Below are 115,343 nucleotides of genomic sequence, written 5' to 3'. Positions count from 1 at the left end.
TCTTGATGATTTGCCATTTCCCGAAGCATTAGCTAATAATGTGAAAAAAATAGGAGATTACGATTCAAGCCCTTGTTATTTAATCGTATTGCAGGAGAAATTAGATGTTGGTCTGGGGGAATATTTCCCATTACGCTCTTTGTTGGGACAGATCCATGATCTCTTATTTGATCTGGCGGGTCGTGCCTTTCAAGTCGCTTTATTTTATCAAACACATCAGTATTGTGGTAAGTGCGGTAATAAAATGCATGCCATAAACTGGGAAACCGCAATGAAATGCTACCATTGCCAGCACCGCTGTTATCCGCGTGTTTCTCCCTGTGTTATTGTTGGTATTCGTAAAGGCAAGGAAATATTATTAGCAGTGCATCATCGCCATTTGAAACAGAACAACCCGGTTTTTACGGTTTTAGCCGGATTTGTTGAAGCCGGAGAAACACTGGAGATGTGTGTTGAACGTGAAGTCTATGAGGAATCAAGGATCCGGGTCAAAAATATCGAATATATCAGTAGTCAACCTTGGCCTTTCCCGCACTCTTTAATGATGGGTTTTTTTGCTGAATATGAATCAGGTGAAATCAAGATTGATAAAAATGAGCTTGTTGAAGCAGCTTGGTATCATATTGATAATCTGCCTGTGTTACCAAATAACGGCACCATTGCTCGAAAGTTGATTAACAAAATGGTTGAACAATGCAAAGTCGCAATATGACAGAGTAAAAAACATTTAAAAATGGTAGCATATTTACCTATGTAAATGATTAAATGTTTAAAAAGACAGGATAGAGATAAGCATGACAGAATTAAAAAATGATCGTTATCTTCGCGCTTTATTAAAGCAAGACGTTGATAAAACACCAGTATGGATGATGCGTCAAGCGGGTAGATATTTACCTGAATATAAAAAGGTACGCGCGCAAGCCGGAGATTTTATGTCTTTGTGCCGCAATGCAGATTTGGCCTGTGAAGTAACCTTACAACCTTTACGCAGATTTGACCTTGATGCCGCTATCTTATTTTCAGATATTCTTACTATCCCAGATGCAATGGGACTGGGTCTTTATTTTGCAGAAGGGGAAGGGCCTAAGCTTAAACGCCCGATAACATGTAAAAAAGACGTTGATAATTTAATCATGCCGGATCCCGAAGGCGAACTGCAATATGTTATGAATGCGGTACGCACGATACGCCGCGAGTTAAAAGGCTCCGTTCCATTAATTGGGTTCGCCGGTAGCCCATGGACATTAGCGACTTATATGGTTGAAGGGGGGAGTTCAAAGGCTTTCACCAAGATCAAAAAAATGGCCTTTTGTGAGCCTCAACTATTACATACTTTATTAGATAAACTTGCTGATTCTGTGATTGATTATTTAAATGCACAGATAGCTGCAGGCGCGCAATCGGTAATGGTCTTCGATACTTGGGGTGGCGTGTTATCTCCTCGAGACTACAAAGATTTTTCATTACAGTATATGACCAAAATTGTTGCCGGATTACAGCGCTCCTATGAAGGTCAAAAAATTCCAGTCACATTGTTTACTAAAAATGGCGGACAGTGGTTAGAAGCGATTGCCGATACGGGTTGTGATGCGATTGGACTCGATTGGACGATTGATATGGCAAGCGCAAAAGCGCGTGTTGGAGATCGTGTGGTGTTACAGGGTAATATGGATCCTTCTATGTTATATGCAACGCCAGAGCGAATCCGTCAAGAGGTTGCGACCATATTAGCGAGTTTTGGTAAAGGAAACGGACATGTCTTTAACCTAGGCCACGGCATTCATCTAGATGTACCGCCTGAGAATGGCAAAGTATTTGTTGATGCAGTACACGAGTTGAGTATGCCGTATCACGTTTAAGTACTTCGCTTATTTTTGATAAAAACCATGCACTTGCATGGTTTTTTACTATTTTGAGTAATCTATAAGTAATTTGCTGTTGATTTTTTGTACGATTTTAGTATAAAGGTTATATGATAAATAACCGCAGAAATTAAAATATGACGTTATTTGCAGAAAATGAACACTTAACTGTTCGTCAATTTATAGCATCTGATCTCAATGATTTTACTATGCTGGTAAGTAATGCTAAGAGCATGAAATATTGCCCAACGGGTACATTAAATCGCCAACAAGCAGAAAAATTATTCACTAATATCATGACTCATGCACAGCGTTACAAGTATTGCCTTTACGCCATTGAAGATAAAAAATACAGTAAAGTCATTGGCTTGGTCGGTCTGCAGGAGTGTCGTATGGAATACGATATTGGACCAAGTTTTGTGTATCGTCTGTTGCCGGAATATAACGACAATATCACTATCCCCGCTTTATTTTCTCAATTTATTAAAAACCTTATGGTAAGCCTTCAGCTTTCAGAAATGAACGCGGTCATTGCCAAAAAAAATCGACTGACATTAACCCTTATGGAGTCTTTACACTTTAAACCGATATCTACTCTCGTTTGCCGCGGTATTGATAGTTTTTTGTATCAATATTCACCCGTGTAAATAAATTTATCTTTTAAAGGCATATCAAGCGAGATGTTTTATTGTTTTATTGAATAAAACGGCTCAAATTGCCATCGTTTTCGGGTAGAATGCTCATCTTAGTGCTTTTTAAGTTAAAAAAACCAATGACTGGTTTTGCTTATTGAACAATTAACCGAGGGATTTATCAGACGATGGAAAATAGCCGACCAATTAAACGTGCGCTGCTAAGCGTTTCAGATAAAGCTGGAATTATTGAATTCGCCAAAGAGTTATCTGCAAGAGGCGTTGAAATCCTTTCTACTGGTGGTACTTGTAAATTACTTGCTGAGAATGACATAAAAGTGACTGAAGTATCTGACTATACGGGGTTTCCTGAAATGATGGATGGGCGTGTTAAAACCTTACACCCTAAAATTCATGGTGGAATTCTTGCTCGTCGCGGTATTGATGAAGTCATTATGTCCGAAAATGATATTGCTCCTATTGATTTAGTAGTTGTCAATCTTTATCCCTTTGCTGAAACCGTTGCCCGTCCGGATTGTTCTTTAGAAGACGCCATTGAAAACATCGATATCGGTGGTCCAACTATGGTGCGTGCCGCTGCTAAGAATCATAAAGATGTGGGAATTGTTGTTAACGCAGGTGATTACCCCCGTGTGCTTAAAGAGATGCAGGAAAATAACAATAGCTTGGCTTATAAAACTCGCTTTGATCTTGCTATCGCAGCTTATGAGCATACCGCGCAATATGACGGTATGATCGCGAATTATTTCGGTACTATGGTGCCAAGCTACGGTGAGAATAGCGAAGGTGATCTTGAGTCTAAATTCCCTCGTACCATCAACATGCAGTTTAAGAAAAAGCAAGATATGCGTTACGGTGAAAATAGCCACCAAAGTGCCGCTTTTTATGTGGAAGATGATATTCAAGAAGCCTCTGTTTCTACCGCGACTCAGCTACAGGGTAAAGCCCTTTCTTACAATAATATTGCAGATACTGATGCGGCTCTTGAGTGTGTTAAAGAGTTTTCGGAGCCGGCTTGTGTAATCGTTAAACATTCTAACCCTTGTGGTGTTGCTGTTGCAGGCAATATTCTTGATGCCTATGAAGGTGCTTACAAAACAGACCCGACATCTGCTTTTGGTGGCATTATTGCCTTTAACCGTGAGCTTGATGCAAAGACCGCAGAAGCCATTGTTTCTCGCCAATTTGTTGAGGTGATTATTGCGCCTAGCGTTAGCCCGGAAGCTGCAAAAATTGTAGCGACTAAGAAAAACTTACGTTTGTTAGCCTGTGGAGAATGGTCTGACAAAACGACCCAGTTTGATATCAAGCGTGTTAATGGCGGCTTATTAGTACAGGACAGAGATCAAGGTATGGTCGGTTTAGAGGACCTTAAAGTGGTGACTAAACGTCAACCGACGGAAGCTGAATTAAAGGATCTGTTATTCAGCTGGAAAGTGGCTAAATTTGTGAAATCAAATGCGATTGTTTATGTTAAAAACAATGCGACAGTGGGTGTTGGCGCAGGGCAAATGAGCCGAGTTTACAGTGCGAAAGTCGCAGGTATCAAAGCCGCCGATGAAAACCTCGTCGTTGCAGGTTCAGTCATGTCATCGGATGCCTTTTTTCCTTTCCGTGATGGTATTGATGCCGCCGCTGAAGCCGGTATTAGTTGCGTGATTCAACCTGGTGGTTCAATGCGTGACAATGAAGTTATTGCAGCAGCCGACGAACATGGTATGGCAATGGTATTTACAGGAATGCGTCACTTCCGCCATTAATCGGCTCATTTATTCGTCTGTAGATGCGATCTCTGCGTTAGAGGTGCTCAATAATTCTTCAGGAAAGAATTATAACATCCGTAGGATGGCCCTTTAGGGCGTAGCACTGGATGTGCGCAGTACTTATCGTTATAAGCTGCGCACTTTTTCTTTGAGTTGAATCACCGGACATTGAGATAAACCCATTAAATCTATGGTTGAATTAAGAAGGTTAAGTTATGAATGTTTTAATTATTGGCAGCGGCGGCCGTGAGCATGCGCTTGCGTGGAAAGTCGCTCAAAATAAACAAGTTAAAAATATCTTTGTTGCCCCGGGCAATGCAGGAACGGCATTAGAAGCAAAAGTAACTAATGTTGCCATTGATGTTGAAGATATTGACGGATTAGTCAAATTTGCTAAAGAAAATCGTGTTGAATTAACGATTGTCGGCCCCGAAGCACCCTTAGTTATCGGTGTTGTAGATGCATTTACTGATGCCGGCCTTGCCTGTTTCGGTCCAACTAAGGGCGCGGCCCAGCTAGAAGGCTCAAAAGCGTTCACTAAGGACTTTTTAGCACGTCATAATATCCCAACGGCCTGGTACCAAAACTTTACTGAAATTGAGCCTGCGATCGCTTATGTTCGTGAAAAGGGTGCACCGATCGTCATTAAAGCTGACGGTCTTGCGGCGGGTAAAGGCGTTATTGTAGCGATGACACTTGCCGATGCGGAAGAAGCTATTCATGACATGCTAGCGGGCAATGCATTTGGCTCTGCCGGGCACCGTGTTGTTATTGAAGAGTTCTTAGACGGTGAAGAAGCTTCATTTATTGTGATGGTTGATGGCGAAAATATTGTTCCTATGGCCACCAGTCAAGATCATAAACGTGTCGGTGATGGTGATACCGGGCCAAATACGGGCGGTATGGGTGCATACTCTCCCGCGCCTGTAGTGACGCCTGAAATGCATCAGCGCATAATGGACTTAGTCATTAACCCAACTGTTAAAGGCATGGCGGCTGAAGGTAATAGTTACAGCGGTTTTCTTTATGCGGGTCTGATGATCATGGCCGATGGAACACCTAAAGTTATCGAATACAACTGTCGTTTTGGTGATCCGGAAACACAACCGCTGTTGTTGCGCATGAAGTCTGATCTGGTCACCTTATGCCTGGCGGGTGTAAATGGCGAATTGGCTGATATGACTGCTGAATTTGACCAACGTGCAGCGATCGGTATTGTCTTGGCGGCTGGTGGTTATCCTAATGAGTATAAAAAAGGCTTAGTGATCGAAGGTTTGCCTGACCAGGAAATGGAAGGCCTCAAAGTTTTCCATGGTGGTACCAAAGAAGTTGATGGCCAAATTGTTACCAATGGCGGACGTGTTTTGTGTGCGACAGCATTAGGCAATACAGTGACCGAGGCACAGCAAAAAGCTTACGCTCTGGCTAAGACAATTAGCTGGGATGGTATGTTCTATCGTCATGATATTGCTCATCGTGCGATTGCTCGTGAGCAGAAAAAATAAGCTGAAAAGTTGAAAGGCTAGAAACCCCGAAGGCGGGAAGCTCGAAACTCGTAGTTCGAAGCTTGAATAAAAAGCCGATGTTTTATCACATCGGCTTTTTTTCAGGTCGATTATTTATTAACGGCTTCTTTAAGCGATTTACCGGCAACAAAAGCAGGTACATTAGCCGCTTTGATTTGAATATCGGCCCCAGTTTGTGGATTTCGACCTGTACGGGCTGCCCGGTGGTTTACTTTAAAAGTACCAAATCCAATTAACTGTACTGGCTCACCATCTTTTAGACTGTCTGTTACGCTAGTCATCATCTGTTCTAAAGCCGCTTTAGCTTGAACTTTTGTTAGTTCTGCTTTCTCTGCAATATCAGTAATAAGTTGAGTTTTGTTCATCTTAGTATATCCATTTTTATAGGGTGTTAGAATTAGCTTTAATGGCGATTCACGAGTCACTTGGAAATATCAATTAAGCTAATGTGTCATAAAAAAGTCACTATGTTTTAACTTTCTATCTAAAATTCAGTTGTTAATCGACTAACTGAAATCTATATTTCCAAGTGATTTTAGTATGTTATCAATATATTGTCGATGTAAAGACCAGTTAGTTGCAAAAGTAGGATAAAGATCCCTTTATTTTACTTAATGTGTTAAAAATCACACAATTAAGGCGAGTTTAATCATTGAGGGCGATACCTAAATTAGTCACGCCAAGATCCAGAACAAACTGTCTAATGGATTTTATTAGCTCAGGGCTACGCTGATGATCTAATTTTTTAAGTAACATTTTTTGAAAAGCTAACTCAGACTGAACCAGTGGAAGCTCAGTTAATGACTGCTCATCGATTTCAGTGCCATTTTGTAATTCCATAAAACTTGCGATCGTTGCAAATGAGGTTTGGCTGGCATTGAAAGCTTCATCGTTTGATTCAGTTAAAAAACTGTTAAAAGCACAACTCAAAATAACACAGTGATCCAGCGCCGGATAAACGCCGTAAAAATCAAATTCACGCGCATCCGGAATGATTTCATCAAAACGATCCTGTTGGATAGCGAAGTTTATTTTTGCGCCTTTTACTGTCATTTTTTCCCAAAAAAGTTGGTTGAAAGTATCAATACTTTGCGCATGATCACTTCCAATTGCTTCAGTAAAAAGGTGGAAATGTAAAATACTGTGTTGCGCGAGTGCCATGCAGAAAACACTTTGCTGCCATGACTGCAAATTTTTTAACTGTTCATTAATAGGTAGTAAGAGCATAGATTTCCCTGTTCTGTAAAGGTTCAAGCTGATAGCTTAGTGGCAAATAACTTTTTATTCGAGGCATAAAAAAAGCGACTTTTTAGTCGCTTTTTCGATTAAATAATGGCGAAGAAATCAACCCATGCCATATTTTTTCAGTTTCTTGCGTAATGTACCACGGTTAATGCCTAGCATAGTTGCCGCACGCGTTTGATTACCACGAGTATACTGCATAATAATATCCAATAATGGTGCTTCAACTTCAGATAAAACAAGTTCATATAATTCAGTTGGATCTTGACCATTAAGTTGCGCTACATAACCCGACACTGCTTGGCGTACCGAATCACGAAGTGGTCGCTGAGTTATTTGCCCTGTAGCAGGAATACTAGTTGTTGTTGTAAGTGCTTCTGACGAAATCTTTTGTTCAAACATAGCTATTAACTCTTTATTTATTTAAGTAAGTTTCTAATGTTTTTAATTGCTCATACGGGCAGTCAATTGCATTGAATTGTCGCTTAAAGTGACCTAACTGATCTTGCTCTTTTAAATACCATCCAACATGCTTTCTGGCAATTCTAGGTCCCATTACTTCCCCGTAAAAACCATGTAAAGCTTGTACATGACCAAGAAGGATATGGGCAATTTCCGCTTTAGCCGGAGAGGAAAGTTGCTCTCCGGTTGTTAGATAGTGATTAATTTCATTGAATATCCAAGGAGCACCTTGTGCTCCTCGTCCAATCATAATGGCGTCAGCGCCAGTGTAATCAAGCACAAACTTTGCCTTTTCCACTGAGGTGATATCACCATTTGCAATCACAGGAATAGTCACATTTTGTTTAATTTTTTTTATGGTGTCGTATTCAGCAAATCCATTATAAAAACATTGCCTAGTACGACCGTGCACTGCAAGTGCTTGGATGCCCGATTGTTCTGCTATTCGTGCGATTTCCAGACCGTTTCTACTGTCGGGATCCCAGCCAGTGCGAATTTTTAAAGTGACAGGCACATCAACGGCATCAACCACGGTTTCCAAAATTGCTCGCACAAGTTCTGGGTGAGGTAATAATGCTGAGCCTGCTTTTTTCTTATTCACTTTTTTAGCGGGACAACCCATATTGATATCAATAATCTGAGCGCCTTGTTGCACACTCAACTGTGCTGCTGTCGCCATTGCCAAAGGCTCTGAGCCAGCAATTTGCACTGATCTGATGCCAGATTCATTATGGTAGTCCATTCTTAACTTCGACTTCCTGCTGTTCCATACACGCGGATTCGATGACAGCATCTCGGACACTGCAAGTCCTGCACCTTGTTTTCGGCAAAGCTCACGGAAGGGACGATCAGTTACCCCTGCCATGGGTGCTAAAATGATTTTGTTATCTAGTTGATGCTGCCCGATGCGCATATATTAAGCAATCTCTCTTGGTCAAGGCGGCGTAGTGTACGCATTTTTCCAACGAGAAGAAAGGTTATTAATTAAGCATTTTATAATTATTTTGCTTGCAAAATAGGCAGTTTTAAGTTTTATTAATTAAATGTCTCTTTTTAGCTTTAAAAGTCTTGTCAGTGATTATTATTTATGCTTTTTTTACGATAAAGGCTTGCGACTCTTCTCTATTTATGTTTTTCGACAAAAAAAAATAGGCGAACTTTTTATTTGGCGATTGTCATTATTATCTTAGGAACAGGTTAATTGGTGGAATTTTGAGATAAAATAGCCTTGTTGATTTATTTTTATGTCTATTTTTGGACAAAAAAGGAGGCCAATATTTTATATGGTGATTGTTATTATTAACTTCACAAGCCGCTTAAAAGGTAATATTATTGCTACCAAATAGCCTTTCTTCTTTTTTTATTTCTGTTTGTTAACAATAACAATCGCCCAATTTTTATTTAGTGATTGTTATTGTTAACTCTGCAGCAGGTTGGTGATATTTTGATATCAAATAGCCTTACTGATTGGTCTTTATTTTTATTACCTTTACCGTAGATTAGCTGGCGATATTTTTGATCCCAGAAAGTCTTGCCCACTCTTCTTTAATCGTTGCTTTCTCCATGGTGAACCACTGTCCGTAAACTTCAATCAATTCATCTGCTTGTTGCTCTAGAATACCTGATAATGCAAGTGATCCGTTGCTTTTTACTAAGGATTCAATATTTGTTGATAGTTCACGAAGCGGGCCTGCAAGAATATTCGCAACTAAAACATCGGCGAAAATACCTTCGGGTAAATCAGCTGGTAAATATAATTCAAGTTGATCTGACACATTGTTACGTTGCGCATTATCGCGGCTAGCCGTAATTGCCTGGGGATCAAGATCAATACCAATCACTCTTTTAGCACCTAATTTTAAGGCTGCAATGGCTAAAATTCCGGAGCCACAACCAAAATCGATAACCACTTTATCTTGTAAATCCAGGCTGTCTAACCAGGTCAAACATAAAGCGGTGGTGGGGTGTGTACCTGTACCAAATGCAAGCCCGGGATCAAGCATGACATTGATAGCGTTTTCATCGGGTACGGGCTTCCAGCTTGGGCAGATCCATAAACGTTGACCAAATTTCATCGGGTGGAATTTATCCATCCATTCACGTTCCCAGTCTTTGTCCTCCAGCGCTTCAATTTTGTGGGAAAAATCACTGCTTAAAAGTGGACTGTTACGTAATTGCTCAAGTATGGGTAACATATTCGTTTCTGCTTCATAAAGACCGGTAATATCTGTATTACCCCAAAGACGCGTTTCACCTGGTGCAGGCTCAAAAATAGGGACATCCTGTGCATCGGTAAAGGTGACCGATAATGCACCATTTTCCATTAACAGTTCACCTATGTTTTCTGCATTTTTGGCAGTTGCATTTAACTTTAATTGTATCCAAGGCATGATTTTTTCCTTTTTTAAGATGGTTATAATAATGAGACTAAGCATAAGCGCTAACCCTGCGAAGAAGGTTGAGCAGTTAATTCATGTGAGTGCGGTTTTAGTGTATCCAGAACAGCTGATGTTGTAGATTTAAGCAAGAATCTCAGACACTGAGGCTAAATAGGAAGGTATTATCCTTTGTCGCGGATTATAAGGCGCTACCGGTTTTTGTCTCAACTTTTCCGGTAGGACGAAAAGGTTGTTTAGTTTTATTCACTATATTAAAAGTGATCCAGTTACTTTTAGCTTGTTTATTTCTGCATATTCAGTGGGTAGATGGATAAGGGCGCAAGAATACAGGGTAAAAACTTAATAATATAGGAGTACTTAAAGGATCACTGAAATTCTTTAAGTACGCTAATGGGAGGCTTATAGATTCTTACTGAATAGGCTATCTGTCAATGAATAACCACATGCCTGCATAAACAGAGTCACTCCTTCTTTCTGTTGTTCAGGAAATTCATTCAAACACATTTTAATAACTACAATATTTTTATTTTTGAGGCGTTTTTCAATTTCCTTAAGAAGATTCTTCGCTATGCCCCGGCGGCGAGTTAGGCCACGCACGCATAATAAGCTGAGTGTCGCTTCCTGCTCTGTTGTATGTACTCTTAGGGCACCAAGGTGACGAGCATTAAACAAGGTTACAAATAATTGCGATTGTCGATCTTCAATTAATGCTTGCAGAGACGGTTTTGTAAGTTGTTCCGGGCTAAAATAATCCTGATAGAGTTTTGATAGATCAATAAATAATTGTGTTGAATATTCGGGTAAAAATACAGACAAGCGCATAATAAAGACTCTTTTGATTTTTTTGACAGCATGCTCAGATATTCTTTATTATGGCCTAATTCAATTGCGCATGTCATTTTTTAGGGCAGATTTTATCTAAAAGATCACTGCTTAACATTTTCATTGCAGATCTATTGACCCTATTTTTTGATTTTTAGCGGCTTTAATTTTATAGCTAAGCGCCCTTTTTAGACTGTTTCCTGTGATTGTGATTTGGGTTTATTATCACTAGTTGTGTTTCTTTTTAAGCCAGAGCAGGGGATCTTTAGCTGTACCTTTGTGGCTCAATTCAAAATATAGACTGTTATTATCTTGTCCACCACTGTGCCCGGCCAGGGCGATTGTATCACCCTGTAGAACAAGATCGCCTGTTTCCTGTAACAGGGTTTGGTTGTATCCATATAAGCTAATGTAACCATCACTGTGATCTAATGCGAGGACCATGCCATAACCTTTAAAATAGCCGGCAAATAAAACTCGCCCGCTTGCGACAGCCTGTACTTTTTCACCTTCATTCGCCTCAATGGTGATACCCTTCCACGTTACCTGTCCACTACGCTGACTGCCAAACCGGGATAAAACCTCTCCTTGAATTGGCCAATTCAATTGCCCTAATTGTTTAGCAATATTGGAATAGGTTTCCTCTTTTCCTTTAGCGATGTTGGAATTAGTTTTCTCTTCTGATTTGGATTGTCTATTTTTAAGTGCTTTTGCTTTTGCTTTTGCTTTTGCTGCTAATTCACGTTTTTGTCGCGCTTCACTTTGTTTTCTGAGTTTTTCTTTTAAATTTTGTGCCTGATCACCAAGTTGTGCCAGCAGTGCATACTGATAATTTAAATCTTGGTTTAACTCTTTTAACGCTTTGCTTCGCTCCGCGCGTTGTTCGAGCAACGCTTCTGCACTTACTTTCTGTCTCTCATATAATCCGGTTAACGCCAGCAAAGAATCGGCTTGCGCAGACTTGTTATTTTCTAATTGTTGTTGTGTTTCATACAGTGCGTTAATGCTTTCCAGACGTGCTTTATTAAGGTACTGGTAATAACTTTTTGCACGAATTATTTTACTGATATCTTCTTGATTTAAAATTAGTTTTATTAAATCAGTTTGTCCTGTCATGTAGGAGCTGATTAATTGCTGTTCAAGCAGTTTTTGTTGTTTTATTTTATCTTCTTCAAGTATGGCTGTTTGTTCGATTAATTGTTTAAGGCGGCTGTTTTCAAGTTGTATTGTTTCCTTGGTCTGCTGTACTTTAAGCGTTGCAATGGCAGTCTCTTTTTCAGCATTGGCAACCAACTTTTCCAATAACTTCTGTTGTTTAGTTTGCTTGTTTTGCGCGCCTTTGGCGGTTTTTATTTGGAGCTCAATTGTCGCAAGTTTATCAGCTGCAAAACTGCTTTGGATTGAAAGGATAAAGCATAAAAGAAAGCAGTTAACCAACACTGCTGAAATGCGCTTTTTTTTGCTAAGGTTGGTGTTGGTCATCAATTTCCTACACTTATTTGAGATACGTCAGTATTTAGAAAATTTACCAACTTTAATCACTTATGTTGAGTAAAATAACTAAATACTGAGCTGTCGATAGCAATATTGCTATCGGTTTATTTTAATGTGATAAGTGGGGTACCGGTCATTTCTGCTGGGATTTCCATATCCATTAAGTTCAACATAGTAGGTGCAATGTCACATAAACGTCCGCCCGACGCCATCTCTGCATTCCGACCAACGTAAATAAACGGCACTGGCAAGTTGGTATGTGCAGTATGAATACCCCCTGTTACCGGGTCGATCATCTGCTCAGCATTGCCGTGATCAGCTGTAATTAAACACTCACCATCGACTTCTTTTAGTGCAGCAACAACTTTACCAACACAGCTGTCAACTGCTTCGCAAGCTTTAACTGCCGCATCATAGACACCAGTATGACCAACCATATCACCATTCGGATAGTTACAAATAATCACATCATACTTTGTGCTTTTGATTGCGCTGACTAATTTTTCGGTCAGCTCGATAGAGCTCATTTCCGGCTGCATATCGTAGGTTGCAACCGAAGGTGATTTAATCAAAGTACGATCTTCACCTTTAAATTCAGATTCAACGCCACCGTTGAAGAAGAAAGTAACATGTGCGTATTTCTCTGTTTCTGATATACGTAACTGTGTTTTACCATGATCTGCTAACCATTCACCTAGCGTGTTAGTTAATCGCTCACTTGAAAAAGCGGCGGGTGCCGTAATGTCATCGGCAAATTCAGTCAGTGTGACAAAGTGAACATTAGGGACGCTTGCACGTTCAAAACCTGAGAAGTTTGAATCCGTAAATGTATAAGTTAATTCACGTGCACGATCTGCACGGAAGTTCATAAATAAAACGGCATCACCATCTTCAATGGCGGCTGGTTCACCAATAACGGTTGCTTTAACGAATTCATCATTTTCATCGCGCGCATAGGCATTTTCTAAACCGGCCAGTGCGCTTTCTGCAGTATGATCAGCTTTTGCCTGGGTTAATAAGTTATAGGCTTGTTCAACACGATCCCAGCGGTTATCTCGGTCCATTGCGAAATAACGACCTACTAATGTCGCTGTGCGCCCAACGCCCAGTTGTGCATATTTTTCATCAAATAGTGCCAGAGTGCCTGCAGCACTTCTTGGTGGTGTATCACGCCCATCCAGAAAAGCATGGACTAAAATATTTTTTGCGCCACGCTGAGCGGCTAATTCGATGGCAGCAACAATATGCTGATCGTGGCTATGTACGCCACCGGGAGAGGCCAGCCCCATAATATGTACTGCTTTACCGGCTGCAACAGCTTGATCAACCGCATCGACAAAGTTTTTATTGTCAAAAAAATCACCGTCGGAAATAGACTTAGTGACTTTGGTTAAGTTTTGATAAACGGTACGACCCGCTCCAATATTGGTATGACCCACTTCTGAGTTACCCATTTGACCGTCTGGTAAACCAACATCCATTCCAGATGCAGAGAGAAGGTTGTTGGCGTAATCTTTACAAAGCTTATCAAGTACCGGCGTATTTGCATTTGCAACAGCATTGTCTGGCATATTTGGGCGGTATCCCCAACCATCCATAATTAATAAAACAAGTGGTTTTTTAGCAATAGTCATGTCGAGCCTCTTTGAGATTAATGTTGAAAATATGTCTATGCCCAAATGACTTAAAAATGCAGAAATCTGCATCCTCAAGTAGTTTGGGTAACCATACCAAAATAACCAGGAAATAATCTTTACTCTTTTTCCAAGTTGCTTTGGCATTGTCAGTTATTATAGCCATGCAATAATAACTGGCTTAATGACAGAACGCATGATTTTACAACATTGCTGGTCATTGTCACTGAAAAAGCTTTTGATCGTCTCTATCGGAAGGGGAAATAACTAAATTTATTCATTTTATAAGTCAATGCATAATACTTTGGCTGATTTTATTAATTTCACAAGGTATAATCGCGGCCAATTACCCTTACTGAAGATGATCATAACTTATGCAACAATATATAGATTTTTTTTTCAACCAGCCAGTGTTATCAATTGCATGGATTGCAATTGCAGTGATGCTGGTACAAAGCCTTGTTAAGCATAAAATTTCGGGTGTAAAAAGCATTACCGCGCAGGATGCGATCATGATGATAAATAAGCAAAATGCCATTATTGTTGATGTTCGCTCCGTTGAAGAATACAAAAAAGGCCATATTCTCAACGCAAAAAACATACCTGTGTCACAAATTGACAAAGGAAGTTTTGCAGAGATTGAAAAGCATAAAGAGGCCCCCATTATATTGGTCTGTGCTTCTGGTGATCGCTCATCGGGTGCCGCAGGTAAATTGACAAAAGCTGGTTTTACACAAGTAACCAACTTACTTTCAGGAATGAATGGTTGGTCTGGCGCTAGCTTACCCACAACGAAGAAGTAAATTATGGCAACAATAGTTATTTATACAACATCTTGGTGTCCATTTTGCACTCGTGCTAAAAAATTGTTGGACCATAAAAACGTTACTTACACTGAAGTTGATGTTTCGTCCTCGGATGCGCGCGCCAAAATGGTTGCGCTAACAGGCGGAAGTACAGTTCCTCAACTGCTTATCAATGATAAGCCTGAGGGCGGGTGTGATGAACTTTATGCGCTAGAGCGCAGTGGTAAACTGGATAAATTGTTAAGCCAATAATCTAGCCGGCAAGCATTAAACTGCGAGCAATTAAGACTCAAATAATTAATATTAAAATAAAATAAGATAAATTTAAGGGATTATAATGGCAGAACAACAAGCTCAACCAGAACAAGTAGAATTCAATATCCAACGTGTCTATGTAAAAGATATTTCTTTTGAATGTCCAGGGTCACCAAACATTTTTAAAAAAGAGTGGTCACCTGAGGTATCAATGGATATTGATACAAAAAGCCAGAAATTAGAAGATAATGTCTTTGAAGTGGTTTTGACATTAACAACCACTGCAAAGGTTGGAGAAGAGCTTGCATTTTTATGTGAAGTTCAACAAGCGGGTATTTTCTCCGTTGGAAATTTAGAAGGCGAGCAAATGGCGCATTGTTTGAATGCATTTTGTCCTAATATTTTATTCCCTTATGCACGTGAAACAGTGTCAAGCCTGGTTACCCGTGGTACTTTCCCGCAGCTAAACCTCGCACCGGTAAATTTTGATGCATTATTTCAACAGGCTGTATTAAGAAAACAATCAGAAGAAGCTAAATTAAATTCTTAATAAATTCCTGAGCAGTTAAACCTACTTTAGGTGTTGATAACGGCTTAACTTTAAGTGAAGTCGGTATTGCAACGGTCTGTATTACGTAAACAAGCTAAATTAGATTCTTAATAAATTACTGAACAGTTAAACACAAGTTTAGTGATTATAACGAGTAGGTATTTAAATGGCAGATAATATAGCCATTACAGTCTTAGGGGCGGGATCATATGGCTCCGCCCTTGCTGTATCTTTGGCAAGAAACGGTCATCCCACCTTGCTTTGGGGACATCAAGAAGATCATATCAAACGGTTACAAGCTGATCGCGAAAACAAAAAGTTTTTGCCAAATATTAAATTTCCGGAACTATTAACACCGGAAGTTAATTTAAAGGTTTGTTTAGCTGCCACTCGCAATATTCTGTTGGTAGTCCCAAGCCATGTTTTTGCACTTGTTTTACAACAAATAAAACCATTTCTTACCCCGCAGCACCGCATTGCCTGGGCGACAAAAGGGTTAGAAGCCAAAACAGGGCGTTTATTGCAGGAAGTGGCTACGGACATCTTAGGGCAACATTACCCTTTAGCGGTCATTTCCGGTCCAACTTTTGCGATGGAAGTTGCGAAAGGATTACCGACCGCAGTGGCTGTCGCTGGATCTGAAAGCAAGTTTACTCAGGATATTGCCGCTCTCTTTCATAATAACCGTAATTTCAGAACCTATATTTCAGATGATTTCACTGCTGTACAACTAGGTGGTGCAGTGAAAAATGTGATTGCAATAGGGGCTGGCCTCGCCGATGGTTTAGGTTTTGGTGCAAATGCCCGTACCGCATTGATTACACGCGGCTTGGCTGAATTAACGCGTTTGGGTGTGGCGTTAGGCGCTAAAGAATCCTCTTTTATGGGCATGGCAGGTCTGGGTGATCTGGTATTAACTTGTACCGATAATCAATCTCGCAATCGCCGTTTTGGACTTGCTTTGGGGCAGGGTAAAGGGATTAACGCAGCGCAAATTGAAATAGGTCAAGTGGTAGAAGGTTATCGAAATACCGAAGAGGTGTATAACTTGTCGCATCGGATTGGCATTGAAATGCCCATTTGTGAACAAATTTATTATGTCTTATATCAGGATAAAGCCGTCAAACAAGCCGCGATGGACTTGTTATCCCGTAGCCCAAAGGACGAGTGATTATTCTTTTCTAATCGCTGTTATGGTTGGTTGATTTTATGCATTAAAAAAGGCTTCTTATTTGAAGCCTTTTTTATTTGCCGTGTAAAATTTATGACGCTTGTAGAATGTTCAGCATACGACGAAGTGGTTCAGCCGCGCCCCATAATAATTGGTCACCAACCGTAAATGCAGTAACGTATTCTGGTCCCATTGCTAATTTTCGAATTCGGCCAACAGGAATCGTTAAAGTACCCGTTACTTTAGCAGGAGAAAGTTCTTCTATTGTGATATCACGTTCATTTGGAATCACTTTAACCCACTCATTATGGGCACCTAAAATGCGTTCAATTTCAGCAACTGAAATATCTTTTTTTAGTTTCATAGTGATTGCCTGACTATGGCAGCGCATTGCACCAATACGGACACATAAACCATCAATTGGCACCTGCTTGTCACTTGTTCCTAAAATTTTATTTGCTTCAACCTGTGCTTTCCACTCTTCTTTACTTTGACCAGATGGCATAGGAACATCAATCCAGGGAATTAAACTACCTGCCAAGGGGGCTCCAAACTGCTCTTTTGGCAGCGCATCACTACGAATATGTTCAGCTACCTGCTGATCTATTTCTAAAATCGCAGAGGCAGGATCGGCTAATTTATCGGCAACAGACGCACTAATAGAGCCCATCTGACTAATTAGTTCGCGCATATTTCGTGCACCGGCGCCCGAAGCTGCCTGATAAGTATGCGGGGTTACCCACTCGATGAGTTCTTCTTCGAATAAACCGCCCAATGCCATTAATAATAATGAAACAGTACAGTTACCGCCAACGAAAGTTTTCACTCCGTCTTTAATGCCTTGTTGTATAACATCTTTGTTGACAGGATCTAATGCGATAATACTGTCATCCTGCATACGTAATGAAGACGCGGCATCAATCCAGTAACCCTTCCAGCCCGCAGCGCGCAGTTTTGGGTAGACTTCATTAGTATAATCACCACCTTGGCAAGTGACCACGATGTCCATCTTAGCCAGTTCGTCAATGGCAAATGCATCTTTTAATGTATCACTTGGTTTACCAATTTCAGGTGCCAAAAGGCCAATTTGCGAGGTGGTAAAAAATACAGGTTCAATTGTTGCAAAATCATTTTCATCGCGCATTCTTTGCATAAGCACAGAGCCCACCATACCGCGCCAACCAACTAAGCCTACTTTTTTCATGATCTATTAATCCTTTCTGTTAAACAAATAAAAAATGTTGCGGTTAATGATTAACCTGAGCCTTAAATCTACCATTTTCTGCTTTGCTATGGCTAGTGTTTTGCATGATCTGGTCTAATAAAAAGGTAAAGTTAATGTTCAATCTAATCATTTATACCCAAACGACTTAAATCTGCATTTTCAAGTAGTTTGGAGATAGGGTTGAACATTAATTTGATCAATCATAAATGGTTGGAACAGCTTGACGCTTGTGTTGGGTACGCAGATAAATTGCGATTAACTTATCTTCAATTTCCTGTGTGACAGCTTTACCTTCTAAGAAATCATCAATTTGATCATAAGTAATCCCTAATGCATGTTCATCCTGCAGCTGAGGTTTATCTTCTTCCAAGTCAGCTGTGGGTGCTTTTTCAATTAATATTGCAGGTGCGCCAAGCTGTTTAGCTAATGCGCGAATCTGACGTTTATTTAAACCGAATAAGGGTGCTAAATCACAAGCCCCATCGCCATGTTTGGTATAAAAGCCGGTAATATTTTCTGCACTGTGATCTGTTCCGACAACTAACCCTCCGGTTAACCCTGCAATTTCATATTGTGCGATCATTCGCATTCGCGCTTTAACATTACCCTTAATAAAGTCAATATTGGTATCGGCAGAAAGATTGACGCTACTTGTCTGAAGTGCCGCTAAGGTGCTTTCATGTATGCCATCAGCGCCATTTTTTATATTAATGGTAATAACATGTGAAGGTCGTATAAATTGTAATGCTAATTGTGCCTCATCTTCATCTTTCTGAATCGCATAGGGAAGTCGAACGGCAATAAATTGATATTTGTCCGTATCTGTCGATTGATTTAATTGTTCAACTGCGAGTTGACATAAACGACCGGCGGTACTTGAGTCAACACCGCCACTGATACCCAAAACCAGAGTATAACATTCAGCTTGCTGTAATTTTTTTTTGATAAAGTTGATTCGACGTTTAATTTCTATTTCTTCATTGATAGTGACTAAAACACGCATCTCTTGCAATATTTGTTGTTTCATAAAATAGCCTATATTTTAGGGAAAAGTTAAAAGCTGGTAATCTTTGTTTTCGATTATGATGAAAAGCAATTGATTTTTATAGTGCTGACGCTCATTTAATCAAACTACCTGAATAGTTATACTCAATTTTTATGCTTAATTCAGTAATAAAATACGAGCATGTCATTTTATTATTCGTTAAAGGTAAAAACTTCGTTAGAATGGTATCTTTAATTTTTTAATTATTGAGGTTTTCTCTATGTCTTTAAGCGTTGTTATCCTTGCCGCCGGCAAAGGAACTCGTATGTGTTCTGAACTTCCCAAAGTGCTCCATAAAATAGCAGATAAACCGATGGTTCAACATGTTATTGATACGGTTAAAAGTATAGGTGCTGACAGCATTCATTTGATTTATGGTCACGGAGGGCAACAGCTGCAGGAAAAAATATCCGATGGCAGTCTTAATTGGATCAAACAAGCCGAGCAATTAGGCACCGGCCATGCGATGCAAATTGCACTGCCTCATTTTAAAAATGATGAAAAAATTCTAATGGTTTATGGTGATGTGCCCTTGCTTTCTGAAAAAACATTAACAGATTTAATCGCGGCACAACCGCCTGGTGGTATCGGATTATTAACCGTTGAGCTAGATAATCCAACAGGTTATGGACGTATTGAACGGATGAATGGCGAGGTTGCTGGTATTGTTGAGCAAAAAGACGCGACAGTAGCGCAATTAAGCATTAAAGAGGTCAATACAGGCATTCTTGTTGCGGATGCCAATGATTTAAGTCGTTGGCTGCCTGCGTTAAGTAATGAAAATGCGGCTGGTGAATATTATATTACTGATATTATTAAAATGGCGCATTTAGAGGGACGCATTATCTCTGCTGTCCAACCAGAAAGTGCAACTGAAGTTGAAGGTGTTAATACTCGCCTGCAACTTGCCAATCTAGAGCGTGCTTATCAGCTTAAAAAAGCGACTGAACTGCTGCTCAGTGGTGTGATGCTGCGAGATCCAAACCGCTTTGATTTACGCGGAACATTAACTTGCGGTGTAGATGTTGAAATTGATATCAATGTTATTATCCAGGGTAATGTTAATTTGGGTAACGGTGTTGTGATTGGCGCAAACTGTATTCTTATTGATTGTGATATCGCTGAGAATGCTGTGATCCAGGCTAATTCAATTATCGAAGGCAGTAGTATTGGCGCCCGTGCAACGATCGGTCCATTTGCTCGTATTCGTCCCCAAAGTGTGCTTAAAGAAGAAGTGCATGTCGGTAACTTTGTTGAGATTAAAAAATCAACCCTGGGTAATGGCACTAAATGTGGCCATTTAAGTTATATAGGGGACAGCACATTAGGTCAAAGGGTTAATATTGGTGCAGGTACTATCACTTGTAATTATGATGGCGTGAACAAATTCCATACTCATATTGGCGACGATGTCTTTATTGGATCCGACTGTCAGTTGATCGCACCTGTTACCATCAATAACGGGGCAACAACGGGTGCCGGTTCAACCATAATGATCGACGTACCAGAGAATGCATTAGCAATTGGTCGTGCTAAACAGCGTAATATTAATAACTGGAAGCGGCCAACTAAAAAATAAGCCTATTACAGTCAACATTAGTGGGGTAAACATTGCTTTACCTCACTTAATTATTCAGTCCCTTTTATCTCATCTAATTCTTTTATATGCTTATGTATTTAATGAGGTAGATTTAACTCTGAGTATATAATCGCTATTTGCTAAATTTTAGGTATAAAAAAGGGTGCTCCACAGCACCCTTAATTTTAAACTAAAACGCTATTTAGAAGCGTTTTTTAGTTCTTTTTGATATTCAACTGACGTTTACAAACATAAACATTTTCAAGATGTTTAAGTGTTTCAGCCGGCATACCTTTTGGTAATTCAATGGTTGAATAATCATCTGAAAGTTTGATATCACCAATAAAACGGCTATTGATATCAGCTTCATTAGCAATGGCACCCACAATATTTTTAACTTGGACACCATGTGAACGACCTACATCGATACGATATACTTCTAATTCAACATCCGTTGGGCGTCCACGTCCACGAGGTTTATCACCTCCTTGTTCGCTGCGCTCAGGACGTCCACGGTCACTACGCTCAGTACGTCCACGGTCGTTACGGTCATTACGATCGCGACGTCCACGTTCCTCGCGAGGATTACTAGTATTTGGGCGTGGCTCGACAAATTTTTCTTCAACTGGCTGTAAAGGTTTTTCTTTCTGTGCCAGATAAAGAAGGGCCGCAGAAAGATCTAAATGATCAATATCCGTATTGTTTTCGATTTCTTCGAATAAAGTACGGTAGAAAGTAAGATCTTCACTTTCAACAACAGATAAAAGTTGTTTTTGAAAATTAGCGATGCGCGTTTTAGTTACTTCATCACGGCTAGGTAAGTCCATGATAGTAATTTCTTGACGGGTTGCACGTTCAATCGCTTTTAATAAACGACGTTCACGCGGTGCTGCGAATAATATTGCTTTACCCTTACGACCCGCACGGCCTGTTCGTCCGATACGGTGAACATAAGATTCTGTATCCGTTGGAATGTCATAGTTGACCACTAAACTTAAACGTTCTACGTCAAGACCACGTGCAGCAACGTCTGTTGCGACTAAAATATCCAAACCGCCTGATTTCAAACGAGCAATAGTACGTTCACGTACCTGCTGATTCATATCACCATTTAATGCTGCGCTTCGGTAACCGCGGGCTTCTAAGCGCTCGGCTAATTCAACTGTTGCTGTTTTAGTACGGGCAAAGATGATCACACCATCATATTCTTCAGTTTCAAGCATACGTGTTAGGGCATCAAGTTTATTAACGCCACGCACTATCCAACATTTCTGTTCAATATTTTCCACAGTTGATGTTTTACTTTGGATTTTAACTTCAGTTGGGCTGTTCATGTAACGTTTTGTAATACGTTTAATCTGATCTGGCATGGTTGCAGAAAAAAGTGCGGTTTGGCGCTTATCCGGCATCTCTTTCATGATCGTTTCAACGTCGTCAATGAAACCCATACGTAACATTTCGTCAGCTTCATCAAGTATTAATGTTTTAATATTTGATAAGTCCAGTGTTTTGCGTTTTAGGTGGTCCATTATACGACCGGGTGTGCCGACAACAACTTGAGGTCCACGTTTTAACTGCTTGAATTGGATGTCGTAACTTTGACCGCCATAAATAGGAAGTACATGGAAACCGCGTAAATGGCGCGCATAGGTTTGGAATGCTTCTGCAACCTGAATTGCTAACTCACGCGTTGGCGCAAGGGCTAATACTTGTGGTTGGTTTAGATTAATATCAATATTGGCCAGTAAAGGTAAAGCGAATGCTGCCGTTTTTCCTGTTCCTGTTTGTGCAAGACCTAGAACATCTTTTCCTTCTAACAACAGAGGAATACATTGTGCTTGAATTGGAGAGGGGGTTTCATAACCTAATTCAGAAACAACTTTTGTTAGTGCTTCAGGTAAATTTAATTCAGTAAAATTTGGTAAGGTAACTTCTTGATTGGTATTTGTTGACTCTGACATATTGGCCTCATCAGTTCGGTTTAAGTCTGTATTTAAGTAATCACTTAAGTACACTAAATTCAGCCTATACCTACATCAACTCAATCATTTCAGTTTAATTACTGAAACCATCTATTAATTTTTTGTATTATCAACCGCGTAGTAGGTTTAATCTGAAAGTTTCGCAGGGATAAAATCAATCCTTCTGCGAGGGTGGCGCATTCTACTCTATTTGTTCATAAAATGCTCGTGTTATTTGACACTACACGCAAAATAAACAAAATAATTCCAGATCAGCCTATTTCTATAAAAATAATTCTTGCCAAATTATCATATCTACTGTTGTTGACTCGCTTACAAAGAATACAATTATTTTGCTATTGGCTGGATTAATTGGAGGAAGTGAATACATTATGAGGAGTATTTCGTACTTTTAAATAAGGGCTAAGTTTGCTTTAGCCCTTGTTAAAGAATCTTTTTATTTATAAAAAGAGTGATCGCCACTTTCATGTTCGGTGATATCTCTCACAGCATTTAGCTCGCCAGAAAATTCGTCTATCAGCTCTTTTTCAACACCTTGTTTGAGTGTCAAATCAACTTGAGAGCAACCGTTACAACCACCACCAAATTCAATAATAGCAACATTATCCTCTGTTATTTCTATTAATTTGATAAAACCACCGTGGCTTGCCAGTTGTGGATTTATTTGAACCTGGATAACATATTCAACACGTTCAAGTAGTGGCGCATCGTCTTTTACTTTACGCATTTTTGCATTGGGTGCCTTAAGGGTCAGCTGAGTTCCCGCATCCTCTTCCACTAAATCTACAAAGGCATCTTCTAAAAAGGGTACACTAACCTCATCAATCAATGCATCAAACCCATCAAAAGTTAACCGTGTATCACTGCTTTCGACAGCTTCAGGTGGGCAATATGAAACACCGCATTCAGCTTTAGCTGTGCCGGGATTAATAACAAACACGCGAATGTGTGTTCCTTCTTTTTGTGGTTCAAGTAATTTTTTAAAATGTGCTTGTGCAATTGGAGTGATTTCAATCATAGTCGGGCCTTTATTCTTGAGTAATTTACTCAACCATTATAAATAATAAGAAGTAAAATAATAGTGATTATTTTACTTCCTGCAGGAAAAGCACTTATGGGTATCCAGATAAATGAATAAAAGTAAGCTCTTACCTAAAATAATTGGTCATTTTAATTTCACAAAAAATGCCATGGAATGATAGTGGAAAGCTATAACGTCGCGAGTCATGAATCAAATCAAGAGCAAAGACTAAAATAGCGTTTTATGTCTGTCTAGCATTCATTGCCACCCAATAAATGATTCGGAAATAAGCATATGTGTTATGATTTTTGAGTGTTCAATGATGTTCTGCTGATGCACCAAATATCGATTCGTTGTGCCCCTGCTTCTAATAGTGTGTGACACAAACTATTTACTGTTGCGCCAGTGGTGACAACATCATCGATAATGACAATATAAGCACCTATTATCTCTTGCTGCATTGATGGGCAGATAGAAAAAGCGCCATTTAAATTTTTCTTTCTGTTATATAATGTAAGCCCTTCCTGCGGCATTGTGCTTATATGGCGCTCGACCCCTTCTAATAAAAGGGGAGTATTTAATCGTTTTGCGATCACCTGCGCTATGATAGTTGCTTGATTAAAACCACGGGAACGCTGTTTTTTTGTGTGTAATGGCACGGGTAATAAGTAATCAACTGTACTTATCTGCTGCGCGGATAAATTAAGCAGAATCGATTCCGTGAGTAATTCGCCCAATAGCTCTCCGTAAAGCAACTGTTTTGTATATTTTAATTTTTTAACCATCTGTGAATAGGGCGGTTGATAACTTCCAAGGGCATGTAATTGTTCAAATAAGTGTGCTTTTTTCAAACAATCTCCGCAAAAGGGTAAAGAGATATTCAACGCTAAGCCGCAGCGTAAACAGCAGGTTCTCGCTTCGAGTAATGCTGTTTGGCAATATTGACAGATCAGCTTGTCATGGCTTGACAATTCGCACATTAAACACCGGGCAGGTAAGCATTGTGCGATTAATTTTTTGCATTTTTGTTTAATAAAGGCAGTAACTGTTTGCACCAGCGTTTATCCAATTAAAAGAGAGAGAGAATGTGATTATAGAACAAAGAGTATATTGCCGTGTGCTGGGTGAAGGGCCCAATTTGTTGTTATTACATGGCTGGGGGGTGAACTCTGCCGTTTGGGATCCGGTTCTTTATGGATTATCTGCTCATTTTCGAGTGCATTTAATTGATCTCCCTGGATTTGGCCGCAGTGAAGGATTAGCTGAATATTCTCTTGATACAATAGTCGAGCGTATTATGGAAAGTGTGCCTGAGCAGTCAATCTGGTGTGGTTGGTCTCTGGGTGGTTTAATTGCAAGTCATGCCAGTTACTTATACCCCAATAAAATTGCTAAATTAATTCAAGTTTGTACTTCGCCCAAATTTGTTGGCGACCTACTCTGGCCGGGTGTTGAAACTATTGTGTTTGAAAACTTCAAATTGGGGCTGCTTAAAAACTCAGATAAAACATTGGCTCGCTTTATCAGCATTCAAGCAATGGGCTGTGAAAGTACACGTAAAGACACGCTCATATTAAAAAAACTTTTGAAGGATACAAAGCAAGCCTCTTTGATGGCTTTAAGTGAAGGCTTAAATCTTCTCAGTGAGAGTGATTTACGAAGGGAATTTGCTCAGATTAGTCTCCCTTGTTTATCCATTTTTGGTCAGTTTGACAGTTTAGTCCCTATTGAAACAAGTGTTGCTATGCAGCAATTACTGCCAGACTCCCTGAAAAAAGTATTTATGCACTCATCGCATGCGCCATTTATTAGCGAACCTGAGGAATTTATTGATAATATTATTAGTTTCTCATTAATTAAAAATTAATTTTTAACTTTATGGATCTTTGATTAATTTATGAAAAGGGGGAGTCAGTTTTTGATTAACAGAAGGTAAAAAGAGGTTGTTATCTTTAAAGGATGAAAATTGATTGAACGCCAGCGTGTTAGCAAAATTAAACTGTCATTCAATCAATCAGATCTTAGTGATCTCCATTGCAGCATTCATAACTTGTTTCATGAGGGTCTGCGCAATAACTATCACCTTGCGCGTTATGCGTTAGCTGCTTCAACGGCTTCTTTTTCTTCGCTGGCCGCCGGGTGAGTATGACCATGCGCTAATTCTTCTTCGGTTGCGGCGCGAACGCCAATAACTTCACCTACAAATTTTAAAGCCATACCAGCTAGCGGATGATTTGCATCAATACTGACATTTTCTTCACCGACTTCGGTGACTTCAACGGAGCGTGGTCCTTGATCTGTTTCAGCTTGGAATGACATGCCTACTTCAATTTCATCAACACCTTCGAATAAAGAACGTGGTACTTGTTGTACTAATTCGTCCTGGAAAAGGCCATATGCATCTTTAGCTTCTAATTCAACGTCAAATTTATCACCAAGCTGTTTGCCTTCTAATTCAGCTTCTAAGCCTGGGACCAAATAATGTGAACCTTGAATGAATTCAAGTGGAGCACCATTTTCAGTGCTGTCTAATGCGTTACCGTCTACTTCTGAAACGCCGAAGTGGATTGAAACCACTGAGTCATTTGTAATTTTCATATTATTTCTCATTATTTAAGTTTTATTCAATTTCATTCGGATCAAACACACCGATAATTTGTTCAAATTGGCGTGTTGCCGATGTTGCTTGTTGCGGTGTTTGTGTTTGTGTGTAACCACAAGATACACACCTTAGAGTTTCAACTCCATTTTCCCGTGTCAGAGCGATGCTGTCAAGTTGATTACATTCTGGGCAACTTGCACCTGCGATAAAACGTTTTTTATTTTTTGTTAATGCCATTTTTAATAATCTATTTAATACATCATTGTCCCATAGTAACGAAATTGTATTTGATTACCAACTGCTATGGCTCAACTTTGTAAAGTCCGTTATTATTACCTTTATTTTCGCTTCTATAATATTGAGAAGATCTATTTATGATTGTGGCTAGTAATATTGAATTAATTCGCGGCGGTAAACCTTTACTTGTAAATGCCAGCGCAACAATCAACCCACACCAAAAAGTCGGATTAGTCGGTGCTAATGGCTGTGGTAAATCAAGTTTTTTTGCACTTTTAAAGCAAGAAGCACAGATTGATAATGGCGAGCTGAGTATTCCACAGCATTGGCGTATGGCAAGTGTCGCTCAAGAAACCCCTGCGCTCGATATGAATGCGTTACAGTACGTTATTGACGGGGATTATGATTTCAGATTGTTACAGCAGCAACTTAAAGAAGCAGAGGCCGCTGATAACGGCAATAAAATAGCTGAACTGCATGGTAAATTAGACCATGCGGGAAGTTATACCATTGAATCCCGTGCCGCTGAATTACTCGCCGGTTTAGGCTTTCCAGAGCCGGATCAAAGTCGCTCAGTAAGTGATTTTTCGGGTGGTTGGCGTATGCGTTTAAATTTAGCACAAGCGCTACTTTGCCCTTCTGACTTATTATTACTTGATGAACCAACCAATCACCTTGATTTAGATGCAGTCATTTGGCTTGAAAAATGGTTACGTCAATATGCAGGCACATTAATCTTAATATCACATGACCGTGACTTTATTGATACTATCGTTGATAAAATAATACATATAGAGCAGCAGCAACTTCATGAATATACGGGTAACTACAGCAGTTTCGAACGTCAACGGGCTGAAAAGTTAGCACAGCAGCAATCCTCTTTTGAAAAGCAGCAAACGCAAATGAGTCATATGCAGGATTATATTGACCGTTTTCGTTATAAAGCCAGCAAAGCGAAACAAGCACAAAGTCGTATTAAAGCATTAGAAAAAATGGAGCAATTATTACCTGCACATTTGGATAATCAATTTAGCTTTTCCTTTAGAGAGCCGGATTCCTTGCCGATGCCGTTATTAACCTTAGAAAAAGTGAGTGCAGGTTATGACGATTTATTGATTCTTGATAAAATAGAATTAAATCTTGCGCCCGGCAGTCGAATCGGTTTATTGGGCCGCAATGGTGCAGGTAAATCAACGCTTATTAAACTCATATCAAACCAAATTAAACCTATCTCGGGTAAATTGGAGATCAATCCAAAGGCTAAAATTGGTTACTTTGCCCAGCATCAATTAGAGCTTTTATCTCTGGATGAAACACCACTTCAACATCTTGCCCGGTTTGCACATGATGAAAAAGAAGTCACCTTACGAAATTTTTTGGGCACTTTTGGTTTTCAAGGGGATAAGGCGTTAGATAAAGTCAGGCCATTTTCGGGGGGAGAAAAAGCGCGTTTAGTGTTGGCCCTGTTGGTGTGGCAAAAACCCAACCTGTTATTACTTGATGAACCGACCAACCACCTTGATTTGGAAATGCGCCATGCACTCACAATGGCACTGCAAGAGTTTGAAGGTGCAATGGTAATAGTCTCGCATGACCGTCATTTGTTACGCACCACAACCGATGATTTATATTTAGTGCATGATCATAAAGTAGAGCCTTTTGTTGGTGACCTTGATGATTACCATAAATGGTTATCAGAACAACAACGTATTGAAAAACAACCAGTTCAAGACCTTGAAAGTGTTAACTCATCGACTGTTAATCGTAAAGAACAAAAACATTTAGAAGCTGAATTTCGTAAAAAATTAACACCTTATAAAAAGCAGTTAAGCAGTTCAGAAAAGTTAATGGAAAAATTGAGTCAACAATTAGAAGAGATAGAGAAGCAACTGGCAGATCCTGCACTATATGAACACGCACAAAAGGCACGCTTAACTGAGTTATTAAAGCAGCAGGGCGAGTTAAAAGAGTCACTCGAAGAAGCGGAAATGGCTTGGATGGATGCACAGGAAAAAATTGAATTAATGGAAGCTGAATTTGAAGAGGTCATTTAATTACTTGAATTTTAAATTTGTCTTGTTCATAATCATTTGCACATCAACGACATATATAAAGGAAATAACATGAGTTTTGAAAGCAATGAATACTTTGATGGCAATGTGAAATCAATTGCATTCCAAAGCGCAACATTACCAGGAACTCTTGGCGTTATGGATATCGGTGAATACACTTTTGATACTAATGCTTACGAGTTCATGACAGTGGTAAACGGTGCTCTGACGGTAAAACTACCAGGCGCAACGGACTGGAAAACATTCAACGCTGGTGAAACATTTGAAGTAGAAGCAAATGTGAGCTTTGATGTTAAAGTAAAAGTACAAACTGCATACCTTTGTCTTTATAAATAATAGTCTCGACAAAGAGTAATGAACAAAAAAAAGGAGCTTAGCTCCTTTTTTTATGTCCGCAATATAGAAAAACAGATTTTTTAAATCAAAACAGAATAATTAAAGAGATGATTTATGCTTAACAGTTAAAAAATCAGCACTCTTTAGCTGATAAATGAGCACATTGATTGTTAAATAATCGTTCGCACATTTTATTGAAATAATCGTCAATAAAGCCCTTGCCAATGTACTTTAAATCCCTATAATGCGCCCCACGGAAACGGGAAAGACGCAAGTCAATCCGGTTACTTAGAACGAAAGAGGTTAAGTTTTTAATAACGTATCACGTTGATTGAAAATATTAAAAATAACCATTGACATCGTTTGCAGGTAGCGTAATATGCGCACCTCGCCGAAAGGCACGCTCTTTAACAATTTAATCAAACAATCTGTGTGGACACTTATTGTTGATGTGATTTCAAAAAAATCAAAGTCCTTTCTTGTAAAGGCAGTAACTTTTTACTTCGTAAATAGATTGCTCATCAATAAAAGTGACACACGAATAAATTTATTTATTCAGAATAATAAGTTATTCATTATTTTTATACTGAAGCTTTTATACTTAGGTATTGAAATGAAGAGTAATTAGTTTTAGTCAGTTATATTGAGTCGCAGCGCAAGCTGCAAATTAAACTTTAAATTGAAGAGTTTGATCATGGCTCAGATTGAACGCTGGCGGCAGGCTTAACACATGCAAGTCGAACGGTAACAGAGAATAGCTTGCTATTTTGCTGACGAGTGGCGGACGGGTGAGTAATGCTTGGGAATTTGCCTTGTTGCGGGGGACAACAGTTGGAAACGACTGCTAATACCGCATAATGTCTCCGGACCAAAGGTGGCCTCTATTTATATGCTATCGCGACAAGATGAGCCCAAGTGGGATTAGCTAGTTGGTAAGGTAATGGCTTACCAAGGCGTCGATCCCTAGCTGGTCTTAGAGGATGACCAGCCACACTGGAACTGAGACACGGTCCAGACTCCTACGGGAGGCAGCAGTGGGGAATATTGCACAATGGAGGAAACTCTGATGCAGCCATGCCGCGTGTGTGAAGAAGGCTTTCGGGTTGTAAAGCACTTTCAGCGAGGAGGAAAGGGTATTGGTTAATATCCAATATCTGTGACGTTACTCGCAGAAGAAGCACCGGCTAACTCCGTGCCAGCAGCCGCGGTAATACGGAGGGTGCGAGCGTTAATCGGAATTACTGGGCGTAAAGCGCGCGTAGGCGGTTAATTAAGTCAGATGTGAAAGCCCAGGGCTCAACCTTGGAACTGCATTTGAAACTGGTTAACTAGAGTTTTGTAGAGGGTGGTAGAATTTCAGGTGTAGCGGTGAAATGCGTAGAGATCTGAAGGAATACCAGTGGCGAAGGCGGCCACCTGGACAAAGACTGACGCTGAGGCGCGAAGGCGTGGGGAGCAAACGGGATTAGATACCCCGGTAGTCCACGCAGTAAACGATGTCTATTAGAAGTTTGTGGCTATATGCCGTGGGTTTCAAAGCTAACGCATTAAATAGACCGCCTGGGGAGTACGGCCGCAAGGTTAAAACTCAAATGAATTGACGGGGGCCCGCACAAGCGGTGGAGCATGTGGTTTAATTCGATGCAACGCGAAGAACCTTACCATCCCTTGACATCCAGAGAATCTGTTAGAGATAGTAGAGTGCCTTCGGGAACTCTGAGACAGGTGCTGCATGGCTGTCGTCAGCTCGTGTTGTGAAATGTTGGGTTAAGTCCCGCAACGAGCGCAACCCTTATCCTTAGTTGCCAGCACGTAATGGTGGGAACTCTAGGGAGACTGCCGGTGATAAACCGGAGGAAGGTGGGGACGACGTCAAGTCATCATGGCCCTTACGGGATGGGCTACACACGTGCTACAATGGCAAATACAAAGGGTTGCTAGCCTGCGAAGGTATGCGAATCTCATAAAGTTTGTCGTAGTCCGGATCGGAGTCTGCAACTCGACTCCGTGAAGTTGGAATCGCTAGTAATCGTGGATCAGAATGCCACGGTGAATACGTTCCCGGGCCTTGTACACACCGCCCGTCACACCATGGGAGTGGGCTGCACCAGAAGTCATTAGCTTAACCCTTCGGGGATGGCGATGACCACGGTGTGGTTCATGACTGGGGTGAAGTCGTAACAAGGTAGCCCTAGGGGAACCTGGGGCTGGATCACCTCCTTACGTAAAGAGACACACATTAAGTATTTGCGTAGCAAAAACTTAACCCGCTAGTAGATTTGCGTAGCAAATGTACGTTAGGGACAATGAGTGTTCACACAGATTGTTTGATTAGAATGATAAAGCGCAAGTAGTTTCTATGTCCCCATCGTCTAGAGGCCTAGGACACCGCCCTTTCACGGCGGTAACAGGGGTTCAAATCCCCTTGGGGATACCACTTTTTATTTAAATAAATAAAATTGATATTTGCTCCGCAAATTCATTTTCTGTATTTAAGGAAATTGAACCTGCTTATAATGACGCACTTATTAACTGTTCTTTATAAAGAATAATTAATAAGTGTTTTTTTAACACTGCTCTTTAACAATTAGGAAAGCTGATAAAAGTTCTTTTTATCACACAATAACAATAGCACTCAGGTGTTGATTGGTGTGATAAATTAAACGAAAAGTTTGTATTTCACACAGTGAAATATAAACAGTTCTCGTTTATTAAAACTTCGGTTTTAGTAAATGAATCAAGCAAAAATAAATGTTGTTCAAACTGATACTTTGGATAATGTACGTATCTACGAATTAATCGTTAAAAATTAATTCTAGGTGCACGAAAAACGAATGTTGTTTTTTGTATTGTAAAATATGAGAAATCGCAAGCGTCTTGGAAACTCAAATAAATGCAAAATCTAGATTTTGTTATCTTATGTGTTTTTTGAATATTATTAACATTCATAAAAACGCTTAAAGTGACACCTTTTAGGTGTTGTATGGTTAAGTGAATAAGCGTGCACGGTGGATGCCTAGGCAATTAGAGGCGATGAAGGACGTGGTAATCTGCGATAAGTCCAGGGGAGTTGATAACAAGCGTTATATCCTGGAATTTCCGAATGGGGCAACCCGGCACTTAGTGTCATCGTTAAGTGAATACATAGCTTAACGAAGCGAACGAGGGGAACTGAAACATCTAAGTACCCTTAGGAAAAGAAATCAACCGAGATTCCGATAGTAGCGGCGAGCGAAATTGGAACAGCCCTTAAGCTGTTTAAAAGTTAGTGGAAGGCTCTGGAAAGTGCCGCGATACAGGGTGATAGCCCCGTACACAAAAACTTCTTTACAGTGAAAGCGAGTAGGTCGGGACACGAGAAATCCTGACTGAATATGGGGGGACCATCCTCCAAGGCTAAATACTCCTAATTGACCGATAGTGAACCAGTACCGTGAGGGAAAGGCGAAAAGAACCCCTGTGAGGGGAGTGAAATAGAACCTGAAACCGTGTACGTACAAGCAGTAGGAGCGGACATTGTGTTCCGTGACTGCGTACCTTTTGTATAATGGGTCAACGACTTAATTTCAGTAGCAAGGTTAACCAAATAGGGGAGCCGTAGGGAAACCGAGTCTTAACTGGGCGAATAGTTGCTGGGATTAGACCCGAAACTTGGTGATCTAGCCATGAGCAGGTTGAAGGTTGAGTAACATCAACTGGAGGACCGAACCCACTAATGTTGAAAAATTAGGGGATGACTTGTGGCTGGGGGTGAAAGGCCAATCAAACCAAGAGATAGCTGGTTCTCCTCGAAAGCTATTTAGGTAGCGCCTCGTGTATCACTGTTGGGGGTAGAGCACTGTTTGGGCTAGGGGGTCATCCCGACTTACCAACCCCATGCAAACTCCGAATACCAACAAGTGCAATCACGGGAGACACACGGCGGGTGCTAACGTCCGTCGTGGAAAGGGAAACAACCCAGACCGCCAGCTAAGGTCCCTAAGTATATGTTAAGTGGGAAACGATGTGGAAAGGCTCAGACAGCTAGGAAGTTGGCTTAGAAGCAGCCATCTTTTAAAGAAAGCGTAATAGCTCACTAGTCGAGTCGGTCTGCGCGGAAGATTTAACGGGGCTAAACATATCACCGAAGCTGCGGATGCTTATTTATAGGCATGGTAGAGGAGCGTTCTGTAAGCCGTCGAAGGGAAAGGTGTAAACCATCCTGGAGGTATCAGAAGTGCGAATGTTGACATGAGTAACGATAAGGGAGGTGAAAAACCTCCCCGCCGGAAGACCAAGGGTTCCTGTCCAACGTTAATCGGGGCAGGGTGAGTCGACCCCTAAGGCGAGGCCGAAAGGCGTAGTCGATGGGAAACGGGTTAATATTCCCGTACCCTTTATTATTGCGATGGGAGGACGGAGAAGGCTAGGTGGGCCTGGCGATGGTTGTCCAGGTTCAAGTGCGTAGGCGGGAGACTTAGGTAAATCCGGGTTTCTTTTAACGCTGAGACACGATGTCGAGTCACCAAGGTGATGAAGTCATTGATGCCATGCTTCCAGGAAAAGTCTCTAAGCTTCAGATAATAGAGGATCGTACCCCAAACCGACACAGGTGGTCAGGTAGAGAATACTAAGGCGCTTGAGAGAACTCGGGTGAAGGAACTAGGCAAAATGGTACCGTAACTTCGGGAGAAGGTACGCCTCCGACGGTGACGAGACTTGCTCTCTGAGCTGTTGGAGGCCGAAGATACCAGATGGCTGCAACTGTTTATTAAAAACACAGCACTCTGCTAAATCGTAAGATGACGTATAGGGTGTGACGCCTGCCCGGTGCCGGAAGGTTAATTGATGAGGTTAGACTCAGGTCGAAGCTTTTGATCGAAGCCCCGGTAAACGGCGGCCGTAACTATAACGGTCCTAAGGTAGCGAAATTCCTTGTCGGGTAAGTTCCGACCTGCACGAATGGCGTAATGATGGCCATGCTGTCTCCACCCGAGACTCAGTGAAGTTGAAATCGCAGTGAAGATGCTGCGTCCCCGCGGCTAGACGGAAAGACCCCGTGAACCTTTACTACAGCTTAGCAGTGAACTTAGAGCCTACATGTGTAGGATAGGTGGGAGGCTTTGAAGCGTTGTCGCTAGATGACGTGGAGCCAACCTTGAAATACCACCCTTGTATGTTTTGAGTTCTAACCATGGCCCCTGAATCGGGGTTTGGGACACTGTTTGGTGGGTAGTTTGACTGGGGCGGTCTCCTCCTAAAGAGTAACGGAGGAGTACGAAGGTTGGCTAATCACGGTCGGACATCGTGAGGTTAGTACAATGGTATAAGCCAGCTTAACTGCGAGACAGACACGTCGAGCAGGTACGAAAGTAGGTCATAGTGATCCGGTGGTTCTGAATGGAAGGGCCATCGCTCAACGGATAAAAGGTACTCCGGGGATAACAGGCTGATACCGCCCAAGAGTTCATATCGACGGCGGTGTTTGGCACCTCGATGTCGGCTCATCACATCCTGGGGCTGAAGTCGGTCCCAAGGGTATGGCTGTTCGCCATTTAAAGTGGTACGCGAGCTGGGTTTAGAACGTCGTGAGACAGTTCGGTCCCTATCTGCCGTGGGCGTTTGAGAATTGAGAGGAGCTGCTCCTAGTACGAGAGGACCGGAGTGGACGAACCGCTGGTGTTCGGGTTGTATCGCCAGATGCATTGCCCGGTAGCTACGTTCGGAATCGATAACCGCTGAAAGCATCTAAGCGGGAAGCGAGCCTCGAGATGAGTTCTCACTGGAGCTTTAAGCTCCCTAAAGGGCCGTTGGAGACTACAACGTTGATAGGCAAGGTGTGTAAGTGCAGTAATGTATTGAGCTAACTTGTACTAATTACCCGTGAGGCTTAACCATACAACACCTAAGACGTGTTGAGTTGCAGTAGACGAGTGGGTCAGTGAATGTTATTAACATTCCCTTTGATTAAGCTAAGAGTTGAAACAACAGTATCCAAGACAAAAAAAAAATATGCTTGCGAAACATATTTTACAAATATTTACGATTGCTTGATAAAAAAAACAATAAAACCAGCTTTTCTAATTAAATTTTAAAAAGACTTTAGATTGTTGCCCTACGGAAGATTAACAAAAAGACGTTAATCTCCTACCGGCCAAAACAATTTAAAGCTAAAAAAAGCCTAAGCTTTAAAAAGTTTTTGCTTGGCGACCATAGCATTGTGGTACCACCTGATCCCATTCCGAACTCAGCAGTGAAACGCAATTGCGCCGATGGTAGTGTGGGGTCTCCCCATGTGAGAGTAGGTCATCGCCAAGCGCCTAATAACGATAAATCCCAGTCCTTCGAAAGAAGGGCTGGGATTTTTTCGTTTAAGCGCTTGGGCGATGACTACTCGAACATGGGAAATAAAGAGCAGCCACGGAGTGGCATTCAAGCCATGTGACAGTAGGGCGAATTTGGCGCCAGCCAAGGTTTATGAGCGGACGAACTCTGCGAGTCCTGTTCCATCGCCAAGCGCCTAATTAAACCAACCCAGTAAGTCTTTGCTTACTGGGTTTTTTAATTCTATCGATTGATGACTTATACCAATCCGCTTATTTAACTGATCAATGACATCCAATCCCTCGTACACATTTTTATCACTCTTTTGCTGTCACTTACAAAATCATTCCAAGCATCACAGACAGTTTCAACTATTGAATCATAACCACTGAAACATCTGTTTGCTAAGTGATGTTGTCGAAGCCAACTCCATACCTGTTCAATCGGATTTAGTTCGGGTGAATAGGGTGGCAGCTTTATGATTGTTAAATTCTTGAAGTCAGCGTCAATATCATCGCTATGCCAACCAGCACCATCCATGATGATAACGGCATGTCTATCAATTGGGGTTCTATCTGATATTTGTTGAAGATGCGTCATCATAATGTCTTTGTTTACATAAGGTACGACTAGTGCTTCTGAAGCGCCATTGGTAATACAGACAGATCCAAATAAATAGGCGTATTCGAATTGCTGTTGTTTTACTGCTCTTGGACGGCTACCTTTTTCAGCCCATAATTTGGTTGTTGTATTTTGCTGGCCAAATCGTGCTTCATCTTGTAGCCATATATCCACACGATCTAATGCAATATGACCAGGGATCTTAAAGATCGTTTTGAATTGGAATTTTTTTAAAATCCTCTTGCGCTTCAATTGATTGCTTAGGGTGCTTAGAACGGGATGTTATCCAAGAAAAACCTAACTTATGCAGTAACTTATAAACACTTGATAAATGGTAATGCACTGCAAAATTTTCTTCTATATAAAGTTGTATGTCTGAGCCATTTAATCGTCCACCAAGCTCACTTTTAGATGACTCAGTTACATAATGAATGAGTTGCTTATGTTGCTCGTTCGATAATCGAAAAGGCCTGCCAGTTGTTTTTTTATCGATTAAGCCATCCATTCCAAATTGGTGATACTGAGAGATCCATTTATTTATACTGGTTCGGCTGACCTTTAAAAATTTAGCGATAGCAGTGCGTGAATTACCTTCTTGGAAGTGTGCAAGTGCTAAAAAACGGAGCCTCATTCGAACGCTTTGATGCGTTTTAGCTAATGCAGTAAAGTCATGTTTTTTTGTAGTCATCAATAGCGTTTCATTATTTAATAATTGGAATACTATTAGATCACATAATTAGTAGAATTGGTATTATGAGCGGACTAAGCTCTGCGAACCCTGTTCCATCGCCAGACATCGGCAATCGGAGCGTTCCTTACTATGCAGTTGTTGTCATGGATAGTACTATTTTACACTCCAATAAGATGGTGCTTAAATTTGATAATTTAGCCATTATGCATTTTTATTTTTATTATTCACCAGCGCTAAATCCAATTGAACAAGTGTGGGCACGCATGATTTAGCCAATTTTTATTTAAAAATTATGAACATATAGTTGAGTTGGTTAGTCGAGGATGGAATAACGTTAGGGATCAGGTAGAACAGCTAAAAACATTCAGCTAAAAGAAATGGTAAACCTGATCGTTTAATTATTTTTTTTGGTATCAATTGGTGATGGCCGTTACCCTGCTTAGGGTAAATAGTGCGCGCTTTTATCTGACGATCATATATATGAGAGTCGAGCTTATCAGTTCCAATATATTGTGGTTTGATAGGAAAAATTGACTCTCTACAAGCATTGCATAAATGCAAAATTATTTTTCTGTAGTAAGTCTTTCCCGGAGCAGCTCATTGTTTAAAATTTGATGATGTTATTGAGAGTATTATTATATGGATAGAGTAGTTTCAGTGTGGCTTGAGAATAAAATACTAATTAACCCTTCACGTAAGGCACCTTTTGAGCATTGTACAGCTGGAATAGCTAATATTTCAAATAGTGCGATGAGTATTGAAAGTCCACTCGCAAAGACTAGTTTTCTGGATAATTTTAAGCCATCAATATGTAAATTTTCAATTGTTCCACATCTTATGCACAATGCTCTGATCTGATATAAAAGTTGTAAGTTGATTTCAGGGCTTAGTTTCTGTTTTTCGTTTATTTCTTGAACCGCTTGGATGGTGCCTGAAGCGCCCATCGTTAGTGACCAGCCTTGCTGTAAATATTGTTGTGCCTCTGGCTGTATCACTTTTTTTGCCTGTTCAATGGCATTTTTGAAATTTTCCTGATTGAGCTGATTATCGGGAAAATATCTTTTTAACCAAGTGACGCAGCCCATATCTAAGCTGTGAGCAATTTTTACTGTCGTACCCTCGCCTATTATTAATTCGGTGCTTGCGCCTCCTATATCAATAACCAGCAGAGGGAACAAAATATTTTCAGTAAATGCAACGCCCTTATAGATTATCCGCGCTTCTTGCAGGCCAGATATTAAATTAATGGGTCGCTGCAATATTTCTTCTGCTTGCTTTATAAATACTTCTTTATTGTTGGCCAGGCGTAATGCTGCCGTGGCGGTAATAAGGACTTTAACAGGCTGTAAAATACGCAGTTCATTTTTGAAGTTGGTTAAACAATCTAAGCCTTTCTGTATGGTTTCTTGATTGATGTTATATTGTTCATCTAAGCCTGCAGCAAGGCGCACTTTCTGTTTTGATTTAGAATAAACACTAAAACCATTATTGATCCTTTCAACAGTTAGCATATGAAAGCTATTTGATCCAAGGTCAATGATGGTATAGCGGTTGTTGGTCATTCTATCGCTTATGAGTACGGTGATAATTATCTTTACGGCTATTCGGATGTGCTTTGTACTTTGTTACCTTCATTACGGGTAAAGAGTCGAGCATCGCATTTTTATCATATTCACTGCAAGGAATAGGATGTTTAATATATTCCTCAATTGCCGGAAGGTTAAAGACATACTTTTCACAGGCAAAACTAATGGCCAAACCTTTTTCACCCGCACGTCCGGTACGACCAATTCGATGCACATAATCTTCACAATCATCGGGCAGATCGAAATTAAAAACATGTGATACTTTAGGAATATGTAAACCACGAGCTGCCACATCAGTTGCAACTAATATATCAATTTCACCGTCAGTGAACTGCTGTAATATTTTTAAGCGTTTATTTTGAGGCACATCGCCAGTTAATAAGCCTGTTCGTAAGCCATCTCCCGCTAAATAACCCCATACTTTTTCACAGGTATGTTTGGTATTGGCAAAAACAATCGCTTTGTCAGGCCAATCTTCTTCTATTAGGCTTAATAAAAGTAATATTTTATCTTGATTAGAAGGATAAAAAAGTTCTTCAGTTATATTCACAGATGTCATTACTTCTGGTTCAATCTGGATACTTTCTGGATCATTCATATGCTCAAAAGCAAGTTCTTGAACTTTATGAGACAGGGTGGCTGAAAACAACATGTTTAGACGTGATTTCGCTTCTGGCATGCGTCTAAACAGATAACGGATATCTTTAATAAAGCCAAGATCAAACATGCGATCCGCTTCATCAAGGACAACACTTTGTATAGAACCCATATCGATAACACCCTGTTTAACAAAGTCAATCGTACGGCCCGTGGTACCAATTAAAATATCAACGCCTTTTTCCAGCTTAGTACGTTGAATTTCAACTTTCTCGCCCCCATATGCTAAACCTAAACGTAAGTTTGACATGCTGGCAAGAACCATGGCATCTTTGTGTATTTGGATTGCAAGCTCACGTGTCGGCGCTAAAATGATAGCCCGAGGTTGATTCTTGCGGCGATTTTCAGGTTGTGCATTGGTTAATAGGTGATGAAATACCGCAGGTAAAAACGCTAGGGTTTTACCTGTTCCTGTTTGAGCTTGTCCTGCTATATCTTTCCCTGTAAGGGTGATTGGCAATGACAAAGCCTGAATAGGAGTACAATATTCATAACCTTGCGACGTTAAACCTGAAATTAGACTTTTCTCTAAAGGAAGGTCTGCAAATTTTGTTTGAGTTAGATGTGTTTTATTCATTTGCAAATGATAGCATTTTATACATACAATAAGTATTGAGTTCGATTCAAATATTAAAAATTAATTTAGATAAGAGTAATTAATTATTAGTAATTCTTTTCTGGCATTGGAAAGTGATAGCATTTTATACATACAATAAGTATTGTGTTCAATTCACATGTCAAAAATCAAAAATCAAAAATTAATTTACATAATAGTAATTAATTATTAGTAATACCTTTCTGGAGATAAAAATGAGCGAAAATATCGTAACGTTAAGTGATGCAAGTTTTGAAGATGATGTAGTTAATGCCGAAGGTCCTGTTTTAGTTGATTTTTGGGCTGAATGGTGTGGACCTTGTAAAATGATCGCTCCTATTCTTCAGGAAGTTGCGGCTGAATACGCAGGTAAAGTCACTATTGGTAAATTAAATATAGACGAAAACAGTGCGACCCCGCCTAAATTTGGTATTCGTGGCATTCCAACGCTGTTGTTATTTAAAGACGGTAAAGTTGCTGCAACGAAAGTTGGGGCGCTTTCCAAAACCCAACTTGTAGAATTTTTGGATGCAAATATCTAAAAGATTCAATACAGATTGGACAAGTTGTGATCTGCAGCGTGTTCAATCTGGACTAACGCAAAATTTAGTGCTACCCTTGTGCTCAAAATACAAACAAACAAACAAACAAAAATAAAAATCAATTCCTGACATCACTCATTTATCACTCACTTCAAAGCTGCATACCTAAAAAACTTATGAATTTAACTGAATTAAAAGATACACCGGTTTCTAACCTTGTTACGCTTGGGGAATCGATGGGGCTAGAAAATCTAGCTCGTTTAAGAAAACAAGACATTATATTCGCAATTCTTAAGGCTCACGCCAAAAGTGGGGAAGACATTTTTGGCGCAGGTGTGCTTGAAATATTGCAAGATGGCTTTGGTTTTTTACGAAGCTCCGAAAGTTCATATCTCGCTGGCCCTGATGATATTTATATCTCGCCAAGCCAAATTCGTCGTTTTAATCTTCGAACAGGTGATAGTGTTGATGGTAAGATCCGTCCGCCTAAAGATGGTGAGCGTTATTTTGCATTACTGAAAATTATTGAAGTTAACTTCAATAAACCAGAAAACTCTCGTAATAAAATTCTTTTTGAAAACTTAACCCCCATTCACCCCGATGAGCGTTTTCGTTTAGAAAATGGTAATGGTAGTACAGAAGATATTACGGCACGTATTTTGGATTTAGTCTCGCCAATTGGTAAAGGGCAGCGTGGTTTGATCGTTGCACCGCCGAAAGCGGGTAAAACAATGTTGCTGCAAAATATTGCTCAAAGTCTCAGTATTAATTACCCGGAAGCCGTCTTAATTGTATTATTAATTGATGAGCGTCCGGAAGAAGTAACTGAAATGAGCCGTTTGGTGAGAGGCGAAGTGGTTGCATCAACTTTTGATGAGCCGGCAAGTCGTCACGTGCAAGTGGCAGAAATGGTCATTGAAAAAGCGAAACGTCTGGTTGAGCATAAAAAAGATGTTGTTATTCTGCTTGATTCGATTACACGTTTGGCACGTGCTTATAATACGGTTGTGCCAAGTTCAGGTAAAGTACTAACAGGTGGTGTTGATGCAAACGCTTTACAACGCCCTAAGCGCTTCTTTGGTGCAGCTCGTAATGTTGAAGAGGGTGGCAGCTTAACTATCCTAGCAACGGCTCTTATCGATACGGGCTCTAAAATGGATGAAGTTATTTATGAAGAGTTTAAAGGTACTGGTAACTCTGAAATTCATCTAAACCGTAAACTGGCTGAAAAACGGGTTTATCCTGCTATTGATATCACGCGCTCAGGTACAAGGCGTGAAGAACTGCTTACCAAATCAGATGAACTACAAAGAATGTGGATTTTGCGTAAAATTGTTCATCCAATGGGCGAAACGGGCGCAACCGAGTTCTTGATTGATAAGCTTGGTCTAAGCAAAAATAATGATGACTTCTTTGACGCAATGAAAAACCAAAAAGCAAAATAATTAGCTTTATTGTGGAAAAAACGCTACTGAAAAGTAGCGTTTTTTTTTGTTTTTTTTCCATTATAAATTGGATCCCTTATGAAATTTGATGATTTACGTGACTTTATCGGGCAGCTCGAGGAGCGGGGACTTTTAAAACGTATCAAACAAGAGATAGATCCTCACTTAGAAATGACGGAAATCTCAGATCGTACTTTACGTGCAGGTGGGCCCGCTCTTTTATTTGAGAATCCAAAAGGTTTTGATACGCCCGTTCTGACTAACTTATTTGGTACAACTCAGCGTGTGGCATTGGCGATGGGTCAGGATGACGTTGCAGCTTTAAAAGAGGTCGGCAAGTGGTTGGCTTATTTAAAAGAGCCTGAGCCACCCAAAGGCATTAAATCATTATGGGAAAAACTGCCAATATTTAAGCAAGTATTAAATATGCCGACCAAAAAAGTGCGCTCACCGGCTTGCCAGCAGGTAATTATGGAAGGTGATGACGTTGATTTAACCAAACTGCCTATTATGACTTGTTGGCCGGGAGATGTTGCTCCTTTGATTACCTGGGGTTTAACCATTACTAAAGGTCCCTATAAAAAGCGTCAAAATTTAGGAATTTATCGCCAGCAGTTGTTAGGGAAAAATAAGATAATAATGCGCTGGTTATCGCATCGCGGCGGGGCGCTTGACTTTCGAGAGTGGCAAGAAGTTAATCCGGGTAAACCTTTTCCTGTTTCGGTGGCCTTGGGTGCTGATCCGGCCACTATTTTAGGGGCGGTAACCCCGATCCCTGATACTTTGTCAGAATATGCCTTTGCGGGTTTATTACGTGGCTCGCGCACTAAAGTAGCAAAAAGCATAAGTAATGATCTTGATATTCCAGCTACTGCCGAAATAATATTAGAAGGTTATCTGCAGCCTGGAGAGGAAGCACCAGAGGGCCCTTACGGTGACCATACGGGTTATTATAATGAAGTTGACGATTTTCAAGTAATGACAGTGACCCATGTAACGCATCGCGAAAATCCTATTTACCTCAGCACTTATACTGGACGTCCGCCCGATGAACCTTCAATTTTAGGTGTCGCGCTTAATGAAATCTTTGTCCCTATTTTACAAAAGCAGTTTCCCGAAATTGTCGATTTTTATCTGCCACCGGAGGGCTGTTCATACCGTATGGCGGTTGTTTCCATTAAAAAAAGTTATCCGGGTCATGCCAAGCGAGTGATGTTCGGCATTTGGTCTTTCCTACGTCAATTTATGTACACCAAGTTTATTATTGTTTGTGATGATGATGTCAATGTGCGTGACTGGAATGATGTGATTTGGGCGATTACAACCCGTATGGATCCATCTCGAGATACCACTTTGGTCGATAATACACCTATTGACTACTTGGACTTTGCTTCTCCCGTTTCAGGCTTAGGCTCAAAAATGGGCATGGATGCGACCAATAAATGGGCTGGAGAGTCGGATCGGGAATGGGGGACACCTATTTTAATGGATAAAAAAGTAAAAGAAAAAATAGATGATCTTTGGCAAGACTTAGATATCCTGTCATAATCTTAATGTTATTTTTTTGTTACATTCCTGTTTTTCTGGGACCTATTCTAAGAAGAGAAATTAATGCAACCTGTTACTTGTAAGATCACTTCCATCGAAAAATTAAATACTTTTCTATACCGCGTATTTTTAAAACCCATTGAGCCTGTTTCTTTTAAGGCCGGACAATACGTTTCAATTGTGATGGGAGAAAATGATAAACGTTATTTTTCAATAGCGAACGCACCAACAGGAGATCAAATTGAGCTGCATATAGGGGCCACACCCGAAAACAGTTATGCAATGGAGGTTATTGAAAAGATGCAGGATGAAGGCTGTGTTGATGCTGAAATTGGCAATGGTGTTGCTTATTTACGTGAAAGCTCGGAGCGGCCGATTATATTAGTGGCAGGAGGAACGGGTTTCTCATATGTAAAATCTCTGCTGGAACAAATTGTTCATCTGCAATTAGAAAACCCGGTTTATTTATACTGGGGAGTGAAAGAATACGCACACTTTTATTTTGAAGATGAAGCCTCAAGTTGGGCAAATGATCATAAAAATATTCACTTTCATCCAGTGATTGAATTGCCTGAAGCGCATTGGCAAGGTCATCGAGGTTATGTCCATCAAGCTGTTTTGAATGAATTTGAAGATTTAAGCAGTTTTGATATCTATGTTGTCGGGCGATTTGAGATGGCAAAAATTGCCCGCGATGATTTTGTCAAACAAGGTGCGTTGATTGAACATATCTACGGAGATGCGTTTGCTTTCCTTTGATTTATCCTATCACTTTATTGTTACCACTTAGTGTTCGCGGTATCTCATTTTTTTGAGATACCGCATCTCCGTAAGACTTAACTGCCTCCCTTATTTAATTAAATTCGCTGAAGCCTTTAAAAGAATGTAAAATGCGCCGATATATTTTATAGAGAGTATGAAAATGCCCAACGCAGTCGATAAATTTAGAGATATTCGCCCTTATAACGATGATGAAATTCAACCCGCCATTCAACGCGTTATTAAAAATGATGAATTTATTAATGCCATTATCTGCTTCCGTTTTTCTAAAATTGCCAAATTTATGGGGTTTTTATTAACACCTTTATTACGCCGTTATTTTTTATATAAATGGGGCGGGATTAATAGCATTGATGAGATGCAAAAAGTGGTTGGCGGTTATATGGAACATATGATCGCATCAACAACAACTGGCTTCACCTATTCTGGTCTTGATAAAATTGATCCGACCAAAAATTATCTTTTTGTTTCAAATCATAGAGATATTGCAATGGATCCGGCCTTTGTAAATTGGGCTCTATATTCTGAAAATTTTAAAACCGTGCGTGTTGCTATTGGTGATAATCTCTTAAGCAAACCCTATGTTTCCGATTTGATGCGCATGAATAAAAGTTTTATTGTGCAGCGTTCTGTCTCGGGTATACGTGAAATGATGAAATCACTGGGGCAGTTATCTGATTATATTTTTAGCTCTTTACAGGGCGAAAGTAATATCTGGATTGCTCAAAGAGAAGGCCGAGCAAAGGATGGTTTTGATAAAACTGAGCCTGCTATTATTAAAATGTTTTACGTCAACGGTAAAAAACAAAAAATAAGTTTCTCAGATTACATTAATAAATTGAATATTGTACCTGTTGCGATTTCCTATGAATTTGACCCTTGTGATCAGCAAAAGGCTCAGGAATTATATGATAAGGCGCAATTTGGAGAGTATAAAAAATCAAAATATGAAGATATTGAAAGTATTGTCCGAGGGATTACCGGGAAAAAAGGGCGAGTTCATGTGGCTTTCGGACAGCCCCTAAAAGGTGAATTTAGCGATGCAGAGACAGTTGCACAAGAAATCGATCGTCAGATTTATAAAAATTATCATTTACACTCCTCTAACTTTATTGCCGCCAAGCAAGACATTTCCTCTATTGATATTGCTGATCAGGAGCTCTTTAATGCCCGCTTACAGGGTTTTAAACCCGAGTTGCAAGAAATTGTATTAAAAATGTACGCGAATCCGGTCAGTAACCATATAAAGTGATCTGATGTTCGTCAACTAAAAAAAATTTCTGTTTATGCACATATCGAAAAATTCCTTATGTGCCTATTTTTGTCATACTCAATCTGTAACATATTGAAAATAAGTATTTTTAATTTCTTTGTTGTGACAGTCAAAATTTAGTGTAAAACAACTAACAGAGTTATCCACAGGCCTTGCTGCAGGAAAAGTGAACAAACACTTACCTTTACCAACCGATATTTAAGTCATTATTCAATAAAAATCCGGTTAGCGCTGAATATTTATAGGCCAACTGATTAACAATGAAAATTTCTCTACAGATTTGTTAATAACTTAAATACTTTATCGGTTGAATCTCTAGCAGATACATTTGCGATTACTTATCAAGCGCACTTCCAAGTTTTCAGCGGATCGGTATAATCAAAACTAATTTCTCTTTTATTTTGGTAACAATCCGATGGCAACTATTCCGGAAAATCCTTTTATCCTTGTTGATGGTTCTTCATATCTTTATCGCGCTTTTTTTTCACCTCCACATTTGACCAACTCTGCAGGTGAAGCAACGGGGGCTGTTTATGGTGTGGTTAATATGCTGCAAAGTTTATTAAAACAATTTAATCCCAGTCATGTGGTGGTGGTTTTTGATGCAAAGGGTAAAACCTTCCGTGATGATATGTACACTGAGTATAAATCTAACCGACCCAGTATGCCCGATGATTTACGCATTCAAATTGAGCCGTTACATGCCGTTATTAAGGCGATGGGCTTGCCTATTTTAACCATCCCGGGTGTTGAGGCTGATGATGTTATTGGCACACTTTCCCGCCAAGCAAGTGCGCAGGGGATCACGACCTTAATCAGCACTGGTGATAAAGATATGGCGCAACTGGTTGATACAAATACGCTATTAATCAATACTATGACAAATACCGTTCTTGATGTAGAAGGTGTTAATGAAAAATTTGGAATTCCACCCGAGTTGATTATCGATTATCTTGGTTTAATGGGAGACAAAGTCGATAATATTCCGGGAGTACCAGGTGTTGGAGAAAAAACGGCTCTGGCTATGTTACAGGGGCTGGGCTCGATGGATGATATTTACCTAAACCTCGACAAACTCGCTGCCCTGGGCTTTCGTGGCAGTAAAACTATCGCTAAAAAGATGCAGGACAATGAAGAGATGGCAAGGCTTTCTTATCAACTTGCCACTATTAAAACCGATGTTGAATTATCTGAAAGTTATGAAGACTTTAAGCCTAAAGCCCAAGATACCGATGCGTTGATTAAACTTTTCGGACAATTGGAGTTTAGACGCTGGTTATCTGCCCTGTTAGACAATGGCAGTATGACAAACCACCAAGGTGCAGTTTCCAGTACTGCGACTAGCTCTACTAGCACTGCCACTGCTAACCCTAGTGCGACAACCTCCAGTATTGATCGCAGCGGCTACAAAACTATTTATACGCAGGGGCAATTAACACAGTGGATTGCCAAATTAGAAGCCGCTGAGTTATTTTCCTTTGATACAGAAACAACCAGCCTGGATTACATGCAGGCCAGAATAGTGGGCCTCTCTTTTGCTGTCCAAAGCAATGTTGGCAGTGACGAGCAGCCTATTATAGAAGCGGCTTATTTACCCCTGGCCCATGATTATATTGATGCGCCCAAGCAATTAGATTTAACCACCACCTTAGAAAAACTTAGACCTTTACTAGAAAGTGAAAAATATAAAAAAGTCGGCCAAAATTTAAAATATGACCGGAGTGTATTGCTCAATCACGGTATTGAATTAAAAGGTATCAAGTTTGATACTATGCTTGAATCCTATGTCCTTGATAGCACCGGGCGACATGATATGGATACGCTGGCGCTTAAATATCTTGGTCATCAATGTATTTCATTTGAAGAGATTGCAGGGAAAGGTAAAAAGCAGCTTCCCTTTAATCAAATCAGTATTATAGAAGCTGCGCCCTATGCAGCCGAAGATGCCGATGTCACCCTGCGTTTACATTTACAGTTATTTGAACAATTGTCAGCTGAGCCTAAGTTGTTATCTGTTTTTAACAATATTGAATTACCTTTATTGACCGTTCTTTCCGATATCGAACGTGGTGGTGTTGAGATTGATAGCGACTTATTGACTAAACAGAGTGCTGAAATCGGTAAACGCTTATTGGAGCTCGAAGCCTTAGCTTATGAAGAGGCAGGTAAACCCTTTAATCTTAGTTCACCAAAACAGCTGCAGACCATTCTTTATGATGAGCTTGAGTTACCGGTTTTAAAGAAAACGCCCAAAGGCGCGCCATCAACAGCCGAAGAGGTCTTACAAGAATTGGCATTAACTTATCCCTTGCCCAAATTAATTATTGAGCATCGTGGTTTAAGTAAATTAAAATCGACCTATACCGATAAACTGCCAAAAATGGTGAATGAAAAAACCGGCCGTTTACATACCTCATATCAGCAAGCCGTCACTGTCACCGGGCGCTTATCTTCAACGGATCCAAACCTGCAAAATATTCCCATTCGTAGCGCCGAAGGACGCCGTATCCGTCAAGCTTTTATCGCTCAACCGGGCTATAAAATTGTGGCAGCCGATTACAGCCAAATTGAATTGCGTATTATGGCCCATCTTTCACAGGACAAAGGACTACTGGACGCCTTTTCAACGGGCAAAGATATTCATAAAGCAACCGCTTCTGAAGTGTTTTCGGTGCCTTTGGATGAGGTCACCACGGAGCAAAGGCGCAGCGCTAAAGCGATTAACTTTGGTCTTATTTATGGCATGAGTGCATTTGGCTTGGCTAAACAGCTCAATATTGGTCGTCATGAAGCACAGTTATACATGGATAAGTACTTCAACCGTTATCCGGGTGTGCTTATCTATATGGAAGATACGCGCAGCCTCGCCAATGAAAAAGCGTATGTTGAAACGATTTTAGGTCGCCGTCTGCAATTGCCCAATATTAAATCCCGCAATGGAATGCTTAAAAAAGCCGCGGAGCGTGCCGCGATCAATGCGCCAATGCAGGGGACTGCTGCCGATATCATTAAAAAAGCGATGATTGATATGGCAGATTGGATTGCACAAAAGAGTCCAGGCAGCGTACAGATGTTAATGCAGGTACACGATGAATTGGTCTTTAGCATTAAAGAAGAGTTAGTTGAGTCCTACACTAAAGAGATTCAAGCTATTATGGCGAAAGCCGCTGATTTAGATGTGCCACTGATTGCCGATGCGGGTGTGGGTGATAATTGGGACGAGGCGCATTAACTAATAAGTTTTTGAAAATTGCCGTTGACTGCTTTTTGAACTGCTTAAGCTGCTGGTTATGCAAATAATTTAAACGCCTTATAATATTTTGTAAGGCATTTTTTTGCTTTAAATTTTTTTTCTTCAAACTTTTTAAAAATATGCAATAGTTTGGCCCATAAATTTACATGTGAAAGTTGAACTGCGATAGGTTTAGTCATGCTAGAGAAGGCTGATCATAGCCAGAGAATGAATAAACATAGAACTTTTTGATAAATTAATTGATATTTTTTAAAAATGATATGAACTTAATCGAAGTACTGTTGACTAATCCTATGAATTAGTTAATTCATAGTTACTTCCTTAGTTTAACCCGTTACAAATTTTTGTAACGGGTTTTTTTTGCTTTGAATTAAGCGCTGAAGCTAAACTCCTTTATAATTGAACTTCAATAGGTGAAATATGCTGGCATTAAGCGCAAACTCCATGAGTTTCCAATATGTTAAACCATATTTTTTAACCTACTCTTAAAATACCTCACCTATCGCCAATCTGTTAACCCTCTAATTTTATGGCACTTATCATAAATAAATAACTGCATCAGCTGTTCAAAACCAAATTGAGCACACATAAGATAAGCATTTGAGGCGATTAATAAAAAATAGTTCTCTAAAGTGCGACAGATATTATACCCAATCCATTAATTTTCTGCTTATTTATGCGGGTTAAAATGCATGCCTTATTTTTATGTGTTTTCATAGTTCAACTAATGAGTGGAAGGTGGTTTAGCATTATGCTGTTGTAGATGCTCCAGAAGTTGATAAGCACTGATTCCCTCCCTTTTATTCTGCAATTAGCCGTAAAATACCTTGCTGTATGGTTGTAGAGCGAATTTTTCTTTTCTTATAAATACCTTTGCTGCGCTCAAGTAATGGGTTCGGTATGAGAGTGATCCGCAATAAATAGATTTAAATTAGCATGCTAATGGTTTATCAGAGAAAAGATCATGCTATCGCAGTGTATTGCATCTACAAGCTATGATTGTTGTGCTGTTTTTGTAATGAGGGGGGTTGCACTAAGATCGTTACTATTATATTTAAGTTAACAGCTCAGTTGCCATTTTTTAATTAAATATTACAAATACCTGCTCAAATTCAAAAAAACAGAATATTTTATATTTTACAGATTTATATTTTATATAGATCAGCCTTAGCTTACTTGTTTATTTTTTTATTATTATACATATTAGAAATTAACCATAAATTTACATTTTTAGCTTAAAGGAATAAGTGTATGTTCTTTAGAAAAACCTTACTCGCAACTTCACTAACCCTGGCTATCAGTGGTTGTTCTGTTACACCAAACGCAATTTCTCCAGGTGATATGGCCGGGACTGCAAAAAGTGATATTGAGCAACTATCTCAACAACCCGCCGTTGAACAAGCCATTACATTAAATGATGCCATTGCTCGGGCTGTTCTTAATAACCGTGATAAAAAGCTTAAAGTACTTGAATCAGCACTTTCTCTTGGGCAGATGAAGCTAGTTCAGCATCAGATGTTGCCTAGTTTGACAGCCTCAGCCGGATATACACAACGTGATAATTACGCGGGTTCGGCAAGCGCAAGTTTTTCTAATGGAGTGCCTGATCCGCTCGGGACTAATCCTGCTTACTCGGTTTCTCAAGAGAAAATACGTGATACGCAAAGTATTGCTTTTACTTGGAATATTCTTGATTTTGGGCTTTCTTATGTGCGTGCTAATCAGTATGCCGATCGTTATCTTATTAGCAAAGAACGTGAGCGTAAAGTTGTTCATAATATCACGCAAGATGTTCGTGCCGCTTATTGGCGTGCGGTATCGGCCGAGCGACTATTAACTAAAATTAACCCATTGATTGAAAAGGCGGCAAATGCGCTTAAAAATTCACGTCAGATAGAAACTAAACAACTACAGCCACCTTTAGAAGCACTTTATTATCAGCGTGAATTACTTGATATTTTGCGTGCTCTGCAATCCTTACGTCAAGATCTGGTCGGTGCTAAGACTGAGTTGGAAAGCTTAGTGGGTCTTAAGCCTGGCACACAATTTGAACTCGCTGATGTGAATACAACGTTAAAGCAAATTCCTGAACTGTCTGTTGAACTTGACGACATGGAAGAGCTGGCGTTACAACAACGACCTGAGTTAATTGAAAATTATTATCAAAAACGCATCTCAGCGGCAGAAACCAAGGCGGCAATGCTCGATATGCTTCCCGGTATTAATTTAACAGCAGGCGTTTATGCTGATAGCAATGATTATCTGCTTAACCAGGATTGGACCAGTATGGGTGCTCAGGTCAGCTGGAATTTGTTAGATATGTTTAAGATTGGTACAGAATTGGATATGGCTAAAACGCGTATTGCCTTAGTCAAAGAGCAACGATTAGCCGCTTCAATGGCGGTCTTAACACAAGTGCATCTTGCCCGTATCCGTTATCAGCAGGCGCGTAAAACCTTTGATTTAGCGGGCAATTACTTGAATGTAGCAGAACGAATCAGCGAACAGACGGTAAAGGCGGCAAGCATGCAGCGCGCTTCATCGCTTGATTTGATTCGTGAATCCTTAAATACGCTACTCGCGGAATTGCGTCGTGATGTGGCTTATGCGGGTCTGCAAAATAGTTATGGTCGTATCTATGTGACTATGGGGATGGATTTACTCCCAGAAGATTATATGCAGATTGAGTTACCGGAATTGAGTAAGCGGATTGGCCAGCGTTTTGAGCAATGGGAAAAAGGTGAATTAAAGCTCAACATTGAATCTGCCGTTGAAGCAGAAGAGAGCAAGGGGCAATAATGTTAAAAGTATCCACTTTTGCACTAAATTGTTTATTTCTGCTGACTTCGGCAACAGCTTGGAGTGCGGATTATGAGGCTCCTGCCGTGATCAAAGCATTTGATCGTGCTGTTTTGTCAGGAGAGTTAGCGGCAAAAGTGGTGCGTCTACCACTTCGTCCCGGAGATGCCTTTGCTAAAGGCGATCTTCTTGTGGCACTTGACTGTGAACTCTATAAGGCGCAAGCCGACAAGGTCGCAGCTGAAGTGGCAGCGGCTCAAATCAAATATGAAAATGCACAGGATTTGAATGCGCTTTATGCGATCGGGGCCGTCGATGTTGCATTGACAGAATCTGAATACGCGCAATCCCAGGCTGAACAGCGCATTGCCAAGTTGAACACTGAACGTTGTCAGATACGTGCGCCATGGCGCGGTCGTGTTGTCGCTCTGCTGATTAATGCTCATGAAAATATACGTCAGCAGCAGGCTTTGATTGAAATTGTCGGAGATCGCAAGCTTGAAGCTGAAGTTGTAGTGCCTGCAGCCTGGTTAGCCTGGCTTAAAACTGGAATGCCATTGCATCTTCAGCTAAGCGAGGTTGCTGTGCAGGTCGACGCTAAAGTTGCTGCGATAACACCAGCGATAGATAGTGTCAGTCAAACCGTGATAGTGCGTGTTGCGCTGCCAGTTGATTCCAACTTAATACCCGGTTTAAGTGCCATCGCCATATTTAATGTGCCGCAGACCCAGTGAACCTACATATAAATAGGCATAATTGCCTGTGCTTTAAGGGATTTAGACCATGAAAAAGCAATCCATAAATACTTCTATTCGTTTTCGTCGTAAACCTTTGATAATGGCGTTAGAGCCGCGCATCTTGCTTGATGGTGCGGCTCTAGCAACAACTGTTGAAATGGCCACTGATGTTGCGTATCAGAATGATGCTGCGCAACAGGAAACAAGCGATCAAAGTATCCATTTTGCAGCGCCTGCACCCACAGAAGTCAACAATCGTCGTGAAGTGGCTTTTGTTGATACTCAAGTTGAAGATTATCAAAGTCTAGTGAACGGCTTAGGAGATAATATTGAGGTGATACTGATTAATAGTGATCACAGTGGATTGGATCAGATGGTCTCTGCATTGCGGGGGCAAAGCGAGATAGATGCGATTCATCTTTATAGCCATGGTGATATCGGCGAGTTAAAAATAGGTAACCAGACGCTGACCAGTGACAATCTGCAAGCGAATAGTGAACTGCTCAGTAGACTCGGACAATCGCTGTCTGAGTCTGGCGATATTATGCTTTATGGTTGTTATGTCGGTGCTGATAGTGAAGGGCAGAGCTTTATTGACACTATTGCTGAACTCAGTGGTGCGGATGTTGCCGCTTCTAACGATCTGACCGGTGCTCAAAACTTGGGCGGTGATTGGGATCTTGAGGCAGATAATGGAACGATAGAAACGCTTGCACTGTTATCTTCTGAATTTAATAATGTCCTTGGGGCACCTGCGACGACGGTTTCTCAACTGGCTGATGCATTTTCCTTTGCGGAGGGCGGTGCCCCTGTCACTGTGGATAGCAGTATTTCATTCAGCGGTGGTGGTAGTTACACAGAAGGCTATATACGTTTTTCAGTGGCAAGTGCGACGGCTGATGATTTTTTTACGCTGAAAGGTGCGGCAAATGTCAATGATAATGGTGCTATCTCAATTGAGGGTAGTGATGTGTATCAGGGGAATGGCAGTAGTCGTGACCGTATCGGTTCAATTGATGCCGTTGAAAATGGGGAAAATGGCCAGGCACTAAAAATTCTGTTCTCTAGCCCGTTACCTAATTCTGGTTTTGAAGAGGGTACAGCCGATTGGACAATTGTTGATGCCGAGTACGGTAACGGCGGTGATGAGATTAATTTTGATAATTACACTATACCCCTCGCCACTAACAGTGATGACAACAGTACGTATACAGGCGGCACAGGTACAGTTAATGTGCAAACACCTAACGGGATGAACTTTAATGGCAGCATTGCCTCTACCGCTGGTGTTGATAGTACTAAGGCTTTGTATCTAAACAGTGATGGCCATATTCTAAGAAGTGATCAAGACTCTAGAGGTTCTTTTCAGACGGATGGCTACGGTTCAATTCATGGCCCATATGCCAGAAGTTCGGTAATCGGTGTTGAAAATGGTGATTCTATCTCGCTTGAGTTTAATGCACAGGGCATTGGTGATGACTATGAAGTCTTTGGTTTACTGCGTAAAGTGGATGGTAACGGAGATTTTATCAGTAACAATCTGGATGCTAATAATATTGTGCTGTTTGCAGAGCGTGGCGCAGATACTAGCGGTTATAAAACGGTAACCTATAGCGGGTTATCGGCAGGGGATTATCGATTTGAGTTTGTCGGCGGCACCTATGATGGAACGGGGGGGCTCGTAGTCGGCTCTAACCTCTACGTAGATAATATCCGTCTAATTTCCAGTGCCTCTGTCACGGATTCTGTTGCCAGCCAGATTGCCAGTCAGGTCCAATATCAAAGTACTTCCGGCGGTACAGAAACTGCCCGGAATGTAACCGTTACCGCAGTTAATCAAAGTGGTACTAGTGGCTCTGATACTATTATACTGAATATTACTCTGAGTAACAATGCGCCTTCTTTTTCCGCCCCGGGCGTGCTGGATACTGTAAACGAGGATAGCACTTCACCCAGTGGTGCAACTGTGAGTAGTTTATTCGATAGTCTTTTTGATGATCCCGACGTAACTGCTGCTCCAATAGATAGTTTAACCGGCGTTGTGATCACAGCTGATAACAGTACTAGCGCAGAAGGTGCATGGCAGTACTCAACAGATAGTGGAGCAAACTGGTATGCCGTTGGCTCTGTATCCGATGCAAGTGGTTTAGTTTTATCAAGTGCATCAAATCTGCGTTTTGTGCCCGTTGCTGATTATAATGGCACGCCTGGTGGATTGAGTGTACATGCGATTGACAGCTCGGATAACAGTATTAATTATACTGCTGGAATAACTCGTGCGTCCTATGATGTCGCTTTGGCCGGTAATACCGGTGGTATTACCGCTGTTTCCAGCTCTGCTGTTGCATTAACTACTTCTATTGCAGCAGTTAATGATGATTCTGTTGTGACCGCAGTAGACGTTGACGGCAGCATCATCGACGGGACTCGCCTGAACGACAGTGGTTCGATCGCGTTTACGGATGCTGACCTGACCGACCGCCCGACGGCTAACGAGGTGATTAAATTGGTCACCGCGATCCGTGCTGATGGCAGTACGCCTTTGGGGCTGACGGATACACAGCAGGCGGCAATAGAAGCCGCTTTCAGTCTTACGCCGGCCGTTGCTAATGGTAACGACGGCAGTATTAACTGGGATTACACTATCGCGGTGGCGGATTTGGACTTTCTGGCTAAGGATGAAGTCGTAACGGCGGTATTCACCGTGACGGTTAATGATGGTCATGGCGGGCTTGTTGCTCAAGACGTGACCGTGACACTGACCGGCAGCAACGACCTGCCGTTAGTGATAGCGACGGATGTTAACGGCAGCATCATCGACGGGACTCGCCTGAACGACAGTGGTTCGATCGCGTTTACGGATGCTGACCTGACCGACCGCCCGACGGCTAACGAGGTGATTAAATCGGTCACCGCGATCCGTGCTGATGGCAGTACGCCTTTGGGGCTGACGGATACACAGCAGGCGGCAATAGAAGCGGCTTTCAGTCTTACGCCGGCCGTTGGCAATGGTAACGACGGCAGTATTAACTGGGATTACACTATCGCGGCGGCGGATTTGGACTTCCTGGCTAAGGATGAAGTCGTAACGGCGGTATTCACCGTGACGGTCAATGATGGTCATGGCGGGCTTGTTGCTCAGGACGTGACCGTGACACTGACCGGCAAAAATGATGTGCCGTTAGTGATAGCGACGGATGTTAACGGCAGCATCATAGACGGCACTCGTCTTAACGACAGTGGTTCGATCGCGTTTACGGATGCTGACCTGACCGACCGCCCGACGGCTAACGAGGTGACTAAATCGGTCACCGCGATCCGTGCTGATGGCAGTACGCCTTTGGGGCTGACGGATACACAGCAGGCGGCAATAGAAGCGGCTTTCAGTCTTACGCCGGCCGTTGCTAATGGTAACGACGGCAGTATTAACTGGGATTACACTATCGCGGTGGCGGATTTGGACTTTCTGGCTAAGGATGAAGTCGTAACGGCGGTATTCACCGTGACGGTTAATGATGGTCATGGCGGGCTTGTTGCTCAAGACGTGACCGTGACACTGACCGGCAGCAACGACCTGCCGTTAGTAATAGCGACGGATGTTAACGGCAGCATCATAGACGGCACTCGTCTTAACGACAGTGGTTCGATCGCGTTTACGGATGTTGACCTGACCGACCGCCCGACGGCTAACGAGGTGACTAAATCGGTCACCGCGATCCGTGCTGATGGCAGTACGCCTTTGGGGCTGACGGATACACAGCAGGCGGCAATAGAAGCCGCTTTCAGTCTTACGCCGGCCGTTGCTAATGGTAACGACGGCAGTATTAACTGGGATTACACTATCGCGGTGGCGGATTTGGACTTTCTGGCTAAGGATGAAGTCGTAACGGCGGTATTCACCGTGACGGTTAATGATGGTCATGGCGGGCTTGTTGCTCAAGACGTGACCGTGACACTGACCGGCAGCAACGACCTGCCGTTAGTGATAGCGACGGATGTTAACGGCAGCATCATCGACGGGACTCGCCTGAACGACAGTGGTTCGATCGCGTTTACGGATGCTGACCTGACCGACCGCCCGACGGCTAACGAGGTGATTAAATCGGTCACCGCGATCCGTGCTGATGGCAGTACGCCTTTGGGGCTGACGGATACACAGCAGGCGGCAATAGAAGCCGCTTTCAGTCTTACGCCGGCCGTTGGCAATGGTAACGACGGCAGTATTAACTGGGATTACACTATCGCGGCGGCGGATTTGGACTTCCTGGCTAAGGATGAAGTCGTAACGGCGGTATTCACCGTGACGGTCAATGATGGTCATGGCGGGCTTGTTGCTCAGGACGTGACCGTGACACTGACCGGCAAAAATGATGTGCCGTTAGTGATAGCGACGGATGTTAACGGCAGCATCATAGACGGCACTCGTCTTAACGACAGTGGTTCGATCGCGTTTACGGATGCTGACCTGACCGACCGCCCGACGGCTAACGAGGTGACTAAATCGGTCACCGCGATCCGTGCTGATGGCAGTACGCCTTTGGGGCTGACGGATACACAGCAGGCGGCAATAGAAGCCGCTTTCAGTCTTACGCCGGCCGTTGGCAATGGTAACGACGGCAGTATTAACTGGGATTACACTATCGCGGCGGCGGATTTGGACTTCCTGGCTAAGGATGAAGTCGTAACGGCGGTATTCACCGTGACGGTCAATGATGGTCATGGCGGGCTTGTTGCTCAGGACGTGACCGTGACACTGACCGGCAAAAATGATGTGCCGTTAGTGATAGCGACGGATGTTAACGGCAGCATCATAGACGGCACTCGTCTTAACGACAGTGGTTCGATCGCGTTTACGGATGCTGACCTGACCGACCGCCCGACGGCTAACGAGGTGACTAAATCGGTCACCGCGATCCGTGCTGATGGCAGTACGCCTTTGGGGCTGACGGATACACAGCAGGCGGCAATAGAAGCCGCTTTCAGTCTTACGCCGGCCGTTGCTAATGGTAACGACGGCAGTATTAACTGGGATTACACTATCGCGGTGGCGGATTTGGACTTTCTGGCTAAGGATGAAGTCGTAACGGCGGTATTCACCGTGACGGTTAATGATGGTCATGGCGGGCTTGTTGCTCAAGACGTGACCGTGACACTGACCGGCAGCAACGACCTGCCGTTAGTAATAGCGACGGATGTTAACGGCAGCATCATAGACGGCACTCGTCTTAACGACAGTGGTTCGATCGCGTTTACGGATGTTGACCTGACCGACCGCCCGACGGCTAACGAGGTGACTAAATCGGTCACCGCGATCCGTGCTGATGGCAGTACGCCTTTGGGGCTGACGGATACACAGCAGGCGGCAATAGAAGCCGCTTTCAGTCTTACGCCGGCCGTTGCTAATGGTAACGACGGCAGTATTAACTGGGATTACACTATCGCGGTGGCGGATTTGGACTTTCTGGCTAAGGATGAAGTCGTAACGGCGGTATTCACCGTGACGGTTAATGATGGTCATGGCGGGCTTGTTGCTCAAGACGTGACCGTGACACTGACCGGCAGCAACGACCTGCCGTTAGTAATAGCGACGGATGTTAACGGCAGCATCATAGACGGCACTCGTCTTAACGACAGTGGTTCGATCGCGTTTACGGATGTTGACCTGACCGACCGCCCGACGGCTAACGAGGTGACTAAATCGGTCACCGCGATCCGTGCTGATGGCAGTACGCCTTTGGGGCTGACGGATACACAGCAGGCGGCAATAGAAGCCGCTTTCAGTCTTACGCCGGCCGTTGCTAATGGTAACGACGGCAGTATTAACTGGGATTACACTATCGCGGTGGCGGATTTGGACTTTCTGGCTAAGGATGAAGTCGTAACGGCGGTATTCACCGTGACGGTTAATGATGGTCATGGCGGGCTTGTTGCTCAAGACGTGACCGTGACACTGACCGGCAGCAACGACCTGCCGTTAGTAATAGCGACGGATGTTAACGGCAGCATCATAGACGGCACTCGTCTTAACGACAGTGGTTCGATCGCGTTTACGGATGTTGACCTGACCGACCGCCCGACGGCTAACGAGGTGACTAAATCGGTCACCGCGATCCGTGCTGATGGCAGTACGCCTTTGGGGCTGACGGATACACAGCAGGCGGCAATAGAAGCCGCTTTCAGTCTTACGCCGGCCGTTGCTAATGGTAACGACGGCAGTATTAACTGGGATTACACTATCGCGGTGGCGGATTTGGACTTTCTGGCTAAGGATGAAGTCGTAACGGCGGTATTCACCGTGACGGTTAATGATGGTCATGGCGGGCTTGTTGCTCAAGACGTGACCGTGACACTGACCGGCAGCAACGACCTGCCGTTAGTGATAGCGACGGATGTTAACGGCAGCATCATAGACGGGACTCGCCTGAACGACAGTGGTTCGATCGCGTTTACGGATGCTGACCTGACCGACCGCCCGACGGCTAACGAGGTGATTAAATCGGTCACCGCGATCCGTGCTGATGGCAGTACGCCTTTGGGGCTGACGGATACACAGCAGGCGGCAATAGAAGCGGCTTTCAGTCTTACGCCGGCCGTTGGCAATGGTAACGACGGCAGTATTAACTGGGATTACACTATCGCGGCGGCGGATTTGGACTTCCTGGCTAAGGATGAAGTCGTAACGGCGGTATTCACCGTGACGGTCAATGATGGTCATGGCGGGCTTGTTGCTCAGGACGTGACCGTGACACTGACCGGCAAAAATGATGTGCCGTTAGTGATAGCGACGGATGTTAACGGCAGCATCATAGACGGCACTCGTCTTAACGACAGTGGTTCGATCGCGTTTACGGATGCTGACCTGACCGACCGCCCGACGGCTAACGAGGTGACTAAATCGGTCACCGCGATCCGTGCTGATGGCAGTACGCCTTTGGGGCTGACGGATACACAGCAGGCGGCAATAGAAGCCGCTTTCAGTCTTACGCCGGCCGTTGCTAATGGTAACGACGGCAGTATTAACTGGGATTACACTATCGCGGTGGCGGATTTGGACTTTCTGGCTAAGGATGAAGTCGTAACGGCGGTATTCACCGTGACGGTTAATGATGGTCATGGCGGGCTTGTTGCTCAAGACGTGACCGTGACACTGACCGGCAGCAACGACCTGCCGTTAGTAATAGCGACGGATGTTAACGGCAGCATCATAGACGGCACTCGTCTTAACGACAGTGGTTCGATCGCGTTTACGGATGTTGACCTGACCGACCGCCCGACGGCTAACGAGGTGACTAAATCGGTCACCGCGATCCGTGCTGATGGCAGTACGCCTTTGGGGCTGACGGATACACAGCAGGCGGCAATAGAAGCCGCTTTCAGTCTTACGCCGGCCGTTGCTAATGGTAACGACGGCAGTATTAACTGGGATTACACTATCGCGGTGGCGGATTTGGAATTCCTGGCTAAGGATGAAGTCGTAACGGCGGTATTCACCGTGACGGTTAATGATGGTCATGGCGGGCTTGTTGCTCAAGACGTGACCGTGACACTGACCGGCAGCAACGACCTGCCGTTAGTAATAGCGACGGATGTTAACGGCAGCATCATAGACGGCACTCGTCTTAACGACAGTGGTTCGATCGCGTTTACGGATGTTGACCTGACCGACCGCCCGACGGCTAACGAGGTGATTAAATCGGTCACCGCGATCCGTGCTGATGGCAGTACGCCTTTGGGGCTGACGGATACACAGCAGGCGGCAATAGAAGCGGCTTTCAGTCTTACGCCAGCCGTTGGCAATGGTAACGACGGCAGTATTAACTGGGATTACACTATCGCGGCGGCGGATTTGGACTTCCTGGCTAAGGATGAAGTCGTAACGGCGGTATTCACCGTGACGGTCAATGATGGTCATGGCGGGCTTGTTGCTCAGGACGTGACCATGACACTGACCGGCAGCAATGATGTGCCGACTATTACAGCGGATGCCGCCAGTGGAATTTCTGAACTGACTGATGCGAGTGCGCAGGCTTTAAGTGATAGCGGCACGGTTAGCTTTACCGATATTGATAATACGGATTTGATTGATATCACCTTTGAATCTAATAATGATATTGCTTGGAGTAATGGTACGTTAGACGATGTGTTGGCAACAGCATTGGTTACAGGCTTCGGTGTCGGAATAAATGACTCAGCAGCACCAGGCAACACAGAGTGGAGTTATGATGTCAGTGGGCATAATCTTGACTTTCTGAGTGCTGGCGATACTGTCAATTTTAGCTACACAGTAACAGCAACAGATAGTCAGGGAGCAATTGCTACCGATACTGTTGAATTTATTATTACTGGCACCAATGACATCCCAGAGGTAACTTCTCGTCAACTAACGGATAATGAAACTGTTATACAAATGGGAGATGATTACTTACTGGATATTAGTTCTCTATTTAGCGATAAAGATTCTGGGGACAGTTTTGATAATTTAGAACTATTGATCGCAGGGCTGCCAGTTGGCGTTAGCTATAATGCAGAAACGGGTATTATTTCAGGTGCACCGCGCGAGCCGGGTAAGTTTATTATTGTTCTGACTGCGTTCGATACCGAAGGCGCAAGTGTCACTCGCTCCTTTGAATTAACCGTGACTGCGGTAGTACAGGATGATGGCGTTGCAACTGGCGGTGATTCAACACCTCCGCCCGCTCCAGAAAATGATACTCAGTCTGTCGAATCTGGTTTCTCTGCTGTACCCGATGGCTTGGTCAACAATGGTGGTAGTTCAGATCCCTCAGGTACTGGCGGTTTTATGGGGAATAAGACACTTGCTGGAGATGCTGAGCCGATAAACGAAGGAACAGCTGCAGATCAAGCAACTGAGCAAGTGATTCTGGCTGAAGGGGGAGTGCTAGTCGTTGAAAATCAAAGTCAAGATGGTCGAACCAGCATAAGCTCATCTGTTGATGTCACTGTCAGTGATTCTGGAGAAGTGATCTTTAATGATGTTCAACAGGGAGCGTTTAGTTTTGTTTCTTTAGCTGTGGTCGTTATTGAAAATGTGGCGGATAATGAGTTATTCATTGATATTGCAGATACGAGTCAAAATTCTTCTAAAAATTACACTGGTACTTTGGGCAGTGGTGAGGGTCTACCTGGATGGGTGACACTTGATCCTACGACGGGCTCTATTACTATTAACAATCCTCCTTTAGATCAAAAAGAAGTTACCATTCGTATTGAAACAGTTGATGCTGATAACAATAAGCGGGTGTTGGAACTCAAGCTGAATCTTGACGAGTTGCTTAAACGTCAACAAATCAATGCTGAATCTGATCTTAATGAAAACAATCAGGCACAGACTGAATTTTTACCTTTAAATGGCCAGATGGAAGCTGAATTACTGGCCAGAGATCAATATGGTGATAATCTGATGGCATTATTGCATTCGGCATAAAGACATACTGTCCGTGAAACGGTTGCATCCCTGTCGGGATTGCAGCAAAAACTGCGCAAGGCATCTGACCTTGCGCAGTTGTTTTATACATTTGCCAAGCTTGGCAAAAGGAAACATTATGAGTGAAACGGTTGCATTCCTGTCGGGACTGCAGCAACAACAGCGCAAGGCATCTGACCTTGCGCTGTTGTTTTATACATTTACCAAGCAAAGGCATTATTGCCTTTGGCATAAGGAAACACTGTGAGTGAAACGGTTGCATCCCTTTTAGGATTGGAACAACAACTGCGCAAGGCATCTGATCTTGCGCAGTTGTTTTATACTTTGGTCAATCAAATGGATAGTTGCGTACCTTATACGCAGGCGTTGCTGTTGGTTGGTAAAAATCTACAACATACTCAGATTGTTGCAGCATCTGATATTCCAACGGTTGATTATACTTCGCCCTTGATAAGTTGGGCTGAACGGTTAAGTAAAGAACTGATTGCCGCTGGTAATGCAAGGCAACAGCAAGTTATCAGGCCTAATGACTGCAGTGATGAATTGTCGGCTGAGTGGAAAACATTAGGGTTACCCTCCTTCCTTTTATGGCAGCCATTACCCGTGGAAGCCCTTGATAATGAGCCTGCTGGCGCATTGTTGCTGTTTAGGGAAAAACAGTTTTCTAAAGCCGAAACAGGTCTCTGCCAACATATAGGAGGCAGTGCCGGGCATGCCTTGTTTGCTTTGCGTCGTCAACAACCCTTGCGCGGAGTTATACCGCATTTAAAACAACGCAAAGTACTGTTTGCTGCACTCTTTATTATCGGTCTGATGTTACTCATGCCCGTTAGGTTAAGCACCTTAGCACCTGTTGAAGTTGTTGCCAAAAACCCCTATGTCGTTGCATCGCCGCTTGATGGTGTTGTTGAAAAAATTGAGGTAACACCAAATCAGCTGATTAATAAGGGAGATCTGCTTGCACAGTTGGAGACTAATCAGCTTAAAAGTGAGGAATCCATTGCTTATCAGGCATTGCTGGTTGCCAAAGCAGAGTTGAAAACAGTTCAGCAAAGTAGCTTTATGGATCCTCGCCAAAAAGCTCGTATTGCAGAACTTCAATCACAGGTGAAATTAAAATCTATACAATGGCAATATCTGGGTGAGCGTTTGTCGCGTGCGGCTATTTTATCGGAAATCTCTGGCGTAGCAGTACTTGATGATCCTGGCGAGTGGAAGGGCAGGCCGGTTAAAATTGGTGAACGTATTTTGCTGGTGGCAGATCCTGCTCAGGTAGAGTTTGAAGTGATGTTACCGGTTAAGGACTCTATTTCATTATTACCCGGCACCGATGTGCGCATTTTTCTGGATAATGATCCTTTTAATCCCTGGGCTGCACAACTCAAACATGCGGCCTATCAACCACGTCCCACAGCTGATCAGCAAATGGCTTATAAGCTGGTGGTTAGTCTTAATGCCCATAAAGGTAAACCCCCTCGGATTGGCCTGCATGGAACGGCTAAAATTTATGGCGAGCAGGTCAGTTTGTTCTTTTATCTGTTCCGCCGTCCGGTCACAACTTTTAGACAGTGGTTAGGGTGGTAGAGCCGGGTTTACCTGCTCTTAGGCAGGATCTGAAATTATTGCCCGGATCCCATGATGAAGATGGTGCTCCTCGTTGGCTGCTATATGACAGTGTCCGCAATTGCTATTTTACTCTGGCAGAATCGGCACTGGATCTGATTCGTTATTGGTCTCCAGGTGTGACTGCTGATCTGATGTCACAGGATCTTGAAAGCCGGAAATTATTCTATGATTCAACAGAAATTCGTGCATTTGCTGATTTTTTGATTGTTAATCATCTGGTGGCGGCTCGTTCTAAAGAGGCTTGCGATTATTTTTCAAAGCAGAAGAATGCCAGACGTAAGGGGATTTGGAGCTGGATGCTGCACAATTATCTTTTTGTACGGATCCCGTTACTGCGACCGGATCCTTTACTCAGTAAAATGGTGCCCAAGCTTGCTTGGTTATTTAGCCCTAAAACGCATTGGACATTATTACTATTAGGGCTGCTGGGCGCATTACTGGTATTGCGACAATGGGACACTTTCAGTTCAACTTTTGTTTATTTCTTTAGCTTTGAAGGAATGATCCTCTATGCCTTGACCCTTGTTGTGGTGAAAAGTGCTCATGAGTTTGGTCATGCACTGGTTGCACACCGGTTAGGATGCAGAGTTGCCTCAATGGGGGTGGCATTGTTAGTTATGTTACCGATACTGTATACGGACACGACTGATGCATGGAAACTGCGCTCTAAAAGGGATCGTCTGAGCATTGTCACGGCAGGGGTACGGACCGAGCTGTATCTGGCTCTGTTTGCCACTTTTATGTGGTCCGTCTTGGCGGATGGTCCATGGCGTAGTGCCGCATTTTTTGTTGCAACGACCAGCTGGGTGACCTCATTGCTGGTGAATATAAGCCCTTTTCTTAGGTTTGATGGTTATTATGCGCTTTCAGATCTGCTGGGTATTGAAAACTTGCAGCAGCGGGCATTTGCACTGGGTCGTTGGCAACTTCGTCGATTTCTTTGGGGGATTGATGATCCCCTTCCCGAACCGCATCCTAGATCGCGGGCGAGGTTGTTAATTGTGTATGCCTGGTGTGTCTGGGTATACCGTTTTTTTCTTTTTCTTGGCATTGCACTGTTGGTTTACCATTTCTTTTTTAAGGTATTGGGGCTCCTGCTTTTCGCTGTCGAACTTATTTGGTTTATTGTTATGCCGGTTGTTAGAGAGCTTAAAATATGGCGACAACGTCATGCTGATTTTAATTTTACGCCATTGCGTTTACTGGGGTGGGCATTGCCTGTTATTGCTTTTATTTTTGCAATACTGCCTTTGCCGACAGAGGTTTCCATTCCAGCAGTTATCAAGGCTGAATATTCTCAATTTCTATTTGCACCCGAAGCCGCACAGGTTGATACGCTTTATGCCGATATAGGTGAACAGGTGCAGACTGAGCAATTATTATTACGTCTGAAAGCGCCAGAGCTGGAGAATGCTATCCGTCAAATCAAGGAGAAGTTGCAGTTGGCAGAGCTTCTGCTCTCAAGGCAGGCCACTTCATTTGAAGAAAGAGAGCAACAAGTCAATAATCGGGAACGGATCAGGCAACTCCAAGTGCAGTTAGCGGGATTTTATAGCAGACAACAATTACTTGAAATTCGGTCTCCTTACTCTGGATATCTATCAGCGATGGAAATACTTAGGCCGGAGCAATGGGTTGGTAAAGATCAATTGTTGCTAACCTTGGTTGACCCGGAATCTCTTAAAATAGAAGGGTTTGTCGATGAGCGCGATCTTAACCTTTTATCGATAGGCAGCAGCGGCGTTTTTATCAGTAATTCAGGTGAAGATAAGGGTATTCCTGTCATTTTGGAGGATATTGATATCAGTGCTATTGCCTCGCTTCCTTACCCTGAGTTAGGGTCTGGCACAGGCGGTTCAGTGGCTGTTCGTTATACAGATAAGAAACTAATTCCAGAAATGGCTCATTATCGGATCAGTGTCAGCCTTGATAAACGGCCAGATGCCGACAGAGAATTTCTGCGTCAGCCAGGTATACTGGTTATAGAAGGAAAGAAACAAAGTTGGTTATGGAAACAGTGCAAGCGAATTATATCGATTGCCTTTAGAGAATCTGGATTTTAATCAACATTGATGCTGTCGATGGTTGTGGGGCATTCACCCCTTTTTTATGATTCATTGAACTTATTAAAAATGAAAATAAATGTCTGTTTTTTCCGTTTTTTTTGAAAAAAAGGGCACAAAAAAATATTTAATCAGTAAAGTGCTGAAGCTAAACCCGTTTAGAATTAAACCTTCATAGATGAAGCGTGCTGGCATTGAGCGCAAAATCCATGAACTTCTAATACCTTATTGGTTATTTGAAAACCAGATTGTTTAGCCTGCTGAGCAAAAGCATCATCAATCACAGGATCGCTTAATTCAATTACTTTTTTGCAACTATCACAAATTAATAACTGCATCGGGTGCTCACAGCCAAAATGAGCACACATAAGGTAAGCATTTAAGGATTCAATGCGATGAATAAAATGGTTCTCTAACAGAAACTCTAAAGCGCGATAGATGGTAGGCGGTTTAGCATTTTCTTCATGTTGTTTTAATCGTTCCAGCAAATCATAGGCGCTTACCGCCCCTTTTTGTTCAGCCATCAGTAGAAATACCTGTTGGCGTATTGGCGTGAATCTGATTCGTTTTTGTTTACAGATATCGGTAGCGCGTCGTAATAGAGATTCTTGCATAAAGATGCTCGCGATAATTAAATTTTATTTGGAATAATGCCTGATATTAACATAAGCAGTAATATTTCTATGTTGATTAGACAAAATTGTTTTTTGTGTCCATGCGGTCATTTAATGTAAGTGCATTTATTTAACTTATCTTCTTCTGTCCGATCCCACTGTATTTATTATTTATTTCAGTTTGCACTAAATTAAAGGTGTTATTGCTCGTAGATCTGTCGGTAATGCAAGGAGAGAGCAAATGTTGAATAATGAGAGTATACCCGTTCATTGTTATTATTCCCGCAATAGTGCGAAACGAGATTTTTTTGTTGGTGATAGTCATGGAAAATATTCACTTTTGATGCAACCTCTCAAGAAGATTAGCTTTGATCTGAGTGCCGATCGATTATTCTCCGTAGACAATATTATTGACCGGGGAGAAGGGTCTTTTAACTGCCTAAAACTGGCGAAAAAAGAATGGTTTATTCCTGTTCTGGGTAACCACGAGCAATTTTTACTCAAGATGGAAAACGCTCATCTTATAACAAAATCAATTGTTATTTAAATGGTGCTGTTTGGTGGGAGGCATTAAATGAGGAGCAAAGGATATGAGCAAAGCGCATTGTCGAAAGAAACTATATTTGACTTTGACGGTTGCAACTCTCGCCGGAGAGGTTGGTGTGACTCATGCTCAATATCCTTTTAATCAATGGCCTGTTAAGAAAAAAGAGATAACCGGTGAGGATTATAAAGAACTGCTGTGGGAGAGACTGTATTAAAAATGACTACAAGCGCTCTTTTGCAGGCGTTGATTTTATTGTCTCGGGTCACACCTCCTTAAGTAAATCCTTTTTAAAAGGTCAGTAATTATTTATTGATACCGGATGCGGGTATCAAGTCAGTCAGGCTCAGCAGGATCCTCATTTGACAATTTGCGAGTTTGCAGACCATAGTATTAAAATAGTGACCCTATCCGAAAGAATGTTCGGCTCATCAAGTATTCAGGTTTTTTGGGGTTCACTCGCTCAAAACACACTCACTAATTCGATTAAGGAACCACTTATGTTCGGTGAAAATAAGGTATACGCACAGTGCAAACTTGATAGTGAAGCTGAAGAACGGGTTTCGGCAGCTGTATAAGCCGCGAAAGATTCATCTTATTTAATCAGTACCCGGATTCAATATTTTTACCCGACTCAATTAATAGAAGTTTAATAGTGGCCAGTTAAAATGGCCTATAGAAAGTTAGGGAGCAGTGTCTGAGCAAGCTTGTATATTTAATCATAAGGAATAATGAAACTATGTTCAAAAAATTATCAAATAAGAAAAAAACACTGATGAGTTTACTGATGATTTCATCAGCAGCAAGTTTTGCTCAGGTTGAAAAAATAGTTGTCGCCCATCGCGGTGCCAGCGGTTATCTTCCTGAGCACAGTATGGAGGCTAAATCGATGGCTTATGCCATGGACGCTGACTACATTGAACAGGATGTAGTGATGAGCAGTGATGATTTCTTAGTCGTACTGCACGATCATTATCTGGATCGTGTTACTAACGTCGCAGATATATACCCTGATCGCCAACGTAAAGACGGCAGATATTACGCTATTGATTTTACTTTGGCAGAAATCAAAGGTCTTAAAATGACCGAAGCATTTAATATTAAAGATGGAGAGCAAACGGCTGTTTACGCACAGCGTTTTCCAATTTGGAAATCTGACTTTAAGGTGCATACTTTAGAAGATGAAATAGAAATGATTCAAGGTTTAAACAAAAGTACAGGTAAAAATATCGGTATCTATCCTGAAATTAAAGCGCCGTGGTTTCATCGACACGAGGGCAAAGACATAAGCGTAGCGGTATTAAAAGTGCTTAAAAAATACGGTTATACCAGTAAAACTGATTTGGTCTACTTTCAGTCTTTTGATGCCGAGGAGTTAAAGCGTATTAAATATGATCTGCTTCCAAAATTGTCTATGGATATCAAGTTAGTGCAGTTAATAGCCGAAACAAGCTGGGATGAAACCATGGTGTATGTCGATGGTAAAGCTATTGCTTATGACTATGACTGGATGTTTAAGCCGGGTGCAATGAAAGAAATAGCTAAATATGCCGATGGTGTGGGCCCCTGGTATCCTATGGTGGTTGCACCCGAGTCGAAAAAAGGGAAGTTAATATTCACCTCTCTTGTTAAGGAAGCACATCAGGCCGGTATGCAGGTTCACCCTTATACCTTTAGGCTGGATGAAGGACAAATTCCAGAGTATGCGCAGGATTTTGAAGAATTCTTAGATATTTTCTATAATAAAGCAGACGTTGACGGGGTATTTAGTGATTACCCGGATCGTGCGGTTAACTTTTTACAAGCACAAAAAAAGTGAGTCTTACCGTTAATTAATAGTAAGCACTTATCAAAATGATAAGTGCTTACTACTTTAGCGCTCCTTTGGAACCACTTCAAATGGAATCTTGTGCGCTTTTAATAATGTAGTGATTTCTTTGGGTGGCGGCCTATTTGTTATCAGCATATCTATTTCCGCTATATTACCCAATTTAACCATCGCATTACGCCCGAATTTTGTATGGTCAACCGCGAGATAGACACTGCGGCTATTTTCTATAATGGCTTTTTTAACCCGCACTTCATGATAATCAAAATCTAATAACGAACCATCATAATCAATCCCGCTGATACCCAAAATACCAAAATCTAAACGGAACTGTTTAATGAAATCCAGCGTCGCCTCACCGACGATACCGCCGTCTTTATTACGCACTTCACCGCCGGCCAGGATAACTTTAAAATCCTCATTGCCCATCAATATAAAGGCTGCATTGATATTATTGGTCACAATCTGTAAATTTTTGTGCGTTTTTGCTAATTCTCGCGCAATGGATTCCGGCGTCGTACCAATATCGATAAACAGTGTCGCACCGTTAGGAATATATTTTACTAAGGCTTCTGCAATGCTGTCTTTTTCGGTTAGCTGCATGGCTTTACGGGTATTATAAGCGGTATTGATAGAGCTCAGCGGGGTCGTTGCGCCACCATGATGGCGGCGTATTTTATTTGCATCGGCCAGTTCATTTAAATCTCGGCGAATAGTCTGAGGACTTACTTTAAAGTGCTCAACAAAGTCCTCGGTACTGACATATCCATTTTTATAGACGAGATCGATGATTTTCTGATGTCTTGTAGTTTGCTTCACGAAACTCTGCTCCTGGTACTGTGAACTTAATTCCCTCATTTTAATGAAATAAGTTTAATGAAATAATTTTACCGTGACGGTGATGAATAGCAATGAAATAACAAGGTTGCTGAGTGATAGAATGGTTATTAGTTTCGAATTGAAAAAAATAGGTTATAAAAGCATGCTTTTATAGTCGAACACTCAATATTATAAGCGATTCTATTGAATTTCGTATGCCTGATAGCAAAAGAATGACTCAAGTGATCATAAACTTAATGCTTTTGGTATAAACCTTTAGTTTTGGCCTTTAATATGGCCGGCTTTGCCTCGCTGATGGTGTCTATTTTAAGACAGATTGGAGACATAAAAGAGTGCCTTCTGACACTCTTTTATAGGTTAATGCTCTCGATATAAGTATTAGTGATGTTTTCTACTAAGCTGTCCTGCACAGCTATTCAATATCTTGATCTGGCATTTCAGCCAATTTCTGTGGACACTTTTTACTGCATGTTTCCAACCAGATTAATGCTGCTAACCTTTAATTGGATCCGCATAAGGTTCGAATAAATGTTCAATGACAGCTTTACCTGCCAATGATGTTTTTTACTTATCACAGTACAGTCTCTACTGTAGTAATTAGAAGTCATTGCAGAAAAAAACACTGCAATGGGCCTTACTGGCTGCACAGAGCCGTATGGAAGTTTTTTCCAGCGATTGATTAAACGATAGTGGTGTTGCGTAAATAAGGGAGCTAAGTTGGGGTAAAGCAACTTGCTGGCAGTTTAAGGTCATGATGATTTGATTTTACATTATTTAAAACCACTCTCACGCAGGCGTTTATAGACGGTATTTCTGCTCACGGATAACTGTGCTGCAGTTTTTGATATATTACAATTAAGCGACTGATATAAAGCTATTATGTTGTTGGTGTTCGAATCCGTTGCAGCTGTTAATGGTTTGTTTTCCTGTCCGACAATTAAAGTCTCACCGTGATTTTCACTTGCTTCCATATCAGTAAAAAAATCATCGGGGAGATGCTCAAAGTCAATCGGTTCATTATCTGACATTGCCTGCGCAATTTGAATAACACTGACCAATTGACGAATGTTACCCGGCCAGGGGTGCCGGTTAAAGCTATCCATGGCACGCTCTGTGATCTCGGTATGCTGTTTATTTTCTGCGTAATATTTCAGGAGAAACTGGATCAATTTCTGGCGGTCGCGGCGATGGCGGAGTGCGGGTAATTCTATATTTAAACCACTTACCCGGTAATATAAATCCTGACGGAAGGTACCTGCTGCGACGGACTCTTTAAGATTGCAGTTGGTCGCGGAAACAAGCTTGAAATCGACGGGATAAGACTCGGTGCTGCCCAGAGGGTTCACCCTGCGCTCCTGCAATACCCGTAATAAACGCGCCTGAACATTGAGTGGCATATCACCAATCTCATCTAAAAATAATGTCCCTTTATCGGCTTTGCGGATTAGTCCTATATAACCTTTACTGCTTGAGCCGGTAAAGGCGCCTTTTTCATAACCAAAAAGTTCCGATTCAACTAACTCCTGTGGAATAGCGGCACAGTTTACGGTAATCAAATTCTGTTTGCTGCGCAGGCTTGAATAATGCATCGCTTTAACAAATACTTCTTTGCCGACACCCGTTTCCCCGGAGATTAAAATAGGAATATTTTTGTCAATAATACGTTTGCTTTGAGCGACAGCTTTCTCCATCACGGGATCACCAAGGTTAAGTTCATCTAACTGAAACCTGTGTTGATCTGATACATGCCTGGCTGATTTCTCGGGCTTAATCTCGGCTCTAAAATCCAATGCTCGGGGTTTTGCCTGTACGGGCTTATGCACTATCCCATGTACTCTGAATTGTTGCGTGGTCACTAAGGGCACCTGAAAACCTTCGGGTTGGTTGACTAACTGACTGACGTTAATCATAAATAGCTGAGAGATATTCACGAGTTTTAAATCACAGCCGAGCATTATTTCTGCCCGGTGATTCGCTGAAATAACCAAACCATTTTCATCAAATACGATTAAGCCTGACCACTGACTATCAATATTCTCGATGCTGGTATTAAAGCGCAGTATAAAATATTCGCCCTTAAAGTGGGAGGTAATCAGTTGATTCTCTACTGCTTGCGACATTATTTTTACTAGCCCTAAGGTATGTGATTCAGGCAGGTAAGTATCAGTTGATATATCGATTACCCCAAGCATCTCGCGGTCTATACCAAAAATAGGGGCGGCTGATCCGGTCATAAAACGGTTGGAAATTAAAAAATGTTCATCCCGCTCAATCTGCACTATGTTGCCGGTTTTCAGCGCAGTACCAATTGCATTTGTTCCTAATGTGGATTCCTGCCAACCACTACCGGGCGTGAATATCTCTTGATTATCGCGCTTAAAGCGCTGATCGCCCCAATTTTGAAGCACGTAACCCTGATGGTCAGCGAGCATTACCTGGCTCTTACTGTTAAGCAGTAAGTTTTCATAATAGGGCAGTACTTCATTATGAGTTGTTGTCAGAAGGCTATGATGTTCATCAAGCAATGAAGACAGCGAGCCACCAGCTAGGCGGTCAATATTTGGCGTTGAATTATGGTTCAGTCCGGACTCTCGACAGCGTTGCCAAGACTGCACTATCATCGTCTCATGTGTCCTATGATGTACTGGTTTTGTGGGCATTTTATTGCTCCCCTATTCTTCATTGTTGCTGTTAAATCATTGTAAGCTTTGTGTCTTGATGTTCGAAAAAGAGCCTATTATGATTACAAACGCGCATCAATACGTTTACATTGATCACGCAATCAGTACAAATTCAGCTGGCGGGTATTTGATTGTAATATTTGCAAGGCAGATCACTTAATTATAAATATTTTATGTTTTTTTTATTTGATTGGTGAATTAGATCACATCGATCCGCTTATTTTTTATTCAAAATGAAAAAGTAGTTTACGAGAAGAAAATAAGCGCATTACAGAAAAAGATTAAAAAAGATAACCCCTCTTAATAGGTTCCTAACCTCAAAAAATTAATTATTACGATTGATTAATACCAACAGAAACAATTATTTTAAAGCAGACTTAAATCCTTCAACTATTGATTTAAATGGGGGCGCCCACTTTTCAATTCAGATCATAATTTTTTTGCTATAAGTGGTCTATTCAATTTCCAAGCTGTGCATAAACAGAAGATAAATATATTTCTTTCTTTACAAGTTGTTCACATTTACTTATAACCTGTTCACGTTTAATTACAATCTGTTCACATTATCTTAACAAAATTGCTCATTAATCAGGTTTATTTATTTTCAAAAAAACAAATAAATATTATTATTATTAATTATCAGTAAGTTACATTTTACCGTGAAAGTTGGCATGAATTTAGCATTGTAGTGTGAGAATTGGCAAAATTGCACAGAACATAAATTTTTGTCTCACTGTTAATCAAAATGGAGATTATCGCCTATGTCCCTGACATTGGAAAATGTAACCCAGATAGTAGATGGCCAGTATTATATTAATAATGCCAACCTGACTTTTGAAGCTGGCTCTTTTAATGTACTGCTTGGCCGCACCTTATCTGGAAAAACGAGCTTAATGCGTTTAATGGCCGGATTGGATAAGCCGACTTCAGGCCGAGTGCTGATGAATGGAATTGATGTAAGTGGTGTGCCAGTGCGCAAACGTAACGTATCAATGGTTTATCAGCAATTCATCAACTACCCAAGCATGACAGTGTTTGACAATATCGCCTCTCCGCTGCGTTTAGCTAAAGAATCGGAAGCTGTCATCAAACAGAAAGTGATAGAAATTTCCGATATGCTGCAAATTACTCAGTTTCTTTCGCGCATGCCTCTAGAATTGTCGGGAGGACAGCAGCAACGCACCGCGATGGCGCGTGCATTGGTAAAAGATGCCGATATTATTTTATTTGACGAGCCCCTCGTTAACTTGGATTATAAACTGCGCGAAGAGTTGCGTGAAGAGATGCGCGAATTATTTGCTCGGCGCAACACTATTGCTGTGTATGCAACCACCGAGGCTAATGAAGCACTGGCGCTAGGAGGCACGACTACAATATTGCATGAAGGGCAGATTGTTCAGAGCGGTCCAACCGCCGAAACCTATCATAAGCCTTGTAATGTAGTTGCCGCGACGCTGTTTAATGAGCCGCCGATTAACATGATTTCCGGACGTATCACTAAAACCGAAGTCACCTTTGATAACACCGTCCATTTTCCGCGAACCAGCGAGCTTCAGGCTCTGCAGGAAGGCGACTATCAATTTGGAATCCGCCCCAGCCACTTGAGTTTATTACCTAAAAATGACGATGATCTGGAACTTTCAGTTCAGGTCGAAGTTGCTGAAATAAGTGGTTCAGAGACCTTTTTACACGTGCGTAATCCGCATTTTGAAATGGTCCTGCATTTATCCGGTGTGCATAACTATACCGTAGATGAAAAAATTAAAATTTATGTACCCACCCATAAACTCAATGTATTTCATGAGGATGGCCACTTAATCCAGGCATGTAGCCGCAGAGTTGAGGATAATTATCATGGCTGAAATTCACTTAAAATCATTAGCGCATAGTTACAATAGAAATGCGGAAAAACCAGAATACGCAATCCGAGAGATGGATCATGTGTGGCATGACGGAGGTGCTTTTGCGCTATTAGGGCCGTCTGGCTGTGGTAAATCTACCCTGCTTAATATCATTTCCGGTTTATTGAAACCTTCCGATGGTGAAGTGTTATTTAATGGTGTGAAAGTTAATGACATTCTACCGCAAGACCGAAACATTGCTCAAGTATTCCAGTTCCCGGTGGTCTACGACACTATGTCGGTGTTTGATAACTTGGCCTTCCCGTTACGTAATATGGGCGCGGGCGATGCCAAAATTCAATCCAAAGTAAGCGAGATTGCCGAAATACTTGAGCTGACCGATGTACTGAAGAAAAAAGCCGCCAATCTTACCGCCGATGAAAAACAGAAAGTGTCCATGGGGCGCGGTTTGGTACGTGATGATGTATCGGCTATTTTGTTTGATGAGCCGCTGACGGTTATCGACCCGCAGTTAAAATGGAAACTGCGCCGTAAGTTGAAACAGATTCACCAGAAGTTTAAGACCACTATGGTCTATGTGACTCATGATCAGCTTGAAGCCTCTACTTTTGCAGACAAAATCGCCCTGATGTACCAAGGCCAGGTGGTACAGTTCGGTACACCGCGCGAACTGTTCGAGCAGCCTAATCATACTTTTGTCGGTTATTTTATTGGCAGCCCAGGAATGAACTTTTTGGAAGTAAAACGCTGTGAGCAGGGTGTATGTTTGGGTGACAAAATATTTCCACTCAACGATTTAGAGAAACAGGCTCTGCAGATGATCGATTCAAATAACCTGAAGGTGGGTATTCGACCTGAATTTGTACATGTGTGGGATGATGCCGATGATAGTGCTTACCGGGCTGAAGTCGAGTTTGTTGAAGACTTGGGTACCTACAAAATTGTCAGCCTGAGATTGGGTGAGCATTTGATTAAAGCCCGTCTGCAGGAGGATCAGAAAGTCCCTAAAGAACACGCTTTTATCAGTTTCCCTGAGCAGTGGTTAATGCTTTATATCGACGAATTTCTTGTCGCCAAGGATGATCATAATGAAGAAAACTAAATCCAACAAAGCATGGTTCTTAGTTCTACCAGTATTTATATTGGTGGCGTTCAGTGCCATTGTGCCTTTAATGACAGTTGTAAATTATTCCATTCAAGATATTTTTGGGGCTACCCGTTATTTTGTCGGTGTCGAATGGTACCGCGAAATACTGAATGATTCGCGTCTTCAGGACTCATTAGTCCGCCAGTTTGTGTTCTCGGGAAGCGTTTTGCTGATTGAAGTTCCATTAGGGATAGCGGTCGCATTGATGATGCCCAAAGCTGGTAAATGGTCAGTTGTGACCTTGCTGGTATTAGCACTGCCGCTCTTAGTGCCACTTAATGTAGTGGGAACAATTTGGCAAATCTTCGGGCGTGCCGATATCGGATTGTTTGGCTGGGGGCTTAATGCGTTAGGCATGGATTATAACTATGCCGCAAATCCAATGGATGCCTGGTTTACAGTACTTCTGATGGATGTCTGGCACTGGACATCGCTGATAGCTTTATTATGTTATTCAGGTTTGCGTGCTATTCCTGATGCCTATTACCAGGCTGCAAGCATTGACCGTGCCTCAAACTGGGCGGTATTTAGATACATTCAATTACCTAAACTGAAAAGTGTTTTGCTGATTGGGATACTGCTGCGTTTTATGGACAGTTTTATGATTTATACCGAACCCTTCGTATTAACAGGTGGCGGACCGGGTAACTCAACTACTTTCTTAAGTCAGGCATTAACTAAGATGGCGGTTGGGCAATTTGATATTGGACCTGCCGGTGCATTCTCGATCATTTATTTCTTGATCATTCTATTAGTCAGCTGGCTGTTCTATACCGCAATGACCCATGGCGATAGTAAATAATTAACGCAAAGGATGTACTTATGAATAAGAAGAAAACACTGGGGCTTAGCGTATATATTATATTCTTGCTATTGCCTATCTACTGGCTGTTAATGATGTCGTTTAAGGATAATTCAGAGATATTAGGTGGCTTAAGTTTTTGGCCTGATACTTTCACCTTTGACAACTACATGACTATCTTTACCGATCCTACATGGTATACGGGTTACCTTAACTCTATCTATTATGTAGCACTGAATATGATTATTACGTTAACGGTGGCATTACCTGCGGCCTATGCCTTTTCACGTTATAACTTTATGGGCGACAAGCATCTGTTTTTCTGGTTATTGACCAACAGAATGTCACCACCTGCGGTATTTTTGCTGCCGTTTTTCCAGCTATATTCATCGGTGGGATTGTTTGATACTCACATCGGTGTCGCCCTCGCGCACTGTTTGTTTAATGTGCCCTTAGCGGTCTGGATTCTGGAAGGTTTTATGTCCGGTGTGCCGCGTGAGATTGACGAAACTGCCTATATCGACGGTTACACTTTTCCTAAGTTTTTTGTGAAGATATTTCTTCCCTTAATTCGCTCCGGAATCGGTGTAACAGCCTTCTTTATCTTTATGTTCAGTTGGGTGGAATTATTGTTAGCAAGAACATTGACATCAGTTGACGCTAAACCTATTGCAGCGGTAATGACCCGTACGGTCAGTGCATCGGGTATTGACTGGGGAGTCTTAGCAGCGGCGGGTGTACTGACTATTCTACCTGGCGTAGTGGTTATTTGGTTTGTTAGAAATCACGTGGCGAAGGGCTTTGCTCTTGGCCGTGTATAGGAGAAAAATATGGAATGGATGGCTTGGACTACGCCTTCGGCGCTGTTTTTTGTGGGTATTGGCTCTATTATATTAACCATGGTTTGTTGGGAAATATTAAGTCCTACCGTGCCAACTAAAGGCTTTTTACCGATTATAACTACCCGGGGTGATAGAATTTTTATCAGCTTATTGAGTGCTGCATTTATTCATTTAGGGTTCATAGGATTAACAATGTTGCCGTTATCGGTTCCGTTAATTGTAGCCATAATTTGGCTGTTTATTGTAATGAAATGGGGGTGAAATGACAGAGAGAGTATCGAGGTCCTGACTTAAGGATGTGTGCTGGCACTATTGGGTGCCTACAGTAAAAACTATGCACTTTTAATAATAAAAGGAAGAACATAATGTTAGACAACAAAAAATCAGTATTTAAGCTTGGTCGTTTAAGCGTTGCTTTGTTGATCGCTGGATGTAGCAGTATGGTAATGGCAGATAAGTTTAGTGATGCTGCCCAAAACTGGGTTGGCAGTGAATTTACCCCATCAACGCTCACTGAAAAGCAGCAAATGAATGAAATGAGCTGGTTCACTGAAGCGGCAAAGCCTTATCGTGGTATGGAAATCAATGTTGCTTCAGAGACGCTTACAACTCACGAATACGAGTCTAAAACCTTAGCCAAAGCCTTTTTTGAGATCACTGGCATTAAAGTAAATCATGATTTGATTCAAGAGGGTGATGTGGTTGAAAAATTACAAACTCAAATGCAATCAGGGATCAATATTTATGATGCGTATGTCAATGACTCGGACTTAATCGGTACCCATTTCCGTTACGGTAAAGTTGTGCCAATCAGTGATTTTATTGCTGGTGAAGGTAAAGCGGTTACCAACCCAGACTTAGATCTACAAGATTTTATTGGTTTGGATTTTACGACTGGCCCAGATGGAAAAGTCTATCAACTACCTGATCAACAATTTGCAAACTTATATTGGTTCCGTGCAGATTGGTTTGCAGATGAAGATCTTAAAAAGAGATTCAAAGCCGAATACGGTTATGAATTAGGGGTGCCGGTAAACTGGTCAGCCTATGAAGATATTGCAGAATTCTTTACTGTAAAAGTGAAAGAAATTGACGGTGAACGTGTTTATGGACACATGGATTACGGTAAAAAAGATCCTTCTTTAGGATGGCGTTTTACGGATTCGTGGTTATCCATGGCAGGGGCAGGCGACAAAGGTCTTCCTAATGGTTTACCCGTTGATGAATGGGGAATTCGTGTAGAAGGTTGTAATCCTGTTGGTTCAAGTGTGTCACGTGGCGGCGCAACTAATGGACCTGCTGCTGTGTATGCAACAGCTAAATACGTAGAATGGCTTGACAAGTATGCCCCACCTGAAGCACCTGGCATGACCTTTGGTGAAGCAGGACCGGTACCCGCTCAAGGAGCAATTGCGCAGCAAATATTCTGGTATACTGCCTTTACTGCTGATATGACTAAACCTGGACCCGTAGTAAATGAAGATGGTACGCCAAAATGGCGTATGGCTCCATCACCACTCGGACCCTACTGGGAAGAGGGTATGAAGGTAGGTTATCAGGATACAGGCGCGTGGACTTTCTTAAAATCTACACCAGTTGACCGTCGTAAGGCTGCGTGGTTATATGCGCAATTTGTCGTGTCTAAATCAGTTTCTCTGAAAAAGACAATTGTTGGCTTAACACCTATTCGTGAATCCGATCTGAATTCACAGGAAATGACCGACTTGGCACCTAAGCTAGGTGGCCTAGTTGAATTTTACCGCAGTGATGCACGTGAGCAATGGACTCCAACGGGTACAAATGTGCCTGATTATCCTAAGCTTGCGCAATTATGGTGGCAGTATGTTTCTGAAGCCGCTAGTGGTGAAAAAACAGCACAACAAGCTATGGATGGTTTAGCCGCAGCTCAAGATAAAGTGATGGAGCGTTTAGAACGTGCTAACGCTCAAGGTGAATGTGGTCCTAAACTTAATCCTGAGAAAGATCCTCAGTATTGGTTAAGCCAGCCTGGTGCACCTAAAGCTAAGTTACCTAATGAAAAACCACAAGGTAAAACGATCGCTTACAAAGATCTGATCGCTGGTTAATTAACTAAGATATGATCATAACTAAACCGGCCTTTGTGCCGGTTTTTTATTTTTAAGCTGTTATTTTTAAATTCAAATGGACTTTCAGGCTGAATGTCCATTTGAATTTATTTTCCAAGGGATTGGCTGTTGATTTAATAATGCAGCTATTCCCTGGGCTGCTTGACTGGTGAACAGCAGATAAATTGTAGATATTCTCTAAATTTACTCTCGCATTAGGGCCGAATTTTATATGCTCACCCGCGAGTTATACTAAAAGAATTAAGTTTATGATTATTTTATTAATACGTTTGGTATAAGCATGTGATGTCGGGGAGTGGATTGAACGACAGTTCAGCTCGTAGGGTGCGCTTCAGCACCGATTGTGGCTGCTTGCGGTGCATAGAATGCACCCTACCGATCATATAATACCAAGAGCATTAATTATGATTACTTGCTTTTAAGGCAAAATTTACGCTCACCAAGCTGTCAGAATGAATTTGAATAGTAAATCTGATTAACTTTATTAATGCGTTTGGTATAAATACTCTGTTCAAGAGATTGAATCGACATAACAAATTAATTAATGGATTATGTTATAGGTAGGGTGCGCTGTTCCATCGCCAATGTATTGCATAAATCAGGCAATTAAATTCGATAATTTAGCCAATTTTTTTATTTAAAGATTATGTACATATTAGTGAGTTAATCAAGTTGGTCGAGGATGGAATAACTTTAGGCATCAGGTAGAAGAGGTAAACACACTCTGCCAAAGGGAGTGGGGTAGTTGTGCAACCATGATGGCGGGTATTTTATTTGTATTGGCCAGTTCATTTAAATCTTAACCAATAGTCTGAGGACTTACTTTAAAGTGCTAAACACAGTCATAGATACTGACATCTCCATTTTTCTGCAGGAGGGTGATGATTTTCTGTCATTTGCTTGAATAAACACCGCTTCTGGTTCTGTGTACTTAATTCTGTCAGTTTAATGACATAACAATGTTGCTGAGTGATAAAATACTTATTTGTTTTGAATTGAAACAAAGAGGAGATTAAAGCCTGCTTTTACAGATGAACACTCGATATTATGGGCAATCTGATTAAATCTTAATGCCATCAATATGGCGGGCTATCGACTTGCTGATAGTGATTTTGAGGCAGATTGAAGATACAAAAAAGAGTGTCCTAAGACACTCTTTTTGAGGTTAATACTGGCTATATTAGTTAGTGATATTTTCTACTGATATAAAGTCTAATGCAGTTATTCAAAATCTTCGTCATGCATTTCGGCCCATGCCTGCGTGCATTTTACTGCGCGTTTCCAACCACGGTAACGTTGCTTGCGTTTAACCGGATCCGCATGAGGTTCGAATGTCTGTTCAATGACGGCTTTACCTGCAAGCTCTTCCAAGCTCTCCCAGTAACCGACAGCAAGACCGGCGAGATAAGCGGCTCCCAGTGCTGTTACTTCGGAGACAGCGGGGCGCTGAACCGTAGTATCTAATACATCGGACTGGAACTGCATTAAAAAGTTATTCGCTACGGCGCCACCATCAACACGCAACGCAGACAGCTTAATACCAGAATCGGCCTGCATTGCATCGAGCACATCACGCGTTTGGTAGGCAATACTTTCTAATGTTGCGCGAATAATATGGTTTGAATTTACGCCGCGTGTTAAACCGACGATAGTGCCTCGTGCATAGGGGTCCCAATAAGGCGCGCCTAAGCCTGTAAATGCCGGCACCACGTAAACACCGTTTGAAGAATCAACTTTAGTTGCAAAGTATTCAGAATCTTTGGCATCGGCGAGTAATTTCATTTCGTCCCGCAGCCACTGAATAGAAGCGCCACCCATAAACACCGCACCTTCCAATGCATATGAGGCTTCGCCTTTCGGGCCGCAGGCCAAGGTTGTTAACAGACCGTTGCTCGAGGTTACTTTCTCTTTACCGGTATTCATTAATAAGAAGCAGCCCGTGCCATAGGTATTTTTAGCCTGACCTTTCTCGACACACATATGACCATATAACGCCGCCTGTTGATCACCGGCAATACCCGCAATAGGAATACGTGTACCGCCAACGCCACCAATGTTGGTCTGACCGTAAACTTCCGATGAGCTCTTTACCTCAGCCATCATAGAGAGCGGAATACCTAATATTTTCAGGAGTTTTTCATCCCATTTTAAGGTATTAATATTAAACAGCATAGTGCGCGAAGCATTGGTATAGTCAGTGACGTGTACGTGCCTCTGGGTCATTTTCCAAACTAACCAGGTATCAACGGTACCAAACATTAACTTACCTGCTTCAGCATCTTCGCGGGCGCCTTCAACATTATCTAATATCCATTTAATTTTGGTACCGGAGAAGTAGGGGTCAAGCACCAGACCGGTGTTTTCACGGATATAGTCTTCTAAACCAGGCTGTTCTTTTAGTGCATCACAGATAGAAGCCGTACGACGGCACTGCCACACAATCGCATTATAGACAGGTATGCCTGTCTCTCTATTCCAGACAATGGTTGTTTCACGCTGATTAGTAATACCGATGGCAGCTATTTGATCACTGCGAATGCTTTCTTTCGCTAATATTTCAGTTAATACCGCACTTTGTGTTGCATAAAGTTCCATCGGATCATGCTCAACCCAACCGGCCTGTGGATAGATTTGTTTGAATTCACGTTGAGAAACACTGACGATATTTGCATCGTGGTCAAGAATAACAGCGCGAGAACTGGTGGTACCTTGGTCCAATGCAACAATGTATTTTTTATCTGTCATAATATTGTCCTTTGTCTATAAATTGGTTAATTGTAATTTGTCTGACTACTGATTCGTTAATTAAACCTCTACTGACTATGCTTTTATCTTTATCAGGCCTTTTACTTGCTTCAGCTTCTTGATCGTTACATTGGTTTGGAATTGTGCTGCTGTGACCGACGTTTGCTAAATATTGTGCAATCATTTTCGAATAAGCCCGGCTGGTGAAGTAAGTAAATAACTTAGGATCCAAATCACTCGCCAGATTTATCACAAAACCCGTTCGCGGGTCTAAAGAAGGGCCGATAACTGCAACTACAAGACCGATTAAAAGAGGGCATTACACCCTGCGGTGCACCGTTGCTTTGATTATTGAGCGCTAAAATAGCGAATATAATTACAGCAGTAATGAAAAATTTGATTGAAAATGTGCCAAGAATAAAGAATGACGGGAGCGGGTAGGTTGAGAAAATACCGGCAGTTGATAATGCCGCCTCACTATTGTGTAAAAAGCCGTGAGCTATTTCATCGTCAGTAAACAGATTGCTGAAAGCATAAATTAAAGCTGCACTACAAAATGTGGCTGCCAGTTGCGCAGCTATATAAAGGTAAGACTTTTCTTTTTCAAAACCAAGAAAAGCAGCCAGCGTGATGGTCGCTGCAGGATTTATATGCGCACCAAAAATACCGGCAGTACAGCATATGGCACCGCTCATATCCAACATGATACTGATTTTCCATTGGCCAAAACTTACCCCTGTTAACACTAGCGTGGCAATACAACCGACAACAAAAAATATCAGCAGGCCCGTGCCTATAAGCTCGCGATGCATTACCCCCTGCAGTGTATATTGCCTTTGGATATGATCTTTATTTAAGGTTAATGCATTCTATATTGCGCAAATGTACGTTATTTTAACATTTATGAAACATATAAGGCTTAAAAATGAGCGTTCGAGCACGTTAATGTTCTAATTAGAAGGCTGTGTTTTTTATGTAAACACGCTTTAAATTCGCTGTGACCCGATCGTTACAGGATTGCTCGATAAATGCACTACTGCGCTGCTGATTTTTAGACCGGGGTAATGTTTTTATTTGCTTGCTGTTTTGCATAACAGACAGAATATTTTTATTTCTGGGTATTGTTATTTTTTTATTGGTGTTGCTGTGAAACATTGGTGACTTTTATCTTATTGTTATTTATGTATTTTTTATGTACCAAGTATGAAGTTGATCAAACGTTGCAGCTCGCGTTTTTAGTCTAAATAGAAAAAGACAGTTGTGCTGCTGCGGGTAAATAGCAACGGCTCTGCAGTAAGCCCTTTATTAATAGTGATAGCGCTCTTTCAGCATATTATATATGGGGATTAAGGCTGATACTGTGTACCTGATAGTTCTGTAGAACGATATAGGAATGATCCTATTGGTTCACTGATAAGTTCGTTCGAGTATCATTTATGGTTTTGTGACCCGCTCAAAGACCTGCCAGGCGGTTTCCTCTTTACCGTAGCATTTTTCAATACTCTAAAATCGGCTCTGCTGCAGAGAAAAAACTTGAAACAATAATTAGAAATAAAAGTATTATATTGGATTTTATTTAACGTAAGCTTAATAAAGGTTAATTTGCAGGAAAAAAATCAGGCGTAAGATCTACCGCTAAATAAGCAGCCGTTTCTAGTGGCAGTTTTTTTGCTATCCGCAATCCCAAAAATCAACTTAACTTTTCAGCAACCTGTGGCAAAGGCCGATTCTGAACAGATTAACTTAACTCATTCTGCTAATTTGTAAGCGCTGATGACAATAGGGCCCGAATGTACATAGATTCAGATCTAATAATGCCATTGAAAGCTTGAACGGTTTTTATTTATAATAGCAGTTCACTCAGTAGGAAAAAAGCTGATCGAGTTGAGCCTAAGGCGATAAAAGAAGGCTTGTTATTTAATGCAGAGGATAAAGCTGCCCGCTTACGGGTGACTAAGATCGGGCTGATTTTTATTGCGATAGACAGAGAATGGTGGCTTACTGAAAACAAAAAATCCCCTTCCTTTCGGTCGGGGATGATCGATATCACATACTCAGTCGAATATTCAAACGCGGCTTTTCTGCAGGCGATAACCGAGGATAGCGCATAGAAAGCCAATAATAACCATCACCGCCAACACCCAGTTTGGACTATAGAAAGTGTAGTGCAGGTTCCAGCCAAGGGCATTCAGCAACAGCGAGAACTGCGTGGGGGCGCCTACTAGATAACCGCCAAGTGTACCGGTGGTCCCAAACAACAACCCGCCAGTGAGTGCCAGAATCAGCAGTGCCCAGCGCCGAGTGCCGTCGAAAGCTGACTTACCGCCCTGCCAGACCAGCACGGTGAGCATAGTGAAGAGTCCGAATGACCACAACGCCATCAGTATATGGTTACGGGTCAAGGAACTCGTCATACTGCCCTCAATCGGCCAAATATTGATGCCGGTGCCGATACTCGCCAGTGCGCCCAGTAAGCTTAATATCAGTACAGGCAGCAGTGCGGCGCGGCTGAGTTCGGCCAAACGCCCGGAAAACAACGCACCAACGATGATCATTAAGGTCGCTAGTGACCATAAACCGATGGGAAAATGAATCAGCATAAAGTGAAGACCTGTCATGAGCGTGCTCCTTTTTTAGTGTTTCGGAAGGCGGGTAGAAGCGCCAGCGTAATACCTAGCATGGCGAACAGCCCGGCTAGCAGGGTCAATTGCCATTGGTGGATAATTTTATCATTGAATTCCATTTCCACACCGTGTATTGCCAGGACCTTTTCGCTGTGGCGAGGGCGGACCGGCTTACCGGCGGCGATATCTTCAGCGCCGGGATGTGCCTTGCTGGTCAATAGTGGCCAGTTAACTTGGCCAGGATAAAACAGGGTCATATCGAACCATTCCTGAGACCAGTCTGGGCTATCGCCCTGGAATGCCATAGCAGGGAAGTCAGCGTCGCGGCCAAGCCCAACAGTGTAGGGCATGGAAACATAGTGCCAACGACCGCCAGTCGCATTACGATGTACTGAAACAGCCAGATCATAACGACCCTTTTCGCGGAAAATTTTATCGTTCAGTGGATTACCGGTGTCCATGTCACGTACTAAGGTCACGTTCCAGAATCCATCCTCCCAACGGGTCTCCTTGGCAACCACCGCAATGTCTCCACGATCTCCGACGGGTTGACGCAGGATCCGCCGTGGCAGAGTATCACCATTTTTCCAATCAGCTTGCGGATCGAAAGGTACGGCGGTTTGCGCACTAAGATAGTAACTGTCTTCCTGAGTGATTTTGCCCTGGCGCACATCGTCCCACGCAAGCGCTCGCTGTCCAGTAGTCTGGACATTGAACATCTGCAGAGGTTGATTGGTATCACCATTCCAATTTTTCGTGTAGGAGCCTTTGCCTTCATCTCCAGAACGCGATTTGCCAACATTCTGGTCATCGGCCATGGCGATCGGGTTGGAGCGTCCAGCTCGCCAATGCCACAAGTCCAGAAAATAACCCGCCTTGCGCAGTTGATGCTGAGTCACATCTTCAAGCGCCACCTCGTCCTGCTGGGTTTCAGGCAGGTGCTTGCTGACTCCTTTGGGGTTTTCATGTGTGAAGCCGGCAATACCGGCGCCAATGGCAACATAACCGCCATAACGACTGAATTCCGCCACGCTGCCGTCATCGACCATCATAGCGACCCGATCTTCATGCAAACCGTTGGCAGCGGGTCCTGGCACACCGTGTCCTTCAGTCAGCCATTTTCCATCTTCGTAGCGCAGCACATCATGCAAAATATGCGGTGCAGCGGCTGGCCAGCGGTAGCGGAAAAAGATCTGCTCGCCGTTATAGGCGGACTTAATCTGCAGTGGCATAGTCAGTTCAGTGGGGATATAAATATTGCGCTCGAGATCATTTTTGATAATCCCGGTGCCTTGAGTAGCCAGTGCCAGCCCGAGTGCTACGGGTAATCCGAGTACCAGCAATACTGTGGAAACCTTGCTTTGAGTAGTCATAGACGATTCCTGAAGAGTGGGAATGAGTAACGCCATTATCCTTTTCGGCATATCAGCGAATGCGATCTAAACTACGCTAGGTCTTCAACTTGACATTGTCAATTTCAAAGAAATCTTATCAACAATATATTGATACAGATCAAGAGGCTGAGCTATTACTGTACTTTTAGCCCTAAAAATTCCAGAACTACTATCTAACGGGATAAAAAGATGCTTTTAAACAGGTTACAAAAGATGTGAACGGCATTTACAGGGTGAAATGATAATTGATTAGCACTCGGACAAAAATAAAATCATGGGATGTGAAACTCATTTTTCTTGGACTAGCGGTTTATTACCTATATCTGAAATACTTAATAAAGGCTGTCATAAAAATGTCTTCTAGCTGTCACTTTATATTCATAATCCTTCGTTATCCTTCTGCCAATAATTTGAATCACACTTTATCGGTATAACAGTACCGGTAAAAAACTGGCAGGGAAATATGTCGAATAAAGTAATACTGGTCGTTCTAGATGGCCTTGCATATAGCACGGCTGAGCAATGTATGGGCTTTTTGCATGCCTTAAAAGAACAAGGGACAGCGACACTGTATAAATTACAGTGTGAGCTTCCATCAATGTCCCGCCCGCTGTATGAAACTATCCTTACTGCTACAAGGCCTGCTGAAAGCGGTATTGTTCATAACAATGTGGTACGTAACTCTACCCAAAGCAGTATCTTTAGTTTGGCTCGGAAAAATAATTTAACCACGGCTGCAGCGGCTTATCACTGGTTTAGTGAACTGTACAATATAGCGCCCTTTGATGCTGTCAGGGATCGTTTTACCGAAGCACCTGAGCAATTAATCCAATACGGCTGTTTTTATAATGAAAACCATTATCCCGATTGCCATTTATACCTCGATGCTGAATGGTTACGCCGTAAATACGATCCGGATTTCCTGTTAGTGCATCCTATGAATATTGATGATGCGGGTCACCGTGCCGGGCTTGATAGTGCGCATTATCGTAATACCGCCCGTCACTCGGATCTGTCGTTGTCTTATCATCTGCCTGAATGGATAGCAGCCGGATATCAGATTCTGATTACTGCGGATCATGGCATGAACAGTGATAAAAGCCATGGTGGCACCTTATCGGAAGAACGCGACATTCCTTTGTTCGTGATTGGCGATCGTTTTTCCCATCAAGCTGAATGCCTGCCTCTGCAAACTGACCTCTGCGGCGTGGTGTGTGATCTGCTGGGAATACAAGATCACGCAAAACCCGTAACGGAAGGTCTGTTATGTCAAGCGCCAGATGAAAATCTCACTTATCAGGGTGCTGCCTAATGGCGTTGGCTATTTTTGATCTGGATGAAACCTTAGTTTGCGGTGACAGTTGCTCTCTTTTTTGCCAGTTTATGCAGGCTGAAGGTCTGGTTGGCCCTGAGTTTGTTGAACGTGACAAGCGCATGATGGGTTTATACAACGCTGAAAAATTGGTGCTCGATGATTATATTGAATTTTTTATTGAGCCACTGAGCCATTTAAGCATCACAGCTATTGACGGAATAATGCCACGTTTTGTTGAGCAGTATATTGCTCCGCGAATTTATGCCGAAGCCCAGCAGGTTTTGAAGAGTCAAGCCGCACAGGGAAAGCGCTTACTGATTATTTCAGCCACAGCTGAATTCATTGTCAGTGCGGTTGCACGATACTTAGGCGTAGCCGATGTTTTAGCTATTCGTCTCTCCAGTAAAGAGGGATATTACACAGGTAAAATAGAAGGCGTACCAACCTTTAGACAAGGCAAGGTTACCCGCTTGCATAATTGGTTAATCGAGCAAAATGAAAACCTGATCGATGCCCAGTTTTACAGTGACTCTATTAATGATCTTCCCCTGCTAGCCTTGGTTGATTACCCCATTGCAACCAATCCTGATACGCAACTGACACAGATTGCAGCGCAGCGACATTGGCCTGTTCTGAACTGGTCTGCTTTTAATCCGTTAATTGCACAAACCAGCATCTCTGCACCTCAACCTAATAAATTATTTAACGAACAATCTGTTCGACATTTTACCCCTAAGGAAATAACTCATGTCTAAATTTCTGATTGCTGGTGCGCTAGCACTGATATCAGGTAATGCAGCGGCCGCGTGCCCGTCTATCGCTGGTGCTGATGCGGGTGGTACTTATCCGCATCTATTTGAAAAAACTGAATTTGAAAGTCTGCATGGCTGCCAAATGAAGTTTAATGCAAACCCGGATATAACCGCACTTAATAGCCGTATTGCGGGTAATCCAGCACTACCTTCATTAGTACAACGTTTACCACAAGAGCCCTTGGTGATTGCTCCCTATCAGACTATTGGTCAGTATGGCGGTGTGTTAAAAGGAATTTCAAAAGCGACTGAAGCAGGCACTTCTGATCTGTTGTCGGTACGTCATGTGAATCTGGTCCGTTTTAGTGATGACTTATCCACAGTCGTGCCCAACGTAGCTAAATCTTGGGAATGGAACAGCGATTTTACTGTCCTTAAGGTTAATCTTCGTAAAGGCCATAAGTGGTCAGACGGTAGTCCCTTCACTGCTGAAGATATTGCTTTCTGGTACAACAATATGCTGATGGACAGCAATATTATTGAAAAACCAAAAGAGCGCTTTTTGTCTGGCGGTAAAGCGGTCAAAGTTGATGTGCTGAATAAAACCACAGTGCAGTTCACCATGAACGCACCTTCACCGGGCTTTCTGGATAACTTTGCTCAAGATTATGCCCAGCCGTTTCAACCTAAGCACCTGCTGGCTCAGTTTCACCCTGATTTTAATAAAGACGCCGATAAAAAAGCCCAAGAATTGGGTTTTGAGAATGGCTATGAGCTGATTAATTTTTACTATGGCCAGTCTGACTGGAAAGATATTCCCACTCCTTTACTAAAAGATAAAGCGGCTTCGGATCGATTGGTTAATGCGGGTTTAACAGCCATTATGCCGACGCTTGAATCTCATGTAGTGATCGATGAGTCTCTTGAAGGTCGCCGTCTGGTCGCTAATCCATACTTCTTTCAGGTAGATACTGCGGGTAATCAACTGCCTTATATTAACGAAATCAAAGAAGTTTTTATTGGTGATGAAGATATTCAAACCGCTAAGTTAATTGCCGGTGAAGTGGACTATAAAGCGCAGGCGGTTAACCTGCCTCAGACGCCTGTCCTACTGGAAAATAAAGAGCTGGGACAATATGAGATAGCGTTGCGTCCAACCATAGCGCAAACAACTTTTGCCTTCAATCTGACTGACAAAGACGAAGAGAAGCGTGCGGTATTTAACGATATCAACTTCCGCCGCGCTATGTCAGTCGCCATGAACCGTAAACAGATCAACGAGAGTGCTTACTTCGGATTGGGTACACCCATGCAGTACACGGGTTTTGATGCTGATACTACGCCCTTTATAACGAAGAAACTGCAGCAGAGCTGGACTCAGTTTGATCCAAAAATGGCCGCTAAATTGCTTGATAAAGCAGGTGTTGTAGATCAAGACAATGACGGTTTACGGGATTTACCTTCGGGCAAAAAGTTTGAGTTAGACATTCAATACTCTACTCAGGGAACCCCGACTGAACTGGCTGAAATCGTCGCTAATAATTGGACCAATGCGGGTATAAAAACCACCATTAAAGAAGTGACTTCAGATGAGTACCGTAACTCGCAGACGGCTAACGACCTGAGCGTGCTTAGCTGGGTGATGGGTCGTCCGCTGTCAAATATTGCAAGTAATACCGAAACACTGGTTCCGCCCTATGGTGGTTTCTTCGATCTGCGCACCGGTATGCTGTGGTCACAGTATATTAACACTGAGGGTGCTGAAGGTATCGCGCCGCCGGCAACCGTTGCAAAAATGCAGAAATTGGCTGCTCGCTTCGTGACACTGAAAGCCGGTACACCGGAGTCTAATAAACTGGGTCTAGAGATTGCCACACGTGTGGTTGATGATCTGTTCATTATCGGGACAGTAAAAGCGGTCTCTCCGGTTTATTACAGCCGCGCTCTGGGTAACTTTGAAGTTCCTAAGACCTCTTCATACGAGTTCTATCGTATGTATCCCTACCTTCCTACTCAGTGGTTTTTGAGTAAATAATGTAGATTATCACTCCTTAGTTTGAAACACCGAAAAGAGAGAACTAACACTTCTCTCTTTTAGTTATTTTTGTTTACCGAGTCCAATTATGATTGCCGATTTTTTTACCAGCACCTGGTTGTTATGGGTTCTGCTCAGTGTGGCAGGCTTTCTGTTTTGGCGTAGCCGCAGCAGTAAGTATTTTCTTTATGTGTTTAACCGTTACCTGTTGGCGTTGATGACCCTGCTAATAGTAAGCGGTATTGTTTTTTCACTGATGGAAGTCTTACCCGGTGATTGTGCTGAAAAGTATATTGCTTATAAAAGCTCTCAAGGGGAAATGATTACTCAGGCAGATATTGCGGCTGAAAGATCACGGATGGGGCTGGATCGTTCATTGATTGTTCGCTGGAGCAGCTGGATCACTGATCTGACCCTGCGAGGAGATTTGGGTTTTAGTTGTGCTAAGCGTCAGTCGGTTAATATTGCCCTGGGTGATCGCTTCTGGATGAGCTTTGGTTTCTGTATTGCGGGATTACTTTTTGCCTATTTGATTGCCGTACCCTTCGGTATTCTTTCAGCTTATATGATTAATAAACCCTGGCTGGATAAAAATCCAAAGTATAACAAAAAACAGCGCTGGATTAACTCTATCGGTTTGAGTTTTAACAAAGTGCTGGATCTTAAACTGCGCATGATTAGTTATCTCGGGCTGGCATTACCGAATTTCTTATTAGCCTTGAGCATTATTTTGCTTTACGTCTTTGCAGGTGAACCTGTGCCGACCGGTTTATTTTCCGATCAGTGGAGTGCTGAACCCTGGTTTGCTGTGAGTGGTTTTCAGTACGGCAAGCTGACGGATTTTCTGAGTCATATATGGTTGCCTATCTTTGTAATCGGCTGGGCTGCTACTGCATTGCAGTTACAAACAGTGCGGGCGCTGGTGGTCGATGAATCTAATAAACTTTATGTTGATGCGGCGCGTGCGCGTGGTGTTGATGGTATGAGCCTATGGGTGGGTTATCCCGTTCGCCATTCAATTAGCCCGTTATTTAACAGTATCGGTTTTGATTTTCAGCGGATATTTAATGATCTGCCGATCGTCGCAATTGTTATTGGCATGACCGATTCAGCGGCACTGTTAATTGAAGCCTTGGCCATGACCAATGATCAGGAGATGGCAGCAGCGATTTTATTTCTGGTAGCCCTGGTGGTTATATCGATGAATTTCATTACTGATATTGTTCTGGCAGCGGTCGATCCGCGTGTCCGTAATAGTGTACTTGGGTAAATTATGATAAGCAGTGTATTAGCCCGTTTCGGGCCAAAAGTTAAAAAATCGCAGGATGAATCTTACTATACAGCAGGCCAGCTGGCATTAATTAAAGCCCGCTTTATGCGTAAAACCAGCGGCGTGGTTGCGGGTTGGGTGCTTGCCTCAATCATTATGGTGAGTTTCTTTGCGCCGTTCTTTGCGCCAATAGATCCGACCATTCGTGGTGCTGATACTAACTATCAACGCGGTGCACCGCAAGCTTTTTACTTCTGGGATGAACAGGGTATTTCCTTACGTCCCTTTACTTACACCTACAGTAAAGATAAACCTAAGATTGATTTTATGGCGCTGGCGGGTAGTGGTGGATTGGCGGCATTGGATGCGCTGACTTCCAGTGGTGCTTTGAGTTCTTCCGCGCAGAACAAATATAACATAGATGAGCAGCAGCGCCGTTATGTGCAGTTCTTTGTTAAAGGCTGGGAATATAGTCTGATTGATTTCAGTATTGCAGGCCTTAATCTGGATCTTCGTTGGGATAGGCACTTGTTCGGCGTTGAGCAGGGAGAAATTCACCTGATGGGCACCGATCAGGACGGTAAAGATGTCTTTAGCCGTACCCTGCATGCCGTATGGATTACGGTGAGTATTGCCGTGGTGGCTTTGATTGTTAAGCTGTTTACTTCCTTGCTGGTGGGCGGTATCAGTGGTTACTTTGGCGGGCGTGTTGATGCGGTATTAATGAGCTTTACTGAGGCGGTACGCGTTATCCCCTCAATCCCTGTTTATTTGGCCTGTGCTGTTGCATTATCAAGCATGGATCTTACCGCAGTGCAGCGTTACTTTGCGATTGCTGTGGTTATCGGTGCACTGGACTTTGCGACATTAGGGCGGCGTTTGCGCACCCATATTCTGACCGAGCGTAATCAGGACTATGTATTGGCTGCACAGCTCTGCGGCTCAAGCAGCTGGCGGATTATCTGGCGTCATCTGATACCCAGTTTTAGCAGTTATATTATCGTCGATACCTTAATCAATTTTCCTTACGTTATTCTGGCCGAAACCAGCCTTAGTTTTCTGGGACTCGGCTTAACTGAACCGGTTAACAGTCTGGGTGTATTACTGCAAAAAGCACAGGATCCGGACATCCAGCAAAATATGATCTGGCAGTTCTTTCCAGTACTGGTTTTTGTGGTGTTAATTATGGCTTTTGTGTTTGTGGGGGACGCCTTGCGTGATGCCGCAGATCCTTATTCGGAGAAAAAATAATGATAATGAATAATAAAAGCATGAACAGTAACTTACTTGAAATTCGCAATCTTGGTATCGATTTCAATACCGATGAGGGTTTAATGCGCGCGGTTGACGGTATTGATCTTAATATTCGTCCCGGTGAGGTAATGGGGTTGGTTGGCGAGAGTGGTTCTGGTAAGTCAATTACCGCCAAAAGTATTATGCAATTATTGCCGGGTAACGCCATTATTGCGCCTCAGAGCGAACTGCGAATTCGGCACGACAGTCAGGATATCGATATTCTGAAACTCCGTGGTCGGGATTTACGTAAAGTGCGCGGCGGTTTGGTTTCCATGATTTTTCAGGAGCCCATGGCAAGTTTTGCACCGGCGATTCGTATTAGTGACCAGATAGTCGAAACCATGCAGATTCACTTGGGTTATAGCCGTGATAAGGCGCGCCGGGTGGGCATAGAATTATTTGAACGTGTTGGTATCGTTGACCCAGCTAGGCGGTTTGACCAGTACGTATTTGAATTATCCGGCGGTATGCGTCAACGCGCCATGATTGCGATGGCATTATCGACCAAGCCTAAATTACTGATTGCTGATGAGCCGACTACCGCCTTAGATGTAACAATTCAGGCACAAGTGCTGGACTTGATGCGCGAGTTACGCGAGGAAATGGGAATGGCTATGCTGTTTATTACCCATGATCTGGGCGTTATTTCAAAGATTGCCGATAACGTGACAGTAATGCGTCAAGGCAACATTGTTGAGGCGGGTAATGCAGACCAAGTATTGTTCCAGCCACAGCATCATTATACCCAGCGCCTGCTGGCGGCTTTACCTAACCTCGATAACCTGCCTGAAGCGCCAAAGGAAAAACCACAGCCGCTGCTGAGTATTAATAACTTATCAATCAGTTACCCATTAGGTGGAAGCAGCCATAAACAGGAAATGTTTAAGGCGGTCAAAAATATCTCGTTGGATCTCCCCGAAGGGCAAATTATCGGTTTGGTGGGTGAAAGCGGCTCAGGTAAAACGTCTTTAGGTAAAGCCCTGTTAGGAGCTGCACCTATCAGTGAGGGAAGTGTTAAATATCATAACACCAAAAAGAAGGTTCATTTTGGTGCCAACAAACGTTTAAAGCGTAAGCGTTTATCAAAAACAGCCCAGATGGTATTTCAAGATCCGCACAGTTCGCTAAATCCGCGCATGACCATTCGGGACATTATTGCTGAGCCTTTGGAAGCCATGAAATTAACCTCCAGCAGAGAAGAAACCGATCGACGTATAATAGAAGTAGCAAAACGCTGCCATATTGAAGTTGCGCATTTACGGCGTTTTCCCCATGCTTTTTCGGGTGGACAAAGACAGCGGATCAGCATTGCCCGGGCACTAGTCTGTAAGCCCAAATTTATTGTGGCTGATGAATCAGTGGCAGCCTTGGATGTGTCGATTCAGGCTGAAATTCTCGCTTTGTTAAAAGAGCTAAGGACAGAGTTAGGTCTGACTATTTTGTTTATCTCCCATGACCTGAGTGTGATTGCTAATTTATGTGATTGGGTTTGTGTAATGAAAGACGGCTCAATGGTTGAACAGGGAACGGTGCGCCAGATTTTTCTTAAACCCCAGCAGCCTTATACTCAGACATTAATCGCTTCTATTCCGTTGTTAGAATCGCCACAGGCCCAGCTTGAACCTTTTCCGGAATATACCGCGCCAAAGGCGCAGCGGCAGGGCCCTTTTATAATGAAAGATAACCAAGAGCAGACTATTGGGAGAAAGCGTGCTTAACAGGGGGGAAGTGTTTATTTATAATCAACTATTAGAAAAATAAGCCGTGATGGATCAAAACCAGTAAACAGGTTTTAGATCCATTATGCCCAAGGGATAATTCGGCTTAAAAAGAGTTCTATCTTGCTGAGATGAATGCCCTAAAAAAATGGACAATGCTAATCAAGAATTGGAAAGCGGCCTTCAATTGCTTCTGAAGACCGCAGTTACGCAGTATTATTTACCGGGGCATTTAGCTTTATTAGCCCGGTATTATTTCTTCAGTAAGAAGTTAACTAACTCCATATACTTATCTTGTGAGTTAATACTTTCATCTGGAGTAATATGGTACTTATTGTTTACAATCACTGCTGGAACACCTCTTAACCCCGCATTTTTGAACTCTTTATCAAAGCGTCTCTGCATAGAATCAACCACAAAACCATTAAAGGCCGCATCAAATTTCGATGCTTCAACACCGTTATCAATAAAAAGTTGGCGCAATTCTTTATCATTACGAGGTGTCTGCTTAAGATCATGAATCTGTCTAAACATAACAGGAATCATCTTTTCTTCGACCTCTAGCACCACCATAGTAGCATAAGCTTTTGCCATTGAGACGCCCATGCTGCCACCCATAAATGAAACGTGCGTCTTCTGTAATTTAGCATTATCAGGAAGACGTTCTTTTACCTGTCTGATAAAAGGTTCAAAGTTGTTACAATGAGGACAGTAGAAGGAAAAGTATTCTGTTACTACAGGCTGAGAAGAGGGTTGAGTATCCAGTACCTGATATTGTTGGCCTTCTGTAAATTGGGCTGCGTGCGCTGCAAAGCTAAGTAGCAGAGTGATAATAAGTGCGAAATTTTTTTTCATGATTATTGTCTCTTAAAGTATTTGTGTTTTTTATTACAATCTCTTCAAATCAGAGATTTTACCCTGATTGGTGAGCATATTAGATTTCTTAAATGGAGACGTTATCCGATTGGAGGGCGGTATAATATTTCAGAGAATGAGTGCGGATTTCCCATCGGCTCGTCTATCATTAATGATCGAGAGAATGCCTGTATTTTGTGCAGTTTTGCAACTGCTGTTGCCGGAAATAGCGTAACAACGTTTATTAAGCGCTCGCACTGCTGGGGTGTTTTTGAATTGACATTGATGGTTTTAATAACGTCATGCCATGCCTGCCGACACTTTTGTCTGATTTCTAATTTATTATAGTATTTACAAGCAAGGACGGGTGCGTCCATTTTGAATAGGGAAGCACTACCAATATTGGCATAAGTGAAGTTATTAGCTAATCCAACAGCAAATACAGATGTTAGCAGGGCAACTACAAGTAGATAACAAATAAATAGATTACGACGAAAAAATAACATCAATTCACACTTGCAAGACGGATAGAAAATTAGAGTTAAAAAGCCTTCAATAAAGAAGGCGTTAGCTATTATTACTTATACTATCGAATATAATAAAAAGATTAAAGCGTTTTCACTTGCCTACTGAACAACATTTTGAGGTTAGCAATATAACCCATTAATTTTAAACTTCTATAAAAAAGCCTTAAGCAGTTAAACAGCTTGAGGCAACAATATAAACTGAAAATTTTATGTCCTGCCTTTTCTCTTCTTTAATTTTTTATCAAAATAGTTGGACAGCCATCTAATTGACTAAAGGCTAATTGCTGGACAGATGTGGAGCGTCCATATATGTCCACGATTTATCGTAATGGTCTTTACAGACTAACGCTTACCGTTTCCACCCGCTTTAATAAGTAGAATGTCTAAAAGTCGGTTCGGTAAAAATCGCTTTAACAATGCAAAAGCGATAGTGGGTACGGTAACTCTATAGCGAATTTTAGGCTGTGATTTTTGCAAAACATGTAGCACACATTTGGTCACGGCTTCAGGCCCTAGCGTAAAGGGTGCGCTTGGTCCAACGGTTTCTAAGCGAGTGACCATGGCTTCATAACTGCTTTGATGGGCGCTGCCTTGTCGAGGAATCCAACGCTTAAACTGCTCGAAGGCATTTTTTCTGAAATCAGAAATAATTGCTCCCGGTTCAATTAAACTCACCTTAATATTATCTTTTTTAACTTCAAGCCTTAAGGTGTCCGCAAAGCCTTCAATTGCAAATTTGCTGGCATTATATGCACCACGATACTGCATGGCTGCAAAGCCTAAAATAGAACTGTTATAAATAATTTTTCCGCCACCTTGTTTACGCATAATAGGCACAACTAAATTGGTCAATTCCTGGGTACCAAACACATTGGTTTGAAACTGATACTCCATTGCTTGACGGCTTAAATCTTCAACGGCACCCGGTAGCCCGAATGCGCCATTGTTAAATAACAGGTCGATTTTTCCTTGGGTTTCTAAAAGGACTTTCTCTAAAGCAGATTTGATTGATTGGCTATCGGCTAAATCGAGCTGCAGGCAGGTAAGGCCTTGATTGTTTAATCGCCTGACATCTTTTTGCTTTCGACACGTAGCAATTACCTGATAGCCCATTGATTGTAGGTGTTTGGCACAATGATAACCGATGCCCGTTGAGCAACCTGTGATAAGGACTTTAGTCGTAGAAGGTGAGTGTGTTGTCATGTGTAAGACTCTCAATTTAATAGGGTAAATGGATGATAAGAAATTTAACTTGTTAATACCAAAAGAACTAAAAAGGTGATTATCCTTGCTGGTTAAAATTATTCCTAACTGCGTTGTGAGTTTTATTCAGAACATCCTGTTCTTCACCACTTCCTGGTCAGATAAAGCTGTTCAAAATTGTTCCATACAATTTTGTGAAGGAGAATAACGATCGAATGCAACTTTAGTATTAATTTTTCCTTCGCAATTATTGATCACTTCATTAATTCTTTTGGTATAGGGGTTTAATTTAAACCCCTTAATAAATTGGCAGTTAAACAACTTGAAAACATAAATAGTTGGACAGATGTGGAGCATCCAACTATGTCCACAATTGTTCTTCACCGCTTTGTCTTTGGGAAATATTAAATTTAACCTGATCACATTTATTGATACCAACGGAAAAAAAGGCTCTGCTCCTGAGCGCTCTTGTCAGCCTTTATATTTATATGTAATGCTTTGTAAATATTAAGGTTATAATTATTTTGACATTTTTATAACTGATTGTAACTTATAAAAACGACAATAATAAAATGGAACATAGACAAACAAATATTTACATAAACCTATCTTCTGACTAACCTTTTGGTCAATTAAAAGTATGAATAAAGTGTTTTTACATTTAATGATAAAAGGAATTATATTATGAAAAAAACGGCAATAGCCATGATGATCAGCAGTCTTCTGCTAAGTGCGTGCGATGACTTAAAATCTGAAGATAATGCCCCAAAGTCGGCACTTGAAAATGCCCTTATAACGCCACAAACCTCCCCCGACAAGATAGCCCCAATCGCTTCCTTTACACTGGCAAATGATATAACTGAGCGTGCTGAATTTTATTTCGATGGCTCAGCTTCCAGCGATTCCGATGGTGCTATCTCCACATACAACTGGACAATCGACTTGGGACGATACAACGGTGACAACATTTACTTTAGTCAAAATAGTCAAAAAAAGACGAGCGCTACCCTCACTGCAGGAGAGCTTACGGAAGATATTACAGCCACTATTACCTTAACGGTCACTGATAATGATAATTCTACCGGTCAAATATCGAAGACCATTATTATCCGTGAACTTGATGTTGCTCTGCTCCCTCCTATGCCGGCAAATCCAAAGTCAGGATTAACCGGCACAGACGCCGATGGCGATGGCGTTAGAGATGATTTAGAAATCGCTATTTATAATCTCTACCCACTTTCCAAAGATAATAGAGAGGTGTTACGTAATACTGCAGTGGTCTATCAAGATGTCCTTATTGCCGGTGACTCCCTTGATGATCTGGATGACGGGGACGCCTCCGAAAAAATAGCAAAACTCGCTGCTTGTTATAACCTACATACTGAGCTTAATGGCCTTCAAGAGGTAGCAAAAATAAGGGCACTGACCTTTAACACTCAAGAGCGCTTAGCTGCATACGAAAAGTTCAAGGTGGGTCGAAACGGTACAGCACAAAGAACCGTAGAAGCGACTTTTGATGAATGCAGACTGCCTCAGCATTAAGGATAATATTATGAAAAAAAGATCATTATTGTTTCCTGCATTGTTGTGTGCGAGTTTAACCACCCCCTCATATGCAATGCTAAACGGCTGCGTTGACACAACAGACGCGGATAAAAAAACAGCCGTTTATTTTGCAAACGGTATTTTAACAAGCCCATATGCAGCTGAGAATATGGCTTTCAAAATGGGTATAGCCTATAAAAATCAATTTAAGAATCTACATGAGGACTCATCCTATGAGTTCTCCGATGCCTACAATTATTCTCAAGGTAAACTCACTGATATCGCACAGGTTCTCCAACAAAAAATGGATGAAGAAGGAGTTGCAGGAATCAGTGGATATCAAATCTATGAGCTTATTTCCTCCGGTCTTAATAACGATCCTATCCGCGCAGTATTGGCCGCTTTTCTATCAACAACCACAAATGCTATTTATACGGATGCCTTACTTGAAGAGCTTGGTGAGTTAATGACTTCAGCATCCGTAGAAGCAATTGCAGATAGTCTTATGGTGAACTCTGAACATATAGGACTTTATGAAGCGAATCTGATTGCTGGAAAACGTGTTCTTATTATGCCGCACAGCCAGGGTAATTTATTCACTAACAATGCTGTCGCTGCAGTTAAAACTCGTCAACCAGATTGGGCTGACAGTATTGACTATTTTGGCATCGCAAATCCAGCCGCCTTAACTGTCGGTGGAGCGGGGTATGTAACGGCAGATGATGACAGAGTCATTGGCATTTTGAGCCTGATGGAAAATGTATTAGCGAGCAATTTAGATAACGACCCGAGCGCACTTCCCAGTTTTTTTGGGGGAGATTCCCGATCAAACACAAATCACTTGATTGTTGAAGACTATTGGGATGCTCGTTTAGCATCACGAGCTGTTATTGATACCAACATGCTTCGCCTTGCACAAAATACCCCTTTCCCGCTTCAGATTGCCGGGACAGGTGCTATCCGCGCTTCATTATCCTGGGGTGGCCAACCTGACGTTGACTTGCATGCCTATGAACCCAATGGCCGACATGTATATTATCGCAGCAAAACAGGTGACGATGGAATACTTGATGTCGATGATACATCTGGTTTTGGACCTGAAAACTATACAGTCGCATGCGAAAGCGTCAATGCGGGGACATATCAAATAGGTGTTAACTACTTTAGGGGAAATGCTACAGAAACTGCCAAAGTGACTGTCTTTCTGGGTGATGGCAGAACTATCACACCGCGAGAGCTGATGCTTAATCAAGCAGAAGGCAGTTATGGTAATGACAACCCGGCAACCATGTTTGAAATCACAGTCACTGATGATGGGGAGGGTAATGCAATTTATAGCGTTCAATAAATTGCCTCTAAAAATTTGAATATGAAAATAATAATAGTATAAATATTAATAGGTTATATTGAAATTGCCTTACCATAAAGCAGGATAGCGAGCGTTAATCTCTCGTTATCCTCTTAATCTCTCGTTATCCTCTTAATCTGCCGGTAGGTGATTAATCTGTTGCCTTCTAAACGGTAAATTCGTTATGAATATTAGTTCTGCGCCGGCTTCATTACCAAAATAATGGCTGAATTAAACAGATATTAATAATTTAAATAATGAGGTAAAACATGAAAGTGATTAACCGGATGTAAGATCTTTAACACCTGCCAACACCCTTTGAAATAACAGCGCAATCAGATGCTCATTTAACCCCGCCAATCAGCTAGAAACCGACATAGAATACGTTTTTATTCTTCCTATACTCAGACCTGTTAAGAAGTGGCAAGACTCAAAAAGTACCTAAAAACAGGGCGATCATAACCGGAATGGTGACAATAGAAATCGCTGTGCTGATAACCACTGCCAGGGCTGCTTTTTCAGGGTGAACATTTAAAAGTGACGCCACTGCTACGGTATTGCCTGCCATGGGAGGAATGGCAAAAAGAAACATTACTTTATAGAGATCAGAATTGAAAAAGTTGAAATAATAAGCATCAATCCAAATGATAATAAGAACGCAGAGAGGATAAATAAGAAATTTAATAGTAAATGCAAAAGTCATAAACATTTTGTCTATCCCAACATTTCCCAGGCCTTTAAGGCCCATACCTATCATCATCATCCCTAAAATTGCATAGGCTCCTTTGAAATAATCAAGATAATCAAGAAGGTTTGTATTTAACTCTATGTTTGAGACATTAAAAATCAATCCCAAAACCAGTGCATAGATAGAAGGGAGTTTAGCCACTTTTACCAGGCTTTGATTGATTGTGTAGTGGCCTTTTGCAACGACAAAAAAGCCAACAGTACTCTCATAAAGCAAGGACGCGAGCACAGTAAAAATATAAATATTTGCTAGCTCTTCACTTAAAATCATAATGGCCAAAGGAATACCAAAGTATCCGGTATTTCCAGTTCCTGCCGAAAAAGCTAAAATATTTTTGGTGTTATCGGAGAAAAAGTTTTTACTTATTCTCAATGTCCCAAGAGCCAAGAAACTATTGAGAATAAAAAGCAGTATAGGCAGCATAATGACTGCTAAATTTAACTGCACTTTGTATGAAGCCATAAAAATAACTACAGGGCCAATGAGATAGATCAGCAAAGAGGCGATACCATCACGCTCTCCTCTTAGATAACGTGAAAAGAGATATCCTAGGGCTATTGTGATGTAAAGCGGTAGTATCTTTAGCCCTAAGGCGGTTGCTAATTCAAACATTTTAATCCTAATTTTTTTTCAGAAGCGAATATTTTGTTATTGCTAGCGGCTATTTAGGATTTGCTTTTTTGAGGAAGTAAAGCACGCGCATCCATTGTTATTTTTCGTTTTTAATTAATCTCTTAGATTCAAATAAGTTGTGCACAATTTTAATCGCTAGAAAAATGGTCGCTCAAATATAACAGGTCTGAGTCAAAAAAAAATATTAAAAAGCTTAATGTGAGTCAATCTATGATGAGCAGAGAGCCATCTCGTCATACAGATCAAGACAAGTTAAAAACTCTAAAGCCGCTAAAAGAAGAACAAGTCTCAGTAAATTTATCGATATTAAACACTAAGATAAAATGAAGCCCTGAGTATATTTCTGCTTGGCTTGATGAAAACAATCCCTTTTCCATTAGACATAAAAGCATTTATCAGAATCTTTGCTCAGATAATAAAAATGGTGGTAATTTTTTCAAAAATCTGTGGGGAAAAAGATAAATCTAGCCATCACGCATTAAAGATAAACAGGCAGAGGCTTTATAAAGAATGCTATCAATATTGATGATCGGTCATAAGTTATTGCAGCAGGGTTATTGATTGCGAGATAGCTAAGAGACCGAGTGATTATTATTTAATGGAAAACGAGTTTCACCGTGTCGACACCTGCAGATAATAAATCAGAGAAAACGGTAACTGCGGTAATTGTTGAGGTGATGGGTGCCAAACTAAAATAGCTAAAAAATACTGTACAAAGGTGGTGAATCTTTATTACCCGCCAAAGGTAATCGGATCAGATGAGAATCTGCATAGCATGATTTATTTTCTATCAATCAGCTGGAAGATAAAAAATGAAACATACTATACTAAGTAAGATGGGTAATTTAATGTTTGAAAGGTTCGCTTTAACCCTGCTTGGGTAAGGCAATTTTAGATCTGAAAAAAGGGGGAACCACAGCCTTTAAATTTTATATTAGCTAAGCAGAGCTTTCAAATGTATCAAGAGAGCATTGATCTGTAGAGAATAAATCACGCTGGCAGTTAGATTTATTATTTAATGAAGATGCTTGTTGAATTAGATAAAAGCATTCAATCAAAAACTTGGCAATGGTACAACATGCAAGTTTAAGCTTGCTGAAAAGGTAAAGAATTTTCAGGCTGAGTAAAGAAAAATACAAGCAGGAAAATCAACAAAATGATGTGTACTGCAAAAAGCGGGTGTCAGGGTTTTGCTGATTTGAATGCAAATTCATATCAATTATTCAGTTTTGTGAACCTGAGCATTCTTGGTTTTAAACTTTGTGTTAAATTCTTGCTTAATATGGGGTGGTGCACATTTTTATAAAATTAATGCCTATTTTATATATCTATAGTATCAGTAAAACAATAAGGATAAAAGATGAATATATTAAAATGTAAATCGACAAAGCTAGCGATAGCTTCGGTACTGTTAGCAGGACTGACGGCAACCTCTTTTGCTGCAGAGAGAGTTTATACTTGGAAGTTGGCAACAACTTGGGGACCGACACTATCACCCTTTATTGATGCTCCACACCAGATGGCTAAGCTGGTTGAAGAGATGTCTGATGGCAGACTAATCATTAGAATAGATGCATCAAATAAGCATAAAGCAGCATTTGGTGTTTTTGATATGGTTAAAGGTGGCCAATATGATATGGCACACAGCGCATCATATTACTGGAAAGGTAAAGATATTAACACCTTACCTTTTACAACAATGCCTTTTGGTATGACGACACCTGAACAATACGCCTGGTTCTATGAAGGTGGCGGAATGGAACTTATGCAAAAAGCCTACGCACCTCATAATATTTTGTCATTTCCAGGTGGAAACACTGGGAATCAGATGGGCGGATGGTTTAGAAAGGAAATTAAGACGCTGGACGATTTGGATGGTCTGAAGATGAGGATCCCTGGATTTGCTGGTGAGGTAATGGCGAAACTAGGTGTTGCTGTTACCAACATTCCATCGGGTGAACTATACACTTCACTAGAACGTGGTGTTCTTGACGCACTGGAATGGGTTGGTCCTGGCATGGACGTAAATATGGGCTTTCATAAAATAGCGCCGTTTTATTATACAGGTTGGCATGAACCAGCGACAGAGCTACAGTATTTAGTCAATGAGAAAAAGTTTGATAGATTACCAAAAGATTTACAAGTAATTTTGAAAACTGCCATGAAACTTAGCGCATATGATATGTATATTAAAAACTATGCAATGAGTGCTGAGGCATTGTCTGAGATGGATACTAAATATCCAAATATTAAAGTAATGACTTTTCCAAAACCGGTTATGGATGCTATGAAAAAAGCTAATAGTGAGTTAATAGCTGAAATAACTAAAGACAACCCACTATTAAAAGAAGTGATAGATTCACAATTGGCTTTCCAGAAAAAAGCGAGAGCGTGGACTATTATGTCTGACTACAATTATTTAAAAGATAACTTGGAATAATATAAGTACAGTCTCCTTTATGTAAGGGGACTGCTCATTTTTATAAATTGAATGAGCGAACATTTTTATGAATCGAATGAGCATAATAATATTATACTCATTCGATTTTTTACAGTAGGCAAAGGATTTTTATTTTGTTAAAACCTGACACGATATTACAGTACCCCAAAGGAGTTTTATTTTGTTAAAACTTGAGAAGCTATTTGATAAATTTGCAGATGGTATTGGAATCATTACATCTATTGCTATGGTGTTAATGATTCTAAATGTATTTTATGATGTTATTACAAGGTATGTTTTTAATACAAGCAGTATTGGCATGCAGGAGATGGAGTGGCATCTTTTTTCAGTTATCATCTTGCTGGGCGTGGCTTATACGCTAAAAGATGATGGACATGTCAGGGTTGATATCATTTATGATAATCTTTCATATAGAAAGAAAGCGATGATAAATATGCTTGGCGCTATTTTCTTTATCTTACCTATCTCGCTGCTGGTTGGCATCAGTTCGATTGACAATGCTGTTTCCGCTTATGCTTCCATGGAACAAAGTGGTAACCCCGGTGGATTACAATATAGATGGATTGTCAAAGCATTAATTCCACTTTCATTTCTTTTATTAATTATTACATCGGTAGGTTTTTTTATAAAAAATTTAAATGTATACAATGGATTGCACCCCTTAGAAATGGATAGAATCAGACACGAAGCTGAAGATATTAAGCATGATCTTGATGAACATAAGCACCACATTGTAGATATTGATGAAAAAGGAGAGTCAAAATGATTGGCATCTCAATGTTTTTTACGGCGCTGCTTCTGTTACTGATCGGATTCCCTGTTGCTTTCACATTTGCGGCTGTTGCTGTGTTTTTTGGCATGATCGCAGGTATCGTAGAAATTTATTCTTACGGCGGATTTGATGCCGGGCTGATATCTGGTCTTATTGAGGGACTCAATGAAGGCGTAGCGATGTTTGGCTATATGCCATATCGCATTTTTGCAATACAGCAAAATACAATTTTAATGGCTATTCCTATGTTTATCTTTATGGGCATAGTGTTACAAAAAACAGGACTTGCTGAAAAACTTTTAGAGTCCATGGGCTTTCTATTTGGTGAGATTCGAGGTGGGATAGCAATTTCAACTGTGTTGGTGGGCTCTTTATTAGCGGCATCCACCGGTGTTGTTGGCGCATCTGTTGTGGCGATGGGAGTGATTTCACTTCCGGTTATGATGAAATATAAATACAGTACAGAATTAGCCACAGGGACTATCTGTGCGTCGGGTACGCTTGGACAAATAATTCCTCCTTCAATAGTACTGATTATTCTTGGGGATGTGTTTCAAGTTCCGGTAGGAGATCTTTTTAAAGCGGCTGTATGGCCAGCACTAACGCTGGTTGCATCGTATATTGTCTATATATTGATAGTTTCCTATATTAAAAAAGATGTCGCACCCGCAATTCCTGCTGATCCTAGTCGTGGATCAAAGAAGAAACAGGTATACAAAGCGCTTATTGATATCATTCCATCACTCACCCTGATTATTTTAGTGCTTGGTTCGATTTTTGGAGGCATTGCAACGCCAACGGAATCTTCAGCTGTCGGATCAATTGGAGCGGTCGGTTTAGCTTTGATGTATAAAACTTTTTCAATAGACATGATAAAAATGGCAGCACAGGAATCTGTCAAGATAACATCGATGGTTTTTGCTATTTTAATCGGGGCGACTGCCTTTTCAATGGTATTTTCTTATACTGGCGGAGAAGAGATAGTTACCGAGTTTATGAATAATCTGCCTGGTGATAATAAGACTTCATTTATTCTCTTTACCATGCTTGCTATCCTGATTTTAGGGTTCTTTATCGATTTTGTTGAGATATCCTATATTATAGTGCCAATTATAGTGCCAATAGCAGCAGCTTTAGGAATAAACCCCGTATGGTTTGCAATATTGATTGCGATGAATTTACAAACGTCATTTTTGACCCCGCCGTTTGGATTTTCACTGTTTTATTTAAAAGGTGTTGCACCTCCATCGGTGAGTACAGTGCAAATTTATAGAGGTGTAATACCCTTTATACTGATACAAATTGTTGTATTAGGTGTTCTCGCTTTTTATCCAGAATTCTTTGGTATTGACTCAATGATGTAATAGTTAGCTTTAGGTAATTATAGAGCTAGATTTAAGTCATTAAATCTAGCTCTACTTTTCTGTTATTATTGTTGTTACTTATATAAATACTCTCAAAAGCCATTCTATTTTAATTCTGTAAAACTCCCCACAAAAACTAACATTATCCCAAAAGAAATTAAATTATGATCTTAATTAATAGTTGAAGGCTTTATACCTTTTTGCAATGTGATCATTTAATTATTGCTTTTGGTCTTTATGAATCTAGCCTAGCCGAGTGTGGAATGTTTTTATCCGCGATCTAGAAAGAGTGTAAACACTCTGTTCAAGCGATTGAATTGACATAGGGAATTAATTAATGAAATAGGTATTATGTTATCGGTAGGGTGCATTCTATGCACTGTAAGCAGTGGCAATAGGTGCACAGATTGGACTCTGAAAGATATGCGATTGTTCTCATGGATAGTGCTGGTAGGCCCTTAAATAAGGCCGTTATTAAATTTGATAATTTATCAATGATGCACCTTCCCTTATTTGCCAGCGCTAAATCCAATTGAACAGGTGTGGGCATCATTAAGATAATAAGAGGTTTTAAAAGGTTTGGTCGCCCGCTTTTTATCCCCAGAGATTGACTTCATAGGCACTTGGTTTATAGTTAATTCGGCTTAATCAAGTCGATGGCCGACACCGCAGTAACAATAATCCAACCTTTATAAGGGAACTCTTATGGCAGATCCAAAATCATGGCCTGATATGGCAATTGATATTTACGACAAGCTAACTGGGCGTGGCGCCGAAATTACCTACGCTTTTGAAGACATGGAAATCTCTATTCCAAGTGGCACCGGTGATGATGTTACCCATGCAAAATGGAAAATTAATGGTGCTATTAAAATCAGCAGCCGGGATACTTCCAAGGGGAGCTAGCTGCAATGAGCGCTCCACTGGATGTATCCGCACAGCTGTCGTTGACTAATGAGAATGGCAAAACGATTTTACTGAGTGCGGAAAAAGAAATCATCACGGTAACGCTACCCAGTCTGTGGGTCGGTCGCCCGATTTTACGGCAGCTCAGCAATCGTGGGCAGCGCACCCGGATGATAGAAAATGTCCATGGCGGTCTGAAGCTTACCGATTTGGTGATCGAATTTCGAATTGCTGATCGTGTCATTGCTCTGATCGCTCCACAGTCCGATTCTGGCTTAGTTTCTCGAATGCTGGGGGTTGGGCCTGTAGAGCTGAAAATAGTTCCAATCCTACTCTCTTTGTTCAAAAGATAACCTCCACACCTTGACTGCATTTCAGAGCATGCCACGCCACAGACCTTAGTATTTTTGCTGTCCTAACTAAGGTCTGTTGACTTTTTATGTCTAAATTTTGAACCGTCTGGTTATTTTTCATCATTATTTCCTCGAAAAATCAACAAATGAACAGTAGCAAGCCACCATACCAATAATAATATTAATGGATAAACAGCAGATAAAATTATTGCTAAAAGCTGTGACAGTCATTTAACAAAAATTTATTTAGCTGACGACAAATATCAAATATTGTTCATTCTGAAGAACGGATCAATCACTCTTAAATTATCTTGTTTTCTTGCAGGTAAAGGCGATGATAGTGAACAGGTGAGAGACCATGTACGAGCACTGGGTGTAATTCTGATGAGTCCTAGCAAAACAGCAATCATAAAGACAATGATGACATTGACTGGTGCCCGTATAAATATGGGTACTTAGTTGACTGCGTCTTTGAAAGAATTAAAAAATTTCTAGCAAGCGTAGAAAAATACGATAAATCAGAGCGAAACTATGCGAATATAGTTGCCTTAGCTTTCACTCTCATGCGGTACTAAACAATTATTGAGTAGCAAAGATCAACTGGCACCAGTGAATAACACTTTGAAGGATTTGTCTATGAACTATCTTAATTCCACTAACAATCAGTATGGTGGAACTTATGTCTCCCCAAAGAATCTCCCTGACAGCAGTGATGCTTTTGTATCACAACTCAACGAGTCATTAAAAATTTGGCAGACCCAGAAGATTAAAGTTGTGTGGATTAAGATTCCCAATGCGCGTGCCAAGTTATTGCCGCTGTTATATCAGGCAGGCTTTATGAATCACCATTGTGATGTGAATTTCATGATGTTGACTTTAAGGTTAGAAGACGGGGCCGTTATTCCGCCTTTTGCTAAACATACTATTGGCGTTGGAGGACTCGTTATTAATGACAATAACGAGTTGCTAACAGTCAGGGAAAAAGACCACATTAAAACTCATCCTCACAACTGGAAGTTTCCAGGGGGGATGTTAGACCCCTATGAGCATATCGAAGATGGTGTTATACGAGAAGTGCTTGAGGAAACCAATATTCAAACCGAGTTCCATAGTTTTATCGGTTTTAGGCACCACCACCAGGGGCAGTTCAATACATCCAACATCTATGCCGTGTGTCGCCTCAAGCCGCTAACATTGGATATAACTATTCAGGAAAGTGAGATTTTTGACGCTAAATGGTTTCCGATTGATGATTATCTGGCTGACGAGAAAATTGGTAAATATAACCATCATATTTTACAGAGCGCACTGAAAAATCAGGGGCTAGAAAGCATTAATTTGCCCGGTTATATGTCATCGGTTCAAGATTACGAAGTGTTTATAACGCAATAATCAGGTAAGCTCTCTGATCCGTCAAACAGGTTTTATCCCTGTTAATAGCAAACTCTTCCAATTCTTGCACCCTAGTTTCGAGCCCATTCTTTCTTTTTGAAAGTTTGGGCTTCTCTGTGTATCATTGCTCCGTTCTTTTTAACAATCACGCTTGCTTTAAAACAAGCTTCACCGTTTGCAAGTGTGCGTATTTGTATTGAAAATGATGCCATTCGTCCTACTCCAATGAGGGGGACAAATGGCGTGCTGTACAACGAAATCGATGATAATTCAATGCAATTCAACGTAAAACTAGTATATAGAAAAGTGAGCAATACCAATGATAAACCCAGATACCACCTGCATTTACCCTTCAAACCGTTTCTCCATAGCGCCGATACTCGATTGGATACACTTTTAATCTATTGCTGGTCTTTGTGATTTTAAGGGGGACTATGGGGGAATCTGTATTTTGAGGGGTGCTGGGGGTACTGAGGGAAGTCAGCTATAGTTATAGCTCCAATCATCTGCATTACTGATCAACACCACCTCAATTCTGATTCATCTATAACGTAAAACGCAGTTATTCTGGTCTAATTGAACTAGACACTTTATAAAAAGTAATATTACACGTGTAAAAGTAAATTTTCAGATCGCAAAGGAGCCGTTTGCGAGTTAGCTTTCTAAGGTGCAAAGGGGCACAAAGTACCCTAGGGAAATTTACAGCCATACACAACAGAGGCTACCATCTGGTAGCCTCTAAAAATGCATATAACGGGCGTTATGGTAAATAATAGCGTGTTATTAGTTCTATTTTTTTATAAGTAATTCAGGGCTATGACCTAATGAATTAACGTCAATACCTTGTTCTGTTAGTAACTTTTCGAACAATGGAAGTAAAGGGCCTAAACTTTCATGAAGTGTATCTCTTACAGTATCTACTATAACCTGAGTCCCACGCTCAATTTCAACATTGATATTATCTCCGACAATCTTGTCTTCGAATACAGTCATTCTACGAGTTTCTGGAATTAACCAAACTTCAAACCAGCCCTCTTGCTTATTTACTTGAGAAACAGTCAAACTTGCACCATTTAGTGCAATGTACCCCTTAGGGAAAATGTAACGACTCCACTCATTCGATAAACTTAAACGAATACAATAATTATCTTCAATCTGAATGATTTTTTCAATTGGCGTCTTAAAATCAACATGACCAGATAATGGATGCCCACCAATTTCAGCTCCATCCTTTGCAGCTCTTTCGACGTTTATATATGAATCGTTTTCATACTCACTTAAAGTGGTGATCAAAAGACTTTGTAAAATAATATCAAATTTAACTCTAACCTCTGAAATTATTTCTGTTACTGTTAAACAAACACCATCAACAGCGACACTCGCCCCAATTTCTAAATTATTACAAAACCCAACCTTGAAATCGATAATAAACGTTCTAATACCATTTTCATCACTAACGTCAGCAATATTCGCTATAGACTGAACTATTCCTGTAAACATAAACTCTCTCATTTTGAAAAATTAAAGATATAGAACGAACCGATTTATTAAGCAGAAAATTTCTGCATGTGCCAAAAGTAACATTTAATATCTATTAAATGTTACTTTTGGCACTCTATTTTTTGTGCATGAAATACCGCTTATGGTGAATAGCTGTTATTTTTAAAAAACGGACTTTAGAATCGAGCAACGCGAAGTTTTTAGAATCCTTATTTATGATTGAATCGTCTAAGTACTGTTCTGTATTAAATTTGTTTTTTGCATATTCTGATTTTGCTTGACGTAAATCCTGTTCAAAAACTGCGATTGCCCGGTCTTTTACGTTTACTGAAAAATTCGATTTAGATTTAATTCTTAAGATTGCTTTGCATTTACGGATTATATTCATAGTTTAGAAATCCATTACACGTAATGAGATCAGATGCGTTATATCCGCATCTAAAATCCTTAATTGTTATTTAATACCACAAAAATCATGCATCAATTAGTGTTGTTTTTACTGACAGCTCGTTAATATAAGAGGTATCTTATGCGCCCTAAAAGACTTTTTTTTAATAGTCTTTTAGGGTGAACAAGACGCCTTTATTTTTTATTAATCTTTCTCTTGGATAAATTCATCAATCTTGGTGATCTCTTCCATAGTTGGTTTGTAGGGGTGCATGTTTAGTTTATTAACCCAATCCATGAATTGATCTTCTGTTAGAGGTGTTGACTCACTTATCTCATCACTCCATAGATGGTAGACAAAAGAATGCTGATTAATTCTGAAAGCAATCATACGTTGCTCTCTATCAATAGGTTTTTGATTGAAATGTAAGTAAAAATTCATAGTCTTACCTCATGTAATACAAAGACTGTATTACGCATTAATTCAGATTTAAGATCAGTTTTTTTTATAAATTATTTAGATAAATCGAGCAATTCTTTATATGTGAAACAACCAATTGCAATCATCTACGGAATAACTCTTGGCATACCATAATACTTAATAAGTTATACCAAGTTTTCCAAATCCATATTTGGTTTAGTTGACAATAATTTTCAATTAATAATTACAGTGCAACTGTGTATTACTTGCACCGGGTTTATATGATTGGGTTTTCTAAGTGTCGTCTACCTATTATGGTAAGTAGCGACTTTTTCTTACATAAATAATGGTTTCATTATCAGATTTGAAAAAAGCACTTAAAACCAAGAGTCAATTAAGCTATATAACCTTAAAAATAGCAGGTTAAAAATTTGTTTTAATGACTGTTTTTCGAGCATAAAAGTGCTTTTTCCACTTGGTATTTTTTTCAAGCTCAAATAGCCAAATGAACCAGTTTCTTTTTTGTAGTGGGTAAGTGATACTGATCCAAATTTTATAAGTTTCTAACTTGCTTGGGGGGCGTTAGCGAGACAGGTCTCTAACTCGCAAAGGGGCACATTGCGCCTTACAAAAAAAGTGGCCAAATTCACTTGGGCACTACAACGATCCCTTCACAGGAGAAAGCGAGCATAGTACGATCTAATTTTTTACGCTAAAGGAAGCAAGAAAAAATGGGAGAGATAAGAGCCCTCCATTTGGTAAGTAGCATTCAAGTAACTTGTAAAATACTGCTTATGGAATAGTAGTTATTTCTAAAAAACGGCCTTTAGAATCGAATACTGACCGCTGAGAGGTTTTAAGAAGCCTCCCTTTATGTTCACTAAATCCCTTAACAACTTCACCGTATGTATCGTATAGTTTATAAATAAACCATTTAATATTGATTTGAAAAACATTATTCTTGATGATGGTTTATTCAAGCTAAATGATAGAACGGTAAATGCAGCGATATTAATACCTATTCTGAGAGCATAAAATAGCAATTTTGAAGTGTTGGGACACCAATACAAGAAATAAGGACCTTTTTTATCAAAGGTTATAGAATCTCTTTTACTGTAAGTAATAATAAAATTTTTGAATAGATGATTGCAAGAAAGTTAGGTAACAACAATACATTTAAAAAACGTATACATTACTTATAAATATAAAGGGTTAATATTATGAGTTTGGATGCCAATAAAAAACTGCTCTTTGAACATCAAAAGGCGGAAAAGCTCGCTGCTGAATTAGTCAGAGCCAATAAAAAATTGTTATTTGAGCATGAAGAAAAAGAAAAACTGGCTGCTGAGTTAATCATTGCCCGTGAATTTCGTATTGCTGCCATCATATTTGAATCTCAAGAAGGTATGCTTGTCACAGATGCTAATAAACATATTCTTCGTGTGAATAAGGCCTTTACTCGCATTTCAGGCTACAGTGCAGAAGAGGTTATTGGACAAACACCCAAGCTCTTTAGCTCAGGCCGACAAGACAAAGTGTTCTATAAGGCGATGTGGGACAGTATCAATACCACCAACACATGGGAAGGTGAAATTTGGAATCGCTGCAAAAATGGTGACATCTATCTAGGGCATATGACTATTACCGCAGTGAGAGACACGGGCAATATGATCTCTAATTATGTTGCTACGATCACCGATATTACGCTAAACAAAGCCGCCTTAGAAAAAATCAATAACCTCGCCTACTTTGATCAAATCACTCAGTTGCCAAATCGTCTTTTTTTAGTTGATAAGCTTAATCTCGCCCTAGCTGAAAGTGCCCACAGTAATCATCATGGTGCATTACTATTTATTGATTTAAACCAGCTTAAAATCATCCACAGCATCCACGGGTACAGTGTGAGAAATTTACTGTTAAAACAAGTATCCACTCGCTTAACTAAGATTGTAAGAAAAGCTGATACCATAGCCCGAGTAAGCGGTGATGAGTTCGTAATACTTTTAGAAAACTTGAGTCAGCAAAACATTGAAGTTACCACCGAAATCCAAAATATTGCTAAAAAAATTATTTTTTCATTAAATCAACCCTACCAGCTCAATATGTACAAATATCGCGGTACCGTCAGTATTGGCGCAACAATATTCAATGGGAATGAATTCGCATCGGAAAAACTGTTAAAGCAAGCTGATATTGCTATGCATCAATCTAAGGTCGCAGGGCGCAATCGCCTTTGTTTCTTTAATCAAACAATGCAAGAGGCTATTACAGCCCGTGCTGAGATGGAACAGAAACTACGCGAAGCGATTGAACACAATCAATTTCAGCTATATTATCAAATACAGGTTAGCAGTTCTGGTCAAGCATTAGGGGCTGAAGCCTTAATCCGTTGGCAGCATCCAGAAGATGGTCAGATTTCCCCCTTTAACTTTATACCTTTAGCCGAAGAAACCGGACTTATTTTACCAATAGGAGAATGGGTATTAAACACAGCCTGCGCTCAACTTAAAAAATGGCAACAAAACCCACTAACACAAGACCTTGTACTTGCTGTTAATGTAAGTGCTCTACAAATTCATCAAGAAGACTTTGTAGAGCAACTAAAAAGCATCCTGCAAAAGCATAAAATCACCCCTGAACGGCTTAAATTAGAACTAACTGAAAGTATGTTGGTAGAAAATGTCAGCGGCATTATTACTAAAATTAATACACTGAGAAAAATAGGTGTTTTATTTTCATTAGATGACTTTGGTACTGGTTATTCTTCTTTACAATATCTTAAAAAATTGCCAATCAATCAATTAAAAATAGACCAGTCATTTGTGCGAGACCTTATCACGGATACCAATGACAGAGCGATTGTACGCACCATCATTACCATGTCACATAATTTAGGTCTTAACGTTATTGCCGAGGGTGTAGAGACGGTAGAACAAAAACAATACTTATTGAGTGAAGGCTGTATGAATTATCAAGGCTACCTATTTAGTAAGCCCGTACCAATTGATGAGTTTGAAGCGTTGATTTTTCGTTTAAGTGATACCTGATTTTAAACAGTGAGGGTTACCAATGTTACAGAAAGTCCAAACTCACTATTAAACAGCAATTACTATATAAAAGCGCAAGTTTACTCAATTGCTTGAGCATGTGGGGCCTAACCTAATTACCAAAAAATCAACAGAAAAGTTATCTGTAAAGAGTGCTTTTTAAACTTATCAGGGGTCTCTTATAGAGACCATTTTTTTTATAAGGCGCTTTGGGGGCGTTAGCAACCTAGCTTTCTAATTTTTTCTAGGGCACATAAGGGAGCCTACTTGGTTAAAGAATCTTAAAAGTTCGCCAACCAATATCGTTAAGCTGCTAGTAGACAGCACAGATTGTAGCGCAACCGCAAATCAACAACTTGGTTTTGAATTAAATCAGGATGAACAAATCCAATTAAGTAATATTAAGTCAAATGACTATAAAGTGTTTTATAAGGGGATAAAATCCATTCTAGAACAACGCAGTTTTACCGGTTGGAGAACCACTGGTCACACTGGCCTAGATGTGCAAATATTTGCCAAGGGGCCAGGCAAAGAGCTGTTTAAGGGCCATTTAGATAATACTGATATTACCAAAAAAATATTCAGTTTGCTGGGCCAAAAGTAGTCACAAAAGTTTATATTGAGTGAACAAAAAAGCCAGTGTCGACTGGCTTTTTTGAGTTTTAATCCTGAGGGATAATCTTAGCTTTTATTTATTTTCAGCCAAAAAGTGGTCGAGATCTTGACCGGTTAGTTTCTTGATTTGTGCAAATATATACCACAAGGCACCAAGCAGCATGATCATGCTGGGGATCACAATAACAGGGTAGCTTAACGCCGTCATGTGGCCAAGCTCTTCAGTATATTCAGTGGTGCCAGGGGGACTAACCAATATGACCTTAGCTAGGATATAGTTAAGTGCTGATGACAGAAAAAACGAACCGGCAACAATATACGAACTGATCGCCAGTTTTTTCTCGAATAAATCAGCTGTACCCGTTTCTTCAAGTGACTTATTTAAATTATGCCAATTTACAATCTGCTCGTTGAGTACAAATACTTTTAGCAATGGCTTACTGGTGCGTTGGGTAATTAATACTGCTAATCCAATAAATGCCGGAATAGCCGCTTCTTTAATAGCGATATATTCAGCGGGTAATTGTAACAAACTGATACCGCCAGTTAAAATAACGCTAACAATACCTAAAATTGAGAATGCATTCACTTTGCCTGATTGTTTTAAATCCCATAAACCGAAGCCAATTGGGAAAATTAACGCAGTAACAATGCTCCAAGCCGGGCCTAAACTATCTTCACCACTTAGTTTGGTCATGATTAATACAGGAATGATAATGTTAAAGGCTAAGTTACCTAACATTCTGCCTGGTTTCTTTTCGATATTTTCGCTCATTTAAACCCTATTTAAAAACGCTAATTTCCGCTGCATTATATGGTTATTCTGAAGGTAGGCCTACCAATAATTTGATTTAAGCTGAACTGTGCTTCGTGATCGGTGCTGCTTATTCATCGTTCAGCTTATTTTGTCGGTTTAGCCAAACCATTGCTCCTAAGATAGACCAAGGTGTTGAATCAGACCGTGTCGCAAATATAGCAGGGTTCAATCTTCACACGGGTATAATGAATGACGCTCAGGATAGGAATAAACTCAAAAAACTTTGCCGTTACTTCTTTTGAAGAGAGTCCCGCTCTGCGGTATTAGAAAAAAGTTTGGCAATAACAACTTACGGGAAATTCGTTACCAACTTAAAACACCCTGTCGTGATGGTACCACCCATGTGATCTTTGAACCGCTGGATTTTATCGCCCGTTTAGCTGCCTTGGTACCTAAACCCCGAGCAAACCTCACCAGGTTAAATGAGAAACATCTCTATTTCTCACCCTAAGGGCAACCGTAGGTTGTCCTAATTCATTCCCGATGAATTAGTCATGGTATTTTTGCGCCAAATAGCAAAAAAAGAGCTGAGATCTCCCACAATAAGGCTAAACAAAGAAAGCAGGGGGTACATCGAAAACCGGATGACACTAGCCAAAAAAAACCAGTGAAAAACGCAAATCAATGATCTGGGCGCAAAGGCTCAAACGGGTTTTTGGGATAGATATTGAAACCTGTCATCAATGTGGTGGTGTGGTTAAGATCATTGCAAGCATTGACAACTCGGCAGGAAAGCTGATTTGCACAGCAAATGCTGCCCTGCAGGGGTTAGACACGGGGATGTGTCTAATGAACTCCAGTAGTGATAACAAAGATACTAAGTCATTTGAATAAAAAAATGACGAAATTGTCAAAATTTTTCTTCCGGAAAGTAGAGCACCTCCTCAGGCAAGTCTATTTAAATAAACATAAGTTAATCATAAACAAAAGCAATATTCAGAGCTGGTTTGCACAACAGCGGGACGCACTTGCCCTTTACCTAAAATTTTGTGAAAACGGGTGAGTATATGAGAGAAATATCTGACTTTTGTCGCTTCATTAAGATGAAAAAGAAGTAAATATGAAGTTATGAACTAAAGTCGATTTTAGATCTAATGAAAAATGACGTTTATTCTACTTATCCTTGGCAACGAATCCACGCTTCACGGCTTTAGTCATTAAACCTTGTTCAAGCTGCTGACCAAGTAACATCAGGGGGCTTGGTGTTTGTGATTTGGTTTAAATGTGTCGACAGGTACAAAACTAGTAAAAAGCTCATTTGCTAATTGGTTTGTGTGGTATTCAACGTTTCCAAGCTATGTTGGTTTCGAACTTTTAGTTTCTGCAAGCG

General features: G+C 41.4%; 85 protein-coding genes, 1 tRNA gene, 3 rRNA genes and 1 pseudogene (1 of these 90 cut by a window edge). 55 read left to right on the top strand and 35 right to left on the bottom strand.

Features of this window, described 5'->3' with window-relative positions; genetic code table 11:
* The 5 genes from nudC to purD form a co-directional block, all read left to right on the top strand.
* A protein-coding gene (gene nudC, locus PING_RS16610; RefSeq protein WP_011771462.1) for an NAD(+) diphosphatase crosses the window boundary here: on the top strand, positions 1-712 show its 3' portion. 110 nt of this gene lie to the left of the window's left edge; only the last 712 of its 822 coding nucleotides appear in the window; the start codon falls outside the window, past its left edge; its stop codon occupies positions 710-712.
* An 82-nt stretch (positions 713-794) separates the two neighbouring features.
* Entirely contained in the window at positions 795-1,859 is a 1,065-nt protein-coding gene (hemE, locus tag PING_RS16605; RefSeq protein WP_011771461.1) for a uroporphyrinogen decarboxylase, read from the top strand.
* A gap of 140 nt (positions 1,860-1,999) precedes the next feature.
* The gene (locus tag PING_RS16600; protein WP_011771460.1) at positions 2,000-2,509 is read left to right on the top strand and encodes a GNAT family N-acetyltransferase; all 510 of its coding nucleotides are present in this window, start codon (positions 2,000-2,002) and stop codon (positions 2,507-2,509) included.
* Positions 2,510-2,682: 173 nt separating this feature from the next.
* On the top strand, positions 2,683-4,275 hold the full coding sequence (gene purH, locus PING_RS16595; protein WP_011771459.1) for a bifunctional phosphoribosylaminoimidazolecarboxamide formyltransferase/IMP cyclohydrolase: 1,593 nt from the start codon (positions 2,683-2,685) through the stop codon (positions 4,273-4,275).
* Between the two features lie 218 nt (positions 4,276-4,493).
* Positions 4,494-5,783: a phosphoribosylamine--glycine ligase gene (purD, locus tag PING_RS16590; protein ID WP_011771458.1), complete on the top strand. Its 1,290-nt coding sequence runs from the start codon at positions 4,494-4,496 to the stop codon at positions 5,781-5,783.
* 110 nt (positions 5,784-5,893) lie between these two features.
* Here purD and PING_RS16585 read toward each other — a convergent pair whose 3' ends face one another.
* The 8 genes from PING_RS16585 to gpmM form a co-directional block, all read right to left on the bottom strand.
* Positions 5,894-6,169, bottom strand: coding sequence for an HU family DNA-binding protein (locus PING_RS16585; protein ID WP_011771457.1), 276 nt, complete (start codon positions 6,167-6,169; stop codon positions 5,894-5,896).
* Between the two features lie 280 nt (positions 6,170-6,449).
* The gene (locus tag PING_RS16580) at positions 6,450-7,031 is read right to left on the bottom strand and encodes a YjaG family protein (protein WP_011771456.1); all 582 of its coding nucleotides are present in this window, start codon (positions 7,029-7,031) and stop codon (positions 6,450-6,452) included.
* A gap of 117 nt (positions 7,032-7,148) precedes the next feature.
* Positions 7,149-7,448 (bottom strand): DNA-binding transcriptional regulator Fis, encoded by a 300-nt coding sequence (gene fis / locus PING_RS16575; RefSeq protein ID WP_011771455.1) that lies wholly within the window; start codon positions 7,446-7,448, stop codon positions 7,149-7,151.
* 13 nt (positions 7,449-7,461) lie between these two features.
* Positions 7,462-8,421 carry a tRNA dihydrouridine synthase DusB gene (dusB, locus tag PING_RS16570; RefSeq protein ID WP_011771454.1) on the bottom strand — a complete coding sequence of 320 codons (960 nt, stop codon included), beginning with the start codon at positions 8,419-8,421 and terminating at the stop codon, positions 7,462-7,464.
* 586 nt (positions 8,422-9,007) lie between these two features.
* A complete protein-coding gene (gene prmA / locus PING_RS16565; RefSeq protein WP_041766645.1) occupies positions 9,008-9,898 on the bottom strand; it encodes a 50S ribosomal protein L11 methyltransferase in 891 nt (296 codons plus the stop codon).
* A 408-nt stretch (positions 9,899-10,306) separates the two neighbouring features.
* Positions 10,307-10,729: an aspartate 1-decarboxylase autocleavage activator PanM gene (gene panM, locus PING_RS16560; RefSeq protein ID WP_011771452.1), complete on the bottom strand. Its 423-nt coding sequence runs from the start codon at positions 10,727-10,729 to the stop codon at positions 10,307-10,309.
* A gap of 228 nt (positions 10,730-10,957) precedes the next feature.
* A complete protein-coding gene (locus PING_RS16555; RefSeq protein ID WP_011771451.1) occupies positions 10,958-12,211 on the bottom strand; it encodes a murein hydrolase activator EnvC family protein in 1,254 nt (417 codons plus the stop codon).
* A 116-nt stretch (positions 12,212-12,327) separates the two neighbouring features.
* The gene (gene gpmM / locus PING_RS16550) at positions 12,328-13,857 is read right to left on the bottom strand and encodes a 2,3-bisphosphoglycerate-independent phosphoglycerate mutase (protein WP_011771450.1); all 1,530 of its coding nucleotides are present in this window, start codon (positions 13,855-13,857) and stop codon (positions 12,328-12,330) included.
* 374 nt (positions 13,858-14,231) lie between these two features.
* Between gpmM and PING_RS16545 the strand changes: the two genes are divergently transcribed.
* The 4 genes from PING_RS16545 to gpsA all read left to right on the top strand — a co-directional run bounded on the left by PING_RS16545 (position 14,232) and on the right by gpsA (position 16,639).
* Positions 14,232-14,660, top strand: coding sequence for a rhodanese-like domain-containing protein (locus PING_RS16545; RefSeq protein ID WP_011771449.1), 429 nt, complete (start codon positions 14,232-14,234; stop codon positions 14,658-14,660).
* A gap of 3 nt (positions 14,661-14,663) precedes the next feature.
* The gene (grxC, locus tag PING_RS16540) at positions 14,664-14,915 is read left to right on the top strand and encodes a glutaredoxin 3 (protein ID WP_011771448.1); all 252 of its coding nucleotides are present in this window, start codon (positions 14,664-14,666) and stop codon (positions 14,913-14,915) included.
* An 85-nt stretch (positions 14,916-15,000) separates the two neighbouring features.
* On the top strand, positions 15,001-15,468 hold the full coding sequence (secB, locus tag PING_RS16535; RefSeq protein WP_011771447.1) for a protein-export chaperone SecB: 468 nt from the start codon (positions 15,001-15,003) through the stop codon (positions 15,466-15,468).
* A gap of 166 nt (positions 15,469-15,634) precedes the next feature.
* Positions 15,635-16,639, top strand: a complete 1,005-nt coding sequence (gpsA, locus tag PING_RS16530) for an NAD(P)H-dependent glycerol-3-phosphate dehydrogenase (RefSeq protein ID WP_011771446.1) — start codon at positions 15,635-15,637, stop codon at positions 16,637-16,639.
* A gap of 91 nt (positions 16,640-16,730) precedes the next feature.
* On the opposite strand, the gene asd is transcribed toward gpsA, so the two are convergent.
* Both asd and nadE read right to left on the bottom strand, forming a co-directional pair.
* Positions 16,731-17,843, bottom strand: coding sequence for an aspartate-semialdehyde dehydrogenase (gene asd / locus PING_RS16525; protein ID WP_011771445.1), 1,113 nt, complete (start codon positions 17,841-17,843; stop codon positions 16,731-16,733).
* A 217-nt stretch (positions 17,844-18,060) separates the two neighbouring features.
* Positions 18,061-18,891 (bottom strand): ammonia-dependent NAD(+) synthetase, encoded by an 831-nt coding sequence (gene nadE, locus PING_RS16520; protein ID WP_011771444.1) that lies wholly within the window; start codon positions 18,889-18,891, stop codon positions 18,061-18,063.
* A gap of 238 nt (positions 18,892-19,129) precedes the next feature.
* Here nadE and glmU point away from each other — a divergent pair, with 238 nt between their 5' ends.
* A complete protein-coding gene (gene glmU, locus PING_RS16515) occupies positions 19,130-20,488 on the top strand; it encodes a bifunctional UDP-N-acetylglucosamine diphosphorylase/glucosamine-1-phosphate N-acetyltransferase GlmU (protein ID WP_011771443.1) in 1,359 nt (452 codons plus the stop codon).
* A gap of 215 nt (positions 20,489-20,703) precedes the next feature.
* Here glmU and PING_RS16510 read toward each other — a convergent pair whose 3' ends face one another.
* From PING_RS16510 to PING_RS16500, 3 genes are all read right to left on the bottom strand, one after another.
* Entirely contained in the window at positions 20,704-22,449 is a 1,746-nt protein-coding gene (locus PING_RS16510) for a DEAD/DEAH box helicase (RefSeq protein WP_011771442.1), read from the bottom strand.
* A gap of 457 nt (positions 22,450-22,906) precedes the next feature.
* Positions 22,907-23,488, bottom strand: a complete 582-nt coding sequence (gene nfuA, locus PING_RS16505; protein WP_011771441.1) for a Fe-S biogenesis protein NfuA — start codon at positions 23,486-23,488, stop codon at positions 22,907-22,909.
* A gap of 302 nt (positions 23,489-23,790) precedes the next feature.
* On the bottom strand, positions 23,791-24,342 hold the full coding sequence (locus PING_RS16500; RefSeq protein WP_232279379.1) for a ComF family protein: 552 nt from the start codon (positions 24,340-24,342) through the stop codon (positions 23,791-23,793).
* A gap of 236 nt (positions 24,343-24,578) precedes the next feature.
* Here PING_RS16500 and bioH point away from each other — a divergent pair, with 236 nt between their 5' ends.
* Positions 24,579-25,358: a pimeloyl-ACP methyl ester esterase BioH gene (gene bioH / locus PING_RS16495; protein ID WP_011771439.1), complete on the top strand. Its 780-nt coding sequence runs from the start codon at positions 24,579-24,581 to the stop codon at positions 25,356-25,358.
* Between the two features lie 224 nt (positions 25,359-25,582).
* Here the strand turns inward: bioH and slyD are convergent, their stop codons facing one another.
* Both slyD and PING_RS16485 read right to left on the bottom strand, forming a co-directional pair.
* Complete coding sequence (slyD, locus tag PING_RS16490; protein WP_049752998.1) at positions 25,583-26,089, bottom strand: peptidylprolyl isomerase; 507 nt, start codon at positions 26,087-26,089, stop codon at positions 25,583-25,585.
* 22 nt (positions 26,090-26,111) lie between these two features.
* Positions 26,112-26,330, bottom strand: a complete 219-nt coding sequence (locus PING_RS16485; protein WP_011771437.1) for a YheV family putative zinc ribbon protein — start codon at positions 26,328-26,330, stop codon at positions 26,112-26,114.
* Between the two features lie 137 nt (positions 26,331-26,467).
* Between PING_RS16485 and PING_RS16480 the strand changes: the two genes are divergently transcribed.
* The 6 genes from PING_RS16480 to rrf all read left to right on the top strand — a co-directional run bounded on the left by PING_RS16480 (position 26,468) and on the right by rrf (position 35,035).
* Positions 26,468-28,384 (top strand): ABC transporter ATP-binding protein, encoded by a 1,917-nt coding sequence (locus PING_RS16480; protein WP_011771436.1) that lies wholly within the window; start codon positions 26,468-26,470, stop codon positions 28,382-28,384.
* A 69-nt stretch (positions 28,385-28,453) separates the two neighbouring features.
* Positions 28,454-28,738, top strand: a complete 285-nt coding sequence (gene ppnP, locus PING_RS16475) for a pyrimidine/purine nucleoside phosphorylase (protein ID WP_011771435.1) — start codon at positions 28,454-28,456, stop codon at positions 28,736-28,738.
* 676 nt (positions 28,739-29,414) lie between these two features.
* A 16S ribosomal RNA gene (locus PING_RS16465) occupies positions 29,415-30,961 on the top strand.
* 138 nt (positions 30,962-31,099) lie between these two features.
* Positions 31,100-31,175: transfer RNA gene (locus PING_RS16460), tRNA-Glu, on the top strand.
* Between the two features lie 548 nt (positions 31,176-31,723).
* A 23S ribosomal RNA gene (locus PING_RS16455) occupies positions 31,724-34,615 on the top strand.
* 304 nt (positions 34,616-34,919) lie between these two features.
* Positions 34,920-35,035 (top strand): 5S ribosomal RNA (rrf, locus tag PING_RS16450).
* Together the 16S, 23S and 5S rRNA genes with 1 tRNA gene alongside form the textbook arrangement of a ribosomal RNA operon.
* A gap of 282 nt (positions 35,036-35,317) precedes the next feature.
* Here rrf and PING_RS20195 read toward each other — a convergent pair.
* From PING_RS20195 to rhlB, 3 genes are all read right to left on the bottom strand, one after another.
* Positions 35,318-36,350 (bottom strand): IS630 family transposase gene (locus PING_RS20195; RefSeq protein WP_232279378.1). Its coding sequence is split into 2 segments (ribosomal slippage): positions 35,318-35,888 and positions 35,887-36,350, totalling 1,035 coding nucleotides; the frame shifts between segments, so codons are not numbered across the junction.
* Positions 36,351-36,988: 638 nt separating this feature from the next.
* On the bottom strand, positions 36,989-37,915 hold the full coding sequence (locus PING_RS16435) for a Ppx/GppA phosphatase family protein (protein ID WP_011771434.1): 927 nt from the start codon (positions 37,913-37,915) through the stop codon (positions 36,989-36,991).
* Position 37,916: 1 nt separating this feature from the next.
* A complete protein-coding gene (gene rhlB / locus PING_RS16430; protein WP_011771433.1) occupies positions 37,917-39,173 on the bottom strand; it encodes an ATP-dependent RNA helicase RhlB in 1,257 nt (418 codons plus the stop codon).
* A 233-nt stretch (positions 39,174-39,406) separates the two neighbouring features.
* On the opposite strand from rhlB, the gene trxA reads away from it, so the two are divergent.
* The 12 genes from trxA to PING_RS16375 all read left to right on the top strand — a co-directional run bounded on the left by trxA (position 39,407) and on the right by PING_RS16375 (position 64,702).
* On the top strand, positions 39,407-39,733 hold the full coding sequence (gene trxA / locus PING_RS16425) for a thioredoxin TrxA (RefSeq protein ID WP_011771432.1): 327 nt from the start codon (positions 39,407-39,409) through the stop codon (positions 39,731-39,733).
* A 176-nt stretch (positions 39,734-39,909) separates the two neighbouring features.
* Entirely contained in the window at positions 39,910-41,178 is a 1,269-nt protein-coding gene (gene rho, locus PING_RS16420) for a transcription termination factor Rho (protein ID WP_011771431.1), read from the top strand.
* A 78-nt stretch (positions 41,179-41,256) separates the two neighbouring features.
* Positions 41,257-42,726 (top strand): 4-hydroxy-3-polyprenylbenzoate decarboxylase, encoded by a 1,470-nt coding sequence (gene ubiD, locus PING_RS16415; RefSeq protein WP_011771430.1) that lies wholly within the window; start codon positions 41,257-41,259, stop codon positions 42,724-42,726.
* 63 nt (positions 42,727-42,789) lie between these two features.
* Positions 42,790-43,485, top strand: coding sequence for an NAD(P)H-flavin reductase (fre, locus tag PING_RS16410; RefSeq protein WP_011771429.1), 696 nt, complete (start codon positions 42,790-42,792; stop codon positions 43,483-43,485).
* A gap of 163 nt (positions 43,486-43,648) precedes the next feature.
* Positions 43,649-44,758 carry a 1-acyl-sn-glycerol-3-phosphate acyltransferase gene (locus PING_RS16405; protein ID WP_041766639.1) on the top strand — a complete coding sequence of 370 codons (1,110 nt, stop codon included), beginning with the start codon at positions 43,649-43,651 and terminating at the stop codon, positions 44,756-44,758.
* A 436-nt stretch (positions 44,759-45,194) separates the two neighbouring features.
* Entirely contained in the window at positions 45,195-48,011 is a 2,817-nt protein-coding gene (polA, locus tag PING_RS16400; protein ID WP_011771427.1) for a DNA polymerase I, read from the top strand.
* Between the two features lie 1,272 nt (positions 48,012-49,283).
* Entirely contained in the window at positions 49,284-50,831 is a 1,548-nt protein-coding gene (locus PING_RS16395) for a TolC family protein (protein ID WP_011771426.1), read from the top strand.
* Positions 50,831-51,565 (top strand): efflux RND transporter periplasmic adaptor subunit, encoded by a 735-nt coding sequence (locus tag PING_RS16390; RefSeq protein ID WP_011771425.1) that lies wholly within the window; start codon positions 50,831-50,833, stop codon positions 51,563-51,565. The genes PING_RS16395 and PING_RS16390 overlap by 1 nt, the downstream gene beginning before the upstream one ends.
* Before the next feature lie 49 nt (positions 51,566-51,614).
* Positions 51,615-61,013 carry a VCBS domain-containing protein gene (locus PING_RS16385; RefSeq protein WP_011771424.1) on the top strand — a complete coding sequence of 3,133 codons (9,399 nt, stop codon included), beginning with the start codon at positions 51,615-51,617 and terminating at the stop codon, positions 61,011-61,013.
* A gap of 118 nt (positions 61,014-61,131) precedes the next feature.
* Positions 61,132-61,260 (top strand): hypothetical protein, encoded by a 129-nt coding sequence (locus PING_RS21650; RefSeq protein WP_269571544.1) that lies wholly within the window; start codon positions 61,132-61,134, stop codon positions 61,258-61,260.
* Positions 61,257-62,597, top strand: a complete 1,341-nt coding sequence (locus PING_RS16380; protein ID WP_011771423.1) for an HlyD family efflux transporter periplasmic adaptor subunit — start codon at positions 61,257-61,259, stop codon at positions 62,595-62,597. Before PING_RS21650 ends, PING_RS16380 begins: the two co-directional genes overlap by 4 nt.
* Positions 62,591-64,702 (top strand): HlyD family efflux transporter periplasmic adaptor subunit, encoded by a 2,112-nt coding sequence (locus tag PING_RS16375; protein ID WP_041766637.1) that lies wholly within the window; start codon positions 62,591-62,593, stop codon positions 64,700-64,702. Before PING_RS16380 ends, PING_RS16375 begins: the two co-directional genes overlap by 7 nt.
* A gap of 164 nt (positions 64,703-64,866) precedes the next feature.
* On the opposite strand, the gene PING_RS16370 is transcribed toward PING_RS16375, so the two are convergent.
* Positions 64,867-65,316: a transcriptional repressor gene (locus PING_RS16370; RefSeq protein ID WP_011771421.1), complete on the bottom strand. Its 450-nt coding sequence runs from the start codon at positions 65,314-65,316 to the stop codon at positions 64,867-64,869.
* A gap of 241 nt (positions 65,317-65,557) precedes the next feature.
* Here PING_RS16370 and PING_RS16365 point away from each other — a divergent pair, with 241 nt between their 5' ends.
* The 3 genes from PING_RS16365 (at position 65,558) to glpQ (ending at position 67,679) form a co-directional block, all read left to right on the top strand.
* Positions 65,558-65,863, top strand: coding sequence for a metallophosphoesterase family protein (locus PING_RS16365; protein WP_011771420.1), 306 nt, complete (start codon positions 65,558-65,560; stop codon positions 65,861-65,863).
* Between the two features lie 43 nt (positions 65,864-65,906).
* Positions 65,907-66,077, top strand: a complete 171-nt coding sequence (locus PING_RS20750) for a metallophosphoesterase family protein (RefSeq protein ID WP_157035389.1) — start codon at positions 65,907-65,909, stop codon at positions 66,075-66,077.
* A gap of 522 nt (positions 66,078-66,599) precedes the next feature.
* The gene (gene glpQ / locus PING_RS16355) at positions 66,600-67,679 is read left to right on the top strand and encodes a glycerophosphodiester phosphodiesterase (RefSeq protein ID WP_011771419.1); all 1,080 of its coding nucleotides are present in this window, start codon (positions 66,600-66,602) and stop codon (positions 67,677-67,679) included.
* A 54-nt stretch (positions 67,680-67,733) separates the two neighbouring features.
* Here glpQ and PING_RS16350 read toward each other — a convergent pair whose 3' ends face one another.
* Together PING_RS16350 and PING_RS16345 are read right to left on the bottom strand one after the other, a co-directional pair.
* The gene (locus PING_RS16350) at positions 67,734-68,507 is read right to left on the bottom strand and encodes a DeoR/GlpR family transcriptional regulator (protein WP_041766633.1); all 774 of its coding nucleotides are present in this window, start codon (positions 68,505-68,507) and stop codon (positions 67,734-67,736) included.
* A 791-nt stretch (positions 68,508-69,298) separates the two neighbouring features.
* A complete protein-coding gene (locus PING_RS16345) occupies positions 69,299-71,188 on the bottom strand; it encodes a sigma-54-dependent Fis family transcriptional regulator (protein WP_011771417.1) in 1,890 nt (629 codons plus the stop codon).
* 782 nt (positions 71,189-71,970) lie between these two features.
* Between PING_RS16345 and PING_RS16340 the strand changes: the two genes are divergently transcribed.
* From PING_RS16340 to PING_RS16315, 6 genes are all read left to right on the top strand, one after another.
* Positions 71,971-73,071, top strand: a complete 1,101-nt coding sequence (locus PING_RS16340; RefSeq protein ID WP_011771416.1) for an ABC transporter ATP-binding protein — start codon at positions 71,971-71,973, stop codon at positions 73,069-73,071.
* Positions 73,064-74,173: an ABC transporter ATP-binding protein gene (locus PING_RS16335; protein WP_011771415.1), complete on the top strand. Its 1,110-nt coding sequence runs from the start codon at positions 73,064-73,066 to the stop codon at positions 74,171-74,173. The genes PING_RS16340 and PING_RS16335 overlap by 8 nt, the downstream gene beginning before the upstream one ends.
* On the top strand, positions 74,160-75,020 hold the full coding sequence (locus PING_RS16330) for a carbohydrate ABC transporter permease (RefSeq protein ID WP_011771414.1): 861 nt from the start codon (positions 74,160-74,162) through the stop codon (positions 75,018-75,020). The genes PING_RS16335 and PING_RS16330 overlap by 14 nt, the downstream gene beginning before the upstream one ends.
* Before the next feature lie 20 nt (positions 75,021-75,040).
* Positions 75,041-75,841, top strand: a complete 801-nt coding sequence (locus PING_RS16325) for a carbohydrate ABC transporter permease (protein ID WP_011771413.1) — start codon at positions 75,041-75,043, stop codon at positions 75,839-75,841.
* 9 nt (positions 75,842-75,850) lie between these two features.
* Entirely contained in the window at positions 75,851-76,123 is a 273-nt protein-coding gene (locus tag PING_RS16320) for a DUF2160 domain-containing protein (RefSeq protein WP_011771412.1), read from the top strand.
* Between the two features lie 104 nt (positions 76,124-76,227).
* The gene (locus tag PING_RS16315; protein ID WP_011771411.1) at positions 76,228-77,949 is read left to right on the top strand and encodes an ABC transporter substrate-binding protein; all 1,722 of its coding nucleotides are present in this window, start codon (positions 76,228-76,230) and stop codon (positions 77,947-77,949) included.
* Positions 77,950-79,191: 1,242 nt separating this feature from the next.
* Here PING_RS16315 and glpK read toward each other — a convergent pair.
* The 5 genes from glpK to PING_RS16290 all read right to left on the bottom strand — a co-directional run bounded on the left by glpK (position 79,192) and on the right by PING_RS16290 (position 84,712).
* Complete coding sequence (gene glpK / locus PING_RS16310; RefSeq protein WP_011771410.1) at positions 79,192-80,715, bottom strand: glycerol kinase GlpK; 1,524 nt, start codon at positions 80,713-80,715, stop codon at positions 79,192-79,194.
* Complete coding sequence (locus PING_RS21505) at positions 80,705-80,947, bottom strand: hypothetical protein (protein ID WP_011771409.1); 243 nt, start codon at positions 80,945-80,947, stop codon at positions 80,705-80,707. The genes glpK and PING_RS21505 overlap by 11 nt, the downstream gene beginning before the upstream one ends.
* Position 80,948: 1 nt before the next feature.
* Entirely contained in the window at positions 80,949-81,527 is a 579-nt protein-coding gene (locus tag PING_RS16305; RefSeq protein ID WP_011771408.1) for an aquaporin, read from the bottom strand.
* 1,254 nt (positions 81,528-82,781) lie between these two features.
* Positions 82,782-83,333, bottom strand: a complete 552-nt coding sequence (locus tag PING_RS16295; protein ID WP_011771406.1) for a DUF2231 domain-containing protein — start codon at positions 83,331-83,333, stop codon at positions 82,782-82,784.
* Complete coding sequence (locus tag PING_RS16290; protein WP_011771405.1) at positions 83,330-84,712, bottom strand: ethylbenzene dehydrogenase-related protein; 1,383 nt, start codon at positions 84,710-84,712, stop codon at positions 83,330-83,332. The genes PING_RS16295 and PING_RS16290 overlap by 4 nt, the downstream gene beginning before the upstream one ends.
* A gap of 484 nt (positions 84,713-85,196) precedes the next feature.
* On the opposite strand from PING_RS16290, the gene PING_RS16285 reads away from it, so the two are divergent.
* The 6 genes from PING_RS16285 to PING_RS16260 all read left to right on the top strand — a co-directional run bounded on the left by PING_RS16285 (position 85,197) and on the right by PING_RS16260 (position 93,119).
* Positions 85,197-86,045, top strand: a complete 849-nt coding sequence (locus PING_RS16285) for an alkaline phosphatase family protein (protein ID WP_011771404.1) — start codon at positions 85,197-85,199, stop codon at positions 86,043-86,045.
* Entirely contained in the window at positions 86,045-86,803 is a 759-nt protein-coding gene (locus tag PING_RS16280; protein WP_011771403.1) for an HAD family hydrolase, read from the top strand. The genes PING_RS16285 and PING_RS16280 overlap by 1 nt, the downstream gene beginning before the upstream one ends.
* Positions 86,796-88,835, top strand: a complete 2,040-nt coding sequence (locus PING_RS16275; RefSeq protein ID WP_011771402.1) for an ABC transporter substrate-binding protein — start codon at positions 86,796-86,798, stop codon at positions 88,833-88,835. Before PING_RS16280 ends, PING_RS16275 begins: the two co-directional genes overlap by 8 nt.
* 88 nt (positions 88,836-88,923) lie before the next feature.
* Entirely contained in the window at positions 88,924-90,105 is a 1,182-nt protein-coding gene (locus tag PING_RS16270; protein WP_011771401.1) for an ABC transporter permease, read from the top strand.
* A 3-nt stretch (positions 90,106-90,108) separates the two neighbouring features.
* Entirely contained in the window at positions 90,109-91,356 is a 1,248-nt protein-coding gene (locus PING_RS16265; protein WP_011771400.1) for an ABC transporter permease, read from the top strand.
* Entirely contained in the window at positions 91,356-93,119 is a 1,764-nt protein-coding gene (locus PING_RS16260; protein WP_011771399.1) for a dipeptide ABC transporter ATP-binding protein, read from the top strand. Before PING_RS16265 ends, PING_RS16260 begins: the two co-directional genes overlap by 1 nt.
* A 252-nt stretch (positions 93,120-93,371) precedes the next feature.
* On the opposite strand, the gene PING_RS16255 is transcribed toward PING_RS16260, so the two are convergent.
* From PING_RS16255 to PING_RS16245, 3 genes are all read right to left on the bottom strand, one after another.
* A complete protein-coding gene (locus PING_RS16255) occupies positions 93,372-93,974 on the bottom strand; it encodes a thiol:disulfide interchange protein DsbA/DsbL (RefSeq protein WP_011771398.1) in 603 nt (200 codons plus the stop codon).
* 101 nt (positions 93,975-94,075) lie between these two features.
* Entirely contained in the window at positions 94,076-94,480 is a 405-nt protein-coding gene (locus PING_RS16250) for a hypothetical protein (RefSeq protein WP_041766627.1), read from the bottom strand.
* Between the two features lie 363 nt (positions 94,481-94,843).
* On the bottom strand, positions 94,844-95,704 hold the full coding sequence (locus tag PING_RS16245) for an SDR family NAD(P)-dependent oxidoreductase (protein ID WP_011771396.1): 861 nt from the start codon (positions 95,702-95,704) through the stop codon (positions 94,844-94,846).
* A 684-nt stretch (positions 95,705-96,388) separates the two neighbouring features.
* On the opposite strand from PING_RS16245, the gene PING_RS16240 reads away from it, so the two are divergent.
* Together PING_RS16240 and PING_RS16235 are read left to right on the top strand one after the other, a co-directional pair.
* Positions 96,389-97,246, top strand: a complete 858-nt coding sequence (locus PING_RS16240) for a PKD domain-containing protein (protein ID WP_011771395.1) — start codon at positions 96,389-96,391, stop codon at positions 97,244-97,246.
* 10 nt (positions 97,247-97,256) lie between these two features.
* Positions 97,257-98,597 carry a YfaP family protein gene (locus tag PING_RS16235; RefSeq protein ID WP_011771394.1) on the top strand — a complete coding sequence of 447 codons (1,341 nt, stop codon included), beginning with the start codon at positions 97,257-97,259 and terminating at the stop codon, positions 98,595-98,597.
* A 430-nt stretch (positions 98,598-99,027) separates the two neighbouring features.
* On the opposite strand, the gene PING_RS16230 is transcribed toward PING_RS16235, so the two are convergent.
* Positions 99,028-99,957: an AEC family transporter gene (locus tag PING_RS16230; RefSeq protein ID WP_011771393.1), complete on the bottom strand. Its 930-nt coding sequence runs from the start codon at positions 99,955-99,957 to the stop codon at positions 99,028-99,030.
* Between the two features lie 1,381 nt (positions 99,958-101,338).
* On the opposite strand from PING_RS16230, the gene PING_RS16225 reads away from it, so the two are divergent.
* The 6 genes from PING_RS16225 to PING_RS16200 all read left to right on the top strand — a co-directional run bounded on the left by PING_RS16225 (position 101,339) and on the right by PING_RS16200 (position 107,226).
* Positions 101,339-102,418: a TRAP transporter substrate-binding protein gene (locus tag PING_RS16225; protein ID WP_011771392.1), complete on the top strand. Its 1,080-nt coding sequence runs from the start codon at positions 101,339-101,341 to the stop codon at positions 102,416-102,418.
* Positions 102,419-102,599: 181 nt separating this feature from the next.
* Positions 102,600-103,205, top strand: a complete 606-nt coding sequence (locus tag PING_RS16220; RefSeq protein WP_011771391.1) for a TRAP transporter small permease subunit — start codon at positions 102,600-102,602, stop codon at positions 103,203-103,205.
* Positions 103,202-104,575 carry a TRAP transporter large permease gene (locus tag PING_RS16215; protein ID WP_011771390.1) on the top strand — a complete coding sequence of 458 codons (1,374 nt, stop codon included), beginning with the start codon at positions 103,202-103,204 and terminating at the stop codon, positions 104,573-104,575. Before PING_RS16220 ends, PING_RS16215 begins: the two co-directional genes overlap by 4 nt.
* Positions 104,576-105,280: 705 nt before the next feature.
* Positions 105,281-105,481 carry a hypothetical protein gene (locus tag PING_RS16210; RefSeq protein ID WP_011771389.1) on the top strand — a complete coding sequence of 67 codons (201 nt, stop codon included), beginning with the start codon at positions 105,281-105,283 and terminating at the stop codon, positions 105,479-105,481.
* Positions 105,482-105,486: 5 nt separating this feature from the next.
* The gene (locus tag PING_RS16205; protein WP_011771388.1) at positions 105,487-105,834 is read left to right on the top strand and encodes a hypothetical protein; all 348 of its coding nucleotides are present in this window, start codon (positions 105,487-105,489) and stop codon (positions 105,832-105,834) included.
* Between the two features lie 636 nt (positions 105,835-106,470).
* Positions 106,471-107,226, top strand: coding sequence for an NUDIX domain-containing protein (locus PING_RS16200; protein WP_011771387.1), 756 nt, complete (start codon positions 106,471-106,473; stop codon positions 107,224-107,226).
* Positions 107,227-107,297: 71 nt separating this feature from the next.
* Here the strand turns inward: PING_RS16200 and PING_RS20745 are convergent, their stop codons facing one another.
* From PING_RS20745 to PING_RS16185, 4 genes are all read right to left on the bottom strand, one after another.
* Positions 107,298-107,438 carry a hypothetical protein gene (locus PING_RS20745; RefSeq protein ID WP_198134717.1) on the bottom strand — a complete coding sequence of 47 codons (141 nt, stop codon included), beginning with the start codon at positions 107,436-107,438 and terminating at the stop codon, positions 107,298-107,300.
* A gap of 577 nt (positions 107,439-108,015) precedes the next feature.
* The gene (locus PING_RS16195; RefSeq protein WP_011771386.1) at positions 108,016-108,726 is read right to left on the bottom strand and encodes a riboflavin synthase; all 711 of its coding nucleotides are present in this window, start codon (positions 108,724-108,726) and stop codon (positions 108,016-108,018) included.
* Between the two features lie 115 nt (positions 108,727-108,841).
* On the bottom strand, positions 108,842-109,114 hold the full coding sequence (locus PING_RS16190) for a hypothetical protein (RefSeq protein WP_041766625.1): 273 nt from the start codon (positions 109,112-109,114) through the stop codon (positions 108,842-108,844).
* Between the two features lie 204 nt (positions 109,115-109,318).
* Positions 109,319-109,555 (bottom strand): hypothetical protein, encoded by a 237-nt coding sequence (locus PING_RS16185; RefSeq protein ID WP_041766623.1) that lies wholly within the window; start codon positions 109,553-109,555, stop codon positions 109,319-109,321.
* 1,199 nt (positions 109,556-110,754) lie between these two features.
* Between PING_RS16185 and PING_RS16180 the strand changes: the two genes are divergently transcribed.
* Together PING_RS16180 and PING_RS21925 are read left to right on the top strand one after the other, a co-directional pair.
* Positions 110,755-112,581 carry a putative bifunctional diguanylate cyclase/phosphodiesterase gene (locus PING_RS16180; protein WP_011771385.1) on the top strand — a complete coding sequence of 609 codons (1,827 nt, stop codon included), beginning with the start codon at positions 110,755-110,757 and terminating at the stop codon, positions 112,579-112,581.
* 253 nt (positions 112,582-112,834) lie between these two features.
* The gene (locus PING_RS21925) at positions 112,835-113,185 is read left to right on the top strand and encodes an alkaline phosphatase (protein WP_083761778.1); all 351 of its coding nucleotides are present in this window, start codon (positions 112,835-112,837) and stop codon (positions 113,183-113,185) included.
* An 84-nt stretch (positions 113,186-113,269) separates the two neighbouring features.
* Here the strand turns inward: PING_RS21925 and PING_RS16170 are convergent, their stop codons facing one another.
* The gene (locus tag PING_RS16170; protein ID WP_011771384.1) at positions 113,270-113,971 is read right to left on the bottom strand and encodes a VC0807 family protein; all 702 of its coding nucleotides are present in this window, start codon (positions 113,969-113,971) and stop codon (positions 113,270-113,272) included.
* A 242-nt stretch (positions 113,972-114,213) separates the two neighbouring features.
* Here PING_RS16170 and PING_RS21500 point away from each other — a divergent pair.
* Positions 114,214-114,847, top strand: a pseudogene (locus PING_RS21500) (transposase); the annotation flags it as partial.
* Positions 114,848-115,343 lie beyond the last annotated feature (496 nt).

This window comes from Psychromonas ingrahamii 37 (genome assembly GCF_000015285.1).
Classification (GTDB): Bacteria; Pseudomonadota; Gammaproteobacteria; order Enterobacterales; family Psychromonadaceae; genus Psychromonas; species Psychromonas ingrahamii.
Note: the sequence above shows the minus strand (reverse complement) of the source record. Positions and strands in the feature narration are given on the sequence as shown.

What these genes read in the sequence shown, in the direction of transcription:
- hemE (WP_011771461.1), top strand. Translation starts at nt 795, where the DNA reads ATGACAGAATTAAAAAATGATCGTTATCTTCGCGCTTTATTAAAGCAA.
- PING_RS16600 (WP_011771460.1), top strand. Translation starts at nt 2,000, where the DNA reads ATGACGTTATTTGCAGAAAATGAACACTTAACTGTTCGTCAATTTATA.
- purH (WP_011771459.1), top strand. Translation starts at nt 2,683, where the DNA reads ATGGAAAATAGCCGACCAATTAAACGTGCGCTGCTAAGCGTTTCAGAT.
- purD (WP_011771458.1), top strand. Translation starts at nt 4,494, where the DNA reads ATGAATGTTTTAATTATTGGCAGCGGCGGCCGTGAGCATGCGCTTGCG.
- PING_RS16585 (WP_011771457.1), bottom strand. Translation starts at nt 6,169, where the DNA reads ATGAACAAAACTCAACTTATTACTGATATTGCAGAGAAAGCAGAACTA.
- PING_RS16580 (WP_011771456.1), bottom strand. Translation starts at nt 7,031, where the DNA reads ATGCTCTTACTACCTATTAATGAACAGTTAAAAAATTTGCAGTCATGG.
- fis (WP_011771455.1), bottom strand. Translation starts at nt 7,448, where the DNA reads ATGTTTGAACAAAAGATTTCGTCAGAAGCACTTACAACAACAACTAGT.
- dusB (WP_011771454.1), bottom strand. Translation starts at nt 8,421, where the DNA reads ATGCGCATCGGGCAGCATCAACTAGATAACAAAATCATTTTAGCACCC.
- prmA (WP_041766645.1), bottom strand. Translation starts at nt 9,898, where the DNA reads ATGCCTTGGATACAATTAAAGTTAAATGCAACTGCCAAAAATGCAGAA.
- panM (WP_011771452.1), bottom strand. Translation starts at nt 10,729, where the DNA reads ATGCGCTTGTCTGTATTTTTACCCGAATATTCAACACAATTATTTATT.
- PING_RS16555 (WP_011771451.1), bottom strand. Translation starts at nt 12,211, where the DNA reads ATGACCAACACCAACCTTAGCAAAAAAAAGCGCATTTCAGCAGTGTTG.
- gpmM (WP_011771450.1), bottom strand. Translation starts at nt 13,857, where the DNA reads ATGACTATTGCTAAAAAACCACTTGTTTTATTAATTATGGATGGTTGG.
- PING_RS16545 (WP_011771449.1), top strand. Translation starts at nt 14,232, where the DNA reads ATGCAACAATATATAGATTTTTTTTTCAACCAGCCAGTGTTATCAATT.
- grxC (WP_011771448.1), top strand. Translation starts at nt 14,664, where the DNA reads ATGGCAACAATAGTTATTTATACAACATCTTGGTGTCCATTTTGCACT.
- secB (WP_011771447.1), top strand. Translation starts at nt 15,001, where the DNA reads ATGGCAGAACAACAAGCTCAACCAGAACAAGTAGAATTCAATATCCAA.
- gpsA (WP_011771446.1), top strand. Translation starts at nt 15,635, where the DNA reads ATGGCAGATAATATAGCCATTACAGTCTTAGGGGCGGGATCATATGGC.
- asd (WP_011771445.1), bottom strand. Translation starts at nt 17,843, where the DNA reads ATGAAAAAAGTAGGCTTAGTTGGTTGGCGCGGTATGGTGGGCTCTGTG.
- nadE (WP_011771444.1), bottom strand. Translation starts at nt 18,891, where the DNA reads ATGAAACAACAAATATTGCAAGAGATGCGTGTTTTAGTCACTATCAAT.
- glmU (WP_011771443.1), top strand. Translation starts at nt 19,130, where the DNA reads ATGTCTTTAAGCGTTGTTATCCTTGCCGCCGGCAAAGGAACTCGTATG.
- PING_RS16510 (WP_011771442.1), bottom strand. Translation starts at nt 22,449, where the DNA reads ATGTCAGAGTCAACAAATACCAATCAAGAAGTTACCTTACCAAATTTT.
- nfuA (WP_011771441.1), bottom strand. Translation starts at nt 23,488, where the DNA reads ATGATTGAAATCACTCCAATTGCACAAGCACATTTTAAAAAATTACTT.
- slyD (WP_049752998.1), bottom strand. Translation starts at nt 26,089, where the DNA reads ATGAAAATTACAAATGACTCAGTGGTTTCAATCCACTTCGGCGTTTCA.
- PING_RS16485 (WP_011771437.1), bottom strand. Translation starts at nt 26,330, where the DNA reads ATGGCATTAACAAAAAATAAAAAACGTTTTATCGCAGGTGCAAGTTGC.
- PING_RS16480 (WP_011771436.1), top strand. Translation starts at nt 26,468, where the DNA reads ATGATTGTGGCTAGTAATATTGAATTAATTCGCGGCGGTAAACCTTTA.
- ppnP (WP_011771435.1), top strand. Translation starts at nt 28,454, where the DNA reads ATGAGTTTTGAAAGCAATGAATACTTTGATGGCAATGTGAAATCAATT.
- PING_RS16435 (WP_011771434.1), bottom strand. Translation starts at nt 37,915, where the DNA reads ATGACCAACAACCGCTATACCATCATTGACCTTGGATCAAATAGCTTT.
- rhlB (WP_011771433.1), bottom strand. Translation starts at nt 39,173, where the DNA reads ATGAATAAAACACATCTAACTCAAACAAAATTTGCAGACCTTCCTTTA.
- trxA (WP_011771432.1), top strand. Translation starts at nt 39,407, where the DNA reads ATGAGCGAAAATATCGTAACGTTAAGTGATGCAAGTTTTGAAGATGAT.
- rho (WP_011771431.1), top strand. Translation starts at nt 39,910, where the DNA reads ATGAATTTAACTGAATTAAAAGATACACCGGTTTCTAACCTTGTTACG.
- ubiD (WP_011771430.1), top strand. Translation starts at nt 41,257, where the DNA reads ATGAAATTTGATGATTTACGTGACTTTATCGGGCAGCTCGAGGAGCGG.
- fre (WP_011771429.1), top strand. Translation starts at nt 42,790, where the DNA reads ATGCAACCTGTTACTTGTAAGATCACTTCCATCGAAAAATTAAATACT.
- PING_RS16405 (WP_041766639.1), top strand. Translation starts at nt 43,649, where the DNA reads ATGCCCAACGCAGTCGATAAATTTAGAGATATTCGCCCTTATAACGAT.
- polA (WP_011771427.1), top strand. Translation starts at nt 45,195, where the DNA reads ATGGCAACTATTCCGGAAAATCCTTTTATCCTTGTTGATGGTTCTTCA.
- PING_RS16395 (WP_011771426.1), top strand. Translation starts at nt 49,284, where the DNA reads ATGTTCTTTAGAAAAACCTTACTCGCAACTTCACTAACCCTGGCTATC.
- PING_RS16390 (WP_011771425.1), top strand. Translation starts at nt 50,831, where the DNA reads ATGTTAAAAGTATCCACTTTTGCACTAAATTGTTTATTTCTGCTGACT.
- PING_RS16385 (WP_011771424.1), top strand. Translation starts at nt 51,615, where the DNA reads ATGAAAAAGCAATCCATAAATACTTCTATTCGTTTTCGTCGTAAACCT.
- PING_RS21650 (WP_269571544.1), top strand. Translation starts at nt 61,132, where the DNA reads ATGAGTGAAACGGTTGCATTCCTGTCGGGACTGCAGCAACAACAGCGC.
- PING_RS16370 (WP_011771421.1), bottom strand. Translation starts at nt 65,316, where the DNA reads ATGCAAGAATCTCTATTACGACGCGCTACCGATATCTGTAAACAAAAA.
- PING_RS16365 (WP_011771420.1), top strand. Translation starts at nt 65,558, where the DNA reads ATGTTGAATAATGAGAGTATACCCGTTCATTGTTATTATTCCCGCAAT.
- PING_RS20750 (WP_157035389.1), top strand. Translation starts at nt 65,907, where the DNA reads ATGAGCAAAGCGCATTGTCGAAAGAAACTATATTTGACTTTGACGGTT.
- glpQ (WP_011771419.1), top strand. Translation starts at nt 66,600, where the DNA reads ATGTTCAAAAAATTATCAAATAAGAAAAAAACACTGATGAGTTTACTG.
- PING_RS16345 (WP_011771417.1), bottom strand. Translation starts at nt 71,188, where the DNA reads ATGCCCACAAAACCAGTACATCATAGGACACATGAGACGATGATAGTG.
- PING_RS16340 (WP_011771416.1), top strand. Translation starts at nt 71,971, where the DNA reads ATGTCCCTGACATTGGAAAATGTAACCCAGATAGTAGATGGCCAGTAT.
- PING_RS16335 (WP_011771415.1), top strand. Translation starts at nt 73,064, where the DNA reads ATGGCTGAAATTCACTTAAAATCATTAGCGCATAGTTACAATAGAAAT.
- PING_RS16330 (WP_011771414.1), top strand. Translation starts at nt 74,160, where the DNA reads ATGAAGAAAACTAAATCCAACAAAGCATGGTTCTTAGTTCTACCAGTA.
- PING_RS16325 (WP_011771413.1), top strand. Translation starts at nt 75,041, where the DNA reads ATGAATAAGAAGAAAACACTGGGGCTTAGCGTATATATTATATTCTTG.
- PING_RS16320 (WP_011771412.1), top strand. Translation starts at nt 75,851, where the DNA reads ATGGAATGGATGGCTTGGACTACGCCTTCGGCGCTGTTTTTTGTGGGT.
- PING_RS16315 (WP_011771411.1), top strand. Translation starts at nt 76,228, where the DNA reads ATGTTAGACAACAAAAAATCAGTATTTAAGCTTGGTCGTTTAAGCGTT.
- glpK (WP_011771410.1), bottom strand. Translation starts at nt 80,715, where the DNA reads ATGACAGATAAAAAATACATTGTTGCATTGGACCAAGGTACCACCAGT.
- PING_RS16305 (WP_011771408.1), bottom strand. Translation starts at nt 81,527, where the DNA reads ATGCATCGCGAGCTTATAGGCACGGGCCTGCTGATATTTTTTGTTGTC.
- PING_RS16295 (WP_011771406.1), bottom strand. Translation starts at nt 83,333, where the DNA reads ATGACAGGTCTTCACTTTATGCTGATTCATTTTCCCATCGGTTTATGG.
- PING_RS16290 (WP_011771405.1), bottom strand. Translation starts at nt 84,712, where the DNA reads ATGACTACTCAAAGCAAGGTTTCCACAGTATTGCTGGTACTCGGATTA.
- PING_RS16285 (WP_011771404.1), top strand. Translation starts at nt 85,197, where the DNA reads ATGTCGAATAAAGTAATACTGGTCGTTCTAGATGGCCTTGCATATAGC.
- PING_RS16280 (WP_011771403.1), top strand. Translation starts at nt 86,045, where the DNA reads ATGGCGTTGGCTATTTTTGATCTGGATGAAACCTTAGTTTGCGGTGAC.
- PING_RS16275 (WP_011771402.1), top strand. Translation starts at nt 86,796, where the DNA reads ATGTCTAAATTTCTGATTGCTGGTGCGCTAGCACTGATATCAGGTAAT.
- PING_RS16270 (WP_011771401.1), top strand. Translation starts at nt 88,924, where the DNA reads ATGATTGCCGATTTTTTTACCAGCACCTGGTTGTTATGGGTTCTGCTC.
- PING_RS16265 (WP_011771400.1), top strand. Translation starts at nt 90,109, where the DNA reads ATGATAAGCAGTGTATTAGCCCGTTTCGGGCCAAAAGTTAAAAAATCG.
- PING_RS16260 (WP_011771399.1), top strand. Translation starts at nt 91,356, where the DNA reads ATGATAATGAATAATAAAAGCATGAACAGTAACTTACTTGAAATTCGC.
- PING_RS16255 (WP_011771398.1), bottom strand. Translation starts at nt 93,974, where the DNA reads ATGAAAAAAAATTTCGCACTTATTATCACTCTGCTACTTAGCTTTGCA.
- PING_RS16250 (WP_041766627.1), bottom strand. Translation starts at nt 94,480, where the DNA reads ATGTTATTTTTTCGTCGTAATCTATTTATTTGTTATCTACTTGTAGTT.
- PING_RS16245 (WP_011771396.1), bottom strand. Translation starts at nt 95,704, where the DNA reads ATGACAACACACTCACCTTCTACGACTAAAGTCCTTATCACAGGTTGC.
- PING_RS16240 (WP_011771395.1), top strand. Translation starts at nt 96,389, where the DNA reads ATGAAAAAAACGGCAATAGCCATGATGATCAGCAGTCTTCTGCTAAGT.
- PING_RS16235 (WP_011771394.1), top strand. Translation starts at nt 97,257, where the DNA reads ATGAAAAAAAGATCATTATTGTTTCCTGCATTGTTGTGTGCGAGTTTA.
- PING_RS16230 (WP_011771393.1), bottom strand. Translation starts at nt 99,957, where the DNA reads ATGTTTGAATTAGCAACCGCCTTAGGGCTAAAGATACTACCGCTTTAC.
- PING_RS16225 (WP_011771392.1), top strand. Translation starts at nt 101,339, where the DNA reads ATGAATATATTAAAATGTAAATCGACAAAGCTAGCGATAGCTTCGGTA.
- PING_RS16215 (WP_011771390.1), top strand. Translation starts at nt 103,202, where the DNA reads ATGATTGGCATCTCAATGTTTTTTACGGCGCTGCTTCTGTTACTGATC.
- PING_RS16210 (WP_011771389.1), top strand. Translation starts at nt 105,281, where the DNA reads ATGGCAGATCCAAAATCATGGCCTGATATGGCAATTGATATTTACGAC.
- PING_RS16205 (WP_011771388.1), top strand. Translation starts at nt 105,487, where the DNA reads ATGAGCGCTCCACTGGATGTATCCGCACAGCTGTCGTTGACTAATGAG.
- PING_RS16200 (WP_011771387.1), top strand. Translation starts at nt 106,471, where the DNA reads ATGAACTATCTTAATTCCACTAACAATCAGTATGGTGGAACTTATGTC.
- PING_RS20745 (WP_198134717.1), bottom strand. Translation starts at nt 107,438, where the DNA reads ATGGCATCATTTTCAATACAAATACGCACACTTGCAAACGGTGAAGCT.
- PING_RS16195 (WP_011771386.1), bottom strand. Translation starts at nt 108,726, where the DNA reads ATGTTTACAGGAATAGTTCAGTCTATAGCGAATATTGCTGACGTTAGT.
- PING_RS16190 (WP_041766625.1), bottom strand. Translation starts at nt 109,114, where the DNA reads ATGAATATAATCCGTAAATGCAAAGCAATCTTAAGAATTAAATCTAAA.
- PING_RS16185 (WP_041766623.1), bottom strand. Translation starts at nt 109,555, where the DNA reads ATGAATTTTTACTTACATTTCAATCAAAAACCTATTGATAGAGAGCAA.
- PING_RS16180 (WP_011771385.1), top strand. Translation starts at nt 110,755, where the DNA reads ATGAGTTTGGATGCCAATAAAAAACTGCTCTTTGAACATCAAAAGGCG.
- PING_RS16170 (WP_011771384.1), bottom strand. Translation starts at nt 113,971, where the DNA reads ATGAGCGAAAATATCGAAAAGAAACCAGGCAGAATGTTAGGTAACTTA.